97 protein-coding genes, 3 tRNA genes and 1 pseudogene (1 of these 101 only partly in view) are annotated in these 113,710 nt (G+C 70.8%); 46 read left to right on the top strand and 55 right to left on the bottom strand.

Annotation, left to right across the window (positions count from 1 at the left end):
- The first annotated feature begins 10 nt into the window (after positions 1-10).
- A complete protein-coding gene (locus tag E2170_RS12570) occupies positions 11-583 on the top strand; it encodes a bactofilin family protein (protein ID WP_133000956.1) in 573 nt (190 codons plus the stop codon).
- On the top strand, positions 580-954 hold the full coding sequence (locus E2170_RS12565) for a hypothetical protein (protein WP_133000955.1): 375 nt from the start codon (positions 580-582) through the stop codon (positions 952-954). Before E2170_RS12570 ends, E2170_RS12565 begins: the two co-directional genes overlap by 4 nt.
- A gap of 30 nt (positions 955-984) precedes the next feature.
- Here the strand turns inward: E2170_RS12565 and efeB are convergent, their stop codons facing one another.
- From efeB to efeU, 4 genes are read right to left on the bottom strand one after another with little or no spacing between them, the layout of a single operon-like run.
- The gene (efeB, locus tag E2170_RS12560; RefSeq protein WP_207914974.1) at positions 985-2,349 is read right to left on the bottom strand and encodes an iron uptake transporter deferrochelatase/peroxidase subunit; all 1,365 of its coding nucleotides are present in this window, start codon (positions 2,347-2,349) and stop codon (positions 985-987) included.
- A 19-nt stretch (positions 2,350-2,368) separates the two neighbouring features.
- Positions 2,369-3,529, bottom strand: coding sequence for a cupredoxin domain-containing protein (locus E2170_RS12555; protein WP_133000954.1), 1,161 nt, complete (start codon positions 3,527-3,529; stop codon positions 2,369-2,371).
- Between the two features lie 2 nt (positions 3,530-3,531).
- Positions 3,532-4,425: an iron uptake system protein EfeO gene (gene efeO / locus E2170_RS12550; RefSeq protein WP_133000953.1), complete on the bottom strand. Its 894-nt coding sequence runs from the start codon at positions 4,423-4,425 to the stop codon at positions 3,532-3,534.
- 38 nt (positions 4,426-4,463) lie between these two features.
- Entirely contained in the window at positions 4,464-5,300 is an 837-nt protein-coding gene (gene efeU, locus E2170_RS12545; RefSeq protein WP_133000952.1) for an iron uptake transporter permease EfeU, read from the bottom strand.
- Between the two features lie 112 nt (positions 5,301-5,412).
- Here efeU and E2170_RS12540 point away from each other — a divergent pair, with 112 nt between their 5' ends.
- From E2170_RS12540 to yeiP, 7 genes are all read left to right on the top strand, one after another.
- A complete protein-coding gene (locus E2170_RS12540) occupies positions 5,413-6,195 on the top strand; it encodes an enoyl-CoA hydratase-related protein (RefSeq protein ID WP_133000951.1) in 783 nt (260 codons plus the stop codon).
- Between the two features lie 90 nt (positions 6,196-6,285).
- Entirely contained in the window at positions 6,286-6,669 is a 384-nt protein-coding gene (locus E2170_RS12535) for a GxxExxY protein (protein WP_133000950.1), read from the top strand.
- 60 nt (positions 6,670-6,729) lie between these two features.
- Entirely contained in the window at positions 6,730-8,739 is a 2,010-nt protein-coding gene (locus E2170_RS12530; protein WP_133000949.1) for an acetyl/propionyl/methylcrotonyl-CoA carboxylase subunit alpha, read from the top strand.
- A gap of 1 nt (position 8,740) precedes the next feature.
- Positions 8,741-9,637 (top strand): hydroxymethylglutaryl-CoA lyase, encoded by an 897-nt coding sequence (locus E2170_RS12525; protein ID WP_133000948.1) that lies wholly within the window; start codon positions 8,741-8,743, stop codon positions 9,635-9,637.
- Between the two features lie 26 nt (positions 9,638-9,663).
- Positions 9,664-12,186 (top strand): sensor domain-containing protein, encoded by a 2,523-nt coding sequence (locus tag E2170_RS12520; RefSeq protein ID WP_133000947.1) that lies wholly within the window; start codon positions 9,664-9,666, stop codon positions 12,184-12,186.
- A gap of 120 nt (positions 12,187-12,306) precedes the next feature.
- Positions 12,307-13,077 (top strand): SDR family NAD(P)-dependent oxidoreductase, encoded by a 771-nt coding sequence (locus E2170_RS12515; protein ID WP_133000946.1) that lies wholly within the window; start codon positions 12,307-12,309, stop codon positions 13,075-13,077.
- A gap of 10 nt (positions 13,078-13,087) precedes the next feature.
- Entirely contained in the window at positions 13,088-13,654 is a 567-nt protein-coding gene (gene yeiP / locus E2170_RS12510; protein WP_133000945.1) for an elongation factor P-like protein YeiP, read from the top strand.
- Positions 13,655-13,670: 16 nt separating this feature from the next.
- On the opposite strand, the gene E2170_RS12505 is transcribed toward yeiP, so the two are convergent.
- The 3 genes from E2170_RS12505 to E2170_RS12495 are packed head-to-tail and all read right to left on the bottom strand — an operon-like array spanning position 13,671 to position 17,176.
- A complete protein-coding gene (locus E2170_RS12505) occupies positions 13,671-15,449 on the bottom strand; it encodes a DUF7844 domain-containing protein (protein WP_243708163.1) in 1,779 nt (592 codons plus the stop codon).
- A 12-nt stretch (positions 15,450-15,461) separates the two neighbouring features.
- Positions 15,462-15,764 (bottom strand): DUF2388 domain-containing protein, encoded by a 303-nt coding sequence (locus E2170_RS12500; protein ID WP_133000944.1) that lies wholly within the window; start codon positions 15,762-15,764, stop codon positions 15,462-15,464.
- Positions 15,765-15,772: 8 nt separating this feature from the next.
- On the bottom strand, positions 15,773-17,176 hold the full coding sequence (locus tag E2170_RS12495) for an FAD-binding oxidoreductase (protein WP_133000943.1): 1,404 nt from the start codon (positions 17,174-17,176) through the stop codon (positions 15,773-15,775).
- 119 nt (positions 17,177-17,295) lie between these two features.
- Here E2170_RS12495 and serA point away from each other — a divergent pair, with 119 nt between their 5' ends.
- Positions 17,296-18,528 (top strand): phosphoglycerate dehydrogenase, encoded by a 1,233-nt coding sequence (gene serA, locus E2170_RS12490; RefSeq protein ID WP_133000942.1) that lies wholly within the window; start codon positions 17,296-17,298, stop codon positions 18,526-18,528.
- A gap of 230 nt (positions 18,529-18,758) precedes the next feature.
- On the opposite strand, the gene E2170_RS12485 is transcribed toward serA, so the two are convergent.
- On the bottom strand, positions 18,759-19,316 hold the full coding sequence (locus tag E2170_RS12485) for an NUDIX hydrolase (protein ID WP_133000941.1): 558 nt from the start codon (positions 19,314-19,316) through the stop codon (positions 18,759-18,761).
- Between the two features lie 191 nt (positions 19,317-19,507).
- Here E2170_RS12485 and E2170_RS12480 point away from each other — a divergent pair, with 191 nt between their 5' ends.
- The 5 genes from E2170_RS12480 (at position 19,508) to mtnC (ending at position 24,699) form a co-directional block, all read left to right on the top strand.
- On the top strand, positions 19,508-21,004 hold the full coding sequence (locus tag E2170_RS12480; protein ID WP_133000940.1) for an amino acid permease: 1,497 nt from the start codon (positions 19,508-19,510) through the stop codon (positions 21,002-21,004).
- A 19-nt stretch (positions 21,005-21,023) separates the two neighbouring features.
- Positions 21,024-22,334: an amino acid permease gene (locus tag E2170_RS12475; protein ID WP_133000939.1), complete on the top strand. Its 1,311-nt coding sequence runs from the start codon at positions 21,024-21,026 to the stop codon at positions 22,332-22,334.
- Between the two features lie 199 nt (positions 22,335-22,533).
- Positions 22,534-23,178 (top strand): methylthioribulose 1-phosphate dehydratase, encoded by a 645-nt coding sequence (locus E2170_RS12470; RefSeq protein ID WP_133000938.1) that lies wholly within the window; start codon positions 22,534-22,536, stop codon positions 23,176-23,178.
- 112 nt (positions 23,179-23,290) lie between these two features.
- Positions 23,291-23,845, top strand: coding sequence for a 1,2-dihydroxy-3-keto-5-methylthiopentene dioxygenase (locus E2170_RS12465; RefSeq protein WP_133000937.1), 555 nt, complete (start codon positions 23,291-23,293; stop codon positions 23,843-23,845).
- A 161-nt stretch (positions 23,846-24,006) separates the two neighbouring features.
- On the top strand, positions 24,007-24,699 hold the full coding sequence (gene mtnC / locus E2170_RS12460; RefSeq protein ID WP_133000936.1) for an acireductone synthase: 693 nt from the start codon (positions 24,007-24,009) through the stop codon (positions 24,697-24,699).
- Between the two features lie 22 nt (positions 24,700-24,721).
- Here the strand turns inward: mtnC and E2170_RS12455 are convergent, their stop codons facing one another.
- Positions 24,722-26,314 carry a calcineurin-like phosphoesterase C-terminal domain-containing protein gene (locus E2170_RS12455; protein ID WP_133000935.1) on the bottom strand — a complete coding sequence of 531 codons (1,593 nt, stop codon included), beginning with the start codon at positions 26,312-26,314 and terminating at the stop codon, positions 24,722-24,724.
- Between the two features lie 131 nt (positions 26,315-26,445).
- Between E2170_RS12455 and E2170_RS12450 the strand changes: the two genes are divergently transcribed.
- Positions 26,446-28,275: a sensor domain-containing diguanylate cyclase gene (locus tag E2170_RS12450; RefSeq protein ID WP_133000934.1), complete on the top strand. Its 1,830-nt coding sequence runs from the start codon at positions 26,446-26,448 to the stop codon at positions 28,273-28,275.
- Between the two features lie 15 nt (positions 28,276-28,290).
- Here E2170_RS12450 and E2170_RS12445 read toward each other — a convergent pair whose 3' ends face one another.
- From E2170_RS12445 to hisS, 3 genes are read right to left on the bottom strand one after another with little or no spacing between them, the layout of a single operon-like run.
- The gene (locus E2170_RS12445; protein ID WP_133000933.1) at positions 28,291-28,647 is read right to left on the bottom strand and encodes a hypothetical protein; all 357 of its coding nucleotides are present in this window, start codon (positions 28,645-28,647) and stop codon (positions 28,291-28,293) included.
- Positions 28,644-30,545: an HAL/PAL/TAL family ammonia-lyase gene (locus tag E2170_RS12440; RefSeq protein WP_133000932.1), complete on the bottom strand. Its 1,902-nt coding sequence runs from the start codon at positions 30,543-30,545 to the stop codon at positions 28,644-28,646. Before E2170_RS12440 ends, E2170_RS12445 begins: the two co-directional genes overlap by 4 nt.
- Positions 30,542-31,954 carry a histidine--tRNA ligase gene (gene hisS / locus E2170_RS12435; protein WP_133000931.1) on the bottom strand — a complete coding sequence of 471 codons (1,413 nt, stop codon included), beginning with the start codon at positions 31,952-31,954 and terminating at the stop codon, positions 30,542-30,544. The genes E2170_RS12440 and hisS overlap by 4 nt, the downstream gene beginning before the upstream one ends.
- Positions 31,955-32,109: 155 nt before the next feature.
- Between hisS and E2170_RS12430 the strand changes: the two genes are divergently transcribed.
- Positions 32,110-32,186: transfer RNA gene (locus tag E2170_RS12430), tRNA-Pro, on the top strand.
- Positions 32,187-32,259: 73 nt separating this feature from the next.
- The gene (locus E2170_RS12425; protein ID WP_133000930.1) at positions 32,260-33,576 is read left to right on the top strand and encodes an MFS transporter; all 1,317 of its coding nucleotides are present in this window, start codon (positions 32,260-32,262) and stop codon (positions 33,574-33,576) included.
- Positions 33,577-33,630: 54 nt separating this feature from the next.
- Here E2170_RS12425 and E2170_RS12420 read toward each other — a convergent pair whose 3' ends face one another.
- The 13 genes from E2170_RS12420 to E2170_RS12360 all read right to left on the bottom strand — a co-directional run bounded on the left by E2170_RS12420 (position 33,631) and on the right by E2170_RS12360 (position 47,987).
- Positions 33,631-34,158 (bottom strand): hypothetical protein, encoded by a 528-nt coding sequence (locus E2170_RS12420; RefSeq protein WP_133000929.1) that lies wholly within the window; start codon positions 34,156-34,158, stop codon positions 33,631-33,633.
- A gap of 31 nt (positions 34,159-34,189) precedes the next feature.
- Positions 34,190-35,482 (bottom strand): peptidoglycan-binding protein, encoded by a 1,293-nt coding sequence (locus tag E2170_RS13920; protein WP_207914973.1) that lies wholly within the window; start codon positions 35,480-35,482, stop codon positions 34,190-34,192.
- A complete protein-coding gene (locus tag E2170_RS12410; protein WP_133000928.1) occupies positions 35,479-36,228 on the bottom strand; it encodes a hypothetical protein in 750 nt (249 codons plus the stop codon). The genes E2170_RS13920 and E2170_RS12410 overlap by 4 nt, the downstream gene beginning before the upstream one ends.
- Positions 36,229-36,397: 169 nt before the next feature.
- The gene (locus E2170_RS12405; RefSeq protein WP_207914972.1) at positions 36,398-37,384 is read right to left on the bottom strand and encodes a patatin-like phospholipase family protein; all 987 of its coding nucleotides are present in this window, start codon (positions 37,382-37,384) and stop codon (positions 36,398-36,400) included.
- 49 nt (positions 37,385-37,433) lie between these two features.
- Positions 37,434-38,687, bottom strand: coding sequence for a glutamate-5-semialdehyde dehydrogenase (locus E2170_RS12400; protein ID WP_133000926.1), 1,254 nt, complete (start codon positions 38,685-38,687; stop codon positions 37,434-37,436).
- Positions 38,684-39,832 (bottom strand): glutamate 5-kinase, encoded by a 1,149-nt coding sequence (gene proB / locus E2170_RS12395; RefSeq protein ID WP_133000925.1) that lies wholly within the window; start codon positions 39,830-39,832, stop codon positions 38,684-38,686. The genes E2170_RS12400 and proB overlap by 4 nt, the downstream gene beginning before the upstream one ends.
- A gap of 2 nt (positions 39,833-39,834) precedes the next feature.
- Positions 39,835-41,139: an argininosuccinate lyase gene (gene argH, locus E2170_RS12390; RefSeq protein WP_133000924.1), complete on the bottom strand. Its 1,305-nt coding sequence runs from the start codon at positions 41,137-41,139 to the stop codon at positions 39,835-39,837.
- Between the two features lie 124 nt (positions 41,140-41,263).
- Positions 41,264-42,220, bottom strand: coding sequence for an N-acetyl-gamma-glutamyl-phosphate reductase (gene argC / locus E2170_RS12385; RefSeq protein WP_133001201.1), 957 nt, complete (start codon positions 42,218-42,220; stop codon positions 41,264-41,266).
- Complete coding sequence (locus tag E2170_RS12380; protein WP_133000923.1) at positions 42,214-43,551, bottom strand: acetylglutamate kinase; 1,338 nt, start codon at positions 43,549-43,551, stop codon at positions 42,214-42,216. Before E2170_RS12380 ends, argC begins: the two co-directional genes overlap by 7 nt.
- A gap of 273 nt (positions 43,552-43,824) precedes the next feature.
- Positions 43,825-44,931 carry an acetylornithine deacetylase gene (locus E2170_RS12375; protein ID WP_133001200.1) on the bottom strand — a complete coding sequence of 369 codons (1,107 nt, stop codon included), beginning with the start codon at positions 44,929-44,931 and terminating at the stop codon, positions 43,825-43,827.
- Between the two features lie 26 nt (positions 44,932-44,957).
- Positions 44,958-46,166: an argininosuccinate synthase gene (locus tag E2170_RS12370; protein ID WP_133000922.1), complete on the bottom strand. Its 1,209-nt coding sequence runs from the start codon at positions 46,164-46,166 to the stop codon at positions 44,958-44,960.
- Positions 46,167-46,235: 69 nt separating this feature from the next.
- On the bottom strand, positions 46,236-47,249 hold the full coding sequence (locus tag E2170_RS12365) for an N-acetylornithine carbamoyltransferase (RefSeq protein ID WP_133000921.1): 1,014 nt from the start codon (positions 47,247-47,249) through the stop codon (positions 46,236-46,238).
- Between the two features lie 243 nt (positions 47,250-47,492).
- The gene (locus tag E2170_RS12360; protein ID WP_133000920.1) at positions 47,493-47,987 is read right to left on the bottom strand and encodes a hypothetical protein; all 495 of its coding nucleotides are present in this window, start codon (positions 47,985-47,987) and stop codon (positions 47,493-47,495) included.
- A 101-nt stretch (positions 47,988-48,088) separates the two neighbouring features.
- Here E2170_RS12360 and cysS point away from each other — a divergent pair, with 101 nt between their 5' ends.
- From cysS to E2170_RS12345, 3 genes are all read left to right on the top strand, one after another.
- A complete protein-coding gene (gene cysS / locus E2170_RS12355) occupies positions 48,089-49,525 on the top strand; it encodes a cysteine--tRNA ligase (protein ID WP_133000919.1) in 1,437 nt (478 codons plus the stop codon).
- Between the two features lie 2 nt (positions 49,526-49,527).
- A complete protein-coding gene (locus E2170_RS12350; RefSeq protein ID WP_165942228.1) occupies positions 49,528-49,965 on the top strand; it encodes a SufE family protein in 438 nt (145 codons plus the stop codon).
- Positions 49,966-50,030: 65 nt separating this feature from the next.
- Positions 50,031-51,245, top strand: coding sequence for an MFS transporter (locus E2170_RS12345; protein WP_133001199.1), 1,215 nt, complete (start codon positions 50,031-50,033; stop codon positions 51,243-51,245).
- 74 nt (positions 51,246-51,319) lie between these two features.
- On the opposite strand, the gene dksA is transcribed toward E2170_RS12345, so the two are convergent.
- Positions 51,320-52,300: an RNA polymerase-binding protein DksA gene (gene dksA / locus E2170_RS12340; RefSeq protein WP_133000917.1), complete on the bottom strand. Its 981-nt coding sequence runs from the start codon at positions 52,298-52,300 to the stop codon at positions 51,320-51,322.
- A gap of 283 nt (positions 52,301-52,583) precedes the next feature.
- Between dksA and yidD the strand changes: the two genes are divergently transcribed.
- The 3 genes from yidD to E2170_RS12325 are packed head-to-tail and all read left to right on the top strand — an operon-like array spanning position 52,584 to position 55,070.
- Positions 52,584-52,823 carry a membrane protein insertion efficiency factor YidD gene (gene yidD / locus E2170_RS12335; RefSeq protein ID WP_133000916.1) on the top strand — a complete coding sequence of 80 codons (240 nt, stop codon included), beginning with the start codon at positions 52,584-52,586 and terminating at the stop codon, positions 52,821-52,823.
- Positions 52,820-54,169 (top strand): dihydroorotase, encoded by a 1,350-nt coding sequence (locus tag E2170_RS12330; protein ID WP_133000915.1) that lies wholly within the window; start codon positions 52,820-52,822, stop codon positions 54,167-54,169. Before yidD ends, E2170_RS12330 begins: the two co-directional genes overlap by 4 nt.
- A 43-nt stretch (positions 54,170-54,212) precedes the next feature.
- A complete protein-coding gene (locus tag E2170_RS12325; protein WP_133000914.1) occupies positions 54,213-55,070 on the top strand; it encodes a M23 family metallopeptidase in 858 nt (285 codons plus the stop codon).
- A 317-nt stretch (positions 55,071-55,387) separates the two neighbouring features.
- Here the strand turns inward: E2170_RS12325 and folE2 are convergent, their stop codons facing one another.
- The 6 genes from folE2 to efp all read right to left on the bottom strand — a co-directional run bounded on the left by folE2 (position 55,388) and on the right by efp (position 60,469).
- A complete protein-coding gene (gene folE2 / locus E2170_RS12320; protein WP_133000913.1) occupies positions 55,388-56,314 on the bottom strand; it encodes a GTP cyclohydrolase FolE2 in 927 nt (308 codons plus the stop codon).
- Positions 56,315-56,397: 83 nt separating this feature from the next.
- Complete coding sequence (locus E2170_RS12315; protein WP_133000912.1) at positions 56,398-57,075, bottom strand: isoprenoid biosynthesis enzyme family protein; 678 nt, start codon at positions 57,073-57,075, stop codon at positions 56,398-56,400.
- Entirely contained in the window at positions 57,072-57,740 is a 669-nt protein-coding gene (gene gph, locus E2170_RS12310) for a phosphoglycolate phosphatase (protein ID WP_133000911.1), read from the bottom strand. The genes E2170_RS12315 and gph overlap by 4 nt, the downstream gene beginning before the upstream one ends.
- A 53-nt stretch (positions 57,741-57,793) precedes the next feature.
- Positions 57,794-58,516 (bottom strand): bifunctional 2-polyprenyl-6-hydroxyphenol methylase/3-demethylubiquinol 3-O-methyltransferase UbiG, encoded by a 723-nt coding sequence (gene ubiG / locus E2170_RS12305; RefSeq protein ID WP_133000910.1) that lies wholly within the window; start codon positions 58,514-58,516, stop codon positions 57,794-57,796.
- 37 nt (positions 58,517-58,553) lie between these two features.
- The gene (locus tag E2170_RS12300) at positions 58,554-59,903 is read right to left on the bottom strand and encodes a TRZ/ATZ family hydrolase (protein ID WP_133000909.1); all 1,350 of its coding nucleotides are present in this window, start codon (positions 59,901-59,903) and stop codon (positions 58,554-58,556) included.
- The gene (efp, locus tag E2170_RS12295) at positions 59,903-60,469 is read right to left on the bottom strand and encodes an elongation factor P (protein WP_133000908.1); all 567 of its coding nucleotides are present in this window, start codon (positions 60,467-60,469) and stop codon (positions 59,903-59,905) included. The genes E2170_RS12300 and efp overlap by 1 nt, the downstream gene beginning before the upstream one ends.
- A 50-nt stretch (positions 60,470-60,519) precedes the next feature.
- Here efp and epmB point away from each other — a divergent pair, with 50 nt between their 5' ends.
- Together epmB and E2170_RS12285 are read left to right on the top strand one after the other, a co-directional pair.
- On the top strand, positions 60,520-61,524 hold the full coding sequence (epmB, locus tag E2170_RS12290) for an EF-P beta-lysylation protein EpmB (protein WP_133000907.1): 1,005 nt from the start codon (positions 60,520-60,522) through the stop codon (positions 61,522-61,524).
- 101 nt (positions 61,525-61,625) lie between these two features.
- On the top strand, positions 61,626-63,707 hold the full coding sequence (locus tag E2170_RS12285; RefSeq protein ID WP_133000906.1) for an EAL domain-containing response regulator: 2,082 nt from the start codon (positions 61,626-61,628) through the stop codon (positions 63,705-63,707).
- Between the two features lie 50 nt (positions 63,708-63,757).
- On the opposite strand, the gene htpX is transcribed toward E2170_RS12285, so the two are convergent.
- Entirely contained in the window at positions 63,758-64,666 is a 909-nt protein-coding gene (htpX, locus tag E2170_RS12280) for a protease HtpX (RefSeq protein ID WP_133000905.1), read from the bottom strand.
- A gap of 88 nt (positions 64,667-64,754) precedes the next feature.
- Here htpX and gluQRS point away from each other — a divergent pair, with 88 nt between their 5' ends.
- The 3 genes from gluQRS to phaR all read left to right on the top strand — a co-directional run bounded on the left by gluQRS (position 64,755) and on the right by phaR (position 67,063).
- Positions 64,755-65,696: a tRNA glutamyl-Q(34) synthetase GluQRS gene (gluQRS, locus tag E2170_RS12275; protein ID WP_133001198.1), complete on the top strand. Its 942-nt coding sequence runs from the start codon at positions 64,755-64,757 to the stop codon at positions 65,694-65,696.
- A gap of 49 nt (positions 65,697-65,745) precedes the next feature.
- The gene (gene phbB / locus E2170_RS12270; protein WP_133000904.1) at positions 65,746-66,486 is read left to right on the top strand and encodes an acetoacetyl-CoA reductase; all 741 of its coding nucleotides are present in this window, start codon (positions 65,746-65,748) and stop codon (positions 66,484-66,486) included.
- An 85-nt stretch (positions 66,487-66,571) separates the two neighbouring features.
- Positions 66,572-67,063, top strand: coding sequence for a polyhydroxyalkanoate synthesis repressor PhaR (gene phaR, locus E2170_RS12265; protein WP_133000903.1), 492 nt, complete (start codon positions 66,572-66,574; stop codon positions 67,061-67,063).
- A 228-nt stretch (positions 67,064-67,291) separates the two neighbouring features.
- On the opposite strand, the gene E2170_RS12260 is transcribed toward phaR, so the two are convergent.
- Together E2170_RS12260 and E2170_RS12255 are read right to left on the bottom strand one after the other, a co-directional pair.
- Positions 67,292-68,191, bottom strand: coding sequence for a M48 family metallopeptidase (locus E2170_RS12260; protein WP_133000902.1), 900 nt, complete (start codon positions 68,189-68,191; stop codon positions 67,292-67,294).
- A gap of 19 nt (positions 68,192-68,210) precedes the next feature.
- A complete protein-coding gene (locus E2170_RS12255; RefSeq protein WP_243708160.1) occupies positions 68,211-70,094 on the bottom strand; it encodes a formylglycine-generating enzyme family protein in 1,884 nt (627 codons plus the stop codon).
- Positions 70,095-70,189: 95 nt separating this feature from the next.
- Between E2170_RS12255 and rnd the strand changes: the two genes are divergently transcribed.
- The 7 genes from rnd (at position 70,190) to E2170_RS12220 (ending at position 76,253) form a co-directional block, all read left to right on the top strand.
- Positions 70,190-71,308, top strand: a complete 1,119-nt coding sequence (rnd, locus tag E2170_RS12250) for a ribonuclease D (protein ID WP_133000900.1) — start codon at positions 70,190-70,192, stop codon at positions 71,306-71,308.
- A 14-nt stretch (positions 71,309-71,322) separates the two neighbouring features.
- A tRNA-Ala gene (locus tag E2170_RS12245) sits at positions 71,323-71,398 on the top strand.
- A 112-nt stretch (positions 71,399-71,510) separates the two neighbouring features.
- Positions 71,511-71,587 (top strand) — tRNA-Arg (locus tag E2170_RS12240).
- Positions 71,588-71,682: 95 nt separating this feature from the next.
- Complete coding sequence (amaB, locus tag E2170_RS12235; protein ID WP_133000899.1) at positions 71,683-73,218, top strand: L-piperidine-6-carboxylate dehydrogenase; 1,536 nt, start codon at positions 71,683-71,685, stop codon at positions 73,216-73,218.
- A gap of 10 nt (positions 73,219-73,228) precedes the next feature.
- Positions 73,229-74,284 (top strand): quinone-dependent dihydroorotate dehydrogenase, encoded by a 1,056-nt coding sequence (locus E2170_RS12230; protein ID WP_133000898.1) that lies wholly within the window; start codon positions 73,229-73,231, stop codon positions 74,282-74,284.
- A complete protein-coding gene (gene murB / locus E2170_RS12225; RefSeq protein WP_425477862.1) occupies positions 74,281-75,342 on the top strand; it encodes a UDP-N-acetylmuramate dehydrogenase in 1,062 nt (353 codons plus the stop codon). Before E2170_RS12230 ends, murB begins: the two co-directional genes overlap by 4 nt.
- Complete coding sequence (locus E2170_RS12220) at positions 75,336-76,253, top strand: DMT family transporter (RefSeq protein WP_207914971.1); 918 nt, start codon at positions 75,336-75,338, stop codon at positions 76,251-76,253. The genes murB and E2170_RS12220 overlap by 7 nt, the downstream gene beginning before the upstream one ends.
- A 487-nt stretch (positions 76,254-76,740) precedes the next feature.
- Here the strand turns inward: E2170_RS12220 and E2170_RS12215 are convergent.
- Both E2170_RS12215 and ispG read right to left on the bottom strand, forming a co-directional pair.
- A pseudogene (locus E2170_RS12215) lies at positions 76,741-78,813 on the bottom strand (S8 family serine peptidase); the annotation flags it as partial.
- A 213-nt stretch (positions 78,814-79,026) separates the two neighbouring features.
- A complete protein-coding gene (gene ispG / locus E2170_RS12210; RefSeq protein ID WP_133000896.1) occupies positions 79,027-80,319 on the bottom strand; it encodes a flavodoxin-dependent (E)-4-hydroxy-3-methylbut-2-enyl-diphosphate synthase in 1,293 nt (430 codons plus the stop codon).
- Positions 80,320-80,780: 461 nt separating this feature from the next.
- On the opposite strand from ispG, the gene xseA reads away from it, so the two are divergent.
- The 4 genes from xseA (at position 80,781) to E2170_RS12190 (ending at position 87,240) form a co-directional block, all read left to right on the top strand.
- A complete protein-coding gene (gene xseA, locus E2170_RS12205) occupies positions 80,781-82,124 on the top strand; it encodes an exodeoxyribonuclease VII large subunit (RefSeq protein ID WP_133000895.1) in 1,344 nt (447 codons plus the stop codon).
- A gap of 96 nt (positions 82,125-82,220) precedes the next feature.
- Positions 82,221-83,867 (top strand): acetolactate synthase large subunit, encoded by a 1,647-nt coding sequence (locus E2170_RS12200; protein ID WP_133000894.1) that lies wholly within the window; start codon positions 82,221-82,223, stop codon positions 83,865-83,867.
- 77 nt (positions 83,868-83,944) lie between these two features.
- Positions 83,945-85,414: an aldehyde dehydrogenase family protein gene (locus tag E2170_RS12195; protein WP_133000893.1), complete on the top strand. Its 1,470-nt coding sequence runs from the start codon at positions 83,945-83,947 to the stop codon at positions 85,412-85,414.
- Between the two features lie 101 nt (positions 85,415-85,515).
- Positions 85,516-87,240 (top strand): vWA domain-containing protein, encoded by a 1,725-nt coding sequence (locus E2170_RS12190; RefSeq protein WP_133000892.1) that lies wholly within the window; start codon positions 85,516-85,518, stop codon positions 87,238-87,240.
- Positions 87,241-87,262: 22 nt separating this feature from the next.
- On the opposite strand, the gene E2170_RS12185 is transcribed toward E2170_RS12190, so the two are convergent.
- Positions 87,263-90,154, bottom strand: coding sequence for an EAL domain-containing protein (locus E2170_RS12185; protein ID WP_133001195.1), 2,892 nt, complete (start codon positions 90,152-90,154; stop codon positions 87,263-87,265).
- A gap of 174 nt (positions 90,155-90,328) precedes the next feature.
- Here E2170_RS12185 and E2170_RS12180 point away from each other — a divergent pair, with 174 nt between their 5' ends.
- The 4 genes from E2170_RS12180 to E2170_RS12165 are packed head-to-tail and all read left to right on the top strand — an operon-like array spanning position 90,329 to position 94,472.
- A complete protein-coding gene (locus E2170_RS12180; protein ID WP_133000891.1) occupies positions 90,329-90,934 on the top strand; it encodes an RNA polymerase sigma factor in 606 nt (201 codons plus the stop codon).
- Positions 90,931-92,037: a hypothetical protein gene (locus tag E2170_RS12175; protein WP_133000890.1), complete on the top strand. Its 1,107-nt coding sequence runs from the start codon at positions 90,931-90,933 to the stop codon at positions 92,035-92,037. Before E2170_RS12180 ends, E2170_RS12175 begins: the two co-directional genes overlap by 4 nt.
- Positions 92,037-92,624: an IMPACT family protein gene (locus E2170_RS12170; protein ID WP_133000889.1), complete on the top strand. Its 588-nt coding sequence runs from the start codon at positions 92,037-92,039 to the stop codon at positions 92,622-92,624. The genes E2170_RS12175 and E2170_RS12170 overlap by 1 nt, the downstream gene beginning before the upstream one ends.
- Positions 92,625-92,651: 27 nt before the next feature.
- The gene (locus tag E2170_RS12165; RefSeq protein ID WP_133000888.1) at positions 92,652-94,472 is read left to right on the top strand and encodes an ABC transporter transmembrane domain-containing protein; all 1,821 of its coding nucleotides are present in this window, start codon (positions 92,652-92,654) and stop codon (positions 94,470-94,472) included.
- Positions 94,473-94,731: 259 nt separating this feature from the next.
- Here the strand turns inward: E2170_RS12165 and E2170_RS12160 are convergent, their stop codons facing one another.
- The 7 genes from E2170_RS12160 to rlmD all read right to left on the bottom strand — a co-directional run bounded on the left by E2170_RS12160 (position 94,732) and on the right by rlmD (position 101,284).
- Complete coding sequence (locus E2170_RS12160) at positions 94,732-96,387, bottom strand: acyl-CoA dehydrogenase family protein (RefSeq protein WP_133000887.1); 1,656 nt, start codon at positions 96,385-96,387, stop codon at positions 94,732-94,734.
- 346 nt (positions 96,388-96,733) lie between these two features.
- Positions 96,734-96,940, bottom strand: coding sequence for a cold-shock protein (locus tag E2170_RS12155; protein WP_133000886.1), 207 nt, complete (start codon positions 96,938-96,940; stop codon positions 96,734-96,736).
- A 99-nt stretch (positions 96,941-97,039) separates the two neighbouring features.
- A complete protein-coding gene (locus tag E2170_RS12150; protein WP_133000885.1) occupies positions 97,040-97,807 on the bottom strand; it encodes an S-methyl-5'-thioinosine phosphorylase in 768 nt (255 codons plus the stop codon).
- A gap of 24 nt (positions 97,808-97,831) precedes the next feature.
- Positions 97,832-98,392: a hypoxanthine-guanine phosphoribosyltransferase gene (locus tag E2170_RS12145; protein ID WP_133000884.1), complete on the bottom strand. Its 561-nt coding sequence runs from the start codon at positions 98,390-98,392 to the stop codon at positions 97,832-97,834.
- Positions 98,389-99,390, bottom strand: a complete 1,002-nt coding sequence (nagZ, locus tag E2170_RS12140; RefSeq protein WP_133000883.1) for a beta-N-acetylhexosaminidase — start codon at positions 99,388-99,390, stop codon at positions 98,389-98,391. The genes E2170_RS12145 and nagZ overlap by 4 nt, the downstream gene beginning before the upstream one ends.
- A 10-nt stretch (positions 99,391-99,400) precedes the next feature.
- Positions 99,401-99,916, bottom strand: a complete 516-nt coding sequence (locus E2170_RS12135; protein ID WP_133000882.1) for a CYTH domain-containing protein — start codon at positions 99,914-99,916, stop codon at positions 99,401-99,403.
- Positions 99,917-101,284: a 23S rRNA (uracil(1939)-C(5))-methyltransferase RlmD gene (gene rlmD, locus E2170_RS12130; RefSeq protein ID WP_425477861.1), complete on the bottom strand. Its 1,368-nt coding sequence runs from the start codon at positions 101,282-101,284 to the stop codon at positions 99,917-99,919.
- A 97-nt stretch (positions 101,285-101,381) separates the two neighbouring features.
- Between rlmD and E2170_RS12125 the strand changes: the two genes are divergently transcribed.
- The gene (locus tag E2170_RS12125) at positions 101,382-102,104 is read left to right on the top strand and encodes a response regulator (RefSeq protein WP_165942227.1); all 723 of its coding nucleotides are present in this window, start codon (positions 101,382-101,384) and stop codon (positions 102,102-102,104) included.
- Here E2170_RS12125 and recO read toward each other — a convergent pair.
- The 9 genes from recO to rpoE form a co-directional block, all read right to left on the bottom strand.
- Positions 102,080-102,838, bottom strand: coding sequence for a DNA repair protein RecO (recO, locus tag E2170_RS12120; protein WP_133000879.1), 759 nt, complete (start codon positions 102,836-102,838; stop codon positions 102,080-102,082). The two genes, E2170_RS12125 and recO, sit on opposite strands and share 25 nt — an antisense overlap.
- A gap of 56 nt (positions 102,839-102,894) precedes the next feature.
- Positions 102,895-103,821, bottom strand: coding sequence for a GTPase Era (era, locus tag E2170_RS12115; RefSeq protein ID WP_133000878.1), 927 nt, complete (start codon positions 103,819-103,821; stop codon positions 102,895-102,897).
- Positions 103,818-104,498, bottom strand: a complete 681-nt coding sequence (gene rnc / locus E2170_RS12110) for a ribonuclease III (RefSeq protein WP_133000877.1) — start codon at positions 104,496-104,498, stop codon at positions 103,818-103,820. The genes era and rnc overlap by 4 nt, the downstream gene beginning before the upstream one ends.
- A complete protein-coding gene (locus E2170_RS12105; protein ID WP_133000876.1) occupies positions 104,485-104,865 on the bottom strand; it encodes a DUF4845 domain-containing protein in 381 nt (126 codons plus the stop codon). Before E2170_RS12105 ends, rnc begins: the two co-directional genes overlap by 14 nt.
- A gap of 63 nt (positions 104,866-104,928) precedes the next feature.
- Positions 104,929-105,720 carry a signal peptidase I gene (gene lepB / locus E2170_RS12100; protein WP_133001194.1) on the bottom strand — a complete coding sequence of 264 codons (792 nt, stop codon included), beginning with the start codon at positions 105,718-105,720 and terminating at the stop codon, positions 104,929-104,931.
- A gap of 40 nt (positions 105,721-105,760) precedes the next feature.
- Positions 105,761-107,554: a translation elongation factor 4 gene (gene lepA / locus E2170_RS12095; RefSeq protein ID WP_165942251.1), complete on the bottom strand. Its 1,794-nt coding sequence runs from the start codon at positions 107,552-107,554 to the stop codon at positions 105,761-105,763.
- Between the two features lie 187 nt (positions 107,555-107,741).
- Positions 107,742-109,256, bottom strand: a complete 1,515-nt coding sequence (locus E2170_RS12090) for a Do family serine endopeptidase (protein WP_133000874.1) — start codon at positions 109,254-109,256, stop codon at positions 107,742-107,744.
- A 106-nt stretch (positions 109,257-109,362) separates the two neighbouring features.
- A complete protein-coding gene (locus E2170_RS12085) occupies positions 109,363-110,505 on the bottom strand; it encodes a sigma-E factor negative regulatory protein (protein WP_165942226.1) in 1,143 nt (380 codons plus the stop codon).
- Positions 110,506-110,507: 2 nt separating this feature from the next.
- Positions 110,508-111,122: an RNA polymerase sigma factor RpoE gene (gene rpoE, locus E2170_RS12080; RefSeq protein ID WP_133000872.1), complete on the bottom strand. Its 615-nt coding sequence runs from the start codon at positions 111,120-111,122 to the stop codon at positions 110,508-110,510.
- A 201-nt stretch (positions 111,123-111,323) separates the two neighbouring features.
- Between rpoE and E2170_RS12075 the strand changes: the two genes are divergently transcribed.
- Positions 111,324-113,378, top strand: coding sequence for a 3-hydroxyacyl-CoA dehydrogenase NAD-binding domain-containing protein (locus E2170_RS12075; protein WP_133000871.1), 2,055 nt, complete (start codon positions 111,324-111,326; stop codon positions 113,376-113,378).
- Between the two features lie 42 nt (positions 113,379-113,420).
- On the opposite strand, the gene E2170_RS12070 is transcribed toward E2170_RS12075, so the two are convergent.
- On the bottom strand, positions 113,421-113,710 hold the 3' end of the coding sequence (locus E2170_RS12070) for a tetratricopeptide repeat protein (protein WP_133000870.1). Its footprint extends 1,411 nt past the window's final position; only the last 290 of its 1,701 coding nucleotides appear in the window; the start codon falls outside the window, past its right edge; its stop codon occupies positions 113,421-113,423.

The raw sequence follows: 113,710 nt of genomic DNA, 5'->3' as shown, positions 1-113,710 counted from the left end.
CCACCGCGCCATGGCTATTTTCCCGCAAGGCTCCGCCAAGAAAGATTCCACCCTCCCCTTCGGCAAGGATGCCCCCCAGCCAGCGCGCGAACAGAGTCCGGCAGCCGCCTCGTTCGAGCCGGCCGAGACGCCCTTCCAGCCGCAGGCCGCCAGCCGCCCCCCGCAGGCAGCTTCGGCGCCGCAGGCCCGGGAATCGGTGATCGCCTCCGACCTCACCATCGAGGGCAAGATCTCCGGCAGCGGCCACGTCCGCATCGCCGGCAAGTTCAAGGGCGACGTCAACGTCGAGGGCGACCTCACCATCGACGGCGGCGCCCGCCTCAACGGCGGCGTGCGCGCCAAGCGCGTGAACGTGGCCGGTGAGCTGGAAGGCAACATCGATTCCGCCGAGCGCGTGGAACTGCAGCCCTCCGCGGTGCTGATCGGTGACGTCAAGGCCGGCACCCTGATCGTCGCCTCCGGTTCGCGCATCCGCGGCAACGTGGAGTGCGGCTGGGACGACGCCGCCGCACCCGCCAAGGGCAAGGACGACGCGGCGCAGAAGGACAGCAAGGACAAGGCCGGCCTCGACCTCGTCTCGTGAGCGCACGCCCCGGCGCGGCAGGTGCCACGCGCACCTGCCCGCACTGCAAGACCGTGATCCTTGAAAGCGCGACGCGCTGTCCGTCGTGCCGCCACTACCTGCGCTTCGACGAGCAGGGAGCGGCCGCCGAGGTCACGCGCGCGCTGCAGGTCGAGGGCGAGATCCGGCATCCGTCCGAAGGCGGCGCCTGGGAATACTCGGTGGTGCTGACCATCCGCGACGACGAAGGCAACGAGGTCTCGCACCAGGTGGTCGGCGTCGGTGCGATCCATCCCGGCGACGCGCGCACCTTCACCCTGGCGGTGGAGCTGACGCCCACCAACGACATGCGCCGCATGCCCAAGCGGCCCAACTCCCGCTCCCGCCACTGAGGCGGGGGCGCGGGTGCGAAAGCCGGCGGCTCAGGCCGCTTCCACCAGGCGCTGGCCCAGGTATTCGCCTTCATCGCGCGCGCCCGGCAGCGCGAAGTAGAAGCCGCCGCCGAAGGGCTTGATGTATTCCTCCAGCGGCTCCCCGTCCAGGCGCTTCTGGATCGCGATGAAGCCCTCGTCCAGGTCGGACTGGTAGCAGACGAACAGCAGGCCCTGGTCGAGCTGGCCCGAGCGGGTGAAGCCGCGCGAGTAGTTGTAGCTGCGGCGCAGGATCTGCCGGCTGCCCGGCGTGCGCGGATTGGCCAGGCGGATGTGCGCGTCGAGCGGGGTGACCTCGCCGTCGGGATCGTTGGCGTAGTCGAATTCGTCGTGCTCGCGCTTCATGCCCAGCGGCGCGCCGCTGGCCTTGTGCCGGCCCATGATCTGCTCCTGCTCGCGCAGCGGCGTGCGATCCCAGAATTCGACGAAGTTGCGGATGATGCGCACCGCCTGGTAGCTGCCGCCGATGGCCCAGGCCGGTTCGCCCGAGTCCGGCTGCACCCAGACCATGCCGTCCATCAGCCGCGCGTCGCCGGCGTCCGGGTTGGCGGTGCCGTCCTTGAAGCCCAGCAGGTTGATGATCGAATCCTTGCCCAGCTTCTGCACCGTGTGCGGCGGCAGGAAGCCGTCAAGCGTCCAGCGCAGGTTCGCCAGGCCGGACGACTGCTTGATGATGTCGCGCAGGGCGTGGATGTTGGTCTCGGCGGTGTTGCTGCAGATCTGCAGCATCAGGTCGCCGTCGCACAGGCTGGCGTCGAGCGAATCGTTGCGGAAGGACGGCATCTCGACCAGTTGCTTCGGCTTCGCCGCGGCCAGCCCGAAGCGGTCGTCGAACAGCGAGGCGCCGACGCTCAACGTGACCGTGAGGTTGTCCGGGAACACCGTCGGCCCGAGCACGCCGGAATCCAGCGGCGGCAGCTGCGGGTTGCGTTCGGCCACCGCGCCGCCTTGCATCAGGAAGGCGATGCGCTCGTCTAGCTTGCGGAACAGCCGCTCCAGCACCGGCCGGCCGCGGCCGACCACGTCCATCGCGACCACGATCGCGGCCGCCTGGGTGGGCGTGGTGATGCCCGACTGGTGGACGCCGCGGAAGGGCTGCGACTGCAGGGTGCTGTCGGTGGCGCGCTTGCCGCCGCCCGCGTCCGGGCCTTCGCGCCGGCATGCGGCCAGGCCCGCGGCCGCGGCGGCACCGCCGGCGGCCAGCAGGCCGCCCTTGAGCAGCGAGCGCCGCGAGGGGCTGGTGATCGCCGGCGCCATGTCATTGCGGCCGGCCGCTGCATCGACGCCCGCTGCATCCTGGCGTGCTGTGCTGTTGTCGGCTTCGGTGCCACCGGATTTGCCGTGTGTGCTGCTCATGCTGCCCTGTGTGCCTGTCTCAAAGTCCGAGCGTGTCGAGGGTGTTGCCGAAATCGTCCGCGAGCGCCGTGGCCTCGTCCGCCAGTCCCGCTCGCCCGTTGCCCTCCAGGCCGGATCGACTGCCGTCATCGGGCAGCCCCGTCTGCAGGGCGTCCAGACGCGCGATCATGTCTTCGCGCTGCCGCGGCGCGTGCTCGGCCAGGGCCTTGTCGAACAGCACCACGATCCGGCGCAGGCCGGCGACGTTGGCCGCGGCATCGGACAGGTCGGTGCCGGCGTGGGGATGGTCCAGGCCTTCGAGCTTGCGTTCGGCGATCCGGCGCGCGGTCTGCGCGGCGCCCCGGAAGATCGCGTCCGTGCCGATCGAAGCGGCCTTGATCGCATCGCCGAAGGCGCGGCTGTCGGCCTCGAGCGCATCGCCCAGCGCGGCCAGCGCCGCGGGCGAAACATCGCCGCCGTCGAACAGCGCGTCCTCGATCCGGTGCCAGCCGACGAAGTCCGGATCCGATTCGCCGCCGGCGTACAGCGTTGCCGCGCCTTCGAGGCGGTCGTACTGCGTGGACGCCAGCAGCGCCACCGGCGCCAGGCGCTGCCAGCCCTGGCGCGAATCCGCGTACAGCGAACGCGCGCGCGGCAGGTCGCCGGCGCGCAGCGCTTCGGCCAGCGCCGCCACTTCGGCCTGCATCGCGGTGACCTGCTGGTGCACGTAGACCTTGTATTCGGCCTGGCCGGCGATGAACTCCAGCGGCGTCGGCGCCGCCTTCGGTGCATCGGCGTCGGCTTCCACGACCAGGGTGCCGCGCGGGTTGGTCAGCAGGCCGCAGGTCATGACGTAGCGCCCGGGCTTGAGCGGCGTGGTCAGGGTCTGCTCCAGGCCGGGGATGATGTTCTCGCGCTCGTCCACCACCATCACGCCGTCCAGGATCTCCCATTCCAGCGGGCGCATGCTCTGGTTGGTGATGACGAAGCGGTTGCGACCGGCCTTGACCGTAACCTCGTTGGGCACGCAGGCGGTGTCGGTGACGCTGATCCGCGTCACCGGCACGCCGTCGGCGTCCGCGACCCCGGGTGGCGGCGCGCAGGCGGCGAGCAACAGCGGCAGCGCGACGGTCGCGGTCGCAATCGCCGCGGAGGCGGCGACGCCACGCGGCGCGCGCACTTCGACCCGGGCTTCGTCCATGTTCAGTCCACCCCGAGCGTGCCGCGCAGCTGTGCCAGCTGCTCGGCCAGCGCGGTGATCGCGCCCTTCAGCGTGTTGCGGTCGGCGTCGGTCACTTCACCGTAGTGCGCCCAGCCGTCGCCGCGGCGGTAGGTCTCCAGCGCCTGGTCGACGGTGGCGAAGTTGGCGTCGATATCGGCCAGCAGCGCGGGGTTGGCGCGCTCGATCAGCGGACGGAACAGCTCGACGATCTTCTGCGACCCGTCGACGTTGGCGCGGAAGTCCCACAGGTCGGTGCCGCTGTAGCGGTTCTCCTCGCCGCTGATCTTGGTGGCCGCGACCTCCTCGATCAGCACCGCCGGCCCGCCCACGACCGCGCGCGGCTCCAGCGGCAGGTCGGCGATGCGCGCCTGCAGGTCAAGGGTGTCGGCGAGCAGCCGGTCGGCGATCTCATCCATGCCCTCCAGGCTCTTCTCGCTGAAGATCGCGTATTCCAGGCGGTGCCAGCCGGTGAAGCCGGGATCGGACTCGCCGCCCTTGTAGTCGTCGGCGCGCGCGTCCATCGACGCGTCCAGGTCGGAGAACAGCTCGGCGATCGGTTCGATCCGCTCCCAGGACTGGCGGCCCGGCGCGTACAGCTGGGCCGCGGTCTCGTTGTCGCCGGCCTTGACCACTTCGACGAAGCGCCGGGTATCGGCCACCAGCTGCTCCGTCTGCTCGCTGACGTAGAGCTTGTACATCGCGATCGGCTCGACCAGCTCGGCCGGATCGATCGTGGTGCCGGCGGCGGCGGTCGCCGCGGCATCGCCCGCGTCCGCGGCGGCGGCACCTTGCGGCGACTGCCCGCCGCACGCGGCAAGCGCCAGCAGGCCGGCCAGGGCCAGCGGCAGGGAGCATGCGCGTTCAATCGTCTTCATCGGTAGTCCTTGCGAAGTGGAAAATTCGGGTGACGGGGTCAGCGGGCGCGCGCGGCCTGGCGGTCTGCCCGGAAATAGAGGAACAGCACCGGCACGAGGTAGAGCAGGTACACCGCCACCTCGCCGACCGTGGGGTGGTCGTTGTAGCCGAACACGGCCGCCAGCAGGCTGCCGGCCAGGCTGTACACCGGCAGCACCTGCGTCCAGTCGAAGGCCAGCGCCTGCAGCTGGTTCCAGATGCCGGCCTCGTGCAGCGACTTCAGCGCACCGGCGGCCAGGCCCGCGGCGACCAGGATGATCAGCACCCCGGTCCAGCGGAAGAAGACCTGCAGGTTCATGCGCACCGAGCCGTGGTACAGGCCCACGCCCAGGGCGATCGCGACCAGCAGCCCGAGCGCGGCGCCGGTGATCGCGGTGCCGGTGGTGTCCTGCTGCACGATGGCGAGCAGGAAGAACAGCGATTCCAGGCCTTCGCGCGCGACCGCGAGGAAGGCCATGCCGACCAGGGCCCAGGTCCAGCGGTCCCCACGCGCCATCGCGCGGTCAATGGACTGCTGCAGTTCGGCCTTCATGCCGCGGCCGGCCTTCTTCATCCAGAACACCATGCCGGTCAGCACCACCACGGCGATGATCGCGACCACGGCCTCGATCAGCTCCTGCTGCTTCTGCGGGTATTCGTGGCCGCCGTGCTGGATCGCCATGGCCACCGCCACGCACACGGCGACCGCCAGCGCGATCCCCAGCCAGACCCAGCGCATGGCGTCGCCGCGTCCGGTCTGCTTCAGGTAGCTGGCGATGATGCCGACGATCAGCGCGGCTTCAATGCCCTCGCGCAGCATGATCAGGAAGGGGGCGACGAAGCTGGGGGTGAGCATGGATGGCCGGGCGGGAAAGGGTGAGAACGAGAACGCTTCTCAATTGTACTCCGCCCGCCCCCGGGACGGCGGAAGCGGAACGGTATGATTCCGGGCCCGCCAGGAGCCCGCCATGACCGAACCGCTGAGGATCGAACGCCAGGACCGGATCGCGCGCGTGCGCATGGACCGCCCGGCCCTGCACAACGCCTTCGACGACGGCCTGATCGCCGCCCTGACGGAAGCCTTCGAAGGGCTGGGTCGCGACCCCGGCGTGCGCGCGGTGGTGCTGGAGGGCGCCGGCGCCTCGTTCTCGGCCGGCGCCGACCTGAACTGGATGCGCGGCATGGCCGCCGCCAGCGAGGAGGCCAACCGCGAGGACTCGCTGCGCCTGGCGAAGCTGATGCGCACCCTGGACGAGTTGCCGAAGCCGACCATCGCCCGCGTCCACGGCGCGGCCTTCGGCGGCGGCGTCGGCCTGGTGGCCTGCTGCGACATCGCCATCGGCGTGCCCGCGGCGAAGTTCGGCCTGACCGAGAGCCGCCTGGGCCTGCTTCCGGCGGTGATCTCGCCCTACGTCATCGCCGCGATCGGCGCGCGCCACGCCCGGCGCTATTTCGCCACGGCCGAGATCTTCGACGCCGCCGAAGCGCAGCGCATCGGACTGCTGCACGACGTGGTGGCCGCGGACGAGCTGGACGCCGCCGTCGACCGCCAGATCGCCCTGCTGCTGAAGGCCGCGCCCTTCGCCTCCGCGGACGCCAAGCGCTTGGTCCGCGAAGTCGCCGCCGCCCCCGACCGCGACCGCCTCGACCACGACAACGCCGCCCTCATCGCCGCCCTGCGCGTCTCCCCCGAAGGCCAGGAGGGCCTGGGCGCCTTCCTCGACAAGCGTTCCGCTTCGTGGGCTGAATAGAAGCGAAAAGCTCTTTGCCACGGATGAACGCGGATGGACGCGGATTTACACGGATAGAGCAAAAGCTGGATTGATGGATGAGGGCTTCGCATGGATGCGGATCGTGGTTCACTGGTGCTTCGGCGACTGAGTGATCGGGTGATCGGGGCGTTTTTCGATACCTACAACGAGTTGGGGCACGGCTTCCTGGAGAGCGTGTATGAGGCGGCGCTGGCCGTCCGGCTGCGCGAATGCGGGTTACGGGTGGAGCAGCAGGTGCCCATCGACGTCCGCTTCCACGGCCATGTCGTCGGCCAGTTTCGCGCGGACATGCTGGTCGAGCGTCGGCTGCTCATCGAGATCAAGGCAGCCGTCCAGATCGCCCCCGCCCACGAAGCCCAGCTCCTGAATTACCTCAAGGCGACCCGTGTCCACCTCGGGCTTCTCCTCAACTTCGGCCCTCGCCCGGAGTTCCGCCGCCGCGTTTTCTCTTAGACTCTCCCTGCTTTATCCGTGTAAATCCGCGTCCATCCGCGTTCATCCGTGGCCAAAAAAATGTTCAAGAAGATCCTGATCGCCAACCGCGGCGAAATCGCCTGCCGCGTCATCCGCACCGCCCGCCGCATGGGCATCGCCACGGTGGCGGTGTATTCGGAGGCCGACGCCGGGGCGCAGCACGTGCGGCTGGCCGACGAGGCGTATCCGGTCGGTGGACCGCGGCCGCAGGACAGCTACCTGCGCGGTGACGCCATCATCGAGGCGGCGGGGGCCAGCGGGGCGCAGGGCATCCATCCCGGCTACGGCTTCCTGAGCGAGAACCCGGACTTCGCCGATGCGGTCGAGGCCGCGGGCATGGTCTTCATCGGGCCGAAGGCGGAGTCGATGCGGCGCATGGGCAGCAAGGCCGGCGCCAAGGAGCTGATGGCGGCGGCCGGGGTGCCGGTGGTGCCGGGCTATACCGGCGAAGACCAGGCGCCGGAGCTGCTGGCGCGCGAGGCGGAGCGCGTCGGCTTCCCGCTGATGATCAAGGCGGCCTACGGCGGCGGCGGCAAGGGCATGCGCATCGTGCGCTCGGCGGACGAGTTCCTGCCGGCGCTGGAAAGCTGCCAGCGCGAGGCGCGCAACGCCTTCGGCCGCGACCGGGTGCTGCTGGAGCGCTACATCGAGTCGCCGCGGCACATCGAGATCCAGGTGTTCGCGGACTCGCAGGGCAACACCATCCATCTCAACGAGCGCGAGTGCTCGGCGCAGCGCCGCTACCAGAAGGTGCTGGAAGAGGCGCCCTCGCCCTTCCTGACGCCGGAGCTGCGCGCGCGCATGGGCGAGGCGGCGGTGCTGGCCGCGCGCGCGATCGGCTACCAGAACGCGGGCACGGTGGAGTTCATCGTCGCGCCGTCTGGCGAATTCTTCTTCATGGAGATCAACACCCGCCTGCAGGTGGAGCATCCGGTGACCGAGATGGTGACCGGGCTGGACCTCGTCGAATGGCAGCTGCGCGTGGCCGCCGGCGAGCCGCTGCCTCTGGCGCAGGCCGACATTCCGCAGCGCGGCCATGCCATCGAGGTGCGCCTGTACGCCGAGGATCCCGACGCCGGCTTCCTGCCCGGTTCGGGCCGCCTGCAGCGCCTGCGCCTTCCGGCCGATGCCGAGGGCGTGCGCATCGATTCGGGCGTGGTCGAGGGCGACGTGGTCACGATCTTCTACGACCCGATGATCGCCAAGCTCATCGTCCACGCCGACGACCGCGACGGCGCGCTGGCCCGCCTGCGCGCGGCGCTGGCGCGCTGCGTGATCGAGGGGCCGAAGTCGAACATCGCCTTCCTCGAGCGCCTGGCGCGGCATCCGGCGGTGGTCGAGGGCCGGATCGACACCGGCTACCTGGATCGCCACCTGGACGAATTCATCGGCGACGACGGCGCCCAGGCGGAGGGCGGCGACGAAGCCCGCGCCGCGGCCGTGGTCGCCATGCTGCTGGCCGCCGAGACCGAGGCCTGCCGCGCCGCCGCGCGCAGCGGCGACCCGGGCTCGCCCTGGGCGATCGCCGATGGCTGGCGCCTGGGCCACGCCGGCCTGCGCCGGATGGTGCTGGGTGAAGGCGAGGCGCGCCACATCGCGGTCGCGCATGGCTCGGGCGGCAACTACCGGATCGAGTTCGAGGATGCGGAGCCGCTGACGGTCGAAGGCGCGACGATGGCCGCAGGCGCCCTCCAGGCACGTTTCAACGGCCGGGGACTGCGCTTCCCGGTCGACGCCGAAGGCAGCGCCGTGCGCCTGCACGACGGTCGCCGTGGCTGGCGCTTCGACCGTGTCGCCGCCTACGAGGCCAGCCGCAGCGGCGAGGCCGGCGGCGGCAACCGGGTTGCGGCGCCGATGCCGGGGCGTATCGTGGTGACGCGGGTGCAGGCCGGGGACAGCGTCAGCGAGGGGCAGGAACTGCTGGTCATGGAAGCGATGAAGATGGAGCTCGCCCTCAAGGCGCCCCGCGACGGCGTGGTCGCCGAGCTGCTGGCCCGCGAGGGCGACTTCGTCGACGCCGACGCCGTGCTGGTCACCCTGGAGGACTGAGGTGGCGCTTCCGGGACACGTCCGCATCGTTGAAGTGGGGCCCCGCGACGGGCTCCAGAACGAATCCGCGATGGTCGCCACCGCGGCCAAGATCGAACTGGTCGACCGCCTGTCCGCCACCGGGCTGCAGACCGTGGAGGCCACCAGCTTCGTCAGCCCGAAATGGGTGCCGCAGCTGGCCGACGCCGCCGAAGTCTTCGCGGGCATCCACCGCCGTGACGGCGTGGCCTACCCCGTGCTGGTGCCCAACCTGCAGGGCTACGAGCGCGCGCGCGCGGTGGGTGCCGAAGAAGTGGCGGTGTTCACCGCGGCCTCGGAGGCCTTCAACCGCCGCAACACCAACGCCGGCATCGATGAATCGCTGGAGCGCTTCGCGCCCGTGCTCGAACGCGCACAGGCCGACGGAGTGAAGGTGCGCGGCTACGTCTCCACCGTGCTCGGCTGCCCCTACCAGGGCGAGGTGCCCTTGGCCGACGTGGTCCGCGTCGCGCGCGCGCTGCATGCGATGGGCTGCTACGAGGTCTCGCTGGGCGACACCATCGGCGTGGGCACGCCGGCGAAGGCGCGCGCCATGCTGCGCGCGGTCGCCGCGGACGTGCCGATGCCGGCGCTGGCCATCCATTTCCACGACACCTACGGCCAGGCCCTGGCCAACGTGCTGGCCTGCCTGGATGACGGCGTGACGGTGGTCGACGCCGCGGTCTCCGGCACCGGCGGCTGCCCGTATGCGAAGGGCGCCAGCGGCAACCTCGCCACCGAGGACCTGGTCTACATGCTGCACGGCCTGGGCGTCGCGACCGGCGTGGACCTCGATGCCCTGGTCGACACCGGGGCCTGGCTGTCGGGGATCCTCGGCCGCGACACCGGCAGCAGGGTCACCAGGGCACGGGCCGGGTGACCCTGTCGCTGCCGCCGGACCCGCCGATGACGCCTCCAGGCGATGGCGGCAACGCGCGGACCCTGGCGGCACTCGAGGCCGCCGTCAGCGACCCCACCCTCCCCGACGCCACCCGCGTCCTCCTGCGCGAAGCGCTGGACGCCCTGCATGCGGCCAGCCTCGACATCCACCACGCACAGATGCGCTACCGCGCGCTGTTCCACGCCGTGCCCGACCCGGTCAGCGTGATCGCCGCCGACGGCACCGTGCTCGACCTCAACAAGGCCGGCATGGCCGCCTACCGCCGCCCGCGCCAAGAAGTCGTGGGCCAGCCGATCCACGTGCTCAATCCCGACCTGCCCGAGGACCACATGATCCCGGTGATGGAAGCGCTCGACCGCGGCGAGACCTATGTCATCGAGGTCAGCAACATGCGCGCGGACGGCACCCGCTTCCCTGTGGAGGTGCATTCGGCCGGCTTCGACCTCGACGGCCAGCGCTGCGTGGTGGCGGTGGCCCGCGACCTCAGCCGCCGTCGCGAGGCCGAATCGCGCTACCACGATCTGATGGAGGTGATCGACAAGGGCATCGTCATCCAGTCGGCGAACGGCGCCCTGGTGCACGCCAATTCCGCGGCGCTGCGCATGCTCGGCGTCCGCGAGGGAGCGCACGTGCCACGGGACGGCAGCCTGCCCGAGCACTGGATGCTGGTCCGTGCCGACGGCAGCGAAATGCCGATGTCCGAGTTCCCGGCGATGCGTGCGCTGCGCGAGGGTCGGATCATCGGCAGCGTCCTCCTTGGCCTCTACCACCGCCTGCGACGCCGGCTGCTGTGGCTGTCGGTGACCGCGATCCCGCACTACGCGGCCGGTGGCGACAGCCCCGACCAGGTGCTGTCGATGTTCTCCGACGTCACCGACCTCAAGCGCGACAGCGCCCTGTTCGACCGCGTGCAGTCGCTGGCCAGCATCGGCGGCTGGGAATGGGACCGCGCCAGCGACCGGCTCTACCTCACCCGCGAGGCCGCGCTGATCCTCGCCCAGGCCCAGCACCCGCGCTCGATGGAGGCGGTGCTGGCCTGCCTGCAGCCCGGCGACGGGCAGCGCCTGCGCAAGGCCCTGGCCGCGGCCAGCGAAGGCAGCGGCTTCGAACTGGACCTGCAGGGCGCGGGCAGCGACGGCCAGGCCTTCTGGGTGCGGGTCATCGGTGAAAGCGGCAGCGGGGTGGCCGGCGCCACGCGCGTCACCGGCACCCTGCAGGACATCACCGTGAGCAAGCAGGGCGAGCAGAACCTGCGCGTGCTCGCGCGCAGCGACCCGCTCACCGGCCTGCTCAACCGCGATGCGATGCTCGCCGAACTCGGCGAGCGCCTGGGCGGGCCACGCCCGGGACCGGTCGCGGTGCTGTACATCGACCTGGACCGCTTCAAGCTCATCAACGACGTGCTCGGCCACGCCGCCGGCGACAGCCTGCTCACCGCCGCCGCCGACCGCTTGCGCCGGGCCGTCGGCGACGAGGGCCTGATCGCGCGCTTCGGCGGCGACGAATTCCTGGTGTCTTGCCACTGCGGCGACGACGCGCGCCGCCCCGAACGACTGGCCGACGCCATCCTCGACGCCTTCGCGGTGGGCTTCGGCTTCGACAAGGACGAGTTCGTGGTCACCGCCAGTATCGGCATCGCGCGTTCACCGGAAGACGGCGTGGATGCACAGACGCTGATCCAGCACGCCGACGCGGCGATGTACGAGAGCAAGCGGCGCACCCGCAACGGCCGCCTGGTCTACACCCCGGCGCTCGCGCAGTCGCAGCGCGAGCGCCTGCAGTTCGAGACCCAGCTGCGCCACGCCGCCGACAACGACGAGTTCCACCTCGTCTACCAGCCGCAGGTGGACCTGGTCAGCGGCGGGATCATCGGTGCCGAAGCGCTGATCCGCTGGCGCAACGAGCGCCTGGGCGAGATGCGCCCCGATCACTTCATCGCCCAGGCCGAGGGCACCGGCGACATCGTGCGCATCGGCGAATGGGTGCTGCGCGATGCCTGCCGCCAGGCCGCCGCCTGGCGCGACCAGGGCCTGGGCATCGTCCGGGTGGCGGTGAACGTGTCCTACCGCCAGCTGCTGGGCAGCGACCTGACCGCCCTGGTGCGCGGGCTGCTGCGGGAGTTCGACCTGCCCGGGGAGGCGCTGGAGCTGGAGTTCACCGAGCGGGTCCTGATCGAGGACGCGCCCGAGACCCTGGGCAATTTCGCCGCGCTGCGCGAGCTGGGCGTGAGCCTGGCCATCGACGACTTCGGCGAGGGCTACAGCGCGCTCAACTACCTGCGCCGGCTGCCGATCCAGGGCCTGAAGCTGAGCCAGCTGTTCGTGGCCGGAGTGCCCGGGAACCAGTCCGACGTGGCGGTCTGCCAGGCCGTGGCCGGCATCGCGCGCAGCCTCGGCCTGGGCCTGGTGGCCGAAGGCATCGAGAACGAAGGCCAGCGCCGGTTCCTGCTGGAGCTGGGCGTGCCGGTGGGCCAGGGCTTCCTGTTCGCCCCGGGACTGTCGCCGGACGAGTTCGCATCGCGGCTGTAGCTGCCTGCGGCGGGCGCCCCTCCCTGTTGTGGGAGCGGCCATGGCCGCGATCGCCGCTATAGCGGCTCCCACAGTCGGAGTCCGGTAAAATTCCCGCTTTCCCTCCTGCACGGGACTGCCATGCAAGCTGATTCCATCCGCGCCGTCGTCACCGGCGGCGTCTCCGGCCTCGGCCTCGCCGTTGCCACCCGCATCGTCGCCGACGGCGGCAAGGTCGCCCTGTTCGACGTCAACGAAGACAAGGGCGCCGCCGCGGTCGCGGCGCTCGGCGAAGCCAGTGCGCGCTACTTCGCCACCGACGTCACCGACGAGGCCGCCGTGGCCGCCAACGTCGCCGCCGCGAAGGAGTTCCTGGGCGGCTTGAACACGGTGGTCAACTGCGCCGGCATCCTCGGCGCCGGCCGCGTGCTCGGCCGCGAGGGCTCGATGCCGCTGGGCCGCTTCCAGTCGACGGTGATGGTCAACCTGGTCGGCAGCTTCAACGTCGCCAAGGCAGGCGCGGAGCTGATGCAGCACAACGACGCGGGCGAGGACGGCGAGCGCGGCGTGATCGTCAACACCGCCTCGGTCGCGGCCTACGAGGGCCAGATCGGCCAGGCCGCGTACTCGGCCTCGAAGGGCGGCGTGGTCGGCATGACCCTGCCGATGGCGCGCGAACTCTCGCGCTTCGGCATCCGCGTCAACACCATCGCCCCGGGCATCTTCTGGACGCCGATGGTCGACGGCATGCCCGAGGACGTGCAGCGGTCGCTGTCGGCCTCGATTCCCTTCCCCTCGCGCCTCGGCCGCCCGGAGGAGTTCGCGGACCTGGTGGCGTACATCGCCGGCAACCGCTACATCAACGGCGAGACCATCCGCCTCGATGGCGCCGTGCGCCTGGCATCGAAGTAAGGAACACGCGATGAAGGCTTACGACGTCAAGAAAGGAAACGTGGTCGAGCACAACGGCACCGTGTACCAGGTGCGCGACATCGAGCGCAGCTCGCCGCAGGGTCGCGGCGGCAACGTGCGCTTCCGCTTCACCATGTACAGCGTGCCCGGCGGCAACAAGACCGACGCCTCGTTCGACGGCGACGACGAGCTGAAGGAAGTCGAGCTGCTGCGCCGCCAGGCCAGCTTCTCCTACAAGGACGGCGAGGCCTTCGTGTTCATGGACGACGAGGACTTCACCCCCTACACGCTGGACGCCGATGTGGTCGGCGAATCCGCCGGCTACATCACCGACGGCCTGACCGGCTGCTACGTGCAGGTCATCGACGACATGCCGGTGGCGGTGCAGCTGCCGCAGACCGTGGCGCTGGAAGTCGTGGAGACGCCGCCGGAGCTCAAGGGCGGCACCGCGACCAAGCGCCCCAAGCCGGCGCGGCTGTCGACCGGCCTCGAAATCCAGGTGCCGGAGTACATCGTCAACGGCGAGCGCGTGCTGGTGAACACCACCAGCGGCGAGTTCTCGGGCCGCGCCGACTGAACCTCCGCACGGGCCGCTAGGGCAGCGTGAGGCCGCCTTCGGCCTGGTGCAGGGTCCTCAGGCGGTCGCCCAGGGCCGCGATGTTGGCCTCGGTCTGTTCCAGCGCCGCGCGGTTCGCGGGCGGCAGCCATTCGCGGGCCACGGCGTGCAGGCGTGCATCGAGCTCGCGCAAGCGTGCCGCGCGCGCGCCGGCGCCGGCGCGGGCCTGTTCGCGCTCGGCGGCCTGCGGCAGGCCGTAACCGGGCAGCGAGAGCAGTTCCGCGGGGCTCGCCAGCACGCCGCCTTCGCGCAGGGCCTCGACGAGCAGGTCCGGCAGCCCGTCGAGGCTCACGTGCCGCTTCAGCACGTCGCGGGCCTGCTGCTCCTCGCGTCGCAGCGCGGCCTCTTCCAGCAGCAGGAGGGCGGCCGAGGCGCGCATGTCGCCGCGCTCCAGCCAGGATGCGCGCCGCGACGGCGGCAGGCGCAGCCAGGCTTCGACATCATCGGGGCCGAGCGCCAGCCGTTCGCGCGCGGTGTCGTACAGCGCCTGGTAGTGGGCGCTCCAGGGCTCGAAGCGGTAGCCCAGACGCAGCGCCTCGACGGGATCGGCAGGTCGCTGCGCATCGTCCACCAGGCCTGCGCGGCGCAGGCGTCGCAGCAGGCCCTTGGGCGTGATGCTGTCGAGGCCGGCATCGGCCACACCGGGAACGCCGTCGTGCAGCAGCTTCCAGGTTTCGACCGCGCAGTTGTTGCCGATGAAGCGGTAGCGACCGTCGTAGCTCCAGTGCACGTGCGCGGCGCGCTCCAGCAGGGCCGCGATCGCATCGCCCGACAGTTGCAGCGGGACTGATTCCAGCGGCCGAAGCTCGACGCGCGTGTACTCGTCCACCACCTGCTGCATCGGCAGCACGAACAGCCGCGAGGGATAGCCGCCGGTCAGCCCGCGCCAGCTCGACAGCTGCAGGTCATCGACGAAGGCGCGGAACGAGAGCACGCGGTGGTGGTCGAGGTCGAGGCGGCAGTCGGGTCCGGGCTCACGCCCCGGCGCGCAGACCACCAGCCGCAGCATGCTGTGGCCCCAGCGGCTCATCATGGCGTCGCCGTCGCCGGCGAGCAGGTAGTCGACCGCGAACACGCGCGCGGGATCGAGCTCCAGCAGCGGTGCAGCGCCGGCATCCGACAGCGCGCCGGCATCCACGTAGGGCAGCGCCGCATCGCACGCGGGCGCGTGGGGCGCCCAGTCGAAGTGCGCCGAGAACCAGGCGTGCAGCGCCGGGCGGCGGCAGGCGTAGCCGGGATCGAGCAGGAAGTGCTCGAGGTTCACCGCCACGAATTCGGCCGGTGAATGCAGCTCGTAGGCGTCCGGGCTGCGCGCGCTGAAGTCGTTGCGGCGCGTGCGTCCGGGCCACAGCGGCCGCACCTGCCAGCCGGCGAGATCCAGCAGGCGGGGATCACGCGACAGGCCGTGCTCGCGGTCCCAGGCGTGGGCCAGCTCGTGCAGCAGCGCCGCGACGGCCGGCTCGATGCCCGCCCCTGCCCCGTCCAGCAGCGCGCGCGACAGCCCGATCCGCCGGCCGCGGATGCGGCCGTGCACGCCTTCGGGCAAATCATCGCGCCAGGCCAGCTGGAGCGTGCGCTCCTGCGCGCGCCAACGCGGTGGCAGCCGCGAGAGCGCCTCGTCCACGAGTTCCTGCGTCGCCGCCAGCTCCGCCTCAGGCGGGCCCGGCTCCGCCTCGATCCGCAGCGCGGCCTCAGCGTCCGCTGCGAACGCCAGCCATGCCGCCAGCGTGAACGCCTTCAGTGTGTGCTTCGGCACCGCCCCCGGCCATCAGCGAGCCAGGATCGCCCGTGCCAGTTCCATGTCGCTGGCCGCGCGGGCTTCGGCGGAATCCGCGCGCAGCTGGCGCAGCGCCGCCTCCAGCCGCGCGCCGCGGATGCGGCCGTCGCTGGCGACGAAGCCCGCCGCATCCTCGCGCGCCTGCAGCACGACCTTGTCGTTGCCCGAAGTCGAGCCGGACGAAGCCCCGCTGGACGCGGAGCCCGCCCCGGCGCTGGTGCCGGCGAAGCTGGACGCGTGGGCGGGAGCGGCAAGGGCCAGCGCGAACGCGCAGCCAAGAACGATTCGGATCATGTGTGTGTTCATCGGGAAGGGGAAGTCGGGGGATCGAAGAGCTTTCCGGGGTTAAGGATACCTGCCGGATCGAGCGCCGCGCGCACGGCGCGCATGACGGCGACCTCCGCCGGGCCGCGCGTACAGCCCAGGTACGGCTTCTTGACCAGGCCGATGCCGTGTTCGGCGGAGATGGTGCCACCGTGGCGCTGCACCAGTTCGGCCAAGTGCGCGGTCACCGCGCCGCAGCGCTCGACGAAGGCGTCCGGCGCCAGCGCTTGGGGCTTCAGCACGTTGATGTGCAGGTTGCCGTCGCCGATGTGGCCGAACCACGCCACCTCGAACTCCGGGTACTCGGCACCCAGCAGCACCTGTGCGTCGGCGAGGAAGGCCGGCATCGCCGACACCCGCACGGCGACGTCGTTCTTGTACGGCAGGTGCGGCGCCAGGGCTTCGGTGATGCCTTCGCGCAGCCGCCACAGCTGCGCGGCCTGCGCCTGCGACTGCGCGACCACGCCGTCCTCGACCCAGCCCTGTTCCGCGCAGTGGGTGAAGGCCTCCAGCACGCGGTCGTCATCCGGTCCCGCCGCGGCCGCATCGGCGACCACGTAATAGGGATACCCGCGCTCGAAGGGGGCCTGGGCGCCATGCGCAAGCACATGCCGCAGCGCCACGTCGGTGAAGAATTCGAAGGCTTCCAGCGCCAGGCGTTCGCGCAGCAGCTGGAACACCTGCATCAGCACCTCGAACGAAGGCAGCGCCAGCAGCAGCGTGGCCACCGGCGGCGACGGCGGCGCCAGCTTCAGGGTGGCCTCGACCACCACGCCGAGCGTGCCCTCGGAGGCAATGGCGAGATGGCGGAGGTCGTATCCGCTGGAGTTCTTGACCAGGCCACGGTTGAGGTCGAGCAGTTCGCCCGCGGCGGTCACCAGCTTCAGGCCCGCAACCCACTCTCGCGTATTGCCGTAGCGCAGCACGCGGATGCCGCCGGCATTGGTGGCGATGTTGCCGCCGATGGTGCAGGAGCCGCGTGCGGCGAAGTCGACCGGGTACTGCAGGCCGTGCTCGCGGGCCTCGGCCTGCACCGCTTCCAGCGGGATACCTGCCTCGACGGTGAGCGTGCGGTCGACCGGATCGAAGCCCAGCACGCGGCGCATGCGCTCAAGGCTCAGCACCAGTTCGCCGTTGGCGGCCACGGCGCCGCCGGAGAGCCCGGTGCGGCCACCCGAGGGCACCACGGGCACGCCTTCAGCGCTGGCCCAGCGCAGCACCGCCTGCACCTCTTCGATGCTCCCCGGCAGGGCCACGGCCAGCGGTGCCGGCGCCCAGCGCCGGGTCCAGTCGCGGCCGTAGTACTCCAGTTCCGCGGGCGTCGTGGCCAGGCGCAGGCCGGGCGCGGATTCGCGCAGGGTGTCGAGTCGGGGGTCGCTCATCGCCGGGCCGCCATGGTGGGAGGCCCAGCCTGCCAGCGGCGCGGGCCAGCGTCCACCGCTGCAGTGCAACATCGGCCAGCCGCTGGCACACTTGAGCCGCACCCATCCACAGGCCGGCGATGAAGACCTCCTACCCGCGCAAGGACATCCACGTGCTGCTGCTCGAGGGCGTCAGCCCCAGCGCGGTGGCCATCTTCGAGGACGCGGGCTATTCGAGCATCGAGGCCCATGCCGCATCCCTGCCGGAGGACGAACTGCGCCGGCGCATCCGCGAGGCGCACATCGTCGGCATCCGTTCGCGTACCCAGCTCACCGCCGAAGTGCTGGCCGAGGCGCGGCGACTGATGGCGGTGGGCTGCTTCTGCATCGGCACCAACCAGGTGGACCTGGAGGCCGCGGCGCGCGCCGGCGTGCCGGTGTTCAACGCGCCCTATTCCAACACCCGCAGCGTGGCGGAGCTGGTGATCGCCGAAATCATCATGCTGATGCGCGGGGTGCCCGCGCGCCACGCCGCCTGCCTGCGCGGCGGCTGGCTGAAATCGGCGGCCGGCAGCCACGAGGTGCGCGGCAAGACGCTCGGCATCGTCGGCTACGGCCACATCGGCACCCAGGTCGGACTGCTGGCCGAGGGCCTGGGCATGCAGGTGCTGTTCCACGACGTCGAGGCCAAGCTGTCGCTGGGCAATGCCCGCGCCGCCGCCGGCCTCGACGACCTGCTCGCGCGCGCCGACGTGGTGACCCTGCACGTGCCGGAGACGCCGGCCACGAAGACGATGATCGGCGCGGCCGAACTCGCCGCGATGAAGCGCGGCGTGCACCTGGTCAACGCCTCGCGCGGGACCGTGGTCGACATCGATGCCCTGGCCGCGGCGCTGGAGAGCGGCCAGGTCGGCGGCGCCGCCATCGACGTGTTCCCGGTCGAGCCCAAGGGCAACGACGAGGCCTTCGAATCGCCATTGACCCGCTTCGACAACGTGATCCTGACGCCACACGTGGGCGGCAGCACGCTGGAGGCGCAGGACAACATCGGCCTGGAAGTGGCGGCCAAGCTGGTGCGCTACAGCGACAACGGCAGCACGCTGTCGGCGGTCAACTTCCCGGAGGTCACCCTGCCGGGCCACGAGGGCAGCCAGCGCATCCTGCATATCCACCGCAACGTGCCCGGCGTGCTGTCGAAGATCAACGAAGTGTTCTCCCAGGCCGGGCTCAACATCGACGGCCAGTACCTGCGCACCGACGCCAACGTCGGCTACGTGGTGATCGACGTCGGCGCCACCCCGGATCAGGCCCTGGCGCTGAAGGCCGAGTTGGCGGCGATCCCGGACACCCTGCGCACGCGGGTGCTGTACTAGACGGCTGCGGTTCGCTTCGAGCGGGAAACCGGAAGCCTTTTTTTTGCCACGGATTACGCGGATTACGCGGATTTACACGGATAAAGCAGGGCGACTACTGTGTTGAGGCTGCTTGTCGGATGACCGCGCGCGCATCGCAGCACGGCTGTTCGCAGTAAGAGGCTTCTGCTCTATCCGTGTAAATCCGCGTAATCCGCGTGATCCGTGGCAAAGCTTTTGAACCTGCCCTCCTACGGAGCAGCACGGCCAAGCCACTTGCGGGCCATGCGACGCAGGGAGGGGTCGATGGTGGCATCGGCGGCGACTGTTTCGACTTCGAGCCAGGCGAGGTCGTGCGACTCCTCGCCGACCACGAAGCGTTCGTCGTCGCCGGCGCGCACGATGTAGCGCACGTCGTGGTGCCAGTGCCCCGGCACGCCCTTGCGCTCCGGGATCCAGTGGCGGTCGAGGTCGAAGATGCCGCCTTCCACGCGCAGGCCCGGCAGGCCGCTCTCCTCGCTGGCTTCGGTCAGCGCCACCCGCGACAGGTCCATGTCGCCGTCGGCGTGACCGCCGGGCTGCAGCCAGCGGTCGAGCTTGCGGTGGTGGGTCAGCAGCGTGCGCCGGCCGTCGGCGCTGACCAGCAGCGCGGACGCGGTGAAGTGCCCCTCCAGGCGCTCGCGCAGGAAGGCGTGGCGGCCCTCGCCCAGCAGTTCGATGAACACGCGCGCCTCCTCCGCCTCGCCCGGCCATGCGGCGGCATGGGCGGTGAAGGCGGACGCGAGCAGGGCCAGGGGATCGGGAGTCATGCTGCATCGCCGCATCGCGGCGCCGGCTTGAAGGGGGCGCACATTATCGCCGCACGGCGCTGCACTGCCGCTTGTGCGCGCGGAGTCGCTTTGGCAAGGTACGGCAGCCGTGGCGCCCTGCGCCAACCATCGCGGCACGGCTTCCGGGGAAGCGTGCCGCGGCAAACCACTATCGAGGGGAGAAGCTGCGGATGCTGAAAGCGCTGATGAGGGTCAAGCCGGTCGAGCCGGCTCCGCACGTCGATGCCGGCGAACCCGTCGAGGGCAGCCTGCAGGGCGAAGCCACCCTCAAGCGCACGCTGACCGCACGCCACCTGGTGCTGCTGGGCATCGGCGCGGTGATCGGCGCGGGCATCTTCGTGCTCACCGGCCAGGCCGCGGCCAACCACGCCGGCCCGGCGATCATGCTCAGCTTCGTGCTGGCCGGCCTGGCCTGCGCCTTCGCCGGCCTGTGCTACGCCGAGTTCTCGGCGATGATGCCGGTCTCCGGCAGCGCCTACTCCTATTCATATGCGACGCTGGGCGAATTCATCGCCTGGTTCATCGGCTGGTGCCTGGTGCTCGAGTACCTGTTCGCATCCAGCACGGTCGCGGTCGGCTGGTCGGGCTACCTGGTCAGCTTCCTGACCACCACCCTGGGCGTTCCCTTCCCTGCCGAGCTCGCCACCGCGCCCATCACCTGGGCCAACGGCGAATTCGTCAGGACCGCGGGCGTGATCAACCTGCCGGCGGTGCTGATCGTCGCCGCGGTCAGCGGCCTGTGCTTCATCGGCATGACCCAGTCGGCCTTCGTCAACGCCATCGTGGTCGCGATCAAGGTCGCGGTGATCGCCGCGTTCCTGGGCTTCGGCTTCCAGTACGTCGACCCGGCCAACTGGACGCCCTTCATCCCCGAGAACACCGGCCCCGGCCAGTTCGGCATGGACGGCGTGTTCCGCGCGGCCACCATCGTGTTCTTCGCCTATATCGGCTTCGACGCCGTCTCCACCGCCGCCGGCGAGGCCAAGAACCCGCAGCGCGACATGCCCATCGGCATCCTCGGCTCGCTGGTGGTGTGCACGATCATCTACATCGCCGTGTGCGCGGTGCTGACCGGAATGACCCACTACTCGCTGCTCGACACCGCCAAGCCGGTCGCCACCGCGCTGGAGGAGGCGATGAAGGCCGATCCTTCGGCCAACCTCGGCTGGCTCAAGACCGCGGTCGAGATCGGCGCGATCGCCGGCCTGTCCTCGGTGATCCTGGTGATGTTGATGGCGCAGCCGCGCATCTTCTATTCGATGTCGCGTGACGGCCTGCTGCCCAAGCTGTTCGGCAAGGTGCACCCGAAGTACCGCACGCCCTACGTCGGCACGATCATCGTCGGCGCCGCGGCCTGCCTGCTGGCCGGCTTCATGCCGCTGAGCGTGCTGGGCGAGCTGGTCTCTATGGGCACCCTGATCGCCTTCGCGACGGTCTGCCTGGGCGTGCTGGTACTGCGCTACACGCGCCCGGACATCCCGCGCCCGTTCCGGGTGCCGTTCTTCCTGCTGATCTGCCCGCTGGGCGTGCTGGCCTGCCTGTTCCTGTTCTTCCAGTCGTTCATGGAGCACTGGCTGATCTTCGTGCTGTGGACGCTGCTCGGCCAGGTGATCTACTTCGGCTACGGCTACCGCAACAGCAAGCTCAACACGCGCGACAAGGCCTGACGGCCGACAGGGCCACGCGATGACCACGACGACCACCGCCGTCAAGAAGATCGGCCCGGTGCTGGCGACCTTCATGGTGGCCAACAACATGATCGGCTCGGGCTTCTTCCTGCTGCCGGCCACGCTGGCGAAGTCCGGCACGGTCACCGCGCTGTCCTGGCTGATCGCCACCCTGCTGGCGGTCGCGCTGGGCGCGGCGTTCGCGCGCATCGCCCGCCAGCATCCGGACCTGACCTCGCCCGACGACTACGTGCGGCCCTCGCTCGGGCGCGACATGGGCTTCCTGGCGTCGACGCTGTACTGGCTGTCGTCGTGGATCGGCAACAACGCCATCGCGGTGGCGGCCTTCGGCTACCTGATCATCCTGCTGCCGATCGAGGACGGTCTGGGCGTGCGTCTGGTCGGTCAGGTGCTGCTGATCTGGGCGATGTTCGGGCTCAACCTGCTGGGGCCGCGCAGCATCGCGCGCTTCCAGTCGTTCTGCGTGGTGTTCGGCCTGCTGCCGGTGGCGGCGATCCTGATCGCGGGCTGGACGCACTTCAACCCGGGGCTGTTCAGCGCCGGCTGGAACGTGACCGGAGAATCGGACGCCTCCGTGGCCTTCGGTTCGCTGGCGGTGGTGTTCTGGGCCTTCATCGGCCTGGAGACCGGCGCGATGGTGGCCGGCGTGGTCCGCGACCCCGACCGCAACGTGCCGATCGCCACCCTGGGCGGCATCGTGCTGGCGGGCGTGGTCTACCTGACCTCGTCGGTGCTGATGATGGGCATCGTACCGGTGGAGGAACTGGCGGGCTCGAGCGCGCCCTTCGCCCTGGTCGCCGGGCGCATGTTCGGCGAATGGGCGATCCCGGTGATCGCCGCGGCCGCGGCGCTGAAGGCCACCGGCACGCTGGGCGGCTGGATGCTGGTCACCGGCGAATCCGGCGCGCGCGCCGCGCAGCGCGGCTTCCTGCCGGCGGTGTTCGGGCGCGTCCGCCGCAACGGCGCGGCATCGACGGGCCTGCTGCTGGTGGTGGTCGCCATGACCCTGATCGCCCTGACCACGCTGTCGGACTCCGTGTCCTCGCAGTTCGAGATCATCATCAACATGGCCGTGACCCTGGTGGTGATGGCCTATGTCGCCGCCGGCCTGAGCCTGCTGCTGGGCACCCGGGCGCGCCCGGCCACCACCTCCGACCGGCTGCTGGGCATGGCCGCCCTGCTGGCCTGCGGCCTGCTGGCCTGGTCGACCCCGATCGACACCCTGCTCGGCGCCATCATCATCGCCCTCCTCGCCCTGGCCGCCTACCGCGGCTTCAGCCGCCGCCGGGCGGTGGCCGCTCCGGACTGAGCGCCAACAGCAAAAGATTTGCCACGGATGAACGCGGATGACGCGGATTTACACGGATAGAGCAAATGCCCGGGTTGGGCCGCGGCCCATTCCTGCTTCTGCTTGATCCGTGTAAATCCGCGTCATCCGCGTTCATCCGTGGCAAAAATTGCTCTTACGCACCCCTCCCCGAAGCCGGGTTGGCGCTAGACTTGGCGGCATGAGCGACGCATTGCCCTTCGACGAGCACCGGCTGCGCGAGCTGGCCGGGGAAATCATCATCAACGTGCGTGAGCTGGCGGCGCTGGGGTGGACGCCGGCGACCAGCAGCAACTTCTCGCGGCGGCTGGACGAGCGGCACGCGGCGATCACGGTGTCAGGGCGCGACAAGGGCAAGCTGCGCGAAGGCGACATCATGGTGGTGGACATGGACGGCCGCGCGGTGGGCAGCGACCACCGGCCCTCGGCCGAGACCCTGCTGCACACGCAGCTCTATGCCCGCTATCCGGACGTGGGCTGCGTGCTGCACACGCATTCGCAGGCGCAGACCATCGCCTCGCGGCTGTACGCCGGCGCCGGCCATGTGCGCCTGGAGGGTTACGAACTGCTCAAGGCCTTCCGCGGCAACGACACCCACGAGGCGGCGATCGACGTGCCGGTGCTGCCGAATTCGCAGGACATGCCGACGCTGGCCGCCCAGGTCGACGCCCTGCTCGACCAGGGACCGATGTGGGGCTACCTGATCGATGGCCACGGCCTCTACGCCTGGGGCCGCGACATGGCCGAGGCCCGCCGCCACCTGGAGGCCTTCGAGTTCCTGTTCGGCTGCGAGCTGGAGCTGCGCCGGCTGTGCGCCGGCCATTGAGGTCACGGCCCCCGATTCATCGCCGTCGGGACGCACAGCGTTCCGCGAACGCAACCATGCCGCCCGCCCCGGCTGCTACGCTGGCCCGCCGACCCCACACTGGAGATCCGCCATGAGCCGCCTGCGCATCTTCGCCGAAGACGCTCCCGACACCACCCTGCTCGACACCCGCGACGGCGACGCCATCGCCGCCGAACTCGGGAAGATCGGCGTCACCTTCGAACGCTGGCAGGCCAGCCAGCCGGTGTCCGCAGGCGCCTCGCAGGACGAGGTCCTGGCCGCCTATCGCGCCGACATCGACCGCATCAGCGCCGAACGCGGCTTCACCACCGTCGACGTGGTCAGCATCGCCCCGGACAACCCCAAGCGCGAGCAGATGCGCGCGACCTTCCTCGACGAGCACTTCCACAAGGAAGACGAAGTCCGCTTCTTCGTCGCCGGCTCGGGCCTGTTCACCCTGCACGTGGACGACCGGGTCTACGAGATCGAATGCGTCAAGGACGACCTGATCGCGGTGCCCGACGGCACCACCCACTGGTTCGACATGGGCCCCGAGCCCGAATTCATCGCCATCCGCTTCTTCCAGCAGCCCGACGGCTGGGTCGGCCATTTCACCGGCACCGACATCGCCCAGCGCTTCCCGCGCTACGAGAAGTCCGCGCGCTGACGAAGATCAAAAGCTTTTTTGCCACGGATTACGCGGATAAGAGCAGATAGGAAGAGGCACAACCTTGCTTGGCCCTATCTGCTTTTATCCGCGTAATCCGTGGCAGAAGGCTTTTGATTTTCCCTCCCTCCGAACCATATTGATCCGTGGCAGAGGCCTCCATGACGACCACTATCCTGACTGACATCGAAGGTACCGCGGGCAGCATTTCGTTCGTGCGCGAGGTGTTGTTTCCTTATGCGCGGCGGGAGTTGCCGCGGTTCGTGCGCGAGCGCGGGCAGGAGCCGGAGGTGCGGCGCTGGCTGGACCAGGTGGCGACCGAGCACGGGGCGATGTGCGAGGACGCGATGATCGTGGAGACGCTGCAGGGCTGGATCGACGAGGACCGCAAGCACACGGCGCTCAAGGCGCTGCAGGGCATGATCTGGGCCGACGGTTACGGGCGCGCGGACTTCACCGCGCACGTGTATCCCGATGCCGTCGAGGGACTGCGTCGCTGGCATGCGGCCGGGCACCCGCTGGCGGTGTATTCGTCGGGCTCGGTGCCGGCGCAGAAGATGTTCTTCGGCCACTCCGACGCCGGCGACCTGCTGCCGCTGTTCGAGGCCTTCTTCGACACCCAGGTCGGCGGCAAGCGCGAGGCGGCCAGCTACGCGCGCATCGCAGGGGAACTCGGCCGCGAGCCGGGCTCGATCCTGTTCCTGTCCGACGTCGTCGCCGAGCTTGACGCCGCGCGCGAGGCCGGACTGCGCACGGTGCTGGTCGACCGGCTGGAGGACTATCCGCAGCCGCGCGGCGATGAGGAGTCCAACGGGCATCCGCGGGTGGAAAGCTTCGACGCGATCACGCCGTAAGCGTCGCGCGTCTGGCTGGCCCTCACTCCGTCGCGGGCACCGCCACCCACTCCTCGAGTCGATAGTTCGTCGCCGCACGCTGTTCCCCATGCCAGCGATCGAAAGCGCGCACCTCGATCGCATGCCCGCCCGCGGCCAGGTCCGTAGGCAGCGCACCACGCCACAGGTGCACGGAAGGCTCCGCCTCCGGCGAACGATCGAAGCCACGTAGCGCGGCAGCCTCGTCGTCGCGCGCGTTCTCGGCCATGAGCCAGGGATCCGGGCGCTCGACGCGCTGCATCGGCCGCCACTCGCCTTCGCCCACGCGATATTCGACCCGGGTATCGGCTTCGGCCATGTAGACGTTGGCGTAGACCGCCCAGGCCGGGTACGCACCGCGGCGCAGCACCTTCGGCGCGTGCAGGTGCATGGCGTTCGTGCGCGCCGGATCGGCAACCGGCAGGCGCGCCGGGTGCCAGGACAGGCGGTAGCCGCCGTCGGCATCGATCTCCAGAAGTGCGTGGCCATTGGGCGTGCCGTCGGCCATGGTCGCGTCCGGAATGCCTTCGGCGTCCGGCGCACCGGACCAGAAGGCACCGCTGGCCGCACCGACGTTGAACTCGTGCAGCGGCACCGCGCCGTGCCAGCCCTCCGCCGGCCCGTGGCGATGCTGGCGCTGGGTATGGCGGTGGCCGCTCAGCACCAGCAGCTTCGGGAAGTCGCGCAGCAGGGCGAACAGGCGCTCACGGTCGGCGCTGCGGAAGGTCTCCGGGCGTCCCGGCGCGGCGGTGTCGAACAGCGGGATGTGCACGCCCAGCACCAGCAGGCGGTCCTTCGGCACGGTCGGCAGCCAGGCCTCGAGGAATTCGAACTGGTCCCCGCGCAAGCCGCCGACGTAGGCCGGGCGCTGGCCGGGCTGCAGCACCACGTCGTCAAGCACGAGGAAGCTGGCCGCGCCCTCCTCCCAGGCGAAGGTGTCCGGACCGTAGCTGGCCCGGAAGGCCGACAGCGAGGTGTCGTCGGCCTTCGCATCGGGATCGAAATCGTGGTTGCCCGGCACATGCAGCCACGGCACGCCCAGGCGCCTGGTCACCGCATTGACGTCCGGGTACAGCGCGACCACGTCGTCGACGATGTCGCCCAGGCTGATGCCGAGATCCGCCTCGCGGCCGCCCGCCGCGGCCAGCGGGTCGACGATGTCCCGCGCGTAGTAATCCACGTCGGCCAGCGACTTCACCTGCGGGTCGGCAAAGACCCGTACCGAGAGCCCGCCGCGGCCCCGCGCCGGACCGCGCTGCAGGGCGAAATCGGCCTCGCGATCACCGCCCCCGGGCCGCGGCGCATGCCAGGCCGCCGGCAGGCCGTCGGCGCGCAGCGGCAAGCGCCAACCGGCCGGCTTGACCACGAACAGCGGCGCGTCAGCGCGCGCGTCCAGGCGGTAGCGGCCTTCGCCATCAGTCAGCACCACCGACCGGCCGTCGGACACCGCCACCCCCTCCACGCCCGGCTCGCCGGGGCCCGCGACGCCGTCGCCGTCGCGGTCGTCGAACACCCGGCCCTGCCACTGGGCGGCGCCTGCCGCACCCGCGGCAGCGAACAGGCACAGGGCGGCAAGCAGGCGGACAAGACTGCGCATGGGGCCTCCGGGTCGGGGATGGCCCCCTATCGTGCACGATCGCGTTTACCTCGGGATCGCCGACAGGCTTATGATCGGACCGGGGCTGTGGCCGGTGGGGTAGTCATGGACGCTTTCATGGGGATGTCAGGATGATCGCGAATCGGCCATGGCCGGCCCTCTGGGCGGCCGTGCTCGCACTGCTGCTGCAGGTGCTGGCGCCGGCCAGCGCCGGCGTGGTCGAACTCGCGCCTGACACCGGCGAACTCGCGCTTTCGCCCCATGTCACTTTCCGCCACGACATCAGTGGCGCCGAGACCGTGGACGAGGCCTGGCGCCTGCTCGGCACCGATGCCTTCGCGCCGCTGCCCGGCGGCAACCCGGCCTTCGGCTTCCAGGACGGCGCCTTCTGGGTCCATGCGCGCGTGCTCAACCGGAACGTGGAGGAGCCGCGCTGGCTGATGGTGCAGACCTATCCGCTCAGCGACCGCCTCGACGTCTACCTGCGCTACCCCGACGGACGCGTCAAACACCAGGCCGGCGGCGACACCCTGCCCTTCGGCGAGCGCGCGATCCGCTACCGCCATCCCAACTTCCTGCTCGACCTGCCTGCGGGACAGCCGGTGGACATCCTGTTCCGGGTGCAGAGCCAGAGCTCGATGCAGGTGCCGCTGGTGCTGTACACGCCGGCCGCGTTCACCGAGCTCTCGCGCGACGCGCAGTTCGCCATCGGCCTGTACTACGGCATCCTGCTGGCGCTGTTCTTCTACAACCTGGTGCTGTGGCTGGTGCTGCGCGACGCCAGCTATTTCTGGTACCTGTTCCACATCAGCGCCTTCGGCCTGGTGCTGTTCTGCCTCAACGGCCTGGGCTTCGAATACCTCTGGCCCGACAACACCTGGCTGGCCGACAAATCGGTGCCGCTGTCGATCAGCCTGGCGCTGATCGGCATGCACCAGTTCGCCCGCGTGTTCCTGGGCCTGGGCGAGCGCTGGCCGCTGGGCAACCGGGTGAGCATCGTCGCCATCGCCGCCTTCGTGTGCTTCGGCATCGCGGCGGTGTTCGTCCCCTACCGCCTGATCACGCCGGCGGTGTCGCTGGCGGTGCTGGTCAGCATCGTCTGGATCACCGTCGCCAGCATCGATTCGGTGCGCAAGGGCTACGCACCGGCGCGGCTGTTCCTGCTGTCGTGGGCGATGTTCCTGGCCGGCACCGCGATCTACACCCTGGTCGCCTTCGGTGTGATCCCGAAGAACTTCTTCACCGAATACGGCGTACAGCTGGGCTCGGCGCTGGAGATGCTGTTCCTGTCGGTGGCGCTGAGCTACCGCTACGCCTCGCTGCGCAACGAGAACGAGCGCATCGTCAGCGAGGCCAACGTCCAGCTGGAACGCAAGGTCGCGCAGCGCACGCGCGAGCTGCGCAACATCCTGGACCAGCTGGAGGAGGCGCATTCGCGCCTGCGCGAGTCCAGCCGGCGCGACGGCCTGACCGGCCTGCACAACCGTTCGCACTTCCACGATGCCTTCGAGCGTCTGCTCGTGGCCAGCAACCAGGAGCGGCGGCCGCTGTCGCTGCTGATGGTCGACCTGGATTTCTTCAAGTCGATCAACGACGAGTACGGACACCTGGTCGGCGACGACGTCCTGCGCGCTGCTTCGCAGCGCATCGGCGCGGTGCTGGAGCCGCATGACGCCCTGCTGGCGCGCTTCGGCGGCGAGGAATTCGTGGCGGTCCTGCCCGGCACCGACCTGCGGGCGGCAGTGGCGGTGGCCGAGGATGTCCGACGCGCGATCTCGTCGACGCCCTGCGAATCCCAGCACGGCCCGCCGGTGCGCATCTCCGCCAGCGTCGGCGTACATACCGTTGTGCCGGGCACCGTGGACGACATCGAGGACGCCCTGCAGGTGGCCGACCAGGCGCTGTATGCCGCCAAGGCCAACGGCCGCGACTGCGTGCGCACGTCCATTTCCGCGGCCTAGGACTGCGCCAGCCGGTCAGGGTTTCCGGCGGTGGAAAAACATCCAGCCCAGGGTGACCCCCACCAGAGCGCCCAGCACTTCCATCAGCACCCGGATGCCCAGGCTGTCTGCGTCGTGGATCTTCGACAATGCGATACGCGCGTACACCGGCGATTCCAGCTTCACCACGCCCATGCGGAACAGGTGCCAGATGTCGATGCCGGCAGCCACTGCGACCGCCGCCAGGCAGGCCCAGCCGACGGCGTGGCCAGGTGCCCAGCGGGCACGGGCAGCGATGACGTGGAACAGGGCATAGGCCAGCGCGCCGACCAGCAGCGCGATCAATCCGGCCTCAAGCGCACCCAACCAACCCAGGTGCAGGGGCAGGTTCACCCGCCCCGCCCGGCATCGCGTACCGCCGCCAGCAGCACGCCGTCGCCCACCAGGCGCACGGCCTCGGCGACGTCACCGTCCATCGCCCGGTCACGCTCCATGCCCTCGATGCGTTCGCGGATCACGCCGTGGGCCACGCCCACCGCGCCGCCCGGATGGAAGGCTTCGCTTTCCGCCAGCTCCACGCGCAGCGCCTCGACCTCGGCCATGAAGCGCGCATGGTCGGGCGACTCCACCGGCGGCGCGCCCTGCACCTTGGCCGCCAGCGCCGCGGCGTCACCGTTGCGGGCAAGATCGCGCGCGGCGTTGATCATGTCGCGGCGCAGGTCCAGTGCCTGGGCGGCGGTGTAGAGCTCCAGGCCCAATACCTTCCCAAGGTCGTCGGCCATGGCCAGCACGTGGCGCGCCTCGTTGGCGCCCATCGACACGTGGTCCTCCGCGTTCGCACTGGTCGGCACCGAGTACACGCTGGCCGGGTGCGCCCGGCTGGCGAGGTCGTTGACGATGGCCGCAGCGGTGTACTGCACGATCATGAAGCCCGACTCGGTGCCATCCTCGTTGCCGATCAGGAAGGCCGGCAGGCCGTCGTTGGTGGCGGGATCGACGAGCTTGTTCAGGCGGCGCTCGCTGATCGAGGCCAGCACCGGGATCGCGGCCTTGAGGTAGCTCATGGCCAGCGCCAGCGGCATGCCGTGGAAATGGCCGGCGGAGATCACCTGCTCCTCGACGTGCTCGGCGGCCTTGTCGGGGAAGACCAGCGGGTTGTCGGTGACCGCATTGAGCTCGACTTCGAGCACGCGCGCGGCCTGGGCGGCGGCGTCGCGCACCGCGCCGTGCACCTGCGGCACGCAGCGCAACGAGTAGCTGTCCTGCGGCTGGTGCTTCTTGCCGCCGCGGAAGGGCTTGAAGCGCTGGTAGAACTTCTCGCGGCCGTGGCGCTGGCTGCAGGGCACCCAGTCCCAGCTGATGTCGAAGGACAGCGCCTGCGCCCCGGCGTCGGCCCAGCTGCCGGGCAGCCACTGCCGGAAACGCGGCACCAGGTGGTAGGGAATGTCGGCGAGCGTGGAACCTTCGAGCAGCGCGCGCAGCTGTGCGGCGGCGGCCACCTGGCCCGGGTGCGGGCGAAGCGCGTGCACGTCCTCGGCATAGGCGCCGAGGCGACCGGCGAAGGCGTCGAGCGTCATCGCTGCGGCGAGGTCGGCGGTGTCCAGCAGGTCTTCCAGCTTCGCCAGCGCCAGCACGCCCATGGCCAGCATCTGCGCGGTGCCGTTGTTGAGCGACAGGCCTTCCTTGTACGACAGCTCGACCGGCGCGAGTCCGGCGCGGCGCAGCGCCTCGGCGCCCGGCACGCGTTCGCCATCGACGAAAGCCTCGCCACCGCCCAGCAGCACGATCGCCAGGTGCGACAGCGGTGCCAGGTCGCCCGAGGCGCCGACCGAGCCCAGCTGCGGCACCACCGGCACCACGCCGGCGTTGAGCAGCGCGGTCATGGCCTGCAGGGTGTCGACGCGGATGCCGGAATGACCACGCAGCAGCGTGTTGATGCGGATGCACATCATCGCCCGCACCACCGGCGCGGCCATCGGCTCGCCGACGCAGACGGCGTGGGTGACGATCAGGTTGCGCTGCAGCTCGGCGTGGAGCGAGCGGCCCGAGGGCCTGTCGCCGGGAAGCCCGTCGCGCAGCGGGTGCGCGCCGAGCAGCTTGTCGGCGTTGCTGCCGAAACCGGTGGACACGCCGTAGATCGGCTCCTCGCGGCGCACCTGCTCGGCGAGGAAACCCGCCGCGCGCGCCACGGCGGCCAGCGCGCCGTCATCAAGCGAGACCTGGGCGCCATGGGCGACCGCGACCAGCTGGGCGCGGGTGAGCGAACGTCCGTCGAGCAGGACCGGCTTCATCGTGCATCTCCTTCGGCGGGGCCCTGCGCCGGCACGGCGGCGACGTCGGCCCGACGCGCGAGCAGCGCATCGGCCAGTCCATCAACCGTCACTTCGAACTGTTCGCCGTGGCGCAGGTCCTTGACCGTGGCCACGCCGCGCGCGACCTCGTCCTCGCCGCGCACCACCACGTGGCGGATGCCGGCGCGGTCGGCGTACTGGAACTGCTTGCCGAGCTTGCGCGGCTCGACCTGCGTTTCGACGTTGAGGCCGGCGGCGCGCAGTCGCTGCGACAGTGCCAGCGCGTCGTCGAGGCCGGCATCGTCGAACAGCGCGACCAGGGCATCGACCGGACTTTCCGCCGCCGCCACCAGGCCGGCCTCGCGCAGCTGCCAGAACAGGCGCGTCAGGCCGATCGAGATGCCGACGCCGGGCAGCTTCGACTTCGTGTAGTGCCCGGCCAGGTCGTCGTAGCGGCCGCCGGAACAGATCGAGCCGATGCCGGGGTTCGCGTCCAGCGTGGTCTCGTAGACCATGCCGGTGTAGTAGTCCAGGCCGCGCGCGATCGACAGGTTGATCGCGTAGCGCGACTCCGGCACGCCCATGGCCTTGAGCATGCCGAGCAGCGCGCGCAGCTCGCCGCGGCCTTCCTCGAACAGCGGCGTGCCATCGCCCAGCGCGTCGAGCTTCGCCAGCGCATCCCCGTGGCCTTGCGAACGGATGCGGGAGAACGCCAGCAGCCGTTCGGCCACCTCGGGCGACAGGCCGAAGCCCTCGCCTTCCAGGGTCGCGCGCACGGCCTCCTCGCCGCGCTTGTCGAGCTTGTCGATCTCGCGCAGCACCAGCGGCTGGGCCTCGTCGCCGATGCCCTGGCCGGCGAAGAAGCCGCGCAGCAGCTTGCGGTGGTTGAGCTGGATCGTGAACTCGCCGATGCCCAGGGCTTCGAACACGGCGTTGATCACCGCCGGCACCTCGGCCTCGAAGCGCGGCGACAGCGTGTCCTTGCCGATCACGTCGATGTCGCACTGGTAGAACTCGCGGAAGCGGCCGCGCTGGGCACGCTCGCCGCGGTAGACGCGCTGCATCTGGTAGCGGCGGAAGGGGAAGGCCAGGTCGTGCTCGTGCTCGGCGACATAGCGCGCCAGCGGCACGGTCAGGTCGAAGCGCAGGGCCATCTCCGGCAGCGCGCCGCCCTCGCCGGCCGCGGCCTTCTCCAGCGCGCCGGTGGACTGCACGAAATACACCTGGCGCTCGGTCTCGCCGCCGGTCTTGGTCAGCAGCACCTCGGACAGCTCGAACACGGGGGTTTCCACCGGCAAGAAGCCATAGGCCTCGAACGTGCGGCGGATGGTGTCGAGCATGCGCTGGAAGGCGACCTGCTCGCGCGGGAGCAGCTCGAGGACGCCCGGGGGCGTGCGGGGCTTGATCAAGATGGATCTCCGGTGCGGGGCAAGGGCCGCGGTGGGCCCGCCATTCTAGCGAGTGCCGGCCCGCCGCCTGCGCCTCCCGCCTGGGCGGCGGGCCGGCACGCTGGCGGTGCTTGCCCTGACCGCCCCTGATTCCCTAGAATGCCCAGCTCACCTGTCGGGGTGTAGCTCAGTCTGGTAGAGCGCTACGTTCGGGACGTAGAGGTCGCAGGTTCGAATCCTGTCTCCCCGACCAAAGGTGACCCGCAGAAACCGGCCCCGCGGCCGGTTTTTTTGCTTTGGGCGCGGCCCGGGCGCCAGGACAGACCATGCCGGCATCCCCCACTCCTGCCGGCGGCATGCGCGTCCGCGCTTGGCTGCCCGCGCTGGCCGGGATCACGCTCGCCGCCTTCAACCTGCGCACCGCGGTCACCTCGATCACGCCGCTGCTGGACGTGGTCGGCCGCGAGTTCGGCTTCGGCGCCACCGTGGCCGGCGTCATCGGCATGCTCCCGGCGGCGGCCTTCGCCGGCTTCGGCGCGGCGACCCCGGCGATCGCACGCCGCGTCGGGCTCGAGCGCACCGTGCTGCTGGCCATGGCGCTGGCGGCGGCCGGCCTGGTCCTGCGCTCCACCGCCACCGGCCTGGGCGTGCTCGTCGCGGGCTCGCTGGTGGCGCTGGCCGGCATGGGCATCGGCAACGTGGTGCTGCCGCCGCTGGTGAAGCGCTGGTTCCCGCACCGCGTCGGCACCCTGAGCGTGGTCTACATCACCGCGCTGCAGGGCGGCACGATCATGGCCGCGCTGCTGGCCGTGCCGATGGCCGATGCCTTCGGCTGGCGACTGTCGATGGCGGCCTGGACGCTGGCTGCGGTGCTGGCGATGCTTCCCTGGCTGGTGCTGCTGCGGCGCGGACTCGCTGCCGCGGATGCGCGGAAGACTGCGATACCGACCCGCGCCGCCGGGCCCGGCCGCGACGACGCGGACAGTGATGGTGACGAAACCATGCCCGCCGCCGGTGCCACCGACCTCGACTCCACGCCGGTGACCCGCAGCCGCGTCTGGCACACCGGCCTGGGCTGGGGCATGGCGCTGATGTTCGGCATGACCTCGCTGGCCACCTACGCCATGTTCACCTGGATGCCGCGGATCTTCACCGACGCCGGTGCCTCGCCCGCCTTCGGCGGCGCGATGGTGGCGCTGTACACCGGCTTCAGCCTGCTCGGCGGTCTGGTCATCCCGGGGCTGGCCGTGCGCATGCGCAACAGCTTCCCGATCGCACTGGTCTGCGCGCTGGCGCAGTTCGCGGGCTTCTACGGCCTGTGGCAGGCGCCGATGGCGGCACCGTGGCTGTGGGCGACCCTGGTCGGGATCGGCGGCTGCACCTTCCCACTGGGACTCACCCTGATCAACCTGCGTACGCGCACGCCCGAGGGCTCCGCGGCGCTGTCGGGCTTCACCCAGGGGCTGGGCTACACCCTGGCCTGCCTGGGGCCGCTGCTGTTCGGCATCCTCAAGGACGCGACGGGCGGCATGGGCTGGCCGTTCGCGATGCTGGCGATGAGCGTGGTGGTGATGCTTGCGGGCGCATGGGCGGCCTGCCGGCCGCGCTTCCTCGAGGACATTCCGGCCCGCGCCGTGCGCTGAACCGGGCGCTGCGTGGCCCGGACCGCTGCCTCGCGACTAACCGCTGCCTCGCGCCTATTGGCCGGCAGAAGGTCTGGCGGGCAGGTACTGCTGCCTGTCCCCCCGCCGCGGTGCACCTGGATCCACGTTCACGCAGATGCGATCACCGCAGACGATGGCGTCGGACGCACTGAACGCCCGTACGACGGGGATGGCGTTCTCGTAGCGGGCCAGCTCGGCCCTGGCCTGGCCGAGCTCGCGCTGGTAGTAGCCGAGGACGCCCCAGGCGATCACGGCCAACAGCAATCCCAGCCCGGCCAGGCCCGCGTACCACGTCCACACCGTCCTGCCGGCCATGTGCAGTCGCGCGGATGCGGTGTCCATCACACGGCCGTACTCCGCCGTCACCGGCCCCAGCGCCACCCTGGCTTCGTCGGTGATCCTTGCCTGGGCAGTGCTGACGATGCCGTCGATCCGCTGCTGGATCCGGGCCACTTCGCCATGGACGGCACGAAGTTGCCGGTCGACCGCCACGTGCAGCTGCGCTTCGCCCTGCTCCAGCCGGGCGAGCAGCACGGCCACGGCCTTCAGCACGTCCCTCATCTGGTCTTCGTGTGACATCGGCACTCGCTGCTCAGGCCCGGGACAGCATGGGGGCCTCGACCTGCCGGTGTTCCTGCACCTGCCCCGCAGCCAGCAGTTCGCGGCCCTGCTGGAGCAGGAGTTGCATGTCCGGGGATCGCGCGATGTCGGCGCAGGCGCGGGAGATGGCGGCGCCATCGCCGGCATGGAGCGCGGCCATCAGCCCATCGAGCTGCGCATCTTCGTATCCGGAAACCTGCGTTCGACGCTGGTTGATCGCAGGCTCCAATTCCTGCGGCAGGCCTGGGCGGTGATCCGGGTGGTCGGGATGGCCCGGCGCCCTGCGCGGCCCGGGATCGACGGCCGGCAGCCGCCCGCGCTCGATGTAGTCCGGTCGATCCACCTCGCGTCGCTGGGCCGGTGGCGCGAACCGCAGCGTGGCCGGGTCGATGTCGCCGGTTTGCGGAAGGCCATGGGCTCGCTGGAAGTCCAGCAGGGCGCCCTGCATCCCCAGCCGATAGACGCCGTCGCGATCCAGTGGCCCGCCTCCTGCGGCACGGTATCCCTCGCGATGCATGACCGCCTGCAGGTCGCGGATGCGGGGGCTGGATTCGCCCAGGCGGAGGGTGAAGTCTTCGACTGTGGGGCGTGGCTGGATGCCGGCGCGGAACCTGCTCTCAAGGGGCAATCGACCACTGGCAAGATCGTCGACGTAGTTCCGAAACTGCTGGTAGTAGCGGATATCCATTTCCATGTGGACATGGATGGGACGGGTCGCAACCTTGTCCTGGGTACCCAGCGTCTGGCCGTACTCCACGCGGTCGCCTGACTCCACACGAATATCACTCATGTGGCGAATGCGCGCCATGACCTCTCCGCCTGGTCTGTCGAGTATGTCAACCAGGCCTTCGCGATCACGTCGCGCTCCTACGATTCCTGCCAATGGAGAAGGAACATCAACGTTGCGTGCCATGGGCGTCATCGGGTCGCCGTCAGGATGCGACAAGATGAAGTCCTTCTTGAGCAGCACCTGGTCCGGTTCGAGTCCGTAGTCACGAAAGCGGCCACCAACCTCGCGGGGGACCTCGATCTCCTCCAGCCGTCCGCCGAAGTAGGCATGGGCGCGCCCGTGCTGGCCAGAAACAACCACCCCGTCCTCCATCCTCGCCGCCCTGTTGTCGCCGGGATGGTGCAGGACCAGGCTGTCGAACCCTGTCACGGTCTCATTCCGCTGTAAGCCACGGCCATGCTCCCGGACCTCGGAGCCACCGTGGTCCCGCGGCGGTCCCAACTGCTGGATGCGGTAGGTCGTCGGCGCTGCGGGCGCAATGTCCTGCGAGCTCATGGCACTTCTTCATTGTCGTAGTACGGCGCTTCGTACTCCCGGAGCGCCCGGCACCCTTCCGGCCATTGGCAGCCTTCGAACGGATCCAGCAACCAGTCATGGGTCAGATACCAGCAGTCCTCGCGTCGCATGAATGTTGTGACTCGACCGGGCGTGTCGACGACGTACTCCGTATCGGACACCTTCCGGACACTCAACTCAGTCACCGGGTTTTTGACGTGCTGCCCATTTGCATCGACCCCGGTCCAGACCTCGCCCGGGTACAGCCAGTCGCTATCCGAGATATACGCTTGCACGTGGGCGTCATAGCGGTAGCGGTCATGCATCGGCCTGTCCCGCTCGAACGTCTCCCACTGCGGATTGGCCGGGTCCCCGGGCTCGGTGTTGTGATAGTCGTAGTACGGCACCTTGTAATGCACGGGCCGGGCCGTGAACCGGACCTGCAGGTCACCGCTGTTGAAAAACGCGCGGATGAACTGTTCGAAGTCCAGCGAAGGACACGCCACTTCGCCGACCGTCGGTGCACGGACGCGGCCGGGCATCATTGGTGGCAGGTCGGCCGCCGCGGGCGTGGCGGTGGGCGCGGACGCGACGCCCCTGTCCACGGTTGCGGATGCAATCGACGCGGAAGGCTGCCCGTGGGCGGGGGCTTCATGCGACGCGATCGGCGGCGCTGTTTCGCCGCCGCACGCAACGAGTGGAACCAGCAGCAGGACGGCCCACGCGGGCGCCAGGGGCTTGCTCATGCTCATCTCCGTTCCTTCGGAAACCGGCGCTGCCGGCGCGGTGACCTCCCGCGAAGGCGGATCGTAGCAATCCCTCGGCGGCATCACCGTAGGAAATTTCCTGCCCTCGCTGCCAGCCATCGGCTGGAGGCCCCCCACGGTACGCCCTGCGCCACGAATCGGAAGCTCCTCAGCGGAAGCTGGCGATATCCACCGTCGAGCGCTTGCCGACCTCGCGCGCATGCGCGCCCAGCCACGCCTGCGCACGCGCACGGCCGTGGTCGCGCAGGCTCTCCAGGAACGGCAGGCTGGTGGTGGACTTCGAGGCATCGTCCAGCCCCGCCATCAGTTCGTCGTCGGCGATCAGGTGCATGCGCTTGCGGTGCACCGGGTGGTCCTTGACCAGCCAGGGCACGATCGAGCGGCGGACGAAGTCGCGCACGCGCACCAGGCTGCGCATCTCGGCGAGGAAGGCGGCATTGAAGGCCAGGGCCTGGGAACGGTCGCGGATCTCGGCGCTGGTGCGCGGCTCGCTGCCGTGCGAGGCCGGGCTCAGCAGCACCATCAGCACGTCCGCCGGGCGGCACTCGGCCAGCAGCGGCAGCACCGGCGGGTTGGCGGCAAAGGCGCCGTCCCAGTAGGGCTCGCCGTCGATCTCCACCGCGCGGTACAGGGCCGGCAGGCAGGCCGAGGCCATCACCGCGTCGGCGCTCACGTCGGCGGTGCGGAACAGGCGCAGGCGGCCGGTGTTGGCGTTGGTGGCGGCGATGAAGAGTTCGAATGTTTTCTGCGCGCGCAGGCGCTCGAAATCGATCTGGGCCTCGACGATGTCGCGCAGCGGGTCGTAGCCCAGCGGGTTGAACTGCGTCGGGGCGAAGAAGCCGCTCCACTGCAGCATCAGCGAGGTCATCGGCGAGGGGCGGCCGTTGCTGCTGTCGGCGCCGGCGTGCAGCAGCGGCGCACTGCCCCCGACCGAGGTCCAGAAGCGCGCCAGCGCCTCGCGCGCGCCGTCCGCGCCGCCTTCCTGCAGCCCGTGGGCCAGCACCACCGCGTTCATCGCGCCGGCGCTGGTACCGCTGGCGCCGCGCAGGTCAAGGCGGCCATCCTCCAGCAGGGCATCGAGCACGCCCCAGGTGAAGGCGCCATGCGCGCCGCCGCCCTGGAGGGCGAGGCTCACGGCACGCTGCGACTGCTTTTTTCCGGAGGCCAAGCGGGATGCTCCTCGATCAGGGCAGGTTGCGCGTCTGTCCGTCGCCGCGCACCACGAAGCGTTCGATGGTCAGGGCTTCCAGGCCCATCGGCCCGTAGGCGTGCAGCCGAGTGGTGGAAATGCCGATTTCGGCGCCGAGTCCCAGTTCGCCGCCGTCGGAGAAGCGGGACGAGGCGTTGACCATCACCACCGCCGAGCGCAGGCCGGCCACGAACCGGGCGGCGACGGCCTCGTCGCGGGTCGCGATGACCTCGGTGTGGTCGGAACCGAAGCGGCGGATGTGGGCGATGGCATCGTCGGCGGAGTCGACCACTCTCACCGCGATCACCAGGTCGAGGAACTCCGCGGCGTAGTCGTCATCGCCGGCTTCGGCGATGCCTTCGACCAGCGCCCGGGTCGGGGCGTCGCCACGCAGCTGCACGCCCCGCCCCTGCAACATCTCCGCCGCCCCCGGCAGGAACTCGGCGGCAACGTCCCGGTGCACCAGCAGCGTCTCCAGCGCGTTGCACACGCCCGGCCGCGAAACCTTGCCGTCAAGCAGCAGGTCACGGGCCAGATCGATATCGGCGGCGCGGTCGACGTAGAGGTGGCAGACGCCCTTGTAGTGCTTGATCACCGGCACGCGCGCGTGCTCGGCGACGAAGCGGATCAGGCCCTCGCCGCCGCGCGGGATCGCCAGGTCGACGATGTCGGTGAGCTGCAGCAGCTCGACCATGGCCTCGCGGCGCAGGTCGGTGACCAGGGTCAGCGCGGCCTCCGGCACCCCCGCCTCGCGCAGCCCGGAATGCAGCGCGGCCGCGATCGCGGTGTTGGAATGGATCGCTTCGCTGCCGCCGCGCAGGATCACGCCGTTGCCCGCCTTGAGGCAAAGCGCGGCGGCGTCGGCGGTGACGTTGGGGCGCGCCTCGTAGATCATCGCCACCACGCCCAGCGGCGCGCGCACGCGCTCCACGCGCAGACCGTTGGGGCGGGTCTCGCTGCGGGTGGTGGCTCCGACGGGATCCGGCAGCGCCGCGACCTCGCGCAGCGCGCCGGCGATCGCGGCCAGGCGTGCGGGATCCAGCAGCAGGCGATCGAGCATGGCGCCCGTCGTGCCGTTCGCGCGGGCCGCCGCCAGGTCGCGGGCGTTGGCGTCGAGGATCGCCGGGGCCCCGGCATCCAGCGCATCGGCCATCGCATGCAGCAGCGCGTCCTTGGCCGGGGTCGACAGCGCGGCGATGGCGACCGCGGCGGCGCGGCAGGCCAGGGCCTGGTCACGGATGTCGCTCATGTCAGCACCAGATCGTCGCGGTGGATGATGGTTCCGCCGTAGTTGTAGCCCAGGAGCGCATCGATGTCCCGCGAGTGGTGGCCGGCGATGCGTCGGACGTCGGCGGCCGAGTACTGGCTGACGCCGCGCGCGACGCGGCGGCTGACGCCTTCGCCGCGCAGCTGCAGTTCGACGATGTCGCCGCGGTTGAAGTCATCCTCGGCACCGAGCACACCGCCGGGCAGCAGCGAAGCCCCCTGCTCCACCACCGCCAGCGCCGCTCCCGGGTCGACCAGGATCGCGCCGGGCTGCGCCGGTGCGTTGTGCAGCCAGTGCTTGCGGACCGTGACCCGGCTGCCGCCCGGCTGCACGAGGGTGCCGTGCAGCCGCCCCGCGGCCAGCGCTTCCAGCACCTCGGGGCGGCGCCCGCTGAACAGCGCGGTGCCGATGCCGGCGCGCGAGGCGCGCTGGGCCGCCTCCAGCTTGGTGCGCATGCCGCCGGTGCCCGCCGTACTGCCCGGCCCCGCGGCGCTGTCGAGGAGTTCCGCGGTGAACCCGGCCACCGCCTCGACCGGGCGCGCGTCCGGGTTGCCGCGCGGGTCGCGGTCGTACAGGCCGTCGACGTCGCTGGCGATGAGCAGCATGTCGGCGTCGACCAGCGCGGCGACGATGGCGGCGAGGTTGTCGTTGTCGCCGAGCTTGAGCTCGTCGACGGACACGGTGTCGTTCTCGTTGACGATGGGCACCGTCCCGCGGCGCAGCAGCTCGCCCAGGGTGGCTCGGGCGTTGAGGTAGCGCCGGCGGTTGCGCATGTCGTCGTGGGTCAGCAGCACCTGGGCCACCGGGCGTTCGAGGAAGCGCTGCCAGAAACCCATCAACTGCACCTGCCCCAGGGCCGCCATCGCCTGGCGCTCCGCCATCGCCGCACCGGCCGCCGGGGCGCTGCACGTGATCGCGCGCCCCGCGGCCACCGCGCCCGAGGACACGATGACCAGCTGCCGGCCCTGGGCATGGCTGTCGGAGACGAAGCGCGCGATGCCCTCCAGGTTGTCCGGGATCAGCCCCGCGCCGCCGTCCGCCAGCAGGCTGCTGCCGACCTTCAGCACCGCGCGCTTCCAGGCCGGCAGGGCCTGCGCGCCGAAGGCTGGAGTGGCGGCGGGCGACATGCTCAGGTCTCCCGGCGCTCGCCCAGCGCCGCCAGGCGCGTGCGCAGCCCGGACAGCCGCAGTTCGCCCGCGGCACCGGGCGAGACCCGGGCCGCCAGGCTTGCCGCCGGGTCGCCCTGCGCCCAGCGCGCTGGATCGGCGGCCTGGCGGTAGGCCTCGCGGAAGGGCAGGCCTTCGCGCGCCATGTCCACCGCAAGATCGGTGGCGTACATCGACGGCTCCAGCGCGGCGCGCATGCGCTCCGCGTCCCAGTCGAGGTTGCGCAGCAGGTCGGGCAGCAGCGCCAGCGCCTGCAGGCCCTTGCCGAAGCCGTGGAACAGCGCGCCCTTGGACAGCTGCAGGTCGCGGTGGTAGCCCGAGGGCAGCGACAGCAGCTGCTCGATCTCGGTGCGCGCGGCGGCGACGCTGGCATAGGTCGCGCGCATCAGCTCGATGACGTCGGGGTTGCGCTTGTTGGGCATGATCGAGCTGCCGGTGGTGTACTGCGCCGGAAGCTTCACGAAGCCGAACTCGCCGGCGGTGAACAGGCTCAGGTCCCAGGCCAGGCGGCGCAGGTCGAGCATGGCGCTGGACAGGGCTTCGATCGCGGCCATCTCGAACTTGCCGCGCGAGAGCTGGGCGTAGGTCGCCGCAACCTGCATGCGGCCGAAGCCGAGCGCGGCGGTGGTGTGGTCGCGGTCCAGCGGCAGGTTGACGCCGTAGCCGGCGGCGCTGCCGAGCGGGTTGGCGTCGACCCAGGCGAGCGTATCGGCGGCGCGCGCGGCGTTGTCGATGAAGCCCTCGGCCCACGCCGCCCACCACATGCCCAGCGAACTCACCACGGCGCGCTGCAGGTGGGTGTACCCCGGCAGCGGCACGTCGGCCTCGGCCTGCGCGCGTGCGAGCGCGATGCCCGCGACTTCGACGCACAGCGCCCGGGTGCGCGCCAGCTGCTCCTTCAGCCACAGGCGGGTGGCCACCAGCACCTGGTCGTTGCGGCTGCGGCCGGTGTGGATCTTCTTGCCGGCATCGCCCAGGCGCTCGACCAGCCGGACCTCGATGGCGGAATGACCATCCTCGTAGCGCTCGTCGAGGACGAAACGGCCCGTGCTGAAGTCGTCGGCCAGCGCGGCGAGCTCACGGACGACCGCAGCCAGCTCCCCGTCGTCGAGGATGCCGATGCGCTGCAGGCCTTCGGCATGCGCGCGGCTGGCGGCGATGTCGTGCAGGAAGAACTCGCGGTCGAGCACCACGTCGTCGCCGGCCAGGAAGGCCTGGATGTCGGCATCGACCGTGACGCCGGGCTTCTGCCAGAGGAGGTCGCTCATGGGGTTCTCCTGGAATTCCTGGGCTGTGATCGTCTTGCTGGCTGCGATCGTTTTGTGGGAGCGGCTATAGCCGCGAATGGAGTGTCCGGATCGCGGCTATAGCCGCTCCCACGGGGAGGGGCCGCTAGTGCAGCTCATCGGGGACGCCCTGGACTTCGGGATAGCCGAAGGCGAGGTTGAGGTTCTGCAGGGCCTGGGTCGCCGCGCCCTTGAGCAGGTTGTCCAGCGTGGCCACGACCACCAGCCTGCGGCCATCGGCCGACAGCGTGAAGCCGCCGATTTCGACGCCGTGGCGGCCGGCGATGTCGCTGACCCAGGGCGCGTCGCCAGTGACGCGCAGCAGCGGCTCGCCGGCGTAGCGCCCGCGGTAGCGCGCTTCGACATCCGCCAGCGCCATCGGCTCGCGCAGGTGCATGTTCGCGGTCAGGGTGATGCCGCGGAAGTGCGGCGCCACGTGCGGCATGAATTCCACCGGCGTGCCCAGGTGGCGCGTGACCTCGCGCTCGTGCAGGTGGTCGACCAGCGCGTACGGCATCAGGTTGTCGCGCAGCTTGTCGGGATCGTTGCGTTCGGAAGGCGTGGTGCCCGCGCCGGAGTAGCCGGAGACGCCGAAGCACTGCACCGGCCCTTCCAGCAGCTCGAGCATCGGCGCCACCGCCAGCTGCATGGCGCTGGCGTAGCAGCCCGGGTTGGCGATGCGGCGCTGGCCTGCGTAGCCGCCGCGCGTGAGCTCGGGCAGGCCGTAGTACCAGCCGTCGTCGAAGCGGTGGTCGGCCGACAGATCGACGATCACCGGATCGACACCGGCCGTGGCCAGGGCATCCACGAAGGGGGCGGACTTCGCGTTGGGCAGCGCCAGCACCCAGGCGTCGAGGCCGAGACCGGCCAGTTCGCCGGGCGCGAGGTTCGCGTAGCGCAGCCCACCGCCGTATTCCGGCACCTGGTCAGCCACGCGCTGTCCGTCGAGCTCGCGCGAGGACACCGCCGCCAGCTCGAAGCCCGGGTGTGCGGCCAGCAGGCGGATCAGCTCGGCGCCGGTGTGGCCGCGCGCGCCGACGATCCCGATGGTCTTCTTCACGATGCCGCCTCCACCTTCGCCTCCACCAGCGTCGCCGGGCGCTGCGCGCAGTGCATGACCGCGCCCTCGATCGCCGGGAAGCCGTCCATGCCGTACCAGAAAACCTTCCACGCGTCCTGTTTCATGCAGCCATCGGATTCGCCGTAATAGAAGGCATTGGCCGGATTGCCGCTGCGCGAACGCCAGAACAGGGTCGGCGTTTCCTCGCGCATCACCTGCCACACCGCGCGCCCAAGGCCCTCGCCTTGGGCATCGTCGAGCACCGCGAACTTGTCCAGGTACGGCACGCCGTCGACCTCGGTGAGGATCACCGCAGTGCGGTAGTTCTCGCTGACGTAGGCGCGCAGCAGCGGAGTGGTCTCGAAGTAGTCGGGCAGCAGCGCACGGCCGAAGGCGGATTCGATCAGCCCGCGCAGCCGCGGCAGGTCGAGCCCGTCCCAGGATGCGGCGCGCAGCACGCGCTCGCCGCGCCGCACCAGGGTGCCCGAGCCCTTGTGGGTGAACAGCTCGCGCGCCAGCTGGTCGGGTCGCGTGATCGACACCGACGACGAGGGCGGCAGCGCCATCAGCAGGTCGTGCACCTGCTCGATCTTCACCCGCATGCCCGAATGCAGCCAGGGCTGCGCCATCAGTTCCTCGTACTCGGTGCTGAGGTTGATCGAGTCGATCACCCGGCCGTCGGGCCCGAGCAGGCCGCCGGTGCCGGTGAGGAAGACGATCTTGTAGGGCTGCAGGGTCTTGATCAGCTCGTTCGCGGCCCAGTCGGCGTTGACGTTGACGATCTGGCCGTCGGCGGTCTCACCCAGCGAGGCGATCACCGGGATCGACCCGGCCTTGATCGCCGCGGCGATGCCGTCGGTGTCGACCCGCGCGACCTGCCCCACCAGCCCGTAGCGCGCCTGGTCGAGGAAGCCGCACTCGAACACGCCCGACTGGATCGAGGTCGCGCGCACGCCCTCCACCTGCAGCGCCTCGACCAGGCGCAGGTTCTGTTGCCGCATCACCCGCCGCACGATGGCCAGCCCCGCCGCATCGGTGTAACGCAGGTTGTCGACCGTGCGCTTCTCGATCCCGGCCTCGCGCATCGCCTCGTCCAGCTGCGGCCCCGCGCCATGCACCACGATCGGCGTCAGCCCCACCTGCTGCAGGAAGGCCAGCGACGACGTCAGCGCCTCCAGGTCGTCGCGCAGCACTGCGCCCCCGACCTTGACCACCGCGAAGCGCTTCGCATCCAGCTGCGAAAACCGCTTCAGGTACTGGCTGATCTCCTTCGCACTGCCCATCCCCGACAACAGTCGGACAATGGTCTGGCGTGTCTGCGCATGTGCTTGCATGGTCTTCGCTTTGCAGGTTGCTTTCTTTTTTTGCCACGGATGAACGCGGATGACGCGGATCTACACGGATAGAGCAAGAGCTTTCTTAGCCACGGATTTGCGCGGATTACGCGGATCTTGCCGAGGCAAGCGTGGTGCAGAAGAGCCAACTGGAAACAAATGCCATGCCTGTGCGGGGTGCTGGCACTGGCCTCAGCCAGATCCGCGTAATCCGCGCAAATCCGTGGCCAAAAGAGCTTTTTCTCTCTTCCGCTTTATCCGTGTAAATCCGCGTCATCCGCGTTCATCCGTGGCAAATCTTTTGCTTTCGATCACCCGCACCACCGAATCGACGTAGCTCTGGAGCTGCTCCAGGGCCACCCATTCGTCGGCGGTGTGGGCCTGGGCGATGTCGCCGGGGCCGTAGACGATGGCGTCGAGGCCGGCGGCGGAGAACAGGGAGGCTTCGGTCCAGAAGTCGACGGCGTTGCCGATCGGCAGGTCCAGGGCTTCGGCCAGGTCGCGGGCGGCCAGGCGGCGGTCTTCTGCGGCGGCGATGTCGCCGGCCGGGAGCGCGGGGCCGTGGAAGGTGGCGGTGTAGTCGCTGCCTTCGGGCGCCAGGGCGGCGAAGCGGGCGTGCAGGTCGCCGACGTCGTGCGAAGGGAGCGGGCGGAAGCCGAAGCGGACTTCGGCCGCCGGCGCGATCACGTTGGCCTTGATGCCGCCTTCCACGCGGCCGATGTTGAAGCGCAGGCCGGTCAGGCCGCCGAAGCGCTGGTGGGCTTCGCTTTCGGCCAGCGCCAGCGCATCGACGCCCCAGCGCATGGCCTTGTGCACGGCGCTGGCCGACAGCGCCTGCGCGCCGGAAGCGTGGCCGGCCTCGCCGTGGAAGCGCAGCTGCACGGCGGCGATGCCGCGGTGCGCGAGCACGGCTTCGCAGCCGGTGGGCTCGGCCACCAGCACCTGGCGGAAGCCGTGGTCGGAGGCCAGGAAGGCGGCGATGCAGCGCGGGTCGTTGGCCTCTTCGTCGCTGCTGAAGAGGAACGCGACGTCGCCGTCGACGGCCTGCGCGGCCGCGATCAGGGCCGCAGCCGCGCCCTTGATGTCGCAGGCACCGAGGCCGATGGCGCGGTCGCCGGTGACGCGCAGCAGATGCGGATCCGCGGTCCAGGCCGGCGAATCCGGCACCGTGTCCAGGTGCACGTTGAACAGCAGCGCGGGATTCCCTCGGCGCGCGAACAGCGACACCGCGCCGGCGCCGTGGTCGGTCACGGCGATGTCGAAGTCCGGCAGCTGGGCGCGGATATAGTCGAAGATGCCATCGGTACCGATAGCACGCGGCGGATTGCGGGTGTCGAACGACACCAGCGCCGCCAGGTGCTTCAGCACCGCGTCCAGCAGCCCCCCGCCATTGGCCGCACCCGCGCTCACGACTTGTTGATTTCCGCCCACAGGGTGCTGCTCATGCCGAACAACTTGATGAAGCCCTCGGCCTCCTCCACGCCCCAGTCGGCCGACTGCGCATAGGTCGCGCCGCTGGCGTTGAGGATGTGCGGCGAACGCACGGCCACCGCATCGACGCGGCCGCCGCGTGTCTCCAGCACCACTTCACCGTTGACCATGCGCTGCGAGGAGTCGAGGAAGGCTTCCAGGTCGGCCTTCAGCGGGTCATGGTAGAAGCCCTCGTACACCAGCTCCACCCACTTGCGGCCGATTTCGGGCTTGAAGCGGTTCTGCTGCTTGCTCAGCACCGCCTCCTCCAGCGCGCGGTGCGCGGCCAGCAGCGCGGTGAGACCCGGCGCCTCGTAGACGATGCGGCCCTTGAGGCCGATGGTGGTGTCACCGGTGTACATGCCGCGGCCGACACCATAGGCGGCGAACATGGTGTTCAGCCGTGCCAGCAGCTTCGCGCCCGGCATCGCCTCGCCGTCCAGCGCCACCGCCTCGCCCTCGACGAAGCGCAGCGAAACCTGCAGCGGCTCGGTCGGCCAGGCGCTGCGCGGCGCGCACCAGCCGCGCGCGCCCTCGCCCGGGGCTTCCCAACGGTCGATCTCGCCACCGGACATGGTGATGCCGAGCAGGTTCTCGTTGATGGTGTAGGCCTTCTGCCGCGACTGCACGCCGAAGCCGCGCGCCTCCAGGTAGGCCTGTTCGTAGGCGCGCGTCTGCGTGTGCTCCTTCTGGATCTCGCGGATCGGCGCCACGATGCGGTAGTCGCCCGAAGCCTTCACCGCCAGGTCGAAGCGCACCTGGTCGTTGCCCATGCCGGTGCAGCCGTGGGCGATCGCGTTCGTGCCCAGGTCCTTCGCCCGCGCCAGCGCGGCGTCGACGATCAGGTAGCGGTCGGACACCAGCAGCGGGTATTGGCCCTGGTAGGCCTCGCCGGCGTGGATGAAGGGCTTCACGAAGCCCTCCCAGATCGCAGGGCCGCCGTCGATGGTGAGGTGGCTGGCCACGCCCAGTTCGGCGGCGCGCGCCTCGATCGCTTCGCGCTCGGCCGCGTCGACGCCACCGGTGTCGGCGAACACGGTGTGCACGGCCCAGCCGCGCTCCATCAGCCACGGCACGCAGAAGCTGGTGTCGAGGCCGCCGGAAAAGGCCAACACGATGTCTTTGGATTCGGAAGCAGCGGTCATCTTTCAGGGTTCCTGCGTTGTCTCCTCCCCCGCTTGCGGGGAAGGGTCGGGGTGGGGCGAAGCTTGCGACTACCTTCCAGCCAATGCGGCCATCAGCGCCTTCTGCACGTGCAGCCGGTTGCCCGCCTCCTGCACGGCGATGCAGCGCGGCGAGTCCATCACCGCGTCGCTCGCCTTGACGTTGCGGCGCAGCGGCAGGCAGTGGCTGAAGACGCCGTCGTTGGTCAGCGCCATCTTTTCCTCGTCGACCATGAAATGCCGGTACTGGTCGCGGATCGGCTTCTCCGGGCCCCAGTTGCCGAAGTACGGCAGCGCGCCCCAGCTCTTGGCGTAGACCACGTCGGCGCCGGCATAGGCGCTCTCGATGTCGTGGCTGACCGCCAGCGAGCCGCCGCTTTCGGCGACGTTGTCGCGCGCCCAGCCCATGTAGCGCCCGTCGAGCACGTACTCCGGCGTCGGGCACAGCAGGGTCACGTCCATGCCCATCCGCGTGGCGATGGTCAGCGCCGAGTTCGCCACCGCGGTGTTGAGCGGCTTCGGGTGGTAGGTCCAGGTCAGCACGTACTTCTTCCCGCGCAGGTCACTGGTGCCGAAGTGCTCCTGCAGCGCCAGCGCATGCGCCAGCTCCTGGCAGGGATGGGTGATGGTCTCCATGTTGATCACCGGCACCGTGGCGTACTTCGCGAAGCCCTTCAGCACCCGGTCCTCGCGGTCCACCGACCAGTCGACGAACTTCGGGAAGGCGCGCACGCCGATCATGTCGACGTACTGGCTGAGCACGCGCGCGACTTCGGCGATGTGCTCCTCGGCATCAGAGTCCATCACCGTGCCCAGCTCGAACTCGATCGGCCAGGCGTCCTTGCCCGGCTGCAGCACCACCGCGTGGGCGCCGAGCTGGAAGGCGCCCAGCTCGAAGCTGGTGCGGGTCCGCATCGAGGGGTTGAAGAACACCAGGGCGATGGACTTGCCCTTCAGCGCGTCGCCGATGGGTTCGCGCTTCATGCGCGCGGCCTCGGCCAGCACGGCGTCGAGCTGCGCGCGGGTCCAGTCCTGGGTGTTGAGGAAGTGCTGGTGGGCGGTCATGGCGTGGTCCATGGAATCGGAAACGAAAAAACCCGGCTCGGGCCGGGCTTCAAAGACGGATGACAGGTGCAGTCCGGTCCTAACCCAGGGAAACGTGGGCTTCCGGTCGGCGCGCGCGCGAGGTCATGCCCGCCGCCATGTAGGCGGAGGTCAGCAGACCGTGGACGGGGGCGCAGGCATGTTGCATCGCAGCGATCTTCCCACGGCCGGCGCCAGGGCTGCAAGCACCTGAGCGGGCCGGACTCATTCCTGGTTGCCCTCGGCCACGACCGGCGTCACCGCGACCTTCACCCGCAGCCGGTTGCCGGGGTCGGTGGGCAGCCGCGAGCGGTATTTCACGCCGCGGACCACGTAGTCGACGTCGTAGGCGATCGGGCGACGGAATTCGCGCTCCACCGGGACCAGGCGGCAGTCGCCTTCGCCCTCGCCGCCACCGTCCTCGTCCGTGGACTGCCCCCTGCGGCCAGGGGTCAGCACGTCGCGGACGGCACCCATCACGCGGGACAGGCCGCGCCGCTCCTCTTCCTCGGGCTGGACCATGCTCGACTGCTCGCAGCGTTCGACCATGCTGGTGGCGCGCAGCGTCTGGTACACCGGCTCGGCGCGCAGCACCTGGGCGTACTCGTAGCGGATGTTCTCGTTCGGGATCACCGTGTGCTGCGCCCACGCCGGCGCCACCGCGAATGCAGGAGCCAGTAGCAGCGGCAGCCACCGCTTTGCGGGCAGGTAGGGATCCATGTCGAACCGGGAGTGTAGGCGCTGGCTCCGGGAACCGCCTGAATCGTGGCTGTCACGGCGCCCCCCCGGTAGAATCGCAGGCCTGCAAAGCGGCCCCCCAGATGACCCTCCGACTCTTCAACAGCCTCACCCGCCGGGTCGAGGACTTCCAGCCCCGCGACCCCGCGTGCACCACCATGTATGTCTGCGGGCCGACGGTCTACAACTACGTCCACATCGGCAACGCCCGCGGGCCGGTGGTATTCGACGTGCTGGCCGGCGTCCTGCGCCGCCGCTTCGGGACGCTCGCCTACGCCCGCAACATCACCGACGTCGACGACAAGATCAACGCCGCCGCCGCCGAACAGGGCGTGCCGATCTCGGCGATCACCGACCGCTTCGCCGCCGCCTACCGCGAGGACATGGCCGCCCTGGGCGTGGCGCCGCCGGACATCGAGCCCGAGGCCACCGGCCACATCGCGCAGATCATCGCCATGATCGAGCGGCTGATCGAGGGCGGCCACGCCTATGCCGCGGAAGGCCACGTGCTGTTCTCGGTCGGCAGCTTCGACGGCTACGGCAAGCTCTCGCGCCGCGAACTGGAGGACATGCTGGCCGGTGCCCGCGTCGATGTCGCGCCCTACAAGCGCGATCCCGGCGACTTCGTGCTGTGGAAGCCCTCCACCGGCGACCTGCCCGGCTGGGATTCGCCCTGGGGCCGCGGCCGCCCGGGCTGGCACATCGAGTGTTCGGCGATGGCCGCCGCCCACCTGGGCGAGACCATCGACATCCACGCCGGCGGCGTCGACCTGCAGTTCCCGCACCACGAGAACGAGATCGCGCAGAGCGAGTGCGCCCACGGCGGCGCGCCCTTCGCACGCTTCTGGCTGCACAACGGCATGCTCAACTTCGGCGGCGCGAAGATGTCGAAGTCGGTGGGCAACATCGAAAAGGTGCACGACCTGGTGCGCCAGCATCCGCCCGAGGCCCTGCGCCACGCGCTGATGTCGGCCCATTACCGGCAGCCGCTGGAATGGTCCGACGGCCTGGTCGAGCAGAGCGTGCGCACCCTGGACCGGCTGTACGGCACCCTGCGCGACGCCGACGCCCTGCTGGCCGAACGCGGCGTCGACGCCACGCCGGCCGCCGGGGGCGTGGCGATCCCGGACGCCATCGAGGCCGCGCTCGACGACGATCTCAACACCCCGCAGGCGCTGGCCGAGCTGGCCGCGATCGCCGGCAACGTGCGCGTGCTGCGCGGCGCCATCGCCCAGGGCGAAGCCACCGGCGACGGCCCGCTGCAGGCGCTGGCGACCCTGGGCGCCAGCCTGCGCTCCGGCGGCCGCGCGCTCGGCCTGCTGCAGCAGGCGCCGGCCGAATGGTTCTCGCGCGGCGCCTCCGGCGATGACGACGCCCGCATCCAGGCCCTGGTCGACGAGCGCGCCGCGGCCAAGCAGGCCCGCGACTTCGCCCGCGCCGACGCCATCCGCGACCAGCTGGCCGCCGAAGGCATCCTGCTCGAGGACACGCCGCAGGGCGTGCGCTGGAAGCGGGGCTGAGCATGGACACCCTCTTCCCGCTCGAGGCCACCGCCACCGAAGCCCAGGCCGCGATCCGCGACGAGTTCGCCTTCTTCGGCGACTGGTCGGAGCGCTACCAGTACCTGATCGACCTCGGCCGCAAGCTGCCGGAGTTCCCGGACGCGCTGCGCAGCGAGGAACACCGCCTGCACGGCTGCCAGTCGATGGTCTGGATCGTGCCCTCGGGTGACGCCGGCCGCCTGGACTTCGCCGCCGCCAGCGATTCGGCCATCGTCTCCGGTCTGGTCTACCTGGCGCTGCGCGTGTATTCCGGCCGCAGCGCGCGCGAGATCCTCGACACCGACCCTTCGTACATCGCCGACATCGGGCTGGCCAAGCACCTCTCCCCCACCCGCAGCAACGGCCTGGCCTCGCTGCTGGCCTTCATCCGCGACACCGCGCAGCGCGCGCTGGCGTGAGCACGGCGGGGGCCGGCACCGGCGGCGGCGCGCCCCAGGCGCGGGCGCCCGCGGACGACAGCCGCATGGCGCCGCTGCGCAACCGTTCCTTCCGCGGCCTGATGGCCTACCGCATCTGCACCATCCTGTCCTACCAGATGGTGGCGGTGACGGTGGGCTGGCACGTCTACGAGCTGACGCGCGATCCGTGGATGCTGGGCCTGATCGGCCTGGCCGAACTCATCCCCTACTTCTGCGTGGCGCCGTTCGCCGGCTACCTGGTCGACCACCTGCCGCGGCGCAAGCTCGGAATGTACGCCTGCATCGGGCTGGCGGTGACGCCGATCGCGCTGGCGCTGATCGCCTCGGGCGTCCTGGGCGAGGTGCGCGTGGCCTGGATCTACGCCGCCCTGGTGCTGACCGGCGCGGTGCGCGCCTTCCTCGGCCCGGTCTACAACGCGCTGTTCGCGCGCGTGCTGCCGCGGCCGCAGTTCGCGCGCGGGGCGAGCCTGGGCAGCATCGTGTTCCAGTCGGCGATGGTGCTGGGGCCTGCGATCGGCGGCGTGATCGTGGGCGCGGCGGGCAAGTGGGTGTCCTACGCGGTGGCCGCGGGCTTCGCCCTGATGGCCGCGTTCGCGATCCGGCGCCTGAAGGTCACCGAGCCGGCGATCACCCTGCAGGGCGCACCGATCTTCTCCAGCATCGCCGAGGGCGCGCGCTTCGTGTTCTCCAACCAGATCATCCTCGGCGCGCTGGCGCTGGACATGTTCGCGGTGCTGTTCGGGGGCGCGATCTCACTGGCGCCGGCCTTCATCCAGGAGATCCTGCATTACGGACCCGAGGGCCTGGGCATCCTGCGCAGCGCGCCAGCCCTGGGCGCGGTGCTGATGGGCGTGGTGCTGGCGCGCAATCCGCCGACCCGCCACGCCGGGCGCATCCTGCTGTTCGCCGTGGTCGGCTTCGGCCTGAGCATCATCGGCTTCGGGCTGTCGAAGGCGTTCTGGCTGTCGGCCTTCTTCCTGCTGATGTCGGGCATGTGCGACGGGGTGTCGGTGGTGCTGCGCTCGACCATCCTGCAGCTGTCCACGCCGGACGAGATGCGCGGCCGGGTGTCGTCGATCAACGGCCTGTTCGTGGGCTCGTCCAACGAGCTCGGCGCGTTCTACGCCGGCTCGATGGCGCGACTGCTGGGGCTGGTGCCCGCCGTGGTGCTGGGCGGCTGCGTCACGATGACCGTGGCCGCGGTCACCGCGTGGCGGGCGCCGAAGCTCCGGCGTCTGGACCTGCGCGAACTGCACTGAGCGCAGTGCGGGCTCCGCCAATGAAAAGACCCCGCGATGCGGGGCCTTTCAGTATCCGTCCTTGCCGGCCGCGATCAGTCGCCGATCTGCTTCTGCAGGTGCTCCCAGCGCTCCTGCTCGTCGATGGTGCGTTCGGCGGTGAGGCGGGCTTCCAGGCGGTCCAGGCCGATCTCCTCGCCGGAGTCGACGCTGTAGCCGTATTCACCCGAATCCACGCGCTTGAGCGTGCTGTCGATCTTGCCGATCAGCTTGCGGTAGCGGTCGCGGGTGCGCAGTTCCAGCGAGTTCTCGGTCTCGCGGGTGGCGCGCTCGGCATCGTCGCCGACATCGCGCACTTCGTCCTTGAGGTTCTCGATGGTCTGCTTGGATTCTTCGACCAGGTCGGCGCGCCAGCCGAGCAGGCGCTGGCGGAAGTATTCGAGCTGCAGCGGGCTCATGTACTCCTCGTCGGCGGCTGGCTTGTAGCCCGCCGGCAGGATCGGACGGCCGGTGGCCTCGTCGGTCTTGTGCGGGATGGTCTTGTACCGGGTCCTGGGCGCCGGCGCGGAGGCCGGGCGGTTGGTCACCGCCACCGCGACCTTGCCGCCACGGCGCGTGGGCGCAGGGCGCGGAGCGACGGGAGCGACCTTGGTGGAAGGCTTGGCGCTGGCCTTCTTGGCTGCGGCCTTGGATGCGGGCGCCGGTGCCGGCTTCGCGACGGCGGCCTTCTTCGCCGGGACCGCCTTCTTCGCGGCCTTGGCCGGGGCGGCCTTCTTCGCCACGGGCTTCGGCGCAGGCGCCTTCTTTGCGACCGCCTTCTTCGCCACGGCTGCCTTCTTCGCCGGCGCCGCCTTCTTCGCGGGGGCCTTGGCCGGGGCCTTCTTCGCCGCAGCCTTGGCCGGGGCGGCCTTCTTCACCGCGGCCTTCTTCGCGGGGGCTTTCTTCGCAGGCGCGGCCTTCTTCGCCGGGGCCTTCTTCGCGGCAGGCTTCTTCGCCGCAGCCTTGGCCGGGGCGGCCTTCTTCGCTGCGGGCTTGGCGGCCTTGGCGGCCTTCTTGACGGTCTTCTTCACTGCCACGTTCGGCGATCCTTCTGGGACAAATGGGCGCCGTCCGCTTGCAGGCGGGCGGCCGCCGGCCAGGCAGCGGGAGCGGGGCATCCACCGGTACGTGCCGCATCGCGACGACGACGACTGACGTTTTCCGGCCACCGGGAGCGCCCCTGGGGGGCGTGCTTGTGGCCGGCGCCACACTCCCGTCGCTTGGACGGGAAAGCGGGGTGTTATACCCTGCCCTGACTGCAGCGGCAACCGCGGCACGCCGCGCCACCACCCCCTCCGCCGCCGCCCCCAGATCGAACGCTTGATCGACCGACTGCTCATCGCGCTGCTCCGGGGCTACAAACGCTGGCTCAGCCCCCTGCTCGGCCCGCGCTGCCGCTTCGTGCCCACCTGCTCCGAGTACGCCATGCAGGCGATCGCGACCCACGGCGCCCTGCGCGGAAGCTGGCTGGCGGCCAGGCGCGTCGGGCGCTGCCACCCCCTCCATCCCGGCGGCTTCGACCCGGTGCCGCCCCGCGACGACGGACCACCCCCACCATGACCGACACCCTCATCCTCAACGCGCGCCTGGTGAACGAAGGCCGCGAATTCGACGCCGACCTGCGCGTGCGCGATGGCCGCATCGATGCCATCGGCAGCAGCCTGTCGCCGCGCGCCGGCGAGACCGTGGTCGACGCCGCCGGCCGCCGCCTGCTGCCGGGCATGATCGACGACCAGGTGCACTTCCGCGAACCGGGCATGGAGTACAAGGCCGACATGGCCACCGAGTCCGCCGCGGCCGTGGCCGGCGGCCTGACCAGCTTCATGGACATGCCCAACACCAGCCCGCCGACGCTCGACGCCGCAGCGCTGGAGGACAAGTACGCCCGCGCCGCCGGCCGTGCCCGCGCCAACCACGGCTTCTACATGGGTGCCAGCAACGACAACCTGGAGGCCGTGCGCGCGATCGACCCGCGCGCCACCCCGGGCCTGAAGGTGTTCATGGGCGCATCCACCGGCAACATGCTGGTCGACAACCCGGAGACCCTGGACGGCATCTTCCGCGACACCCCGGTGCCGATCATCACCCACTGCGAGGACACGCCGATGATCGACGCGGCGCTGTCGGCCGCCCGCGCGCAGTACGGCGACGACATTCCCGCGGAGCTGCACCCCGACATCCGTTCGCGCGAGGCCTGCATCAAGTCCACACGCCTGGCGCTGGAGCTGGCGCGCCGCCACGGCACCCGTCTGCACGTGCTGCACATCTCCACCGCCGACGAACTGACCCTGTTCGAGGCTGGCCCGCTGGTGGACGCGGCGGGGAAGCTGCGCAAGCGCATCACCGCCGAGACCTGCATCCACTTCCTGCGCTTCGACCGCGCCGACTACGCGCGCCTGGGCCACCAGATCAAGTGCAATCCCGCGATCAAGGACGCCGGCGACCGCGAGGCACTGCTGCGCGCGCTGGCCGACGACGTGATCGACGTGCTGGCCACCGACCACGCGCCGCACACCTGGGAGGAGAAGCAGGCGCCCTACACCCGTGCCCCCAGCGGGCTGCCGCTGGTGCAGTACGCCCTGGTCGCGGCGCTGGAGTGCGTGCACGAGGGCCGTTTCGACACCGCGCGCGTGGTGCAGAAGTTCGCGCACGCACCGGCTCAGCTGTTCGACGTGAAGGAGCGCGGCTTCCTGCGCGAGGGCTACTGGGCCGACCTGGTGCTGGTCGAGGACACCCCGTTCACCGTCATGCGCGAAGACGTGCTGTCGAAGTGCGCCTGGTCGCCGTTCGAAGGCACCACCTTCCGCTCGCGCATCGCCTCTACCTGGGTCAACGGCGAACTGGCCTGGGACGGCGCCAGGATCGTGGGTGAAGCCGCCGGCCGTCGCCTGGAGTTCGCGCGATGAGGCTGCGCGCGGTGATCGCCCGCGGCGCGGCGGAGTGCAAGGCATGACGCCCGCCGCTGCCATCCTGGTCGGCCTGCTGTCCACCCTGCCCTGGGCGCTCGCCATCGCGCAGGCGGCTCCTGCCTTGGCCGCCGCCGATGCCGCCGCCGATGCGCGCGTGGTCTTTCCCGAGCGCGTGCAGCAGGGCGCGCTGGTGCTGGGCAAGGTGCCACCGGGCAGCCGCGTCGAGTACGGCGGTCGCGAGCTGCGCAGCACCGCCTACGGCACCGTGGTGTTCGGCGTCGGCCGCGACGCCACCGGGCCGCTGCAGGTGGCGGTCACCCGCCCCGATGGCAGCCGCGCCGACACCCGCATCCAGGTCGATCCGCGCGACTGGCCGATGGAGCGCGTCGACGGCGTGCCGCCGAAGACCGTCGAGCCGCCGCCGGCGATCGCCGAGCGCATCCGCCGCGAGCAGGCGCGCGTGACCGAGGCCCGCAAGCGCGACGACGACCGCGCCGATTTCGCCCAGCGCTTCATCCGCCCGGTCGAAGGTCGCATCAGCGGCCGCTTCGGCAGCGGCCGCATCTACAACGGCAAGCCCGGTGCCGGCCACTCCGGCATGGACATCGCTGCCCCCAACGGCACCGCGGTGAAGGCCCCGGCCGCCGGCATCGTGACCTTCGCCGACCCCGGCCTCTACCTCACCGGCGGCACCGTGGTGATCGACCACGGCCACGGCGTCAGCTCCAACTTCCTGCACCTCTCGCGCATCGACGTGAAGGTCGGCGACCGCGTCGAACAGGGCCATGCCTTCGCCGCCGTAGGCGCCACCGGCCGCGCCACCGGCCCCCACCTGCACTGGGGCATGAACTGGTTCGACGTGCGCGTTGATCCTTTGCTGGTGCTGGAGCGGCCGTAAAAGCAAAGGATTTGCCACGGATTTACGCGGATGGGCGCGGATTTACACGGATAAAGCAAAAGCAAAGGGCAGGGAAAAAGCTTTCTTTGCCACGGATTTGCGCGGATTACGCGGATCTGACCGAGGCAAGGATGTAGCGAACAGCCCTTCCAAAGAAAAGAAATGGGTGCAGGGCGCGGTGTTGGCGCTGGCCTCGCCCTGATCCGCGTAATCCGCGCAAATCCGTGGCAAAAAAGCTCTTGGCTTTTTCTGCCCTTTCGCTCTATCCGCGTAAATCCGCGTCCATCCGCGTCATCCGTGGCAAAAAAGCTTCCGCCTCAGCCCCCAACCGTGCCGGAAACGCGAGCCACGGCGTCATGCGCGTGGAGGCTTTCGAAGTGGGAGACGGTGGCGTCGAAGCGGGCGACGTGCGGGCTGGTGGAGGCGACGGCGGCGACGCGGCGGGCGGCGTCTTCGCAGAACATGAGGTTGTCCGCGTTGGCGCGGGCGAAGGCCTGTTCGTCCTCGCGCTTGACGGCGGTCTGCACCGGGGTGCCGAGGGCGGCTTCGATGGCGTCGACCAGTTCCAGCAGCGGCAGGGCGTCGACGCCTTCGCGCAGGGTCACGCGCACGTCGGCGCGGCTGCGCTGGGCGTGCGGGGTCGCGGCCAGGCCGCGGGGGGAAGACAGCCACTCGTGCACGTCGATCTTCGACGGCGCGTCGTCATTGGCGAAGTCGGTCTCGAAGCGGTCGGCGATGGCCTTGCGCGAGAGCGCCGCCGAGGCCGGGCAGGTGCTGGAGTAATCGATGCCGAAGGAGAGCACGATTTCCACGCCGGCAGGCGACAGGGTGGCGTCGACTTCGACCGGGTACGACTTCCAACCGGCGTTGTCGCTGGCCAGCGCGCGGCGCTTGAGCAACTGCTCCCAACGCAGCGTCAGGCGCGCGGTGGTGGCCAGGCCCGACTGCGAGTCGATGCATTCGCGCAGCAGGTCGCGCAGCACCGCGGCCGTCAGCGGCTTCGTGGACAGCGCGTCCTGCACCAGCAGGTAGAGGCGCGACATGTGGATGCCGCGGGTTTCCGCGCTCGCCAGGTCCACGCCGATGTCCGCCGAGGCCGGCACCCGCTGCGGCTGGCCGCCGTCGCCGGCGACCAGCAGCGGCAGCGCGATGCGGCGCATGCCGACCCAGTCGAGCGGACGGGCGGCGGCGGCGCGGTCGTAGGCGACGTCCGGCAGCACCGGGGGCGGGTTGGAAGAAGTCACGCGAAAGCCTGCAAACGGGAACGACTCGCAATTCTACCGGGTCGCGATGCCGGCCCCGCGCAACGGTGCGTGTCGTTCCCGGCTCAGGCCACGGAACGGGCCCCTCGCCAGGCGGTGAACAGCGCGCCCAGCGGGCGCAGGGGCCGCTGCGGCCGCTGCAGCCGCGCCGTGACCAGGGCGGCCTGGATGCCCCGCGGCGCGCTGCCCGGATGTGTCGCCACCGATGCGTCATCGACGCCCTCGATCGCATCCATCGACGCGGCCCGCAGCAGCGCCCGCTCCCCCAGCAGGCTGGCCAGCACGGCGGCACGGGCATCCATGTCGACGTCACGGCCGTCGAACAGCACCGCTTCGCAGTCGGCCACCGCCGCGGCGAAGGCCTGGCCCGCGGCTGCGCCGGTGCCCGGACCGGTCTCCCCTTCGCCACCGCGCAGCGCGCGCAGGTCCGGCAGCGCCCGGCCCAGTGCCTGCCAGGGCGCCGCGACCGGCTGCAACAGCGCTCCCAGCGGATGGCGGCGCGCACCCTTCGACCAGCCGACCAGTTCCTCCTGCCACCAGGCGAGCTTGGCCAGGCCGGGCGTCGGATCGGCGCCGCCCCAGGCGGCATCGGTCAGCTCCTGCAGCAGGGTCAGCCAGGCTTCGACCCGCGGCCTGCTGGCCGCCGGCACGAAGACCATGCCGAACTCCCACTCCGGCCAGCGCGCGCGCCATTTGGCGACGAAGCTGGCGGCATCGTCGCGGACATCGATGTCCATGCTCACGGCCAGGCGTCCGGGTCGAGCAGGTCGGCGGGCGTTGCGGCCATCGCGTCGGCCTGCCAGGTGAGCGGGTCGTCGTGCTGCAGGCGGTAGCCCCAGAGCGCGACCAGGGAGCGCATGCCGGCGGCACGCGCGGCGAGGATGTCGCGCTCGTCGTCGCCGACGTAGACGCAGTCGGCGACCGCGAAGCCCATCGCTTCGGCCGCATGCAGCAGCGGCAGCGGGTGCGGCTTGCGCTCGGCCAGAGTGTCGCCGCCGATCAGGACGCCGCTGCGCTGCTCCCAGCCCAGCGACGACATCAGGTTTCGCGCAAGGTACTCCGGCTTGTTGGTGACGATGCCCCAGCGCGCGCCGTCGGCCTCCAGCGCCGACAACATGGCCTCGATGCCGTCGAAGGCATTGCCGTGGCGGCCCAGTTCCTCGCCATAGACGGCGAGAAACTCCTGGATCATCTCTGCCGGCACCTCGCCACCCAGCTCCGGGAACGCCGCCGCGCTCATCGCGCGCGCGCCCTTGGACACGTGCGGGCGCAGTTCGGCCAGCGGCATCGGCGGCGCACCGCGCGCGGCGCGCATGCGGTTCACGGTGGCGGCCATGTCCGGCGCGCTGTCGAGCAGGGTGCCGTCTAGGTCGAACAGGACGCAGCGCGGGAAGCACCCGCTGCGCATGCCGGCCGCACCCACTGACCCGCCCGCGCGCCCAGCCGCGGAATCCGGGCCGCTCACGCCGCGCCCGGCTTCGTTGCCGAGGCCAGGTAGTTGATGTCGGTGCGCGACGACAGCCGCGCGCGGTTGGCCCAGGGCTCGTAGGCCAGGCCGGCGACGTCGTCGAGTTCCAGCCCGGCGTCGCGCAGCCAGGCGGCAAGCTCGGAGGGGCGGATGAAGTCGCGGTACTGGTGGGTGCCGCGCGGCAGCAGTCGCGCCACGTACTCGGCACCGACGATGGCCAGCGCGAACGCGGCCGGCGTGCGGTTGAGCGTGGACACGAACAGCTTGCCGCCCGGCTTCAGCAGCGCCGCGCAGGCGCCGATGATCGCGCCGGGATCGGGCACGTGCTCGAGCATCTCCATGCAGGTGACCACATCGAAGCTGGCAGGTGCTTCGGCAGCCAGTGCTTCGACGGCCTGCACGCGGTAATCGATCTTCACGGCGGATTCCAGCGCATGCAGGCGCGCCACCTTGACCAGGTCACCGGCGAGGTCGATCGCAGTGACTTCGGCGCCGGCCTGCGCCATCGCCTCGCTCAGCAGCCCGCCGCCGCAGCCCACATCCAGCACGCGGGCACCGGCCAGCGGCCGCCGCGCGGCCACGTAGCCCAGGCGCACCGGGTTGAGCGCGTGCAGCGGCTTCTGCGGACCCTCCGGATCCCACCAGCGGTTGGCCAGCTCGGCGAACTTGTCGAGTTCGGACTGGCGGAAGTTGGCCCCGGGGGAGGAAGTGCTCATGGCGACGGCTCGAAAGTTTCGGGTGGGCGCCGGCGCCTCAGGCGCCGGTGCGGATGCCGGCCATGCGCGTGCGCCATTGGCGGGCGTTGGCGACCAGGGCGGTGGGATCGATGTCGACCAGCTCGCGCTCGCGCAGCTTCACCGCACCCGCGATCCAGACATCGCTGACCTGGTGGCGGCCGGCGGCATAGACCAGCTGCGAGACCACGTGGTGCAGCGGCTGGGTCTCCAGGTCGCCGAGGTCGATGCAGGCCATGTCGGCCTGCTTGCCCGGCTCCAGCGAGCCGATCCGGTCGTCGAAACCGATCGCCTTCGCGCCGCCCAGGGTCGCCGCGCGCAGCGCCGTGAACGCGTCGAAGCCGGCGGCGTCCCGGGCCACGGCCTTGGCCAGCAGCGCCGCGGTACGCGTCTCGCCGACCATGTCGAGGTCGTTGTTGCTGGCGCAGCCGTCGGTGCCGATGGCGAGGTTCACGCCCGCGCGCTCCAGGGCGCAGGCCGGGCAGAAGCCGGAGGCCAGCTTCAGGTTCGACTCCGGGCAGTGCACCACGCTCACCCCGCGCTCGGCGCAGAGGTGGATCTCGGCCTCGGTCAGCTGGGTCATGTGCACGGCGATCAGGCGGTCGTTGACCAGGCCCAGGCGATCCAGGCGCGCGATCGGGCGCTGGCCGTGCTCCTTCAGCGACTGCTCGACCTCCTGCGCGGTCTCGTGCAGGTGCAGGTGCACCGGCACGTCCAGCTGGTCGGCCAGCATGCGCACGCGCTCGAAGTTGGCGTCGTTGACCGTGTACGGCGCGTGCGGCGCGAAGGCCATGGCGATCAGCGGATCTTTGCGCCACTGGTCGTGGACGGCGCCCGCCTTGTCGAAGTATTCGTCGTCGCCGGCGGCCCAGGCGGTCGGGAAGTCGATCACCGGCAGCCCGACGCGGGCGCGGAAGCCGTGGCGTTTGTAGACGGCCGCCTGCACGTCGGGGAAGAAGTAGTTCTCGTTGCAGCAGGTGGTGCCGCCGCGCAGCATCTCGGCGATCGCCAGGGTGACGCCTTCCTCGACGAAGGCCGGCCCGATCACCGCGGCCTCGATCGGCCAGATGTGCTGCTGCAGCCAGACCTTGAGCGGCAGGTCGTCGGCGATGCCGCGCATCAGGGTCATGGGGTTGTGGGTGTGGGCGTTGACGAAGCCCGGCAGCAGCACGCCGTCTGGCCGCGACACCACCTCGGCCGGGGCGAAGCGCGCGCGCGCCTCTGCCCGCGGGAGCAGCGCGACGATGGCGCCATCGCGCACGGCGACGGCGTGATCCTCCAGGACCACGCCGTGCGGCTCGACCGGAACGACATGCCCGGCCTCGACCAGCAGGTCGCAGGCCTCGCGCGCGGCCGCCTCGACCGTCATCACTTCACCCGGCTGACGTACTCGCCGGAGCGGGTGTCGACCTTGATGATCTCGTCCTGGTTGACGAACAGCGGCACGCGCACCACTGCGCCGGTCTCGAGCGTGGCCGGCTTGCCGCCGCCGCCCGAGGTGTCGCCACGGACGCCGGGATCGGTCTCGGTGATCTTCAGTTCGACGAAGTTCGGCGGGGTGACCTGTATCGGGGTGCCGTTCCACAGGGTGACCACGCAGTCCTCCTCGCCCTTGAGCCACTTCTCGGCACCGCCCATGCCGGCCTTGTCGGCCTGGACCTGCTCGAAGCTCTCCGGGTTCATGAAGTGCCAGTACTCGCCGTCGGCGTAGAGGTATTGCATGTCGGTGTCGACGACGTCGGCGGCTTCCACCGAGTCGGTCGACTTCATGGTGACTTCCTGCACGCGGCCCGACTTGATCAGGCGGTACTTCACGCGGGTGAACGCCTGGCCCTTGCCCGGCTTGACGTACTCGGTATCGGTGATGATCGCGGGTTCCGCGTTGACGAGGATCTTCATCCCGTTCTTGACGTCGTTCATGCCGTAGCTGGCCATGCGTGCTCCTGCAGGGGTTGGGCCGCGCGAGCGGCTAGAATGTGCGGGAAATGATACCCGCAGCCCCCCTTTCCATGCAGCCACGCGGCTGGCAGCAGGCCTGGCGCGCCTCCGTGCGCGAGCCGCGGGAGCTGCTGGAACTGGTCGGGCTGGCCCACGAGGCCGCCGCCGTGCCCGCCGCGGCCCTGGATGCCTTCGCCCTGCGCGTGCCCCGGGGCTTCGTGGCCCGGATGCGCCACGGCGACCCCGACGACCCCCTGCTGCGCCAGGTCCTGCCGCGGGTGGACGAGCTGCGCACGGTGCCCGGCTTCGGCCTGGACGCCGTGGGCGACGCCGCCGCGAAGAAGGCCCGCGGCGTCATCCATAAATACGCCGGCCGCGCCCTGCTGGTGGCCACCGGCAGCTGCGCGATCAACTGCCGCTACTGCTTCCGCCGCCATTTCCCCTATGCCGATGAGAGCGCGGCCGCCGGCGGCTGGGCCGAGGCCGTGGCCGCGATCGCCGCCGACCCCGGCATCACCGAGGTGATCCTGTCCGGCGGCGACCCGCTGTCGCTGGCCACCCGCAAGCTGGCCGAGCTGACCGGCCTGCTGCGCGAGGTTCCGCATATCCGCCGGCTGCGCATCCACAGCCGCCTGCCGGTGGTCCTGCCCGAGCGCGTGGACGAGGAGCTGCTGGCCTGGCTGCGCGGCCTGCCCTGGCCGGTGGCGGTGGTGGTGCACGCCAACCACGCCAACGAATTCGATGCCACCGTCGATGCCGCCATGGCCGCCCTGCGCGGCGCCGGTGCGAGCCTGCTCAACCAGGCGGTGCTGCTGGCCGGGGTCAACGACTCGGTCGATGCCCTGGCCGATCTCTGCGAGCGCGGCTTCGAGGCCGGCGTGCTGCCCTACTACCTGCACCAGCTTGACCGCGTCGCCGGCACCGCGCATTTCGAAGTCGGCGACGGGCGCGCCCGCGCCCTGCACGCCGCGCTGGTCGCGCGCCTGCCCGGCTACCTTGTTCCACGCCTGGTTCGCGAGATCGCCGGCGACACCTCCAAACGCGCACTGTGACCGCAGTCGCTGCCTTTGCCACCCCACGCCCGGATAACGGGCCTGCAGCGTGGACGCCACGCGTCGCCGCATGGCATAACGCCGCTTCCACGGAGAAACCCATGTCGAAAACCCAGGAAGCCGCCCTGCGACTGATGATCGTCGACGACAGCCGCGAAGCCGCGGAAGCCATCGTCAGCACCCTGCGCAACGCGGGCATCGCGGTACGCCCGCTGCGGCCGGCCTCGGAGGACGAGCTGGCGGCCATGGTGGCCGCGCAGCCGGTGGACGTGGTGGTCGCGCAGCACGATTCCGCGGCGCTGCCCCTGGCGTCCGTGCTGCAACAGGTGTCCGCGACCGGCAAGGACATGCCCGTGGTGGCCCTGGCCGACGCCATCGATCAGGCGGCCTACGTCGAGGCGATGGCCATGGGTGCCCGCGCCCTGACCCTGCGCGAACCGGCCTCCCTGCTGCTCACCGTCATCCGCAACGCCTGGGCCGACCTCGAGGCACGTCGCGCGCAGCGTCGGCTGGAAGCGCGGCTGCGCGAGACCGAGCGCCGCTGCGACGCCCTGATCGACTCCTCGCGCGACCCCATCGCCTATGTCCACGAGGGCATGCACATCCGCGCCAACCAGGCCTACCTGGAAATGTTCGGCTACGACGATTTCGAGGACATCGAGGGCATGTCGCTGCTGGACATGGTCGCGCCGCAGCACGTCGAAGACTTCCGCCAGCTGCTCAAGTCCCTCGCCCAGGGCGAGGCGCCGCCGCCGCGCTACGAGCTGCAGGCGCGCGACATCGACGGCAACGTCTTCCCCGCGGCGATGGAGTTCGTCCAGGCCCAGTACGAGGGCGAACCCTGCGTCCAGGTGGTGATCCGCCGCCAGGAGCTCGATCCCGAGCTGGCCCACGAGATCGAGGAGCTGCGCCAGCGCGACCAGGCCACCGGCCTGTACAACCGCGCCACCTTCCTGCACGCGCTCGAGGACGCGGTCGACGCCTCCGCCCAGGGCAATGCCCAGCACGGTCTGCTGCTGCTCGAGCCTGACCATTACCATCATCTGCTGGCCGACATCGGCCTGGATTCGGCCGACGACCTGCTGGCCTCGGCCGCAGCCCGGCTCACCGCCGTTGCCGAGGGCCACAACGCGGTCGCGGCGCGCTTCGGCGACCACACCCTGGCCCTGCTGGTGCGCAACACCGACCACGCGGGCACCGAGGCCATGGCCAACCGCGTGCTCGAGGCATTCTCCGCCGAGCTGTTCGAGATCGGCTCGCGCTCGAGCGTGATCACCGCCAGCATCGGCGCGGTCCAGGTCGGCGAGAAGATCGCCAGCGTCAGCCAGGTGCTGGCCAAGGCGACCGAGGGCATGGCGTCGGCCAGCGGCACCGGCGGCAACCGCTTCGAGCTGTTCGATCCCAGCGCGGTGGACCGCGCCGAGGTCGAACACATCCAGGCCTGGGTCGCGCGCCTGCGCGACGCCCTGGACAACGAAGGCTTCCTGCTCCACTACCAGCCGGTGATCAGCCTGCAGGGCGACACCGGCGCAGTCTACGAGGCCTTCCTGCGCCTGAAGGGCGCCGATGGCGAACTGATCAAGCCGCTGAGCTTCCTGCAGATCGCCGAGGAGCATGGCTTGCTGTGGGAGATCGACCGCTACGTGGTGGGCCGCGCGATCGCGGTGATCGGCGAGCGCATCCGCGCCAGCAAGCCCACCACCCTGCTGGTCAAGGTCAGCCAGGCCTCGCTGGCCGACGACAGCCTGCCGCGCTACATCGGCGAGCAGCTGCTCGAGCACGGCGTGCCTGGCGAATACCTGGTGGTGCAGCTGGCCGAGGCCAAGGTCTTCACCCACCTCAAGGCCGCGCAGGAATTCGCCGCGGCGATCGCGCGCCAGGACTCGCGCATCGCGCTGGAGAACTTCGGCGCCGGACTCGACTCGTTCCAGCTGCTGGCGCACCTGAAGCCGAACATGCTGAAGATCGACCCCGGCTTCATCGAAGACCTCACCGGCAACGCCGAAAACCAGGAGCGGGTGCGCGAGATGGCGGGCAAGGCCCGCGAACTGGGCATCCAGACCATGGCCGACTTCGTGTCCGACGCCGCGACCATGTCGGTGCTGTTCGGCACCGGCGTGGACTACGTGTCCGGCAACTTCCTGGCCCCCTCGGGGCCGGACATGGGCTACGACTTCGACTGAGCGGCGCGGCGGCGCGGATCGCGCCGCCGGCCATCGTCACCGCCTTCCGCTCAGGCCAGCAGGCCCTGGTGCAGCGCGGCCTCGCCGTCGACGCTACCGGCCTCGAGCGCACGGATGCGCTCCTCCAGCGGCGGATGGCTGAGCAGCAGGCGACGCAGGCCGTGGCCCATGGCACCGCTGATGCCGAAGGCGGCGACCTGCTTGGGCAGGGTGTTCTGGCCCTGGTTGAGCGACAGGCGCTTGAGCGCGGCGATCATCTTTTCCCGGCCCGCGAGCGCGGCACCACCGGCGTCGGCACGGAACTCGCGGTGGCGCGAGAACCACATCGCGATCATGCTCGCGAACAGCCCGAAGACCATGTCCAGCACGAACACGATGGCGAAATAGGCCAGTCCGCCACCGCCGTTGTCGCGGCCGCCGCTGAGGTAGCCGTCGACCACGCGCCCGACCAGGCGCGCGAGCACGATCACGAAGGTGTTGAGCACGCCCTGCAGCAGGGCCATGGTGACCATGTCGCCATTGGCGACGTGGCTGACCTCGTGCGCGAGCACGGCCTCGGCCTCGTCGTGGTCCATCGCGCGCAGCAGGCCGGTGGACACCGCCACCAGGGCGTTGTTGCGGTTGGCGCCGGTGGCGAAGGCGTTGATTTCCGGCGCATCGTAGATCGCCACCTCGGGCATGCCGATGCCGGCCGCCTGCGCCTGGCGGGCGACGGTGTCGACCAGCCAGCGCTCGACATCGCTGTTCGGCTTTTCGATCACGTGCAGTCCGGCGGCACGCTTGGCCACCCACTTCGAGGACAGCAGCGAGATCAGCGAGCCGCCGAAGCCGAACAGCGCCGCCATCACCAGCAGGCCACCCATCGACTGCGGGTTGATGCCGAACACCGCCATGATGATGCTGAGCAGGGCCAGCACCGCCAGGTTGGTGGCGAGGAAGAGGACGACGCGCTTGAGCATGGCAACGGGTTCCTGCAGGTTCACGGGTACTGGATACGGAAGTGTGCCCGGAAGGCCTTGAATTCAAGATGACGACATGAGCCCTCCCATGCCTCCCGCGGCACCGCCCGTCGCGCCCACCGCCCCGGCGGCCGCGCCCGTCCGCGGCCGCTTCGCGCCCTCGCCCACCGGCCCCCTGCATTTCGGCTCCCTGGTCGCGGCCTTCGGCAGCTGGCTGTGCGCGCGCAGCGCCGGCGGCGAGTGGCGGATCCGCGTCGAGGACGTCGACCGTAGCCGCGAAGTGCCCGGCGCGGCGCAGGCCCAGCTGCGCAGCCTGGCCGCCCTTGGCCTCGACCACGACGGCCCGGTGGAATGGCAGTCGCGTCGCGGGGACCTGTACGCGGCCGCGCTGCAGAAGCTGCTCGATGCCGGGCTGGCCTTCGAATGCCACTGCAGCCGCGCCGACGTCGCCGCCACCGGCGGCATCCACCGCACCTGCCGCCCGGGGGCGCGGCGGCCCGATCCAGCGATGCGCCTGCGCGTGCCTGATGGCTGCCGCGAGGTCTTCGACGATGCCGTCCACGGCCACGTCGCCCAGGACATCGCACGCGAGGTCGGCGACTTCGTGCTGCGCCGCGCCGACGGCTACTGGGCCTACCAGCTCGCCGTGGTCGTGGACGATGCCGACCAGGGCATCACCGGGGTCGTGCGCGGCGCCGACCTGCTCGATTCGACCCCACGCCAGCTGCTGCTGCAGCGCGCGCTCGGCCTGCCGCGGCCACGCTACCTGCACCTGCCCCTGGTGCTGGACGGAGACGGCCGCAAGCTGTCGAAGTCGCGTGCCTCGCTGCCCGTGGACGATACCGACCCCCTGCCCGCCCTGCGCATGGCCTGGGTGGCGCTCGGCCAGGATCCGCGCGTGTTGCCCGCGCAGGCGGCATTGCCCGCGCTGCTCGACGCCGCCGTGCGCGGCTTCGATCCGCGGCGCATCCCGCGCGGACCGCTGCCTGCCACCGCACTGCACAATGCCGCCGCAACACAAGGTGCCTAGAATCGATTGCGAGCGGACGCACGCCGCGTCCGGCATCTGGAGCGACGACATGACGTCAAGGGTTGCGTTGGTTACCGGGGGAACCGGCGGCATCGGCACCGCCATCTGCAAGCGCCTGGCCAAGGCTGGCCACAAGGTCGCGACCAACTATCGCAATGAGGAGAAGGCGCGCGCCTGGGAGAAGGCGATGCGCGCGGAAGGTTTCGAGTTCACCCTCGTCCCCGGCGACGTGTCGTCGCCGGATGAAGCCGAGGCGATGGTGCGCAAGGTCGAGGAGGCCCTGGGCCCGGTCGAGATCCTGGTCAACAACGCCGGCATCACCCGCGACTCCACCTTCCACAAGATGACGCCGCAGCAGTGGACCGACGTCATCACCACCAACCTCAACGCCTGCTACAACGTCACCCGCCCGGTGATCGACGGCATGCGCGAGCGCAAGTGGGGCCGGATCGTGCAGATCAGCTCGATCAACGGCCAGAAGGGCCAGTACGGGCAGGCCAACTACGCCGCCGCCAAGGCCGGCATGCACGGCTTCACCATCTCGCTGGCGCAGGAGAACGCGAAGCTCGGGATCACGGTGAATACGGTCTCGCCCGGCTATATCGGCACCGACATGGTGATGGCGGTCCCTGAAGCGGTGCGCGAGAAGATCGTCGCCCAGATCCCCACCGGGCGCCTGGGCGAGCCCGACGAGATCGCCTACGCCGTGGCCTTCTTCCTGGCCGACGAGGCCGCCTGGATCACCGGCGCCAACCTGGCCGCGAACGGCGGCCAGTACATGGGCTGGTAACTCCCCTGGCCCCCTCGCGGGGCCGGTTGCAAGCGCTGTTGCGCTGCGTCATGCTGCGGTGGGTCAGGAATTCGAGCACCGCAGCATGGCCATCCGTGTCATCAAGAAGTACCCCAACCGCCGCCTGTACGACACCGAGATCTCGAGCTACATCACGATCGAGGACGTGCGCCAGTTGATCGTCGACGGCGAGGATTTCGAAGTCCGCGACGCCAAGAGCGGCGAGGACCTCACCCGCCAGGTGCTGCTGCAGATCATTTCCGAGCAGGAGCAGGACGGCCAGCCGATCCTGTCGACCGAACTCCTGAGCCAGATCATCCGCTTCTACGGCGACTCGCTGCAGGGCTTCATGGGCTCCTACCTGGAGCGCTCGATGCACGCCTTCCTGGAACAGCAGCAGCAGTTCCGCCAGCAGATGGACAACATGATGGGCCAGACCCCCTGGTCGATGATGACCCAGCTGACCGAGCGCAACATGGCCATGTGGCAGGAGTTCCAGCGCAACCTGGCCTCCACCACCAACCCGCCCGCCGCCCCCGAAAAGCCCCGCGGCACCGCTGGCGGCAAGCGCAGGTAATCCCACGGCTCCAGAAGCTCAAGAGCTTTTTGCCACGGATTTACGCGGATTACGCGGATCTGGCTGAGGCAAGTGCGAGCGCTGCGCGCTGCACAGGGCTTTTCACCCAAGTGGGTTGCGGACAAGCCATGCATGAGCCGGCGGGCCTGTGGCTTGCCTAAGCCAGATCCGCGTAATCCGCGTAAATCCGTGGCAAAAATTGCTTTTCAGAAGTCGCAGCCGCGGCCGCTACAGGGCGCCTTCAGCGCAGAAGCGTTCGCGGTATTCCATGGCCTTGGGCAGCAGGGACTGCAGGTTCTGGATGCGGGTGCCGGGGTTGGGGTGGGTGGACTGGAATTCCGGCGGTGACTGGCCGCCACTGGCTTCGGTCATGCGCTCCCACAGCGGCACCGATTCGCGCGGGTCGTAGCAGGCCGCGGCGGCCAGCATCAGGCCTACGTAGTCGGCTTCGGTCTCGTGCTTTCGCGCGTAGGGCAGCAGGTAGCCATAGCCCATCGCCGCCATCACCATCTGCTGCTGCTGCGGATCCATGCCGCTCATGGCGCCGGCCATCTGCCCCACCTGCGACAGCTTCTGCTGCGCCATGCGCTGGGCGCCGTGGCGCAGCAGGGCGTGGGCGATCTCGTGGCCCATCACCACCGCCATCGCGTGCTCGTTCTGCGCCACCGGCACCAGGCCGGTGTAGACCGCCATCTTGCCGCCGGGCAGGCAGAAGGCGTTGGCCTGGTCGGACTGGATCACGTTGACGTCCCAGTCGAAGGTGGAGGAAAAGCCGCTGGCCTGCTGCCCGTTCTCGGCCGCCAGCGCCGCCTCGACCTCGGGCACCTTGGCGATCAGCCGGCGCGCGATCTCGCGCACCTCGCGCGCGATCGGGGTGTTCGGGTCCACCGGCCGCTCGGTCGACAGGATTTCCTCGTAGGCCTGCAGGCCCAGGGCCTTCTCGTCCTCGACCGACAGCGAGCGGTCGATCAGCACCTTCTCGCCGGTCACCGGATCCAGGGTCTGGTTGGAGAAGTAGTAGTACGCGCCGTAGGCGATGAAGGCGATGAGGATCAGGATCCTCGGATTGAAGCCGCGCCGGGGCGCCGCCTGCTGCTGCCGCTGACGCCCGAAGGGATCCTGTCTCATGCCTGTGTCCTGCCTGGTTTCAGATGTCGCGTGCGACCCGGAAGCCGACGCGGGCGTTGGTATTGTCCACCGGCGACGGCGCCCGCCAGGAGCTGCGCGTCTGCGGCGGCGAGCTGGCCCAGGCACCGCCTCGCACCACCTGCATGCGGCAACCAGGATTGACCCAGGCCGTCCCGGAATCCGGTGCACGCCGGTAGCTGTCGTGCCAGCAGTCGGCGACCCATTCGCTGACGTTGCCCTCAAGATCGTGCAGGCCGAATGCATTCGGCGTGAAGCTGCCCACCGGCGCCGGACCCCAGTGGCCGTCGTCGTAGTCGGCGAAGGCGTTGCTCCAGCCGCGGCCGCCGGGCGAGCGGTCCTTGCCGCCGGTGAGGTTGCCGGCGCGCTCGGGCGGCTCGCCGTCGCCCCAGGGGTAGCGGCCCTGGCCGCCGGCGCGCAGGGCGTATTCGAACTCGGCCTCGCTGGGCAGGCGGTAGCGCTCGCCGCTGACCTCGGCCAGCCAGTCGACGTAGGCCTGGGCGTCGCGCGCGCTGACGTGGACCACCGGCAGGTTGGCCGCCGCCGGTGCGCCGCTGAAGTCCGAGCGCCAGTCGACGTTGCTGCGGCGGACGAAGTTGCCGCTGCGCTCGTCGTAGGCCATGGAAAAGCTGCGGCGCTCGGCGCGCGAGCGGTAGCCGGTCGCTTCGACGAAGCGGCGGAACTCGCCGACCGTGATCTCGTTGAGCGACAGCGCGAAGCCGCGGTCGAAGCGCAGGTTGCGGCGCGGGCGCTCGTTGTCGTCGGCATCGCGGTCGCCATCGACGGCGCCCATGCCGAAGCCGCCGTGCGGCACCACCACCATCTGCGGCCCGCGGCCACCGGCGGCGGCATCGGTGAATCGCTGCCCCGGGCGGAAGGCGCCGTAATGCACGGCCAGGTCGATGCGCTCGCGCAGCTCGATCACCGCGGCGTTGCCGGGCTCGGCGAGCACCAGCATCCGCGCCAGCACGCTGCGCGCGCGCTCGATGCCGTCGGCCCCGGGCAGCGCCGCGATGCCCTCGTCGCGCAGGCGCAGGATCCAGCGACGACGCTCGGTGTCCAAGCGGGAGCGAGCGTCGGCCACGGTCTCCACGCCGTCGCGCACGCCTTCGGCGTGGTCGAGCCAGGTGCCGGCGTCCTCGAACCCGCCCTTGGCGGCGGCGTCCTCCGCGCGCCGGATCATCGCGCTCTCGATCGCGGCCCGGATCTGCAGGGCGCGGGGCTGCGCCTCGTCGATCGCCAGCGCCCGACGCACTTGCGCCAGCGCGCCGCCGCCGGACTCGCCCAGGCGACCTTCCCTCAATTCCTTCTCGGCGGCGCGGTTTATCTCCGCCATTTCGTCGGCGCGGTCGACGCCCGCCAGGTACTCGCCCACGGCTTCGTCGCCCGGGCGCAGGCTGCGCGCCACCGCCGCGACCTCCCGCGCCCTGCGCAGCGCGGCATCGTCATCGCCGGCGTCGGCCAGCGCCTCGCGGCCCTGGGACAGCAGGCGCGCGAACGCGCGATCCAGCCCTTCGCGCGCGCCGGCGTGGTCGGGCTCCTGGTCGAGCACGGCCTGGTACAGGGGGATCGCCGAATCCGCGCCGGCATCCAGGTCGCCCGCTTCGAGCGCCAGTTCCGCGCGCGCCAGCGCCGCCGCCAGCGCGTCCTCGCCCTCGCCCAGTTCGACCCGGGGCGCACGCCAGGTCAGGCTGCCGGCCAGGCGGTCATCGCCGCTGATGGTCACGCTGCCGTCGCCGCGGAGCTCCCCGCTCCCGGTATCCGCCTCGGGCGCCGGCTCGTCCTCGCGCGAGCAGCCTGTGGCCAGCAGCAGCGCCAGTGCGGCAGCGACAGCTGCGCGGCGCGGCCAGGTGGAGGTCCGGAGGGGCGGTCGGCGATCGGTCACCGTTGAAGAGTACGGCAAGCGGGCGCGCCCGGGCAGCCGCGGCCAGGCCATGGCGCGATTGCCGCCGGTGCCGGCCCGCCGGTAGGCTGGCGCCGATGGAACCCGACTACCAATGGATCGCCGAGCCCGGCGCCCTCCTCTCCCGCTTCGAAACCCGCCCGTCCCGCATCGGCCTGGATACCGAATTCATCCGCGAACGCACCTGGTGGCCGCACCTGGCCCTGGCCCAGATCGCCGTGCACGACGAGATCCTGCTGGTCGACACCCAGGCCCAGGGTGTCAACGAGGCGCTGCGCGGGATCCTGCTCGACGAGGGCATCACCAAGGTGATGCACAGCGCCGGCGAGGACCTGATCGCGCTGCAGCACGCCTGCGACGCGGTGCCTGCGCCCCTGTTCGACACCCAGGTCGCCGCGGCGATCGCGGGGATCGCGGCCGGCGCCGGCTACCAGCGCCTGGTGGCCGACATTGCCGGCGTGTCGCTGGGCAAGGGCGAAACGCGCTCGGACTGGTCGCGCCGCCCGCTGTCCGAAGCCCAGCTTGCCTACGCCGCCGACGACGTGCGCCACCTGTTCGAACTCCACGACCACCTGCAGGCGCGGCTCATGGAACTGGGCCGGCTGGACTGGCTGCGCGAGGACTGCGCGCGCATGGTCGCCAACGCCCGCGGCAACGGCCTGGAGCGCTGGCCGCACCTCGCCATCCGCGCCGCCCAGTATTTCGACACCGCCGCCCAGCACCGCCTGCTGCGCCTGCTTCGCTGGCGCGACGCCTGGGCCCGCGACCACGACCGCCCGCGCAGCTGGATCCTCGACAACGAACTCGCCGCCACCATCGCGCGCACGCCCCCAGCCGACCCGGCCGCGCTCAAGGCCCTGCTCGATCGCCACCCCAAGGCCCCGCGCAAGCTGGCCGACGAGCTCTGGCAGGCCCTGTCCACGCCCCTGGCGGACGAGGCGGAGGCGCCGCCGGTGCGCGGCGACGACCGCGACAAGCGCATGCTGCGCCGCCTGCAGGACGTGGTGGCCGCACAAAGCGCCGAACTCGGCCTGCCCGACGGCGTGCTGGCCTCGCGCAGGAAGCTCGAGGCCCTGATGGACGAGGGCGACTGGGCGGCCTTCGGCGACTGGCGGCGCGCGCGGCTTGAACCGGTGCTGGCCCCGCTGCTCGCCGCCGGCGCGGAGGAATTGCCGAGCGCCGAAGCCCGCGTATAGAATGGCGTCCCCTTGGGGCCATAGCTCAGCTGGGAGAGCGCGTCGTTCGCAATGACGAGGTCGGGAGTTCGATCCTCCCTGGCTCCACCAAGATCCAGGAAAAGCCCCGGGCGCGTTGGCTCCCGGGGCTTTTCCTTTCCAGGCCTGCCACGAGCCCGCGAGGTTGGGAAAGTCTCGGCTCCATGCGAAAATCACCGGATCGGGCCCCGTAGCTCAGCTGGATAGAGCGTCCCCCTCCTAAGGGGAAGGTCGCACGTTCGAATCGTGCCGGGGTCGCCATCCGCATCCCACGCATCCGTCGCGGCCATGGCCGCTGTCCCCTTCAAGCTGCGCGGCATTCCCGCCGCGGCCAAGACTTCCAGGAGTTGTCCCGCATGACCCATCCCGTCCTCACCGCCCTCGGTCTTTCCGGCAGCGAATCCGGCACCTACCTCGGCAACGGCGAGTGGTCGTCGACCCGCGACGCCGGCGTGCTGGAGCCGGTCAACCCGACCGACGGCGAAGTGCTGGGCCAGGTGCACGCGGCCTCTGAAGCCGACTACGAGAAGATCGTCGAGCGCGCCCAGGCGGCGTTCAAGACCTGGCGCACCACCCCGGCGCCGCTGCGCGGCGAAGCCATCCGCCTGTGCGCGAACGCCCTGCGCGCCAACAAGGACCTGCTGGGTTCGCTGGTCGCGCTGGAAATGGGCAAGTCCAAGCCCGAAGGCGATGGCGAGGTGCAGGAGATGATCGACATCGGCGACTTCGCCGTCGGCCTCTCGCGCCAGCTCTACGGCCTGACCATGCACTCCGAGCGCCCCGGCCACCGCATGTACGAGCAGTGGCACCCGCTGGGCCTGGTCGGGATCATCTCGGCCTTCAACTTCCCGGTGGCGGTGTGGGCCTGGAACTCGTTCATCGCCGCCGTCTGCGGCGACATCTCGATCTGGAAGCCCTCGGGCAAGACCCCGCTGTCGGCGATCGCCTCGGTACGCATCTGCAACGAAGCGCTGCGCGAAGGCGGCTTCCCCGACCTGTTCTTCCTGTTCAACGACACCGACAACTCGCTCGCCGAGCGCATGGTCGACGACCGCCGCATCGGCCTGGTCAGCTTCACCGGCTCGACGAAGGTCGGACGCCAGGTCGGCGAGCGCGTCGCACGCCGCATGGGCCGCTCGCTGCTGGAGCTCGGCGGCAACAACGCGATGATCGTGGACGAGACCGCGGACCTGAAGCTCGCGATCCCGGCGATCGTGTTCGGGGCCGTCGGCACCGCCGGCCAGCGCTGCACCACCACGCGCCGCGCCTTCATCCACGAATCCATCTTTGATGACGTGCTGGCCAAGCTCAAGGCCGGCTACGCGCAGGTCGAGAAGAAGATCGGCGACCCCACCGACGCCGCCAACCTGATGGGCCCGCTCAACAGCCAGTCCGCGGTCGATGCCTACCTGGCGGCGATCGAGAAGGCCAAGGCCGCCGGCGGCACCGTCGAGACCGGCGGCCGCGCGCTGACCGACCGCAAGGGCTTCTTCGTGCTGCCGACCATCGTCACCGGCCTGGCCAACGACGCCGAGGTGGTTCAGACCGAGACCTTCGCGCCGATCCTGTACGTGATGAAGTACGCCGAACTCGAGGACGCGATCGCCATGCAGAACGACGTGCCGCAGGGCCTGTCGTCGGCGATCTTCACCACCAACCTCAAGCGCGCCGAGGCCTTCCTGTCGGCGGCGGGCTCCGACTGCGGCATCGCCAACGTCAACATCGGCACCTCCGGCGCCGAGATCGGCGGCGCCTTCGGCGGCGAGAAGGAGACCGGCGGTGGCCGGGAATCCGGCTCGGATGCGTGGAGGGCCTATATGCGCCGCCAGACCAACACCATCAACCATTCCGACGCGCTGCCGCTGGCCCAGGGCATCAAGTTCGACCTCTGAGGAACGCTCCATGTACGGGTTGGCGCGGCCCTTCCTGTTCGCCCTCGACGCTGAGCGCGCGCATGGCCTGGGCCTGTCGTCGCTCGAGGCGCTGCATGCCCTGCGGCTGCAGCGCCTGCTCGCGGGCAACGCGCGCCCGTTCCCGACGACGGTCTTCGGCCTGAAGTTCCCCAACCCGGTCGGCCTGGCCGCCGGGCTGGACAAGAACGGCGAGCACATCGACGCGCTGCTGGCGCTGGGCTTCGGTTTCGTCGAGGTCGGCACGGTCACGCCGCGGCCACAGCCGGGCAATCAGAAGCCGCGCATGTTCCGTCTGCCGCAGCACCGCGCGGTCATCAACCGCCTCGGCTTCAACAACGCCGGCGTCGACGCACTGGTCCGCAACGTCGGCCGCGCGAAGCGCCGCGGCGGGCTGGTCGGCATCAACATCGGCAAGAACAAGGACACGTCCAACGAGTCGGCGCACACCGACTACCTGCACTGCCTGGAGCGCGTGTATCCGCTGGCCGACTACGTCACCGTCAACATTTCCTCGCCCAACACCGCCGGCCTGCGCGAGTTGCAGGAGGAACAGGCGCTGCGCCGCCTGGTGGGCGAGCTGCGCGAGGCGCAGGAGCGCCTGGCCTCGCGCCATGGCCGCCGCGTGCCGCTGCTGGTCAAGGTCGCGCCCGACCTCAGCGACGAGGACATCGACGCCGCCGCGCGCGTGCTCGGCGACCTCGGCGTGGACGGCGTGATCGCCACCAACACCACGGTGTCGCGCATCGCCGTGCAGGGTCATCCGCACGCACGCGAGAGCGGTGGGCTGTCCGGCGAACCGCTGATGAACAAATCCACCGCGGTGCTGCGCATGCTGCGCACGCGCCTGCCCGAGGGCATCCCGCTGGTGGGCGTGGGCGGCATCCTGTCCGGCGCGGACGCGGCCAAGAAGACCGCCGCCGGTGCCTCGCTGGTGCAGCTCTACTCCGGCCTGGTCTACCGCGGGCCGGCGCTGATCGGCGAGTGCGTCGAAGCCATCCGCCGCCGCAAGGAAGCGCCCAGCCGCGGCAACCTGCCCAACCTGTGAGCGCCACGACCATCGACGCCAAGCCCGCCGTGCGCTGGAGGCGCGACGCCGACCTCACCCCGCGCACCAGCTTCCGCGTGCCCGCGCGCGCCGCATGGCTGGCCGAGGTCGCCAGCGCCGCGGCCCTGCCCGCCACGCTCGCCGACCCGCGGATCGCCGAAGGCGCGCTGCTGGTGGTCGGCGGCGGCAGCAACCTGCTGTTCGCGGCGCCCTTCGAGGGCGTGGCCCTGGCGATGACCGGCGATTCGATCAGCATCGTCAGCGACGACGCCGACGCCGTGCTCGTGCGCGCCGAGGCCGGGCGCGGCTGGCACGACTTCGTGCTGCACACGCTGGCGCTGGGCCTGTCGGGGCTGGAGAACCTGTCGCTGATCCCGGGCACGGTCGGCGCCGCGCCGATCCAGAACATCGGCGCCTACGGCGTGGAGCTGGACCGCCGTGTGCACGCGGTCGAAGCCTGGGACCGCGACGCGGGCGGCCTCGTGCGCCTGGCCGCCGCCGACTGCGGCTTCGCCTACCGCGACAGCCGGTTCAAGCGCGAGCCCGGGCGATGGATCGTCACCGCGGTCGAGTTCGCGCTGACCCGCAGCCCGCGACTGGAGCTGGGCTATGCCGGCATCGGCGCCGAGCTCGCGGCCATGGGCATCGACGCGCCGACGCCGAAGCAGGTATCGGAAGCGGTCTGCCGGATCCGCCGCGCCAAGCTCCCCGACCCGGCCGTGCTCGGCAACGCCGGCAGCTTCTTCAAGAACCCGATCGTGCCGGTGGCGCAGGCCGATGCACTGCTGGCCGAACACCCCGGCCTGCCCTGCTTCGACGCCGGCGTGCCGGGTTCGCGCAAACTGTCGGCCGCGTGGCTGATCGATGCCGCCGGCTGGAAGGGTCACCGCGACGGCGACGCCGGGGTCGCCCCTGGCCATGCCCTGGTCCTGGTCAACCACGGTGGTGCGAACGGTGCCGAACTGCTGGCGCTGGCGCGGCGGATCGCGGGCTCGGTGCAGGCTCGCTTTGGCGTCGCGCTGGAGCCGGAGCCGCGCATCGTCGGCGCTTCGTGGTGACCGCTGCACTGGCCAGCCCGCAGGCGCGCGCCGCGCTGCTGATGCTCGGCAGCACCAGCTTCTTCGCCGCGATGGCGGTGACCATCCGCCTGGCGTCCGCGGAGCTTTCGACCTACGAGGTCGCGTTCTTCCGCAACCTGTTCGGCCTGCTGTTCCTGCTGCCGGTGCTGTTCCGCAGCGGCTGGTACCTGCCGCGCACCACCCAGCTGCCGCGCTACCTGCTGCGCTGCGCGATCGGCGTGGCCTCGATGCTGTGCGGCTTCTGGGCGCTGGGCCACCTGCCGATGGCGCAGGCGGTGGCGCTGTCCTATGCCACGCCGCTGTTCGCGACCGTGGCCGCGGTCTTCATCCTCGGCGAAACCGTGCGCATGCGGCGCTGGTCGGCGGTGGCCATCGGCCTGGTCGGGGTGCTGGTGATCGTGCGGCCAGGCAGCGCGGATTTCAGCCTCGGCACCCTGGTGGCACTCGCCGGCGCCGTGCTCGCCGCCCTGGTGGCGATCCAGATCAAGCAGCTCTCGCGCGTGGATGCGGCCGACACCATCGTTTTCTACACCTACATGTTCTGGGTGCCGATGTCGCTGCTGCCGGCGCTGTTCGCCTGGGAATGGCCGCGCGGCATCGAGTGGCTGTGGCTGGTGCTGCTGGGAGCCTTCGGCACGGGTGGCCAGCTGCTGTGGACGCGGGCGCTGGAGATCGGCGAAGTGTCCGCGCTGCAGCCGATCAGCTTCATGCAGCTGCCGCTGGTGGCGCTGGCGGCGTGGCTGCTGTTCGGGGAGGCGCCCACGCATTGGACCCTCGTCGGTGCCGGCATCATCCTGGCGGCCAACATCTACATCGCGCACCGCGAGGTGCAGCTGGCACGGCGGGCGGCGACCTCCGCGCCGGCCGAGGCGGCGAAGCCCGCGGAGTGACCCGGGGGCGACGCCTCCGCACTCACGCCCGGTCAGGAACGACGAAGGGCCCGGTTCCCCGGGCCCTTCGCCTGTCACATCGGGGAGTGGCGGGGCCACGGCGCTGGCCGCCGCGGTCCCGCCTGGTCCCCTGCCCTCAGGGCTGCACGGCCACGCCAACCGGCAGGTTCAGCACCGGATCGGTCTTGCCACCCTTCAGCGCGCCAGCCTGCAGCTGCAGGTTGCCGAAGCTCCAGCTGCCGTTGGCGGGCAGGCTGCTGCTGTCGATGGTCACCTCGAAGGTCACCAGGCCATTGGCCGGCACGCGCGTCACCAGCGGCCTCACCGTGCCCGGCAGGCCGGACAGCTTGGCGGTCCAGGTCTGGGCCGAGCCATCGACGTTGCGGAAGGTGCGGGTGAACGTGCAGCCACCGGCGCAGTTGCGGTTGCCCATGCTCGCCAGGTTCAGCGTCGCGGGATCGCCGCCACTGGACGGGTTGGCCGCGGCATAGTTGGCGCGGGTCTCGTCCAGCACCAGCCCGGCGCGGATTGCCTGGTCGACGCGGATCCGGCCCGAACCGCGGGCGAACGGATTGGCCAGGGTCACCTGGTCCTCCAGGTACACCGTGCTGGTCGCGGTCATCGCCAGCGCCGACTTGACCTCGGACACGGACCAGTCGGGACGCGCCTGGCGGACCAGGGCCGCGGCGCCCGCCTGGTGGGGCGAGGCCATCGAGGTGCCGTTCATCAGGCCCACGGCGTTCTCGGACCCGGTGATGGTCTCACCGGACACCGCCGCCAGCACCGCATAGCCGGGCGCGGTCACGTCCGGCTTCAGCAGGTTGAAGGTGCCCGCCGGGCCGCGCGAGCTGAACGATGCCAGCGCATCGGCGGTGTTCGGCACGGGCGAGGCCGGGTAGCCGATGGCCGCGGTGGCCGTCGGGTTCGCCGTGTGGAAATCACGCAGCGCGTTGCCCTCGGCCTGGGTGACCGAGAACGCAGGCGTCGTGGTTCCCGGCACCGACGGAATCAGCGCCCCCACCTGGTTGTTCGCGATCACCACAGCGGTCGCACCGGCCGCTGCGGCGGCGTCGACCTTGATGCTGAACGAGCAGGTACCGCGGCGGACCACGGCGATCGCTCCCGCGAAGGTCCCGGCGGGATAGCCGGTGCAGCCGTCGTCGATCGCGTCGATCGCCGGACTCACGCGCAGCGGCGTGCTGGCCGGATACGGCGCGGTGTGGCCGACGCCGTCGGCACCCGGGGTCAGCACGATGGTCGACAGCGGCTCGGGCACGGTACCGGGGCCGGTGACCTCGAGGAAGAAGCCGAAGCTGTCGCGCCCGTGCTGCGCCGCCGCGGTGGACGACACCCAGGGCTCGACGTGGCCCAACGTGCCCGCAGCGGGGCCGCTGTTGCCGGCCGAGGCCGCGACGAACACGCCGGCATCGACGACGTTGAGGAAGGCCTGCGACACCGCCTCGCTCCAGGGCGACGAGCCGCCACCAATGGAGTAGTTGATGACGTCGGCGAGGCCGTCGGTAATCACCTGGTCGACCGCGGCCACGGCCGAGACGTTGGGGCACAGGCCCTGACCGGTGGAAATGTTGGTGTAGCAGATATCGATGGCGATGAGGTTGGCGCGCGGCGCCACGCCCGAAATCGCGACCTGCGCACCGCCGACCTCGACCGTGCGGCGGTTGCCGGCGACCGTCGAAGCCACGTGACTGCCGTGCGAGTTGGTATCGCCGAAGCCGGGCTCCTCGCGGTAGCCCGGATTGCTGCAGGCGTTGCCGGGGGCGGCGCAGACGAAATCGTAGCCACCGATCAGCTTGTCGTTGCAGCGGCCTTCGTCGACCTCCCCTGCCGCACAGGTACCGAGGTAGTTGCCGGCGCCCAGCGGATTGACGTGCACATGGCCGTCGGTCGGATCGACCGCCGCGAACGAGGGGCTGCCAAAGTTGATGCCGGAGTCGAGGATCGCCGCGACGACGCCCTCGCCCTGGAACTCGCCGAGGCCGCCGCTGCCCGACCAGACCGCGCCCGCGCCAATGTGCACCGGGCCGGTATCGGTTTCGATCTCGTACTCGCGGTACGCCTCGACCAGGGAGACGTTGCGCATCTTCGCCACCTGCGCGGCCTCGGCCGGAGTCAGCCCGACCACGATGCCGTTGACCGCGTGCTGCATGCGATGGTCGACGTCGAGGTTGCGGCCCAGCGCGCGCGCGATGTCGGACTCGTGCGAGGCCTGGCGGGTGCGCAGGTAGTCGACGTAGGCGCCGGCCGAACGGCTGTGGACGTCCACGCGGCCGCTGGCCAGGCGCGCCGGCTGCTCGATGCCGCGCACGCCGCCGCGGTAGGACGCCACCGCAGGCTCGCTGAACAGCACGATGTGCTGCACGGGCGTGCCTTTGGCCGCACGCGTGCCCGGCGTCGCACCCTGTGCGAGCAGTGTGGGCGCAGCCTGCGCGTTCACGCCCGGCGCGGCGGCCTTCGACTTGATTCCGATGGTGGTGGCACCCGCGGCCGATACCACTGCGGCCACGGCGATCGCAGTGGCCAGTGTTGACTTGATCGTCACGATTCTCTCCCGGTATGTCTTCGCGTCCCCGAGCCGGGCCCTCCGCGCATCCGGATGTCAGACCTCCGGAACAGCATGCGGACACGGCATCGTGCATACGATGCCCGCCCCTGCCGGACATCGATTCCGTGAGCATCGGATGGATGGGGGCCCACTGCAAGCCCCGCCAGGCCATCGGCCCGGACTCCGGCCCTCAGGCCGGCCGGGGCGCCGTCAGCCCCCGGGCGCAGCCGCGCCGTAGCGGCGGTCGACGTAGGCGTCGACCAGGGCGACGAACTCGTGGGCGATGTTCTCGCCGCGCAGGGTCATCGCCTTCTCGCCGTCGATGAATACCGGCGCGGATGGCGCCTCGCCGGTGCCGGGCAGCGAAATGCCGATATCGGCATGGCGCGACTCACCGGGGCCGTTGACCACGCAGCCCATCACCGCGAGCGTCATGTGCTCGGCGCCGGGCCGGGTGATCTTCCACTCCGGCATCTTCGCGCGCACGTGCTCCTGCACGACCTTGGCCAGCTCCTGGAAGAACTCGGAGGTGGTGCGGCCGCAGCCCGGGCAGGCGGTGACCATCGGCGTGAACGCGCGCAGGCCCATGGTCTGCAGCAGTTCCTGCGCCACCACCACTTCCTGGGTGCGCGGCGCACCCGGCTCGGGCGTGAGCGAGATGCGGATGGTGTCGCCGATGCCTTCCTGCATCAGCACCGCGAGCGCCGCGCTGGAGGCGACGATGCCCTTGCTGCCGATGCCGGCCTCGGTGAGCCCCAGGTGCAGGGCGAAGTCGCTGCGCGCGGACAGGTCACGGTATACGGCGATGAGCTCCTGCACGCCGCTGACCTTGGCCGAGAGGATGATCTTCTCGCGTGCCAGCCCGAGTTCGACCGCGCGTTCGGCGGAATCCACGGCGGAGCGGATCAGGGCCTCGCGCAGCACGCGGCCGGCGTCCCAGGGCTCGGCGCGCGCGGCGTTCTCGTCCATCAGGGCGGCGGCGAGCGCCTGGTCGAGCGAGCCCCAGTTGGCGCCGATGCGCACCGGCTTGTCGTAGCGCATCGCGAATTCGACCAGCTGCGCGAACTGCAGGTCCTTCTTCTTGCCGAAGCCGACGTTGCCGGGGTTGATGCGGTACTTGGCGAGCGCTTCGGCGCAGGCGGGTTCGCCGGCGAGCAGCTGGTGGCCGTTGTAGTGGAAGTCGCCGATGACCGGCACTTCGATCCCCATCATCGCCAGCTTTTCGACGATGCGCGGGACGGCGGCGGCGGACTCGGGGTTGTTGACGGTGATCCGCACCATTTCGGAGCCGGCGCGCCAGAGGGCGGCGACCTGCTTCACGGTGCCGTCGACATCGGCGGTGTCGGTATTGGTCATCGACTGCACCACCACCGGGGCATCGCCGCCGACGGCGACCTTGCCGACCATCACCTGCCGGGTGTCGCGGCGCGGGGCCGGGCCGAAGGCCCATTCCTCGAGGCTCTGGAGGGTGCCGGCGTGGGCGGTGTCGGGGATGGCGTTCATCGGGCCATTTTAGTCCTCGCGGGGTGGCATTGCGGTGGCAGACGGGCCTGCCGGTTCATGTTGGTGCCCGGCGGGGGCTGGTTGACCCTTGGTTGGCTGCGGAGGCGGAGGGTGTGTGGGTGCTCCGCCGGCGTCGCAGCTTCGCTGCTCTTGAATGCCGGCTGCGCACCCACACACCCTCCGCTCCAGAACCACGCGGCGGGTTGGGAGGAAAAGCGAAGAGCGTCGTGCACCGGCGCTCTCCGCTTTTTCGACACGGCGCTGCGGTGTGCCGCCGCTTTTCCTGCGGCTTGCGATGGTGGTCGTATGGCGGGTTGATGGGTGTGGAGTGGGCATTCAAGAGCAGCGAAGCTGCGACGCCCACGGAATACCCATCGACCCGCCACCCCGCAACGCAACCCGGGCTTTTCCAACCGCCAACGGCAGCCCGCATGCCCTCCCAAGGACGGTATCCTGAGGGCATGCCAGCCCCCGCCCGCGACAACGTCCTTACCCCCAGCCAGCTGAACACCCTCGCGCGGAACCTGCTCGAGGATGCGTTCCCGGTGGTGCTGGTGGAGGGCGAGCTCGGGAACCTGTCGCGTCCCGCGTCCGGGCACCTGTATTTCACCCTCAAGGATGCGCGCGCCCAGGTGCGCTGCGCGCTGTTCAAGCCCAAGAGCCAGTGGCTGAAGTTCCAGCCGCGCGAGGGCCTGCGGGTGCTCGCGCGCGGGCGGCTGACCCTGTACGAGGCGCGCGGCGACTACCAGCTGATCCTGGATTCGCTGGAGGAGGCCGGCGAAGGCGCGCTGCGGCGCGCGTTCGAGGAACTGAAGGCGCGGCTGCAGGCCGAGGGGCTGTTCGACGAGGCGCGCAAGCGGCCGCTGCCGGCACATGCGCGGCGGATCGGAATCATCACCTCCCCCTCGGGCGCCGCGGTACGCGACGTGCTGAGCGTGCTCGCGCGGCGCTTCCCGCTGGTAGAGGCCGAGGTGCTGCCAGTGCCGGTGCAGGGCGAAGGGGCGGCGGTGCAAGTGCGGGCGATGCTGGAGCGCGCGGCAGACAGCGGGCGCTACGACGTGCTGGTACTGGCGCGAGGCGGCGGTTCGCTGGAAGACCTCTGGGCCTTCAACGACGAGGCGCTGGCGCGGGCGATCGCGGCCTCCGCGGTGCCCGTGGTGTCGGCGATCGGCCACGAGACCGATTTCACCCTGGCCGACTTCGCCGCCGACCTGCGTGCGCCCACGCCTTCGGTCGCGGCCGAGCTGCTGGTGCCCAACGCGGTCGACGTCGCCACCCGCCTGCGCGGACTGCGGCAGCGCGCGGAGGTGCTGCACATGCAGCGGATGCGCGAGCGGATGCAGCGCGTCGACCGGGCCTCGCTGCGGCTGCAGGCGCTGGCGCCGCAGGCGCGATTGCGGGCGCTGGGCGAACGGCGTGAGCAGGCGCTGCGACGGCTGCAGGCGGCCTGGCGGGCACGGGAGACCGCCCTGCGCGCGCGCCTGCGCCACGCCGACGCGGTGCTGCGCGCCACCCGCCCGGAGCGCAGGCTGACCATCCTGCGCGAAAGACTGGCCGCGCTCGGGCCGCGGCCGCAGGCTGCGGTGGCGCGCCGGCTGCAGGCGGACGCGCTGAGGCTGCGCGGGCTCGCACGCTCGCTCGAAGCGGTCAGTCCGCTGGCCACGGTCGCCCGCGGCTACGCCATCCTCCGCCACGACGATGGCCGCGTGGTGCGCACCACCGCGGATGCCGCCGCCGGCGACCGCCTGTCCGCGCGCGTCACCGACGGCGAGCTGCGCTTGCGCGTCGAGGGCAAGGACGACTGAGCGGCGACAACGCGGCTGCGCGGGCCCGTGCTCGCCCCATGCTCACGCCATCACGGCGATACTGCAGGCCCAACTGCAGTCGAAGGACACCGCGGCATGGCCAAGGCTTCCGACCTGCTCGTCGCAGCCCTCCAGGCCGAGGGCGTGGAGCACGTGTTCGGCATTCCCGGCGAGGAGAACCTGGACCTGCTCGAATCGCTGCGCACCTCGGGCATCCAGCTGGTGCTGACCCGCCACGAGCAGGCCGCCGGCTTCATGGCCGCGACCTGCGGGCGCCTGACCGGCCGCGCCGGCGTGTGCCTGAGCACCCTCGGCCCCGGCGCCACCAACCTGGTCACCGCCGCGGCCTACGCCCAGCTGGGCGCGATGCCGATGCTGATGATCACCGGCCAGAAGCCGATCCGCAGCAGCCGCCAGGGGCATTTCCAGATCATCGACGTGGTCGACACCCTGCGCCCGCTGACCAAGTACACGCGGCAACTGGTGTCGGCCGACAGCATCCCCGCGCGCGTGCGCGAGGCCTTTCGCCGCGCCGAGGAAGAGCGCCCCGGCGCCACCCACCTGGAGTTGCCGCAGGACATCGCCGGCGACCCGACCGACGCGGTGCCGATCGCGAAGTCGTACTCGCGCCGCCCGGTGGCCGAGCACAAGGCGATCGCGCGCGCCGCGGAGGCGATCGCCGCCGCGCGCCACCCGCTGCTGATGATCGGCGCCGGTGCCAACCGCAAGACCACCGCGCGCGCGCTGCGGGTGCTGGTAGACCGGCTCGGCATCCCCTTCTTCAGCACCCAGATGGGCAAGGGCGTGCTCGACGAGACCGACCCGCTGTGGATCGGCACCGCGGCGCTGTCCGACCACGATTACGTGCACCGCGCGATCGACGCCGCCGACTGCATCGTCAACATCGGCCACGACGTGATCGAGAAGCCACCGTTCTTCATGCGCAAGGGCCGGCGCACGGTGATCCACGTCAACTACGACAGTGCCGAAGTCGACGCCGTGTATTTCCCGCAGGTCGAGGTCGTCGGTGACATCGCGGATGCCGTGTGGCGGCTGGCCGAGGCCGTGGAGCCGCAGCCGCACTGGGACTTCGCCTTCTTCGACCGCGTCCGCACCGCGCTCTGCGCGCAGCTGCAGGAGCGCACGCGCGACGAACGCTTCCCCATGGCCTGCCAGCGGATCGTCGCCGACCTGGCACAGGCGCTCGGGCCGGACGACATCACCTGCCTCGACAACGGCCTGTACAAGCTCTGGTTCGCCCGCAACCACCGCTGCCGGCGGCCGAACACGCTGCTGCTGGACAACGCGCTGGCGACGATGGGTGCCGGCCTGCCCTCGGCGATCGCCGCGAAGATCGTGCACCCCGGTCGCAAGGTGGTCGCGGTCTGCGGCGACGGCGGCTTCATGATGAACTCGCAGGAACTCGAGACCGCCGTGCGCATGGGCCTGGACCTGGTGGTGCTGGTGCTCCGCGACGATGCCTACGGCATGATCAAGTGGAAGCAGGCGCACGAGGACTACCCGAACTTCGGCATGGACCTGGGCAATCCGGATTTCGTGAAGTACGCCGAAAGCTACGGCGCGCGCGGCCACCGCCCGGCGTCGGCCGCGGCGTTCCTGCCGATGCTGCGCGAGACGCTGGCCACGCCGGGCATCGACCTGATCGACGTGCCGGTGGACTACGGCGACGACGACCGGCTGTTGAACGAGGAGATCCCGCGGCTGAGCGCGGCGGTGGAATGACCCACGGCTGACGCGCCCGCCGACCCACTGGGCGCAGGCACGGCGCCTGCACGCGACGAACAGGAGGACCGCACACGATGTCCAAGCAGAAGAAGTCCACCGCCAGGCGCGGCGGCCTGGCCCGCAGCTACCCCTACTACCTCGCCGGCCGGCCGGTCGCGGCCAATACCGACCTCGAGGTGCTGGACAAGTACACAGGCAAGCGCGCCACCCGCGTCGCCTTCGCCGACGCCGCCACCGTGCGCAAGGCGATCGTGGCCGCGCACAAGGCGCGGCCGGCGATGGCGGCCCTCCCGCCCGACGCCCGCCGCGACGTGCTCGAACACTGCGTGAAGCGATTCGGCGAGCGCGCGGAGGAGCTGGCGCTGGCCCTGTGCATCGAGGCCGGCAAGCCGATCGGCGATGCCCACGGCGAAGTCGCGCGCCTCATCGACACCTTCCGCATCGCCGCCGGCGAGGCCACGCGCATCGAAGGCGAAGTGATCGAGCTGCAGGTCTCCGAACGCACCCGCGGCTACCGCGGCATGGTCAAGCGCGTGCCGATCGGGGCCTGCAGCTTCATCACGCCCTTCAACTTCCCGCTCAACCTGGTCGCGCACAAGGTCGCGCCGGCGATCGCCGCCGGCTGCCCCTTCGTGCTCAAGCCCGCCGCGAAGACCCCGGTCGGCGCACTGATCATCGCCGAGGTGCTGGCGGAGACCGACCTGCCCAAGGGCGCGTTCTCGGTCATTCCCTGCAGCAACGACGACGCCGCGCAGCTGGTCGAGGACGAGCGCATCGCCCTGCTGAGCTTCACCGGCGGCCTGGTCGGCTGGGACCTGAAGGCGCGCGCCGGCAAGAAGAAGGTCACGCTTGAGCTCGGCGGCAACGCCGCCTGCATCGTCGACGCCGAGCCCGGCGCCGACCTTGACCACGTGGTCGAGCGCCTGGTGTTCGGCGCCTACTACCAGTCCGGGCAGAGCTGCATCAGCGTGCAGCGCATCATCGCCCACGCCGACGTCTACCCCGCCCTGCGCCGCAAGCTCAAGGCCGCGGTGGCGAAGCTGCGCATGGGCGACCCGCGCGACGCGCGCACCTTCGTCGGCCCGGTGATCGACGAGGCTTCGGCCGAGCGCATCGACGAGTGGATCCAGCAGGCGCGCAAGGGCGGCGCGAAGCGTCTGGCCGGCGGCGAACGCAGCGGCAACATGCTGCCGGCGACGCTGCTTGAGAACGTCCCGCGCGATGCCGATGTCTACCGCAAGGAGGTCTTCGGCCCGGTGGCCTGCCTGGAATCCTTCGACGATTTCGAAGACGCCCTGGCGCGCGCCAACGACAGCGACTTCGGTCTGCAGGCCGGCGTGTTCACCGCCCGCCTGTCGCACGCGATGCGCGCCTGGGACGCGCTCGACGTCGGCGGGGTGGTGGTCGGCGACGTGCCGAGCTTCCGCGTCGACAACATGCCCTATGGCGGCGTCCGCGACTCCGGGCTGGGCCGCGAGGGCGTACGCAGCGCCATCGAGGACATGACCGAGCCGCGCCTGCTGGTGATCCGCGACCCGGTCTGAGCGAGCCACCCTCGCCTGCTGCGGGCGTCGCCATCGCGGCCGCGCAACCCCACTGGCGCCCATGGCGCGTTGTCGCTCCTGCCCAACGACGGAGCCACGCCATGACCCGCCTCGCCTTCACCCTCGCCTTCGCGGCCAGCCTGCTGCTGGCCGCCTGCCAGACCCCGAACGCCAGCGCCGACAAGACGGCCGACGCCGAAGTCCCGGCACCTTCGACGCTGCCCTTCCCGCCGGCCCCGCCAGCACCCGCCGCACAGGAAGCCACGCTGGATCGCGTGGCGGTGACCGGCTCCCGCATCGATGCGGCCAGCGGCGCCCGCCAGCGGCTGATGGCGTCGCCCGCCGCGGCCCGCCGCGAGATCATGCCGCCGCCACGCCCCTGGCCGCCGGCCGACCCCGCCAACCGCGAGGAATACGCCGACATCGACGACAACCCGGTGCGCCGCGCCTCGGAGCACCCGGTGTCGACCTTCTCCGTCGACGTCGACACCGGCAGCTACAGCAACGTCCGCCGCATGCTGCGCATGGGCGTGCGCCCGCCGCCGGACGCGGTGCGCGCGGAGGAGTTCATCAACTACTTCAGCTACGGCCATCCGGCTCCGGCCACGCGCGAGGTGCCGTTCCGCGTGACCACTCGGATCGCACCCGCGCCCTGGGACGCGAAGCGCCACCTGCTGATGGTCGGCATCAAGGGCTATGACGTGCCCAAGGCGCAGCTGCCGCCGGCCAACCTGGTGTTCCTGGTCGACACCTCGGGCTCGATGCATTCGCCCGACAAGCTGCCGCTGCTGCGCCAGGCCTTCGCCGCGCTCACCGACCAGCTCCGCGCGCAGGACAAGGTCTCGATCGTGGCCTATGCAGGCTCCGCGGGGCTGGTGCTGCCGCCGACGTCCGGCGACCGCAAGGGCGAGATCCTGGCCGCGCTCGAGCGCCTGCAGGCGGGCGGCAGCACGAACGGCGGCGCCGGCATCGAGCTCGCCTACGCGATGGCGCGCCAGGGCTATGTCGAAGGCGGCGCCAACCGCGTGATCCTGGCCACCGACGGCGATTTCAACGTCGGTACCGTCGAGCGCGGCACGCTCGAGGCCATGGTCGCCGACCAGCGAAAGTCCGGCATCGCGCTGACCACGCTCGGCTTCGGCACCGGCAACTACAACGACGCCATGGCCGAGCGCCTGGCCGACGCCGGCGACGGCAACCACGCCTACATCGACACCCTGCTCGAAGCGCGCAAGGTGCTGGTGGAGGAGATGTCCTCGACCCTGCTCACCATCGCCCGCGACGTGAAGATCCAGGTCGAGTTCAACCCCGCCGTGGTCGCCGAGTACCGCCTGGTCGGCTACAGCAACCGCATGCTGCGCGAGGAGGACTTCGCCAACGACCGCGTCGACGCCGGCGACATCGGCGCCGGCCACGAGGTCACCGCGCTGTACGAGATCGCCCTGGCCGGCTCCGGCGGCGAGCGCCTGCCTGCGCTGCGCTACGGCGGCAATGCGCCGACCGCGGCGCACGGCGGCGAACTCGCCCACCTGCGCCTGCGCTACAAGCTGCCCGCCGGCGACACCAGCCACCTGATCGAAGTCCCGCTGCGCCGCGCCGACATCGCCGCGGCACCGGACCCGGCGCTGCGCTTCGCCGCCACCGTGGCCGCCTTCGCCGATGCCCTGCGCGGCGGCCGGAACCTCGGAAGCTGGGACTGGGACGCGATCGCTGCCAGCGCCCGCGCCAACCGTGGCGACGACCGCTGGGGCCTGCGCGCCGAGTTCGCGGAACTGGTCGAAGCCGGCCGCAGCGCGACCCGCGGCCATGCCTCGGCCAGCGACTGATGCAATGTGCCGTCCCCGCCGCTCAGGCCGCGTCGCGGCCCCCGGCGGCGGGCGCCGGCATCGGCCGCCCGAACAGGTAGCCCTGGCCCATGGTGCAGCCGAGTTCGCGCAGGATCTTGGCCTGGGCCTCGGTCTCCACGCCTTCGCCGATGGTGTCGATGCCGAGCGTGCCGGCCAGCGCCAGGATCGCGCGCACCAGTGCCAGGCTTTCCGGGTGCTGGTCGTCGCCCAGGCCGGCGACGAAGCTCTGGTCGATCTTCAGCGCATGGATCGGGAAGCGGTGCAGGTAGGACAGCGCCGAGAAGCCGGTGCCGAAGTCGTCGAGCAGGACGAAGATGCCACGCTCGCGCAGCGTCCTGAGCATGCGCAGCGCGCGCGGCGCATCGTCCAGCAGCGCCACCTCGGTGATCTCGATGCGCAGCCGCGCGGGCTCGGCCCCTGCGTCGTCGAGCATCTGCAGCAGGCGCTCGGCGAAGTTGTCGGAATGGAAGTGTCGCGGCGAGACATTGATCGAGACATAGCCCCCGGCATGCCGGGTCATCCATTCGAAGGCACGCCGGTACACCAGCCAGTCGACCTGTTCGATCAGGCCGCTGTCCTCGCCCACGCCGATGAACTCGCCCGGCGAAAGCGGCCCCTGCAGGTCGTGGTTCCAGCGCAGCAACGCCTCGTGGCCGACTACCTTGCCCGTGGCGAGGTCCACGATCGGCTGGAACCACGGCTCGAAGGCGTCGGACAGGATCGCGCGCCGCAGGTCGGCCTCGAGGTCAAGCAGGCGCGTGGCCTCGGCGCGCATCTCCTCGTCGAACAGCTCGCTGCGGTCTCGGCCCAGGGCCTTGGCGCGGTACATCGCGGCATCCGCGTCGCGCAGCAGGTCCTCGCCGTGGTGGTAGCGCGGCTGCCACATGGCGATGCCCACCGAGGCCGAGGGGAACAGCTCGCGCCCGGCGATCCACATCGGCCGCCCGAGGTCGGCCAGGATGCGCGACACCACCGCCTGCGCCGCGGCCTCGTCGCCAGCGTCGCCGAGCAGCACCGCGAACTCGTCGCCACCCAGGCGCGCAACCACGTCGCCCTCGCGCAGCAGGCGCGCGATCCGGCGTCCGACCTCCACCAGCATCTCGTCGCCGGCGGCGTGGCCGACGCTGTCGTTGACCAGCTTGAAGCGGTCCAGGTCGAGGAACAGCACCGCGAACGGCCCGCGCGCCTGGGCACGGGTGCGGGCGATCGCCGCGTCCAGCCGCTCCAGCAGGTGGATGCGGTTGGGCAGCCCGGTCAGGTGGTCGTGGCGAGCCTGGTGGATCAGGCGCTCCTCGGCGCGCAGCCGCTCCGACATCTGCGCGCGCAGCTCGCGGTTGGCCTCCTCCAGCTCGCGCGTGCGCGCCTCTACCCGGTTCTCGAGCTCGGCGTGGGCCGCCTTCAGGTGGTCCTGCGAGCGCTTGCGCGCCAGCGCGCCGCCGATGTGGTGGGCGACGAAGGTCAGCAGCCGCTGGTCGTGGATGGTGAAGGCGATGTCCGGCGAATAGCTCTGCACGGCGATCACGCCGACCGCCACGCCGTCGCGCAGCAGCGGCACGCCAAGCCAGAAATGCGCGAGCGAGCCATGGTGCTGCAGCTCGCCCGAGGCCTCCAGGCGCGCGATGACCGCGTGGTCGGCCAGCAGCGCGCGGCCGCTCTTGATCACGTATTCGCTCAGGCCGCGGATCATGCGCCGCGGCTTTCGGATGATGTCGCGCTCGTCCACCGAGTACGGGAACTCGATGTGGTCGCCGTCGCCGGACACCATCGCGATATAGAAGTTGCGCGCGTACAGCAGTTCGCCGACCACCGCATGCAGGTCGTTGTAGAAGCCGCCGACGCTGGCCGCACTGAACGACAGTTCGCTGATGCGGAACAGCGCGCGCTGCAGACGTTCCGCGCGCTGGCGCTCGACGATCTCGGCCTGGAGGATCTCGTTGGCCTTCTGCAGGTCGCGCGTGCGCTCGACCACGCGGCGCTCGAGTTCGGCGTGGGCGTGTTTACGGTCGAGCGCGGTCAGAATGTGCTGGGCGACGAACTCCAGCAGGGCACGGTCCTCGTCGGTGTAGCAGTCCGGTTGTTCGTAGCTCTGCACCACGATGGCGCCGCAGACCCGGCCTTCGCGGCGCATCGGCACGCCCAGCCAGTCAGCCGCGTCCGGGCCATGGGCCACGTCATGGCTGACCGACAGCTGGTCGCGGATCCGCGCGGAAGGTCCCCGCAAGGGGTGTCCGTGCATCAGCAGGCCCACGGTCAGGCTGTTGGGCATCTCCTCCAACGGGATTTCCACCTCGGGGTCGGCGACCCACGGGTCCCGCCGGTCCGCGAAGTACAGGAAGCGCGCGGTCCGGCGCATGTCGTCGAACAGCACGATGTAGAAATTCTCCGCCGACATCAGGCCGCCCACGATGCCGTGGATGCGCTTGAGCACCTCGCCCATGTCCAGGCCCGAACCGGCCAGGTCGGCGATCTCGTACAGCGCCTGCTGCAGGCGCTCGGACTTGCGCAGGGATTCGACCCTGGCCTCGGCCTGGGCCGAGGCCAGGGTGGCGGACACCAACCGCCGCGCCAGCGCCCGCCAGGCCTCTCGCGATGCCGGCGTCAGCGCCTCCGGCATGCGGGCAACGATGGCCACCCGCGCCTCGCCCTCGTTCCAGGCTTCTTCGACCATGGGGCCGCGACCACCACGCTCCGACGGTTCGCCATCCACCAGGCGGCGCGCCCGCGAGTGCAGGTCGCCGGACACGCCGGACACCGAGGAGCAGCCTTCCCCCAGGCGCTCGTCGTTCCAGCGGACCACGACGCCGGAACCGGTAGGCAGCGACTGCGCGAGCATTTCCGCCAGTCCCGCGAGGTCGACCTCGCGCGGCGGAGAACCCACGGGAATGTCCAGCATTGCCTGCACTCGCCCAACCTTTCCATCGAAGCCCGCTTCCAGGGGAGAACGACGGATCCCGCCGTCACCGGCAAGTGCCCTGCCCCCTCCCTGTCCCCCGACGGCATCATGCCCGGGTTGGAGCCCGTTCGCCTACCCTTCCCGCGCCCGCGCGCAGCGCTTACCCTCTTGGCGATGGACGCCCTCCCGCCCGAAGAATCCACCGGGACCAGCGACGACGCACTGATGCTGGCGTGGATCGGCGGGGATGCCGGGGCCTTCGAGACCCTCTACCACCGCCACCGGGACCGCCTGCACCGCTTCCTGCTCCGGCAGCTGCGCGACCCGGGACTGGCCGACGAGGTCTTCCAGGACACCTGGCAGCGGGTGGTGGCGGCGGGCCGCGACTGGCGCCCGGATGCCTCCTTCGCCACCTGGCTGTACCGGATCGCGCGCAACCGCGTCGCCGACCACTGGCGCGCCCGGCAGCACCGGCCGCCGGCGCCGGACGATGCCGACGAGCGCACCCTGCGCGTGGAAGACCCGGATACGCCCGAGCTCAGGATGGACGCCTTCGAACGCCATCGCGCGCTGCAGCAGGCCTTGGACGGCTTGCCCGCGGAACAGCGTGAAGTGGTGCTGCTGCGCCTGGAGCAGGAGTTGAGCCTCGAAGAGATCGGAGACATCACCGGCGTCGGCCGCGAGACCGTCAAGTCGCGCCTGCGCTACGCCATGGACAAGCTGCGCGCGGCCTTCGCGCCCCCCGGGGCCGCCGCAGTGGCGGCGGGAGACTCGCGATGACCGGACCCGACCGCCGCGATCCGCTGGACCCGGTCGAGCGCGAGCTGGCCGACGCGCTGGCGCGCACGGCGCCCGGGCGCGGCCCCTCGGCGGAGATCGATGCCGGCATCCTGGCCTCGGCACGCGCCGCGGCAACCGCGCGCGGCGGGGGCCTGGGCGATGCGGCATCCACCCCGCCGGCCAGCGCGACCGCGGCCCGCGCAGGCGGGCACCGGCGCCGGCGCAGGAACCCGGGCTGGCTGCGCGGCGGCGCGCTGGCGGCGACCCTGGTGATCGCCGTGGGCGTGGCCTGGCAGCTGAGGCCGCAGTACGAAGTGCCCGACCTGGCCGCCGAGGCACCGGAGCAGGCTGACGCCGGGACCCTGGATTCACTCCGTGTCCTGCGCGAAACCGCGCCGCCGGCCGAAACCCCGTCAACGCCACCTGCCCGGCGCATGCCGCCTCCACCCGCACCGGGGATGCAGGCGCCTGCCAGTGCCGCCGCTGCCGGCGCGAAGCCGGCCGACGACCGGGACCATCCGCCGGCAGCAGCATCTGCGCCGGTCACGGCACCTGCACCTGCGCCCGCCGCGGCCGCGGTCCCGGCACCGGAGACCGGCGACGAGGAGGGCATCGCGCTCGACCGGATCGAAGTCACCGGCAGCAGGATCCTGCGCGCGGACGAAGCCGTCGACGAGCCGCCGGCGCCGCCACCGCCGGCACCACCCGCGCCCCCGGCTCCGCCGGCTCCCACCGCTGCTCCGCCAACGACCTCGACGCCTGCGCCGCAATCGCTCCTCAAGACCGTGCCCGAAGCCGCGCCGCAGCCCCGTACCGCGGAGGCCGCCCGCGCCCGCGCCCGCGCCGCGCAGACCGAACGGCAGGACGCGGCGAAACGGGAAGCGCGCGCGGGCCGGAACGAGGCCTGGCTGGACCAGCCCATGGACGACACCCCGCCGGCCTCGGTGGATTCGCCTGAGGTGCGCGAGGCCTGGCTGGAGCGCATCCGCGAACTGGTCGCCGCCGAGCGCTACGACGAAGCCCGCGAAAGCTACTCGGAGTTCCGTCGCCGCCACCCCGACGCCCCGGTACCCGACGACCTGCGCATGCTGCTGGGCGAGTGATGGGCACCACCACGCTCGCCGCAGCCGCCAGCCACGAACTCGTGGTCAAGCACAGCCGCTTCCTGGCCCAGGCGATGCCGGTCGTCGATGCCGATGCGGCAGCGATCTTCATCGCCTCGGTCTCGGTGCCCGACGCCACCCACAACTGCTGGGCCTGGCGGATCGGCAGCGGCTACCGTTCCAGCGACGACGGCGAGCCCGCCGGCACCGCCGGGCGCCCGATCCTCGCCGCCATCGACGGCCAGGGCCTGGACGGCGTGGTCGTGGTGGTGACCCGCTGGTACGGCGGTATCAAGCTCGGCGCCGGCGGCCTGGTCCGCGCCTACGGCGGCGCCGCGGCGGAATGCCTGCGCACCGCCGAACGCCGCGAGGTGGTCGAGATGGCCGAAGTCGAGGTCGAATGCCCCTTCGCCGACATCGCCGCGGTGCACGCCGCGCTGCCGGCCTTCGATGCCGAGAAGCTCAGCGAGGACTACGCCGCCGACGGCGTACGCTTCCGCCTGCGCCTGCCGGCCGAGGGCGTCGATGCGCTGGCCGCGCGCCTGCGCGACGCCACCCGTGATCGCGCACGCCTGGGCGACCCATAGGCCGCAGCCATCGGCGACAATGCGCGGATGGCCCAGTTCGCGAACACTCCCACGCCGCCGCCCGCGGGCACCCCCGACGACGACTCCACCGGCAAGTCGAAGGTCCCGCTGTCCACCCTGCGCCCGCTGTGGCCCTTCCTGGCCCGCCACCGCGGCCTGGTGGTGGCCTGGTTGCTGGCGCTGGTGGCCTCGAGCACGGCCACGCTGAGCCTGCCGGTCGCGGTACGGCGGATGATCGACGACGGCTTCGCCAGCGGCGCCGGCATCGACGCCGCCTTCGTGCTGCTGTTCCTGGTGACCCTGGCGCTGGCGATCGCGACCGCCGCGCGCTTCTTCTTCGTCTCGCTGCTGGGCGAACGCGTGGTCGCCGACCTGCGCACGCAGCTGTTCGGGCACCTGGTCGGCCTGGACCAGGCCTTCTTCGAGAAAAGCCGCAGCGGCGAGCTGGTCTCGCGCCTGACCGCCGACACCGAGCTGCTGCGCGGCGTGGTCGCCACCAGCATGTCGGTGGCCCTGCGCAGCGCGGTGATGGTGCTGGGCAGCGTCGCGATGCTGGTGGTGACCAGCCCGCGGCTGGCGGCCTGGACCCTGGTCGGCATCCCGCTGGCGGTGCTGCCGCTGGTGCTCGGCGGCAGGCGGCTGCAGAAGATCTCGCGGCAGAGCCAGGACCGCGTGGCCGAAGCGAACGCGCTGGCCACCGAAACCCTCGGTGCGATCGAAACCGTGCAATCGCATGCGCGCGAAGGCCACGAGCGCGTCCGCTTCGGCGACGCGGTGGCCACGGCGGTGGCGGTGGCGCGCAAGCGCATCGGCGTGCAGGCGCTGGTGACCGCGGTGGCGATCTCGGTGGTGTTCGGCGCCATCACCCTGGTGCTGTGGCTGGGCGCGCACGACGTTGCCGACGGCCGCATGAGCGCCGGCACCCTGGGCCAGTTCGTGCTGTACGCGATGTTCGGCGCAGGCTCCGTGGGCGCCCTGGCCGAGGTCTGGAACGAACTGCAGAAGGCTGCCGGCGGCATGGGCCGGATCGGCGAGCTGCTCGACGAACGCGCGAAGGTGGTGGCGCCTGCCGCACCGCGCCCGCTGCCGACACCCGTGCGCGGTGCGGTGGCGCTGCGCGACGTGGTCTTCCACTACCCCACCCGCCCGGATTCCGCGGCGCTGGACGGCTTCAGCCTGGACGTGGCGCCGGGCGAGACGGTGGCGCTCGTGGGGCCGTCGGGCGCCGGCAAGAGCACCGTGTTCGCCCTGCTGCAGCGCTTCCATGATCCGCAGTCGGGCAGCATCTCGCTGGACGGCATCGACCTGCGCGAACTCGACCCGGTCGAACTGCGCGGCGAGATGGCGCTGGTCGCGCAGCGCCCGACCATCTTCGCCGCCAGCGCCGCCGACAACATCCGCTACGGCCGCCTGGACGCCACGGATGCCGAAGTGGAAGCCGCCGCGCGCGCCGCCGAGGCCCACGACTTCATCAGCGCCCTGCCCGGTGGTTACGCCTCGGAGCTGGGCGAACGCGGTGCCCGCCTGTCCGGCGGCCAGCAGCAGCGCGTGGCCATCGCCCGTGCCCTGCTGCGCGACGCCCCGGTGCTGCTGCTCGACGAAGCGACCTCGGCGCTGGACGCGCACAGCGAGCGCGCCGTGCAGACCGCGCTTGAGCACCTGATGGAAGGCCGCACGACCCTGGTCGTCGCCCACCGCCTGGCCACCGTCCTGCGCGCCGACCGCATCATCGTCATGGATCACGGCCGCATCGTCGCCGAAGGCAGCCACGCCGAACTCCTCGCCCAGGGCGGCCTCTACGCGGAACTCGCGCGGCTGCAGTTCCTTGATGCTTCGTCGGTGGCTTGACTCGTTTTTCGCCACGGATTTACACGGATGAGGACGGATTCGCACGGATAGAGCGGAAAGAGCAGGAAGAGCTGAAGAGCCTTTTTGCCACGGATTTACGCGGATTACGCGGATCGGGCCGAGGCCAGCATCAGCACCACGCGCTGCCCGGGTATCTCTTCAGGCCGCTTCTTCGCGGGCTGCCGTGAATAGGCACTGGATCACAATCCTGCCTCGGCCAAATCCGCGTAATCCGCGTAAATCCGTGGCAAAAAAGCTCTTACCCAGGCACCGCACGCACCATGATCGAAGCGTGATCGAGGTCGCCCGGGAGGGTGCCCAGGGCGAGGCCGTGGTCGGCGCCGAGGCGGGTGCGGCAGAAGGCTTCGGCCAGCGGGCTGCCGGCGCGGAGAAGGGCGGCGGCCTGCAGGGCCAGGGCCAGGCGTTCGACCAGCCTCCTGGATTCCGCTTCATCCGTGGCTGAAAGCATGTCTTCGAGCCGGGCGGCGATCGCGTCCAGGGCGGGGTGCAGGCCGCGGGCGGCGTCGATCTCCGTGCGCAGGACGTCCGCGGTTCCGGGTTCGCGCGCCAGCGCCCGCAGCACGTCGAGGCACTGGATGTTGCCGCTGCCTTCCCAGATCGAGTTCAGCGGGGCCTGGCGGTAGAGCCGGGGCAGCAGGGATTCCTCGACGTAGCCGGCGCCACCCAGGCACTCCTGGGCCTCGTTGACCACGGCAGGCGCGCGGCGGCAGATCCAGTACTTGCCGATCGCGGTGGCGATGCGGGCGAAAGCGGCCTCACGCGGATCGCGGGTGGCGGCGTCGACCGCGCGTGCCACGCGCATCGACAGCGACAGCGCGGCCTCGACCTCGATCGCGATGTCGGCCAGCACGTTGCGCATCAGCGGCTGGTCGGCGAGCCGCCTGCCGAAGGCGCTGCGGTGGCGGGCGTGGTGCAGGGCCTGCGCCAGGGCCATGCGCATGCAGGCGGCGGAACCGAGCATGCAGTCCAATCGGGTGAGCATCACCATCTGCAGGATGGTGGCCACGCCGCGGCCCTCCTCGCCCACGCGCCAGGCCAGCGCCTGCTGGAACTCGACCTCGCTGGATGCGTTCGACCAGTCGCCGAGCTTGTCCTTCAGCCGCATCAGCGCGAAGGCGTTGCGCTCCCCATCGGGCAGGCAGCGCGGCATCAGCAGGCAGGTGAGGCCAGCGGGCGCCTGCGCCAGCACCAGGAAACCGTCGGACATGGGCGCCGACATGAACCACTTGTGCCCGACCAGGGTGTACGTGCCATCGCCGCCCGCGCACGGCGTGGCCGTGGTCGCGTTGGCACGCACGTCGCTGCCGCCCTGCTTCTCGGTCATGCCCATGCCGAGCGTCACGCCGGGCTTGTCGCCGATCGCGACATCGCGCGCGTCGTAGCGGCAGGCGGCGACCTTGTCCGCCCATTCTCGCAGCGCCGGCGACTGCCGCAGCACCGGCACCGCGGCGTGGGTCATGGTCAGCGGACAGCTGGTGCCAGGCTCGGCCTGGTAGTGCAGGTAGGCCAGCGCGGCGCGTGCGACGTGGGCACCCGCCTCCGGCCGTGCCCATGACAGTCCCGCCACGCCGTGCCCGATCGCATGCGCCATCACCTGGTGGTAGTTGGGGTGGAACTCGATCCGGTCGATCCGGCGGCCGGCGGGGTCGTGGCTGCGCAGCCTCGGGCGGTCGCGGTGCATGTCGTGCGAAAGCGCGAGGATTTCGCTCCCGGCCAGCGCGCCGTACGACGCGATCTCCCCTGCGAATGCGCCGCCGCCTTCGCCCGCCAGCGCCTCGCGCAGCACCACGTCATCGCGCCAGAGGTCCCGTTCGCCGAACTCCGGCGGCTGGTTGCCCACTTCATGCGTACGGAACCGTTCCACGTCCGCTCTCCCGTCTGGCCATTGCCCCATTCTTACCCGACACGCACGGGCCCGGTTTGGCTTTTGGTCTTTGGCTCTTGCCCTCCGGCCCGAAGCCGACGAACGCCACAGCCCGTCCCGTGCACAGGGGGTGTGCGGACAGCCGGCCATGGATGGCCGGCGGCCGGCTTCCGTAGCTGGACGCGAAGGCGGCCGGGGGAGCACACCCCCTGTGTACGGGACGGGCAGCGAACTCTCCAACGACGCCACCACAACCTACGGCAGCACAGATTTCCCGAAACGGAGCCACCACCCCGAACCCGGACGAAGAACCAGAAAAAAGGGCCCCGGAAAACCCGGGGCCCTGGAACAGGGAAACTCTTGAACCGCGTGTCACTCAAGCGACAGGCGCCACCCCTGCCGCCTGCGCGCCCTTCGGGCCCTGCGTGACTTCATAGCTGACGCGCTGGCCTTCCTGAAGGCTGCGGAAGCCCTTCGAGTCGATCGCCGAGTAGTGCACGAACACGTCCGCGCTGCCGTCCTCGGGAGCGATGAAGCCAAAACCCTTGGCGTCGTTGAACCACTTCACTGTGCCGTATTGCATGACTCTTCCTACCTCGTCTGGATGCGATTGCGCATGCCGGCCTGCAAGGGGCGCGGACACACGCCGCCCGAGTATGCAAAGCCTTCGGGTGGCGCGCAATCACCCGGCGAGCATCGCCTCGATCACCCCGGGTAAACCCGAGGTCGCCGCGGCGACGTTGGCGAGCACGTCTTCGAGCGTGATCACCTCGTCGGTCTGCGGGCCTGCACCGGCCGCCCAATTGGCGACGATGGCGAGGCAGGCGTAGTCCAGGCCGAGCTCGCGCGCGAGCCCCGCTTCGGGCATGCCGGTCATGCCGACCAGGTCGCAGCCGTCGCGGCGCATGCGCGCGATCTCCGCGCGCGTCTCCAGCCGCGGGCCCTGGGTGGCGCCGTAGCAGCCGCCATCGACCATGTCGACGCCGGCCTTCGCCGCCGCCGCGACCACTTCGCGGCGCAGCGACGGCGTATAGGGGTCGCCGAAGTCGACGTGCAGCACTTCGGTGCCCGGCTCTTCGCAGTAGGTGGAAACGCGGCCCCAGGTGTAGTCGATGAGCTGGTCCGGGCAGGCCAGCACGCGCGGCCCGTAGTCTTCGGTGATGCCGCCGACGGTGTTGAGCGCGAGCACGCGCTGCGCGCCCAGCGCGTGCAGCGCGGCGAGGTTGGCGCGGTAGTTGACCAGGTGCGGCGGCACCGAGTGGCCTTCGCCGTGGCGGGCGAGGAAGGCCACCCGGCGACCGTTGATCCGGCCCACGCGCACCGGCCCCGACAGTGCGCCGTAGTGCGTGACCGGCTGGTGGGCCTCCACGCCCTCCAGGCCCGCGAGCCTGTACAGGCCGGTGCCACCGATCACCGCCAGCGCGATGGGTTCTTCGTGGTTCGCGGACACGTCGGGCTCCTTGGCGTGCGCGGCTCAGTCGGCCAGCGCGTAGATGGCCGGCAGGTTGCGGCCCTGTTCGTTGTAGTCCATGCCGTAGCCGAAGACGTAGCGGTCCGGCACCTCGACGCCCGACCAGTCGGCGCAGACGCCGTCGACGCAGCGGTCGTGGATCTTGGTCGCCAGCACCGCGACGCGTACGTCGGCGGCGCCCTCGTCCTCGCACCAGCGGATGACGGCCTTGAGGGTGTGGCCCTCGTCGAGGATGTCGTCGGCAAGCAGCACGCGGCGGCCGCGCATCGGCGTGGCCGGACGATGCAGCCAGGCCAGGCGCGAACCGCTGGTGGCGCCGCGGTAGCGGGTGGCGTGCAGGTAGTCGAACTCGAGGTCGAGGCCGCGCTCGCCCAGCGCGAACGCGAGCTGCGACGCGAAGGGCATCCCACCGTTCATGATGGTCACGAACAGCGGCGGTCGCTCGTCGTCGGCGTATTCGCTGCGGATGGCATCGGCCATCTCCTCGATCGCGGCCTCGAGCACGTCGCGGTCGTGGATGAGGTCGGCATCGGCCATCACTTCGGCCAGCTTCGGCGCGTTCATGCCATCACCCCGCCGCCCTGGTTCGCCGAGGCGGCGCCATGGCGCGCGTCGGCGAGCAGGCCGTCCCAGCCCAGCGCACCGCGGCCGAGCAGGCCGGCCAGCGCCATGGTGTTGAGTTTGCGGCCTTCGACCGCCGCCAGCGACTCCTCCACCAGCTCCGGGTGGCAGACCAGGACCACGTCGCAGCCGGCATCCAGGTGTGCGTCCACGCGCGCCTTGATCCCGCCCACGCCGTGCGCGGCGGCCATGCCGATGTCGTCGGAGAACACCACGCCGCGGAAGCCCATGTCCTGCCTCAGGATGTCCTTGATCCAGCGCGGAGAGTAGCCGGCCGGCTCCGGCGCGACCTGCGGATAGACCACGTGCGCCAGCATCACCGCATCGGCGCCGGCGTCGATGCCCGCGACGAAGGGCACGAGATCCTCCGCCTGGATCACCTCCAGCGGGCGGTCGTCGACCGCATCGTCGAAGTGCGTGTCCTCCAGCACCGAGCCGTGGCCGGGGAAGTGCTTGAGCGTCGCCGCCATGCCGGCCTCGTGCATGCCTTCGACGTAGGCACGGGTGAAGGCGGCGACCACGGCCGGATCGTCGGAGAAGGCGCGGTTGCCGATGGCGAGGTTGCCGCGGCCGAGATCGACCACCGGCGCGAAGCTCAGGTCCACGCCCGAGGCGCGGACTTCGCTGGCCATCAGCCAGGCGTGTTCGCGCGCGCGCTGCAGCGCGCCCTCGCGGTCGGCGGTGTAGTCGCGGCCGAAGGTCTCCAGCGGCGGCAGCGCGCTGTAGCCCTCGCGGAAGCGCTGCACGCGGCCGCCCTCCTGGTCGACGCAGACCAGCTGCGGACGCGGCGCGGCCTCGCGGATCGCCTGTGACAGCTCGGCCACCTGTGCGCGCGAGGCGAAGTTGCGGGTGAACAGGATCACGCCGGCGCAGGCATCGTGCTGCAGCCAGTCGCGCTCCTGGGCGGTGAGTTCGGTACCGGCGACGCCGATGACGAGCATGGAGGTCTCCTTAGGCTCCCGGCCCCGCGCGTTCCGCCCCGCTCCATTGCGAGTACGGCCGCGCGGCCAGGGCCAGATTGTAGTAGCGCGGGCAGTCGGTGGCCTCGACGCCCAGCCAGCCGGGGTGTTCGAAGGCCTCGTCGGCGCTGCCCAGTTCGATCTCGGCGACCACCAGGCCGGCGTTGTCGCCGAGGAATTCATCGACTTCCCACAGGTGGCCGCCGTGGCGCACCAGGTGGCGGCGTTTCTCCACGAGTCCGCCCACGCACAGCGCGAGCAGCGCGCGCGCGTCGTCCACCGGCAGCGGGTACTCGAACTCCTGCCGGGTGTGGCCCAGCTCGCGCGACTTGATGTTGAGGAAAGCATCCTCGCCCTCCAGGCGCACGCGCACCGAGGCCCGCTGGCGGCCCTCGTCCATGGACAGCTGGTCGTTGAGGTAGCCCTGCGCCATCGGCACCACGGCATGCGCGGCCGCGCGCCAGCCGTCGCCGGTGACCAGGAACTTTCGTTCGATCTCGATGGCCATTCAGGCGGGCTCGAAGACGGCGATGGATTCGACGTGGGCGGTATGCGGGAACATGTCCATCACGCCGGCGGTGCGCAGCGTCCAGCCGCGCTCGTTGACCAGGTAGCCGGCGTCGCGCGCCAGCGAGCCGGGGTGGCAGCTGACGTAGACGATGCGCCGGATGCCCTTCAGCGGCAGCTGCTTCAACACCTCCAGCGCGCCGGCGCGCGCGGGGTCGAGCAGCAGCTTGTCGAAGCCCGCGCGCATCCACGGCTCGTGCTTCAGGTCGGTGGCGAGGTCGGCGACGTGGAAGCGCACGTGGTCCATGCCGTTGCGTTCCGCGTTCTCCCGCGCGCGCGCCACCAGGCCGGCGTCGCCCTCCACGCCCACGACCTCGGCCGCGACGCGCCCCAGCGGCAGGGTGAAGTTGCCCAGGCCGCAGAACAGGTCGAGCACGCGCTCGCCCGGCTGCACGTCGAGCAGCTCCAGCGCGCGCGCGATCATCTTCTCGTTGAGCGCGGCGTTGACCTGGATGAAGTCCAGGGGCCGGAAGCCGAGCTCGACGTCCCAGGGGGCGAGCCGGAACGACAGCTGCGGATCCTCCGGCCACAGCGGCGCCACCGAATCGATGCCCTTGGGCTGCAGGAACACGGCGAAGTCGTGTTCCTTCGCGAAATCCACCAGGGCCGCGCGGTCGCGCTCGCCCAGCGGCTCGAGGTGGCGGAACACCAGCGCGGTGGCGTCATCGCCGGCGCTGAACTCGATCTGCGGGATCGCGCGGCGCGCGTCCATGCCGTCGACCAGCTTCGCCAGCGCCTCGATGCGCGTGCCCAGCTTCGGCACCACGGTGTGGCATTCGCGCAGCTCGGCGACGAAGCGCGGGTCGCGCTCGCGGAAGCCGACCAGGGTCTTGTCCTTCTTCTCCACCCGCCGCACCGAGAACCGGCCCTTGCGGCGGTAGCCCCAGGAGGCGCCGGTGAGCGGCGGCAGCTCCGCTTCGGGGCTGACGTGGCCGATGCGCTCGAAGTTCTCGGCCAGCACGCGGGCCTTGGCCACGATCTGCCGGTCTTCGGCCAGGTGCTGCAGGCTGCAGCCGCCGCAGGTGCCGAAGTGCGGGCAGCGCGGCTCGACGCGCTCGGGCGAGGCCTGCAGCACCTCCACCGCCTCGGCCTCGTCGAAGTGCCGCGAGCGCGAGGTCTGCCGCGCCATCACGCGCTCGCCGGCCACGGCGCCGGCCACGAATACGGTCTTGCCCGCGTTCGGGTGCCCTTCGGGCCGGCGGGCCACGCCGCGGCCGTCATGGCTGAGGTCGAGGATGTCCGCCTCGAAGGGGGTCTGGTCGATGCGTGCCAAAGTGCCTGGGTCCTGGGGCCTGGGGAAACAGGGCACGATTGTCGCAGAACCCCGCCCCTCTTCCCTGCTGCGCGGCACGGGTAAGATCGGCACCGGCATGGCTGCCAGAATCGCGACAGGACGATACGCACCGATGAAGCCCCGCATCCTGCTGGTCGAGGACGACCAGACCACCGCCGCCTTCCTCGCCGCCGCCGCGGAAGCCTTGCCGGCGGCCGTGGACATCGCCGCCTCATGCGCGGCCGCACGGGTCCAGGCTTCGAACATCGCCTACTCTCTGTGGCTGGTCGATGCCCACCTGCCCGACGGCACCGGCGCCGGCCTGCTCCATGAACTGCGCGGGCTAGGCATGAGCACCCCCGCGATCGCGCACACCGCAGCCCGCGACGGCGAGGTACACCAGACGCTGCACGATGCCGGCTTCGAAGCGGTGCTGGTCAAGCCACTGGCCGCAGCCGCGCTGCGCGCTGCGCTGGCCGGGGCGCTGTCGGGGCGCATGTCCTCGCGCGTGGCGGAGTCTGGCCTTTCCGAAGCGGCGTCCGCTGACGCGATACCGGCGACCTGGGACGACGCGGCGGCGCTGCGCGCGCTCAACGGCGCGCGCGCGCACGTGGACGCGCTGCGCCAGCTGTTCATCGACGAACTGCCGGCCGCACGTGGCCTGGTCGTGGCCTCTGCGCGCAGCGGCAACCATGACGCCCTGCGTGGTGCCCTGCATCGCCTGCGCGCAAGCTGCGGTTTCGTGGGTGCCGCACGGCTGGAACAGGCGGTGGTGGCGCTCCAGGATGCGCCGGCCTCTGCCGCCGCGCTGGCCGCTTTCGACGCCGCGGCTCAGGAACTGTCGCCGCCGGACTGAGGCGGCATCGCCGCCCGGGCCACGCGGCCCAGGTCGCCCAGCAGCTGCCAGGACGCGAGCGGCCGCCCGCCGAGGTGGGACTCGAGCACCTCCCGCAGCACGCGGCGCAAACCGCCCAGGTCCTCGACAGGCGGTGCCTCGTCCGCCGCCAGCGCCAGCAGGGCGCGGCCGGTGGCGCTGCGTTCGCGTTCGCCGCCGCGCTCCCCGCGCACACGCACCGGGCCATGGCCGGGGTCCAGGCGATAGCGTGCCGCAGGATCCACCGGCTCACCGTCGCCCTCGTGCGCATAGTCCAGGCCGACGCCGGTTGCATCCAGCAGGTCGCGCTCGAAGCGGCGCAGGGTCCAGGCCAGGGACGCGCCCTCGCCCAGGCGGGCGCGCAGTTCGCCGTAGGCGGCATAGAGTTCGGGCAGCGGGTCCTGGCGCGGCGCCAGGCGCAGCACGAGTTCGCTGGCGTAGAAGCCCGACAGCATGGCCTCACCCTGCAGCCGCGGCGCGGCATCGAGCGCCTCGACCGTGTTCAGGTGCGCCAGTTCACCGCGCTGCACGGCGTCGAAGCGGACGTGCTGCAGCGGCTGCAGGGCCGCCCGAAGCGCCTGCCGCTTCGGCCCACGCACGCCGCGCGCGACCAGGCCCATGCGGCCCTGCCCTTCGCACAGCACTTCGACCAGCAGGCTGGTCTCGCGCCAGGGCCGGGCGTGGAGGACGAACGCATGCTCACCGACAATCCGCATACAGCCACTCCGGGTCGAACCCGTCAGGAGCGGTCACCGCGGCTCCTGCGTCGGGCTTACTGGTCGTAGCCGAAGCTGCGCAGCGCGGCCTCGTCGTCGGACCAGCCGGCGCGCACGCGCACGAAGGTTTCCAGGAACACCTTGCTGCCGAACAGGCGCTCCATCGACATCCGCGCCTTGGTGCCGATCTCGCGCAGGCGGGCGCCGCCCTTGCCGATCACGATCGCCTTCTGGCCGTCGCGCTCCACCCAGACCACCGCGCCGATGCGCAGCAGCGGGCCGGACTTCGAGACCTCCTCGCTGAAGGATTCGATCTCGACCGTGGTCGCATACGGCAGCTCGGCGCCCAGCTGGCGCATCAGCTGCTCGCGCAGCAGTTCGGCGGCGAGGAAGCGCTGGCTCTTGTCGGTGATCTCGTCCTCGTCGAAGGCCGGCTCGCCCTCGGGCACCAGCGCCAGCAACTCGGCCACCAGCGCATCCAGGCCGGTGCGCTTGAGCGCCGACACAGGATGCACGCCGGCGAACTCGCGGCCCTCGGTGGCCTGCTGCAGGTAGGGCAGCAGGCTGGCCTTCTCGCGGATGCGGTCGACCTGGTTGACCACCAGCACCACCGGCACATTCGCTTCGCGCAGGGCCTCGTAGGCCAGCGTGTCCTCCTCGTCCCAGCGCCCGGCCTCGACCACCAGCACCGCGGCGTCCACGCCTTCCAGTGCGCCGCGCGCGGCACGGTTCATCGCCCGGTGCATGGCGGTGGCCGACTGCTGGCTGCGCTGGCCGCGGTGGATGCCGGGCGTGTCGACCAGCTGCAGCTGGCCACCGGGGAAGGTGGCGATGCCCAGCAACCGGTGGCGCGTGGTCTGCGGGCGGTTGGAGACGATGCTGACCTTGGCGCCGACCAGCGCGTTGACCAGGGTGGACTTGCCGACGTTCGGCCGGCCGACGACGGCGACCGCGCCGCTGCGGCTGGCGGCTGGGGTGTTCATGGCTTCGCGGTTTCCAGTTGGGACAGGATCGCCGAGGCGGCCTCCTGTTCGGCGGCGCGGCGGGAGCTGCCGCTGCCTTCGGCCTCGAGCGCGGGCTCGGCCAGCTGGCAGCGGACGTGGAAGGTCCGGGCGTGCTCCTCGCCGCTCTCGGACAGCAGTTCGTAGACCGGCAGCGGGCGCTGGCGCGCCTGCAGCCACTCCTGCAGCCGGGTCTTGGGGTCCTTGCCGATGCCACCGGCGGGCAAGGCATCGATATGCGGCCCGAACCAGGGCAGCACCGCCGCACGGCAGGCATCGTAGCCGGCATCGAGGTAGATCGCGCCGACCACGGCCTCCAGCGCATCGGAGAGGATCGAATCGCGGCGATGGCCGCCGGACTTCATCTCGCCCGGCCCCAGCGTGATGCGGGCGCCCAGTTCGAAACCGCGTGCGATCCGCGCCAGCGAGGATTCCCGCACCAGCTCGGCGCGTGCGCGGGTCATCGCGCCCTCGTCGGCCTTTGGCCAGCGCAGGTACAGGGCCTCGGCGACGACCAGGCCCACCAGGGCGTCGCCGAGGAATTCCAGGCGTTCGTTGTGCGGTGCGCCGGCGCTGCGGTGGGTCAGCGCCTGGGCCAGGAGCGCGGGATCGCGGAACACGTAGCCCGCGATGCGCGCATCGGCATCAGTCGACCGCACCGGTCCTGGTCAGCATCTGCGTGGAGTCGAACCTGCCCACGACGTCCAGGTTGGCGATCAGCGGCTTGCGCACCTCGTACTTCACGTCCATCTGCCAGCCCGCGCCTACGCGCTTGAACTTGACGTGCTCGGGCTTCACGTTCGACGAGTAGCTGATGTTGAGCCGGCGGAAGAACAGGTCCTGGATCTTGCGCGGTTCGGTGTTGGCGATGCCCGGCTCATTGGCCAGGCCCTTCATCGCCGAACGCACGCTGTAGTACTCCGAGTACATCGGGAACAGCTTCATGCCGACGTAGGCGAACAGACCCACCACGCCCAGCACGATGATGAACCCGAGCAGGGTGATGCCGCGTTGTGAATTCCTCATAACCCCTCTCCCCTCGATCCCCGATGCAATGGTCATTGTGCGCCAGGCCGCGGCCCGGCGGTATTACAGGCGGGTGCCGATGCGGTTGAAATCGATGCCGCCGGCGGCGCCGTCGAAGTTCATCCACACCAGGAACGCCTTGCCGCGGAGCTGGGTCTCCGGCAGCGTGCCCCAGAAGCGGCTGTCGTCGCTTCTATCACGATTGTCGCCCATGACGAAATATTCCCCCTCGGGCACCGTCCACTCGCCCACGCCGTGGCCGGCGAACAGCGGGCTGTCGATCTCCAGTACCTCGTGGCGGGTGCCGCCCAGGTCCTCCGCCAGCAGGCTGGCGCCGGACATCTCCTCGCCGCGGCCCTTGCCGACGTACTCGCCGATGGGCTGGTAGGCCGAGGCCTCTCCGTTCACATACAGCACGTTGTCGCGGTAGGCGATGCGGTCACCCGGCAGGCCGACCACACGCTTGATCCAGTCCTGGTCGGGATGCTGCGGCGGCCGGAACACCGCCACGTCACCGCGCTCGGGCAGGCCGATCTCGACCACCTTCCGGTTGTTGACCGGCAGGCGCAGGCCGTAGGCGTACTTGTTGACCAGGATGAAGTCGCCGATCAGCAGCGTCGGCATCATCGAGCTCGACGGGATCCGGAACGGCTCGGCCACGAAGCTGCGCAGCACCAGCACCACCGCCAGGATCGGGAAGAAGGCCTTGGCGTAGTCGACCACGACCGGGTCGCGGCCCTCGTCGAGCAGGCCGGCGCGCGCCTTGCGCGCCTTTGCAAAGAACAGCCGGTCCAGCAGCCAGATGATGCCGGAGGCGAAGGTCAGGATGACCAGGCCGAGTTCGAACCACTTCATCATTCAAGCACCTCGTCGGCACCGCGCCGGGCGGCCGCCATCACTTGTTGTCCACCTGCAGCACCGCGAGGAAGGCTTCCTGCGGGATCTCGACGCGCCCGACCTGCTTCATGCGCTTCTTGCCTTCCTTCTGCTTCTCCAGGAGCTTCTTCTTGCGGCTGATGTCGCCGCCGTAGCACTTGGCCAGCACGTTCTTGCGCAGCGCCTTGACCGTGGTGCGGGCGATGATCTGCGAGCCGATCGCGGCCTGGATGGCCACGTCGAACTGCTGGCGCGGGATCAGGTCCTTCATCTTCTCGGTCAGCTCGCGGCCGCGGCGGTCGGCGTGGCTGCGGTGGACGATGATCGACAGCGCGTCGACCTTGTCGCCGTTGATCAGCGTGTCCACGCGCACGAAGGGACCGGCGTCGAAGCGCAGGAAGTGGTAGTCCAGCGAGGCATAGCCACGGCTCACCGACTTCAGCTTGTCGAAGAAGTCCAGCACCACTTCCGCCATCGGCAGTTCGTAGCTGATCTGCACCTGGCTGGCGAGGTACTGGATGCCGATCTGCATGCCGCGCTTGTCCTCGCACAGCTTGATGATCGCGCCGATGTAGGCCTCGGGAGTGAGGATGTTGGCGCGGATGATCGGCTCGCGCACTTCATCGACCTGGTTGACCGGCGGCAGCTTGGCCGGGTTGTCCAGTGGCATCACTTCGCCGTCGGTGCGCAGTACCTCGTACACCACCGTGGGCGCGGTGCTGATCAGGTCGAGGTCGTACTCGCGCTCCAGGCGCTCCTGCACGATCTCCATGTGCAGCATGCCGAGGAAGCCGCAGCGGAAACCGAAGCCCATCGCCTCCGAGCTTTCCGGCTCGAAGCGCAGCGCGGCGTCGTTCAGGCGCAGCTTGTCCAGCGCCTCGCGCAGGTCGGGGTAGTCCTCGGCATTGACCGGGAACAGGCCGGCGAACACGCGCGGCTGCATCTCCTGGAAGCCGGGCAGCGGCTTCGGCGCCGGATCGCCGGAGAGCGTGAGCGTGTCGCCGACCGGCGCGCCATGCACGTCCTTGATCGATGCGGTGATCCAGCCGACCTCGCCCGCCCGCAGCGCCGGCAGTTCCTTGCGCTTGGGCGTGAACACGCCGACCTTGTCGACTTCGTGGGTGCGGCCGGTCGACATCACCAGGATCTTGCTCTTGGCCTTGATCTCGCCCTGCATCACGCGCACCAGCGAGACCACGCCCAGGTAGTTGTCGAACCAGGAGTCGATGATCAGCGCCTGCAGCTTGTCGGTATCGCGCGGCACCGGCGGCGGGATGCGGTGGACGATGGCCTCCAGCACCTCCTCGACGTTGAGGCCGGTCTTGGCGCTGACCGCGACCGCGTCGCTGGCGTCGATGCCGATCACCGCCTCGATCTCGGCCTTGGCGCGGTCGATGTCGGCCGTGGGCAGGTCGATCTTGTTGAGCACCGGCACCACTTCCAGGCCCTGCTCCACCGCGGTGTAGCAGTTGGCGACCGACTGCGCCTCCACGCCCTGGGCGGCGTCGACCACCAGCAGCGCACCCTCGCAGGCGGCCAGCGAGCGGCTGACTTCGTAGCTGAAGTCGACGTGGCCGGGGGTGTCGATGAAGTTGAGGTGGTAGGTCTCGCCGTCGCGCGCCGTGTACGGCAGCGACACCGACTGGGCCTTGATGGTGATGCCGCGCTCGCGCTCGATCGGGTTGTTGTCGAGCACCTGCGCTTCCATCTCGCGCGCGGTCAGGCCGCCGCAGATCTGGATGATGCGGTCGGCCAGGGTCGACTTGCCGTGGTCGACGTGGGCGATGATGGAGAAGTTGCGGATGTTCCGCATCGATTCGGGGGGCATGGGCGGCAGTCGGGGGCCGGATTCCGGCGGGGCTTGAGCGAACGGGATATTGTCGCACAGGCTTGGGAGGGTGCCCTGGTGGGGGATGGCGGCGGGGTTGCCCCCATCCCCCCGCTGCGCGGGTACTTTCCCCGCTTTGCGGGGAAGGGTTACCGCAGGGCCTTGCCGGCCGCTACTTCGTCTCTTCCCGCGGCGTCACCGCGATGAACTGCGTCCCGCCGCTGCGGTTGCGCACCAGCAGCATCACCGTCTGGCCGGCCTTGACCTTGCCCAGCTCGCGGTCGAGCTGGGCCGGATTGGCCACGGTCACCCGGCCGACCTGCAGGATCACGTCGCCCGGCTGGATGCCGGCACTGCGCGCGGCCAGGCCCTCGACGCGGGCCACAGCCACGCCTTCGTCGGGCTTGAGGTCGAGGCGGCGGCGCTGCTCGGCGCCGAGTTCGCTGCCGACGATGCCCAGCGGATTGCTCTGCTGCGCGGCCGGGGCCTGCCGGGCCGGCCGTGGGCCGGTGGCGGCCAGGCCTTCATCGAGCTCGGTCAGGGTCACGGTGATGTCGCGGGTGCGGTTCTCGCGCCAGACCTTCAGGCTTACCCGGCTGCCCGGCGCCTTGGCGCCGATCATCGGCGGCAGGTCGCTGGACTGGTTGATGCGGACGCCGTCGACCTCGCGGATCACATCGCCGCGCTCGATGCCGGCCTTGTCGGCGGCGCCGTCGGGGATGACGTCGACCACCAGCGCGCCGCGGGTATCGGGCAGCCCCAGGCCCTTGGCCTCTTCGGGGCGGATCTCCTGCACCTGCACGCCCACCTGGCCGCGGCGCACCTGGCCGGTGGCCTTGAGCTGGTCGGCGACGTTCATCACCACGTCGATCGGGATCGCGAAGCTCACGCCCATGTAGCCGCCGGAGTTCGAGAAGATCTGCGAATTGATGCCGATCACTTCGCCGCTGGTGTTGAGCAGCGGACCGCCGGAATTGCCGCGGTTGATCGCGACGTCGGTCTGGATGAAGGGCACGTAGCGCTGGTTCGAGTAGCGATTGGCGCGGCCCACGGCGCTGACGATGCCCGCGGTGACCGACTGGTCGAACCCGAAGGGAGAGCCGATCGCCACCGCCCATTGGCCGGGCCTGACGCCGTTGGCGTCGCCGGCGCGCAGGAACGGCAGGCCGCTGGCGTCGATCTTGAGCACGGCCACGTCCGATTGTTCGTCACTGCCGACCACCTCGGCGTCGAAGCCGCGACGGTCAGGCAGGGTCACCCGCACCTCGCTCGCACCGTCGACCACGTGGTGGTTGGTGATGACGTAGCCATCGGCCGAGATCAGGAAGCCGCTGCCCATCGACACGCCGCCACGGCCACCCGGATCCTGCGGCACACCCGGGAACGGCGAGCCCGGGCCGAAGAAGCGGCGGAAGAACTCCGGCATCTCGTCGGGCAGTTGCTGCTGCGCCTGGCGGTTGCCACCGCGCGGGCCGATGGTGACCTCGATGTTGACCACGGCCGGGGCCACGCGCTCGACCAGGCGGGTGAAGTCTGGCAGCCCGGTGACCAGCGGCGCCGCCGCGGGCGCGGTGACCGCGGAGGCGGCCTGGTCCTGCGACTGTGCGGTGGCGGCGGGGACCACGACGGCGGCGGTGCCCGCGGCGGTGAGGGCGACCAGGGCGAGGGCGAAGGCAGGTGTTTTCATCGGCAGTCGGGTCTCGGCAAAACGGAACTCCGGGGGGCCGGAGTCATGGTGACGGAAGGGATCCGGCCAGCGGCCGGCTGGCACCGGGGCGCGGTGCGGGAGGGAGTTATCGGGTGCCGGAGGGATCCGGCCGCAGCCCGGCGGAATCTCCGGCGTCCCCGGCAGCAGCGCCCTGTACCGGGACGTGTCCGGCTGGAGCATCCGGCCGCGGCACGGCGGCCCCACCCGCCTCCAGCCTCGGCTGGAAGGGCGCGAAAGCCTCGGACTGCGGCAGGCCGTAACCGGCCGCGAACGGCTGCGAGGAACGCGTCAGGCCGGGAAGCACCGCACGCGGCCAGGGCCGCGAGGCCGCGGCCGGCAGCGCGCCGAACAGCGCATCACCGTCGACGGCGCCCGCAGGCACGCCGGCCAGCGCCGGCAGATCGCTGGAGGCGGCAGCCACGGCTGCCGGTGCAGGCGCCGGGATGGCCTGGATGGCCGGGCGTGGCGGCGCGGCGGCCACGGCCACCCGGGCCGGGGCCTCCGCAGTGGCCTGGGTGCGCCTCAGGGCCGCACGCTGCGACTGGCTGCGGGTGCTGCCGCGCTCGCCTGTGCGGCGTGGGACTTCGGCCGCGGCGATCACCACCGGCGCGGCCGCAGCCAACAGGCCGGGAGCAACGCCGCCACCGTCCGCCGGCTGCGGGGCCGGATCCGGCGGTGTCGTCGCAGGCATGGCGACGTCGCCGGCATCGGCCAGCACGTTCGTCGGCCCGCTTTCCACCAGTACAGGCGCCGCGCTCATCGCGCTGGCGGCCTCGACCCGCTCCGGCGACTGCGCATCGGGCAGCTGCCGGGCCATGAACAGGGCCACCAGCGCGACCGAGGCGGCCAGCGCGCCGCCACCCCAGCGGAGCAGGCGGTGCGGGCGCTGCAGCGCGTCCTGTCGCCCGGCCCTGGTGGCTTCGACCGCCGTTGCGGCCGACGCCGGACCGGGCACGGCGATCGCCGCCGCGACCCGACGGGAGAAGTCGGCGGGCAGCAGCGCATGGCCGCGGCCGCGGAGCACGTCGCCGCAGACCTGCCAGCGCTCCCAGCACGCGGCCAGTTCGGCGTCGTGCTGCAGCCGGCGCAGCATGAAGCGCGCCTGGTCCGGAGACAGCTCGCCGTCCAGCATCGCCGACAGCTGCCGGCGGTTGTGGGCATAGAGCTTGTCCGGCGGCGCCGGTTCGAAGTCGATGTCGATGTCGTCGTGTTCCTGGGTCATCTTCATGCTCATCGCGCCGCGCGTTCGGGCGCCGCTGGAGTGTCCATCAATGGCTTGAGCTCGACGTCGATCGCCTCGCGGGCGCGGAAGATCCGCGAGCGGACGGTGCCGATGGGGCAGTCCATGCGGGTGGCGATCTCCTCGTAGCTCAGGCCCTCGACCTCGCGCAGGGTGATGGCCGTGCGCAATTCTTCGGGCAGTGCTTGGACAGCACGCAGCACCGTTTGTTCCATCTGCTGCCGCATCAGTTCGCGTTCGGGCGTGTCGTGGTCGCGCAAGCCGGTGGCGGAATCGAAATGTTCGGCGTCCTCGACCTCGATGTCGTCGGTGGGCGGACGGCGGTTGCTGGCGACCAGGTGGTTCTTCGCGGTGTTGACCGCGATCCGATGCAGCCAGGTGTAGAACTGCGAATCGCCGCGGAAGTTGCCGATCGCGCGGTAGGCGCGGATGAAGGTCTCCTGGGCGACGTCCTGGCACTCGCTCCAGTCCTGCACGTAGCGCCCCACCAGGGCGGCCACGCGGTGCTGGTACTTGCGCACCAGCAGGTCGAAGGCGGCCATGTCGCCGCGCTGCACGCGGCGGACGAGGTCCTGGTCAAGCTGGTGGCTGTCGATTTCGGCCATCGGCCGGTGCTCTCCTGGGGAACCGGCCCACGGGACCGGGAATCTGACCTTCACACGGACGGAAAGTTCCGGCCTGCAGGATCATCTGGGGCCGGGTCCGGCCTCCCGCAAGCCGCGGCGCCCCCGACGGGGCGGCATTTGACGCGGGCGAAACGGACTCTGGATCATAGGCAGCTTCCCATACCCTGACGGATGTTCCGCATGATTGCTGGCCTCGACGGTCTGCGCTTCAGCCACTGGCAAGCCGAGCAGCGCCCGGACGGCGTCGTCCTGCTGACGTTCGACCGCGCCGGCGAGTCGGTCAACACCTTCGCCCAGGAGGTGCTGGTCGAGCTCGACACCCTGCTCGAGCGCCTGGCGCTGGATCCGCCGAAGGCGCTGGTGCTGCGCTCGGGCAAGGCCAAGGGCTTCATCGCCGGCGCCGACATCCGCGAATTCGCGGAGTTCGACGCCAGGGGCACCATCGGCGACACCATCCGCCGCGGCCAGCAGGTGTTCCAGCGCCTGGCCGACCTGCCCTGCCCCACCGTGGCCGCGATCCACGGCTTCTGCATGGGCGGCGGCACCGAGATCTCGCTGGCCTGCCGCTACCGCATCGCCAGCAACGATCCGTCCACGCGCATCGGCCTGCCCGAAGTGAAGCTGGGCATCTATCCCGGCTGGGGCGGCAGCGTGCGCCTGCCGCGCCTGGTCGGCACGCCGGCGGCGATGGACATGATGCTGACCGGGCGCACGCTTTCGGCCTCGGCCGCGAAGGCGATCGGCCTGGTGGACAAGGTGGTGGAGCCGGCCCAGCTCATCGATTCGGCGTCCGAACTCGCGCTCAAGGGCACCGAGCGGCCCTTCCGCCAGCGCTTCATGGGCTGGATCACCAACACCTGGCCGGCGCGGCAGTTGCTGGCACCGATGCTGGTCAAGCAGGTCGCGCGCAAGGCGAGGAAGGAGCACTACCCCGCGCCCTACGCCCTGATCGAGACCTGGCGCCGCACCGGCGGCGGCATCCAGAACCGGCTGGCCGCCGAGCGCAAGTCGGTGGTGAAGCTGGCGGGCACGCCGACCGCGCGCAACCTGACGCGCGTGTTCTTCCTGCAGGAACACCTCAAGGGCCTGGGCGGCAAGGACAGCGGTATCCAGCGCGTGCACGTGGTCGGCGCCGGCGTGATGGGCGGCGACATCGCCGCCTGGTCGGCGCTGAAGGGCTTCGAGGTCACGTTGCAGGACCGCGAGCAGGCCTACATCGACAAGGCCCTGGCGCGCGCGGGCGAGCTGTTCGCGAAGAAGGTGAAGATCGATGCCGAACGGCCGAAGGTGGCCGCGCGCCTGAAGTCCGACCTGGCCGGCGACGGCGTGGCCGATGCGGACCTGGTGATCGAGGCGATCATCGAGCAGCCCGAAGCCAAGCGCTCGCTGTACGCGGGCATCGAACCGAAGCTCAAGGCCGATGCGCTGCTCGCCACCAACACCTCCTCGATCCCGCTGGACGAGCTGCGCGCCGGTCTCGCGCGGCCGGCGCAGTTCGCGGGCCTGCACTACTTCAACCCGGTGGCGCTGATGCCGCTGGTGGAGATCGTGCGCCACGACGCGATGGACGCCGACACCGAGCGCCGCCTGGCCGCCTTCTGCAAGGCGATCGACAAGCTGCCGGTGCCGGTGGCGGGCACGCCGGGCTTCCTGGTCAATCGCCTGCTGTTCCCCTACATGCTCGAGGCCGCGACGGCCTACTCGGAAGGCATCCCCGGCGCCGTGATCGACCGGGCCGCGGTGAAGTTCGGCATGCCGATGGGCCCGATCGAGCTGATCGACACCGTCGGCCTGGACGTGGCCGCGGGCGTGGGCGCGGAGCTGGCGCCGTTCCTCGGGCTGCCGATCCCGCCCTCGCTGTCCACGCCGCCGGAAGCCGGCAGGCGCGGCAAGAAGGACGGCCAGGGCCTGTACACCTGGGACAACGGCAAGCCGAAGAAGCCTGAGGTGCCGAAGGACTACAAGGCCCCGGCCGACCTCGAGGACCGCCTGATCCTGCCGCTGGTCAACGAGGCCGTGGCCGCGCTGCACGAGGGTGTTGTCGCCAACGGCGACCTGCTGGATGCCGGCGTGATCTTCGGCACCGGCTTCGCCCCGTTCCGCGGCGGCCCGATCCAGTACGTGCGGGAATCGGGCGCTGAGGCGCTGCTGCTGCGCCTGAAGGCCCTGCAGGCCGCCCACGGCGACCGCTTCGCGCCGCGTCCGGGCTGGGACTCCCAGGCGCTGCGCAAGTAGCGCCCCCATCCCCGCCGTGCGGGGAAGGGGTCGCGGACTCGATCAGAGACGCGAGCTGCTGAGCTCGATGTCGGCGTTCCGCCAGGTCTCGGCGAACAGGCGCTGCGCATCGGCCGCTTCCCGTCCCTTGCGCTGCGCCTCCAGGCTCTTCGCCAGGCCGAACAGCGACCAGCCATTGCCGGGATTGCGATCGAGTTCCTCGCGGTAGACGGCCTCGGCCTCCGCCGGCCGGCCCGCAGCCAGGAGCACCGCGCCCAGCGAATGCCGCACCGGCGCGTGCCAGCCCGGCGGCTCGTCGTAGGGAATGCCGTCCTCGATCACCACCGCTTCGC

The sequence above is a fragment of the Luteimonas arsenica genome (assembly GCF_004352825.1).
Lineage (GTDB): Bacteria > Pseudomonadota > Gammaproteobacteria > Xanthomonadales > Xanthomonadaceae > Luteimonas > Luteimonas arsenica.
Note: the sequence above shows the minus strand (reverse complement) of the source record. Positions and strands in the feature narration are given on the sequence as shown.

What these genes read in the sequence shown, in the direction of transcription:
- E2170_RS12570 (WP_133000956.1), top strand. Translation starts at nt 11, where the DNA reads ATGGCTATTTTCCCGCAAGGCTCCGCCAAGAAAGATTCCACCCTCCCC.
- efeB (WP_207914974.1), bottom strand. Translation starts at nt 2,349, where the DNA reads ATGAGCAGCACACACGGCAAATCCGGTGGCACCGAAGCCGACAACAGC.
- E2170_RS12555 (WP_133000954.1), bottom strand. Translation starts at nt 3,529, where the DNA reads ATGGACGAAGCCCGGGTCGAAGTGCGCGCGCCGCGTGGCGTCGCCGCC.
- efeO (WP_133000953.1), bottom strand. Translation starts at nt 4,425, where the DNA reads ATGAAGACGATTGAACGCGCATGCTCCCTGCCGCTGGCCCTGGCCGGC.
- efeU (WP_133000952.1), bottom strand. Translation starts at nt 5,300, where the DNA reads ATGCTCACCCCCAGCTTCGTCGCCCCCTTCCTGATCATGCTGCGCGAG.
- E2170_RS12540 (WP_133000951.1), top strand. Translation starts at nt 5,413, where the DNA reads ATGACCGAACCGCTGAGGATCGAACGCCAGGACCGGATCGCGCGCGTG.
- E2170_RS12535 (WP_133000950.1), top strand. Translation starts at nt 6,286, where the DNA reads ATGGATGCGGATCGTGGTTCACTGGTGCTTCGGCGACTGAGTGATCGG.
- E2170_RS12530 (WP_133000949.1), top strand. Translation starts at nt 6,730, where the DNA reads ATGTTCAAGAAGATCCTGATCGCCAACCGCGGCGAAATCGCCTGCCGC.
- E2170_RS12520 (WP_133000947.1), top strand. Translation starts at nt 9,664, where the DNA reads ATGACGCCTCCAGGCGATGGCGGCAACGCGCGGACCCTGGCGGCACTC.
- E2170_RS12515 (WP_133000946.1), top strand. Translation starts at nt 12,307, where the DNA reads ATGCAAGCTGATTCCATCCGCGCCGTCGTCACCGGCGGCGTCTCCGGC.
- yeiP (WP_133000945.1), top strand. Translation starts at nt 13,088, where the DNA reads ATGAAGGCTTACGACGTCAAGAAAGGAAACGTGGTCGAGCACAACGGC.
- E2170_RS12500 (WP_133000944.1), bottom strand. Translation starts at nt 15,764, where the DNA reads ATGATCCGAATCGTTCTTGGCTGCGCGTTCGCGCTGGCCCTTGCCGCT.
- E2170_RS12495 (WP_133000943.1), bottom strand. Translation starts at nt 17,176, where the DNA reads ATGAGCGACCCCCGACTCGACACCCTGCGCGAATCCGCGCCCGGCCTG.
- serA (WP_133000942.1), top strand. Translation starts at nt 17,296, where the DNA reads ATGAAGACCTCCTACCCGCGCAAGGACATCCACGTGCTGCTGCTCGAG.
- E2170_RS12485 (WP_133000941.1), bottom strand. Translation starts at nt 19,316, where the DNA reads ATGACTCCCGATCCCCTGGCCCTGCTCGCGTCCGCCTTCACCGCCCAT.
- E2170_RS12480 (WP_133000940.1), top strand. Translation starts at nt 19,508, where the DNA reads ATGCTGAAAGCGCTGATGAGGGTCAAGCCGGTCGAGCCGGCTCCGCAC.
- E2170_RS12475 (WP_133000939.1), top strand. Translation starts at nt 21,024, where the DNA reads ATGACCACGACGACCACCGCCGTCAAGAAGATCGGCCCGGTGCTGGCG.
- E2170_RS12470 (WP_133000938.1), top strand. Translation starts at nt 22,534, where the DNA reads ATGAGCGACGCATTGCCCTTCGACGAGCACCGGCTGCGCGAGCTGGCC.
- E2170_RS12465 (WP_133000937.1), top strand. Translation starts at nt 23,291, where the DNA reads ATGAGCCGCCTGCGCATCTTCGCCGAAGACGCTCCCGACACCACCCTG.
- mtnC (WP_133000936.1), top strand. Translation starts at nt 24,007, where the DNA reads ATGACGACCACTATCCTGACTGACATCGAAGGTACCGCGGGCAGCATT.
- E2170_RS12455 (WP_133000935.1), bottom strand. Translation starts at nt 26,314, where the DNA reads ATGCGCAGTCTTGTCCGCCTGCTTGCCGCCCTGTGCCTGTTCGCTGCC.
- E2170_RS12450 (WP_133000934.1), top strand. Translation starts at nt 26,446, where the DNA reads ATGATCGCGAATCGGCCATGGCCGGCCCTCTGGGCGGCCGTGCTCGCA.
- E2170_RS12440 (WP_133000932.1), bottom strand. Translation starts at nt 30,545, where the DNA reads ATGAAGCCGGTCCTGCTCGACGGACGTTCGCTCACCCGCGCCCAGCTG.
- E2170_RS12425 (WP_133000930.1), top strand. Translation starts at nt 32,260, where the DNA reads ATGCCGGCATCCCCCACTCCTGCCGGCGGCATGCGCGTCCGCGCTTGG.
- E2170_RS12420 (WP_133000929.1), bottom strand. Translation starts at nt 34,158, where the DNA reads ATGAGGGACGTGCTGAAGGCCGTGGCCGTGCTGCTCGCCCGGCTGGAG.
- E2170_RS13920 (WP_207914973.1), bottom strand. Translation starts at nt 35,482, where the DNA reads ATGAGCTCGCAGGACATTGCGCCCGCAGCGCCGACGACCTACCGCATC.
- E2170_RS12410 (WP_133000928.1), bottom strand. Translation starts at nt 36,228, where the DNA reads ATGAGCAAGCCCCTGGCGCCCGCGTGGGCCGTCCTGCTGCTGGTTCCA.
- E2170_RS12400 (WP_133000926.1), bottom strand. Translation starts at nt 38,687, where the DNA reads ATGAGCGACATCCGTGACCAGGCCCTGGCCTGCCGCGCCGCCGCGGTC.
- proB (WP_133000925.1), bottom strand. Translation starts at nt 39,832, where the DNA reads ATGTCGCCCGCCGCCACTCCAGCCTTCGGCGCGCAGGCCCTGCCGGCC.
- argH (WP_133000924.1), bottom strand. Translation starts at nt 41,139, where the DNA reads ATGAGCGACCTCCTCTGGCAGAAGCCCGGCGTCACGGTCGATGCCGAC.
- E2170_RS12380 (WP_133000923.1), bottom strand. Translation starts at nt 43,551, where the DNA reads ATGCAAGCACATGCGCAGACACGCCAGACCATTGTCCGACTGTTGTCG.
- E2170_RS12370 (WP_133000922.1), bottom strand. Translation starts at nt 46,166, where the DNA reads ATGACCGCTGCTTCCGAATCCAAAGACATCGTGTTGGCCTTTTCCGGC.
- E2170_RS12365 (WP_133000921.1), bottom strand. Translation starts at nt 47,249, where the DNA reads ATGACCGCCCACCAGCACTTCCTCAACACCCAGGACTGGACCCGCGCG.
- E2170_RS12360 (WP_133000920.1), bottom strand. Translation starts at nt 47,987, where the DNA reads ATGGATCCCTACCTGCCCGCAAAGCGGTGGCTGCCGCTGCTACTGGCT.
- cysS (WP_133000919.1), top strand. Translation starts at nt 48,089, where the DNA reads ATGACCCTCCGACTCTTCAACAGCCTCACCCGCCGGGTCGAGGACTTC.
- E2170_RS12350 (WP_165942228.1), top strand. Translation starts at nt 49,528, where the DNA reads ATGGACACCCTCTTCCCGCTCGAGGCCACCGCCACCGAAGCCCAGGCC.
- E2170_RS12345 (WP_133001199.1), top strand. Translation starts at nt 50,031, where the DNA reads ATGGCGCCGCTGCGCAACCGTTCCTTCCGCGGCCTGATGGCCTACCGC.
- E2170_RS12330 (WP_133000915.1), top strand. Translation starts at nt 52,820, where the DNA reads ATGACCGACACCCTCATCCTCAACGCGCGCCTGGTGAACGAAGGCCGC.
- E2170_RS12325 (WP_133000914.1), top strand. Translation starts at nt 54,213, where the DNA reads ATGACGCCCGCCGCTGCCATCCTGGTCGGCCTGCTGTCCACCCTGCCC.
- gph (WP_133000911.1), bottom strand. Translation starts at nt 57,740, where the DNA reads ATGCGCAGCGGGTGCTTCCCGCGCTGCGTCCTGTTCGACCTAGACGGC.
- ubiG (WP_133000910.1), bottom strand. Translation starts at nt 58,516, where the DNA reads ATGAGCACTTCCTCCCCCGGGGCCAACTTCCGCCAGTCCGAACTCGAC.
- E2170_RS12300 (WP_133000909.1), bottom strand. Translation starts at nt 59,903, where the DNA reads ATGACGGTCGAGGCGGCCGCGCGCGAGGCCTGCGACCTGCTGGTCGAG.
- efp (WP_133000908.1), bottom strand. Translation starts at nt 60,469, where the DNA reads ATGGCCAGCTACGGCATGAACGACGTCAAGAACGGGATGAAGATCCTC.
- epmB (WP_133000907.1), top strand. Translation starts at nt 60,520, where the DNA reads ATGATACCCGCAGCCCCCCTTTCCATGCAGCCACGCGGCTGGCAGCAG.
- E2170_RS12285 (WP_133000906.1), top strand. Translation starts at nt 61,626, where the DNA reads ATGTCGAAAACCCAGGAAGCCGCCCTGCGACTGATGATCGTCGACGAC.
- htpX (WP_133000905.1), bottom strand. Translation starts at nt 64,666, where the DNA reads ATGCTCAAGCGCGTCGTCCTCTTCCTCGCCACCAACCTGGCGGTGCTG.
- gluQRS (WP_133001198.1), top strand. Translation starts at nt 64,755, where the DNA reads ATGCCTCCCGCGGCACCGCCCGTCGCGCCCACCGCCCCGGCGGCCGCG.
- phbB (WP_133000904.1), top strand. Translation starts at nt 65,746, where the DNA reads ATGACGTCAAGGGTTGCGTTGGTTACCGGGGGAACCGGCGGCATCGGC.
- phaR (WP_133000903.1), top strand. Translation starts at nt 66,572, where the DNA reads ATGGCCATCCGTGTCATCAAGAAGTACCCCAACCGCCGCCTGTACGAC.
- E2170_RS12260 (WP_133000902.1), bottom strand. Translation starts at nt 68,191, where the DNA reads ATGAGACAGGATCCCTTCGGGCGTCAGCGGCAGCAGCAGGCGGCGCCC.
- rnd (WP_133000900.1), top strand. Translation starts at nt 70,190, where the DNA reads ATGGAACCCGACTACCAATGGATCGCCGAGCCCGGCGCCCTCCTCTCC.
- amaB (WP_133000899.1), top strand. Translation starts at nt 71,683, where the DNA reads ATGACCCATCCCGTCCTCACCGCCCTCGGTCTTTCCGGCAGCGAATCC.
- E2170_RS12230 (WP_133000898.1), top strand. Translation starts at nt 73,229, where the DNA reads ATGTACGGGTTGGCGCGGCCCTTCCTGTTCGCCCTCGACGCTGAGCGC.
- ispG (WP_133000896.1), bottom strand. Translation starts at nt 80,319, where the DNA reads ATGAACGCCATCCCCGACACCGCCCACGCCGGCACCCTCCAGAGCCTC.
- xseA (WP_133000895.1), top strand. Translation starts at nt 80,781, where the DNA reads ATGCCAGCCCCCGCCCGCGACAACGTCCTTACCCCCAGCCAGCTGAAC.
- E2170_RS12200 (WP_133000894.1), top strand. Translation starts at nt 82,221, where the DNA reads ATGGCCAAGGCTTCCGACCTGCTCGTCGCAGCCCTCCAGGCCGAGGGC.
- E2170_RS12195 (WP_133000893.1), top strand. Translation starts at nt 83,945, where the DNA reads ATGTCCAAGCAGAAGAAGTCCACCGCCAGGCGCGGCGGCCTGGCCCGC.
- E2170_RS12190 (WP_133000892.1), top strand. Translation starts at nt 85,516, where the DNA reads ATGACCCGCCTCGCCTTCACCCTCGCCTTCGCGGCCAGCCTGCTGCTG.
- E2170_RS12185 (WP_133001195.1), bottom strand. Translation starts at nt 90,154, where the DNA reads ATGCTGGACATTCCCGTGGGTTCTCCGCCGCGCGAGGTCGACCTCGCG.
- E2170_RS12180 (WP_133000891.1), top strand. Translation starts at nt 90,329, where the DNA reads ATGGACGCCCTCCCGCCCGAAGAATCCACCGGGACCAGCGACGACGCA.
- E2170_RS12175 (WP_133000890.1), top strand. Translation starts at nt 90,931, where the DNA reads ATGACCGGACCCGACCGCCGCGATCCGCTGGACCCGGTCGAGCGCGAG.
- E2170_RS12170 (WP_133000889.1), top strand. Translation starts at nt 92,037, where the DNA reads ATGGGCACCACCACGCTCGCCGCAGCCGCCAGCCACGAACTCGTGGTC.
- E2170_RS12165 (WP_133000888.1), top strand. Translation starts at nt 92,652, where the DNA reads ATGGCCCAGTTCGCGAACACTCCCACGCCGCCGCCCGCGGGCACCCCC.
- E2170_RS12160 (WP_133000887.1), bottom strand. Translation starts at nt 96,387, where the DNA reads ATGGGGCAATGGCCAGACGGGAGAGCGGACGTGGAACGGTTCCGTACG.
- E2170_RS12155 (WP_133000886.1), bottom strand. Translation starts at nt 96,940, where the DNA reads ATGCAATACGGCACAGTGAAGTGGTTCAACGACGCCAAGGGTTTTGGC.
- E2170_RS12145 (WP_133000884.1), bottom strand. Translation starts at nt 98,392, where the DNA reads ATGAACGCGCCGAAGCTGGCCGAAGTGATGGCCGATGCCGACCTCATC.
- nagZ (WP_133000883.1), bottom strand. Translation starts at nt 99,390, where the DNA reads ATGCTCGTCATCGGCGTCGCCGGTACCGAACTCACCGCCCAGGAGCGC.
- E2170_RS12135 (WP_133000882.1), bottom strand. Translation starts at nt 99,916, where the DNA reads ATGGCCATCGAGATCGAACGAAAGTTCCTGGTCACCGGCGACGGCTGG.
- E2170_RS12125 (WP_165942227.1), top strand. Translation starts at nt 101,382, where the DNA reads ATGAAGCCCCGCATCCTGCTGGTCGAGGACGACCAGACCACCGCCGCC.
- recO (WP_133000879.1), bottom strand. Translation starts at nt 102,838, where the DNA reads ATGCGGATTGTCGGTGAGCATGCGTTCGTCCTCCACGCCCGGCCCTGG.
- era (WP_133000878.1), bottom strand. Translation starts at nt 103,821, where the DNA reads ATGAACACCCCAGCCGCCAGCCGCAGCGGCGCGGTCGCCGTCGTCGGC.
- E2170_RS12105 (WP_133000876.1), bottom strand. Translation starts at nt 104,865, where the DNA reads ATGAGGAATTCACAACGCGGCATCACCCTGCTCGGGTTCATCATCGTG.
- lepB (WP_133001194.1), bottom strand. Translation starts at nt 105,720, where the DNA reads ATGAAGTGGTTCGAACTCGGCCTGGTCATCCTGACCTTCGCCTCCGGC.
- lepA (WP_165942251.1), bottom strand. Translation starts at nt 107,554, where the DNA reads ATGCGGAACATCCGCAACTTCTCCATCATCGCCCACGTCGACCACGGC.
- E2170_RS12090 (WP_133000874.1), bottom strand. Translation starts at nt 109,256, where the DNA reads ATGAAAACACCTGCCTTCGCCCTCGCCCTGGTCGCCCTCACCGCCGCG.
- E2170_RS12085 (WP_165942226.1), bottom strand. Translation starts at nt 110,505, where the DNA reads ATGAAGATGACCCAGGAACACGACGACATCGACATCGACTTCGAACCG.
- rpoE (WP_133000872.1), bottom strand. Translation starts at nt 111,122, where the DNA reads ATGGCCGAAATCGACAGCCACCAGCTTGACCAGGACCTCGTCCGCCGC.
- E2170_RS12075 (WP_133000871.1), top strand. Translation starts at nt 111,324, where the DNA reads ATGATTGCTGGCCTCGACGGTCTGCGCTTCAGCCACTGGCAAGCCGAG.